Source organism: Paenibacillus pasadenensis, from assembly GCF_023715725.1.
Lineage (GTDB): Bacteria > Bacillota > Bacilli > Paenibacillales > Paenibacillaceae > Paenibacillus_O > Paenibacillus_O pasadenensis_A.
Window position 1 is genome coordinate 57,672 of record NZ_JAMBOT010000001.1, and the last position, 115,343, is coordinate 173,014.

114 protein-coding genes and 1 riboswitch (2 of these 115 cut by a window edge) are annotated in these 115,343 nt (G+C 51.4%); of the genes, 33 read left to right on the plus strand and 81 right to left on the minus strand.

Translation table 11 applies throughout. From position 1 onward, the window contains the following. From M3223_RS00260 to M3223_RS00280, 5 genes are all read right to left on the minus strand, one after another. On the minus strand, positions 1-10 hold the 5' end (the start) of the coding sequence (locus tag M3223_RS00260) for a phosphotransferase family protein (protein WP_353057654.1). Its footprint begins 809 nt before the window's first position; only the first 10 of its 819 coding nucleotides appear in the window; its start codon is at positions 8-10; its stop codon lies beyond the left edge, outside the window. Between the two features lie 22 nt (positions 11-32). Beyond that, positions 33-581, minus strand: coding sequence for a histidine phosphatase family protein (locus M3223_RS00265; RefSeq protein ID WP_251557801.1), 549 nt, complete (start codon positions 579-581; stop codon positions 33-35). Positions 582-595: 14 nt separating this feature from the next. Further along, positions 596-784 carry a hypothetical protein gene (locus M3223_RS00270; protein WP_251557803.1) on the minus strand — a complete coding sequence of 63 codons (189 nt, stop codon included), beginning with the start codon at positions 782-784 and terminating at the stop codon, positions 596-598. Further along, positions 759-1,346: a nucleotidyltransferase domain-containing protein gene (locus M3223_RS00275; protein WP_251557805.1), complete on the minus strand. Its 588-nt coding sequence runs from the start codon at positions 1,344-1,346 to the stop codon at positions 759-761. The genes M3223_RS00270 and M3223_RS00275 overlap by 26 nt, the downstream gene beginning before the upstream one ends. A 74-nt stretch (positions 1,347-1,420) precedes the next feature. After that, on the minus strand, positions 1,421-2,809 hold the full coding sequence (locus tag M3223_RS00280; RefSeq protein WP_251557807.1) for a UDP-N-acetylmuramoyl-tripeptide--D-alanyl-D-alanine ligase: 1,389 nt from the start codon (positions 2,807-2,809) through the stop codon (positions 1,421-1,423). 181 nt (positions 2,810-2,990) lie between these two features. Here M3223_RS00280 and M3223_RS00285 point away from each other — a divergent pair, with 181 nt between their 5' ends. The 3 genes from M3223_RS00285 to M3223_RS24405 all read left to right on the plus strand — a co-directional run bounded on the left by M3223_RS00285 (position 2,991) and on the right by M3223_RS24405 (position 5,660). Continuing rightward, entirely contained in the window at positions 2,991-3,503 is a 513-nt protein-coding gene (locus M3223_RS00285) for a hypothetical protein (RefSeq protein ID WP_251557809.1), read from the plus strand. Positions 3,504-3,723: 220 nt separating this feature from the next. Next, complete coding sequence (locus tag M3223_RS00290) at positions 3,724-4,473, plus strand: class I SAM-dependent methyltransferase (protein WP_251559750.1); 750 nt, start codon at positions 3,724-3,726, stop codon at positions 4,471-4,473. A gap of 959 nt (positions 4,474-5,432) precedes the next feature. Beyond that, positions 5,433-5,660: a transposase gene (locus tag M3223_RS24405; protein WP_353057655.1), complete on the plus strand. Its 228-nt coding sequence runs from the start codon at positions 5,433-5,435 to the stop codon at positions 5,658-5,660. An 82-nt stretch (positions 5,661-5,742) separates the two neighbouring features. On the opposite strand, the gene M3223_RS00295 is transcribed toward M3223_RS24405, so the two are convergent. After that, a complete protein-coding gene (locus M3223_RS00295) occupies positions 5,743-6,663 on the minus strand; it encodes an RluA family pseudouridine synthase (protein ID WP_251557811.1) in 921 nt (306 codons plus the stop codon). Between the two features lie 183 nt (positions 6,664-6,846). Here M3223_RS00295 and M3223_RS00300 point away from each other — a divergent pair, with 183 nt between their 5' ends. From M3223_RS00300 to M3223_RS00310, 3 genes are all read left to right on the plus strand, one after another. Further along, complete coding sequence (locus tag M3223_RS00300) at positions 6,847-8,067, plus strand: endospore germination permease (protein ID WP_251557813.1); 1,221 nt, start codon at positions 6,847-6,849, stop codon at positions 8,065-8,067. A gap of 187 nt (positions 8,068-8,254) precedes the next feature. Continuing rightward, positions 8,255-9,685 carry a spore germination protein gene (locus M3223_RS00305; protein WP_251559752.1) on the plus strand — a complete coding sequence of 477 codons (1,431 nt, stop codon included), beginning with the start codon at positions 8,255-8,257 and terminating at the stop codon, positions 9,683-9,685. Next, positions 9,682-10,851, plus strand: a complete 1,170-nt coding sequence (locus tag M3223_RS00310; protein ID WP_251557815.1) for a Ger(x)C family spore germination protein — start codon at positions 9,682-9,684, stop codon at positions 10,849-10,851. The genes M3223_RS00305 and M3223_RS00310 overlap by 4 nt, the downstream gene beginning before the upstream one ends. 154 nt (positions 10,852-11,005) lie before the next feature. Here the strand turns inward: M3223_RS00310 and M3223_RS00315 are convergent, their stop codons facing one another. Beyond that, positions 11,006-12,322 carry an MFS transporter gene (locus M3223_RS00315; RefSeq protein ID WP_251557818.1) on the minus strand — a complete coding sequence of 439 codons (1,317 nt, stop codon included), beginning with the start codon at positions 12,320-12,322 and terminating at the stop codon, positions 11,006-11,008. A gap of 227 nt (positions 12,323-12,549) precedes the next feature. Between M3223_RS00315 and M3223_RS00320 the strand changes: the two genes are divergently transcribed. After that, the gene (locus M3223_RS00320; RefSeq protein WP_251557819.1) at positions 12,550-12,909 is read left to right on the plus strand and encodes a DUF423 domain-containing protein; all 360 of its coding nucleotides are present in this window, start codon (positions 12,550-12,552) and stop codon (positions 12,907-12,909) included. A 35-nt stretch (positions 12,910-12,944) separates the two neighbouring features. On the opposite strand, the gene M3223_RS00325 is transcribed toward M3223_RS00320, so the two are convergent. Together M3223_RS00325 and M3223_RS00330 are read right to left on the minus strand one after the other, a co-directional pair. After that, complete coding sequence (locus M3223_RS00325; protein WP_251557821.1) at positions 12,945-13,241, minus strand: hypothetical protein; 297 nt, start codon at positions 13,239-13,241, stop codon at positions 12,945-12,947. Between the two features lie 15 nt (positions 13,242-13,256). Further along, positions 13,257-14,717 (minus strand): NAD(P)H-binding protein, encoded by a 1,461-nt coding sequence (locus tag M3223_RS00330; protein ID WP_251557823.1) that lies wholly within the window; start codon positions 14,715-14,717, stop codon positions 13,257-13,259. A 163-nt stretch (positions 14,718-14,880) separates the two neighbouring features. Between M3223_RS00330 and M3223_RS00335 the strand changes: the two genes are divergently transcribed. Together M3223_RS00335 and M3223_RS00340 are read left to right on the plus strand one after the other, a co-directional pair. Beyond that, a complete protein-coding gene (locus M3223_RS00335) occupies positions 14,881-15,189 on the plus strand; it encodes a hypothetical protein (RefSeq protein WP_251557825.1) in 309 nt (102 codons plus the stop codon). 132 nt (positions 15,190-15,321) lie between these two features. Further along, positions 15,322-16,614 carry an N-acetylmuramoyl-L-alanine amidase gene (locus tag M3223_RS00340; RefSeq protein WP_251557827.1) on the plus strand — a complete coding sequence of 431 codons (1,293 nt, stop codon included), beginning with the start codon at positions 15,322-15,324 and terminating at the stop codon, positions 16,612-16,614. A 59-nt stretch (positions 16,615-16,673) separates the two neighbouring features. Here the strand turns inward: M3223_RS00340 and M3223_RS00345 are convergent, their stop codons facing one another. Further along, complete coding sequence (locus M3223_RS00345; protein WP_251557829.1) at positions 16,674-17,552, minus strand: LysR family transcriptional regulator; 879 nt, start codon at positions 17,550-17,552, stop codon at positions 16,674-16,676. A 157-nt stretch (positions 17,553-17,709) separates the two neighbouring features. Here M3223_RS00345 and M3223_RS00350 point away from each other — a divergent pair, with 157 nt between their 5' ends. Next, positions 17,710-18,603, plus strand: coding sequence for a DMT family transporter (locus M3223_RS00350; RefSeq protein ID WP_251557831.1), 894 nt, complete (start codon positions 17,710-17,712; stop codon positions 18,601-18,603). Here the strand turns inward: M3223_RS00350 and M3223_RS00355 are convergent. After that, positions 18,600-18,845, minus strand: a complete 246-nt coding sequence (locus tag M3223_RS00355) for a hypothetical protein (RefSeq protein ID WP_251557833.1) — start codon at positions 18,843-18,845, stop codon at positions 18,600-18,602. The genes M3223_RS00350 and M3223_RS00355 overlap by 4 nt on opposite strands. A 352-nt stretch (positions 18,846-19,197) precedes the next feature. Further along, a complete protein-coding gene (locus M3223_RS00360) occupies positions 19,198-19,578 on the minus strand; it encodes a hypothetical protein (protein WP_251557834.1) in 381 nt (126 codons plus the stop codon). Between the two features lie 139 nt (positions 19,579-19,717). Beyond that, positions 19,718-19,868: riboswitch (FMN riboswitch) on the plus strand. 126 nt (positions 19,869-19,994) lie between these two features. On the opposite strand from M3223_RS00360, the gene M3223_RS00365 reads away from it, so the two are divergent. Next, positions 19,995-20,975 (plus strand): DMT family transporter, encoded by a 981-nt coding sequence (locus M3223_RS00365; RefSeq protein ID WP_251557836.1) that lies wholly within the window; start codon positions 19,995-19,997, stop codon positions 20,973-20,975. Positions 20,976-21,047: 72 nt separating this feature from the next. Here M3223_RS00365 and M3223_RS00370 read toward each other — a convergent pair whose 3' ends face one another. The 9 genes from M3223_RS00370 to M3223_RS00410 all read right to left on the minus strand — a co-directional run bounded on the left by M3223_RS00370 (position 21,048) and on the right by M3223_RS00410 (position 34,527). Beyond that, entirely contained in the window at positions 21,048-21,410 is a 363-nt protein-coding gene (locus M3223_RS00370; protein ID WP_251557839.1) for an MGMT family protein, read from the minus strand. Between the two features lie 58 nt (positions 21,411-21,468). After that, on the minus strand, positions 21,469-21,765 hold the full coding sequence (locus tag M3223_RS00375; RefSeq protein ID WP_251557841.1) for a DUF6509 family protein: 297 nt from the start codon (positions 21,763-21,765) through the stop codon (positions 21,469-21,471). A gap of 1 nt (position 21,766) precedes the next feature. Then, a complete protein-coding gene (locus M3223_RS00380; protein ID WP_251557843.1) occupies positions 21,767-23,704 on the minus strand; it encodes an ATP-dependent DNA helicase in 1,938 nt (645 codons plus the stop codon). 550 nt (positions 23,705-24,254) lie between these two features. Then, positions 24,255-24,692: a PaaI family thioesterase gene (locus M3223_RS00385; RefSeq protein WP_251557846.1), complete on the minus strand. Its 438-nt coding sequence runs from the start codon at positions 24,690-24,692 to the stop codon at positions 24,255-24,257. 40 nt (positions 24,693-24,732) lie between these two features. Next, a complete protein-coding gene (locus M3223_RS00390; protein WP_251557848.1) occupies positions 24,733-26,442 on the minus strand; it encodes a long-chain-fatty-acid--CoA ligase in 1,710 nt (569 codons plus the stop codon). Positions 26,443-26,645: 203 nt separating this feature from the next. Next, positions 26,646-28,427, minus strand: a complete 1,782-nt coding sequence (locus M3223_RS00395; protein ID WP_251557850.1) for an acyl-CoA dehydrogenase family protein — start codon at positions 28,425-28,427, stop codon at positions 26,646-26,648. Positions 28,428-28,479: 52 nt separating this feature from the next. Then, on the minus strand, positions 28,480-29,664 hold the full coding sequence (locus M3223_RS00400; RefSeq protein ID WP_251557852.1) for an acetyl-CoA C-acetyltransferase: 1,185 nt from the start codon (positions 29,662-29,664) through the stop codon (positions 28,480-28,482). Positions 29,665-29,715: 51 nt separating this feature from the next. Continuing rightward, positions 29,716-32,115: a 3-hydroxyacyl-CoA dehydrogenase/enoyl-CoA hydratase family protein gene (locus M3223_RS00405; RefSeq protein WP_251557855.1), complete on the minus strand. Its 2,400-nt coding sequence runs from the start codon at positions 32,113-32,115 to the stop codon at positions 29,716-29,718. 144 nt (positions 32,116-32,259) lie between these two features. After that, on the minus strand, positions 32,260-34,527 hold the full coding sequence (locus M3223_RS00410; RefSeq protein ID WP_251557857.1) for a (Fe-S)-binding protein: 2,268 nt from the start codon (positions 34,525-34,527) through the stop codon (positions 32,260-32,262). 276 nt (positions 34,528-34,803) lie between these two features. Here M3223_RS00410 and M3223_RS00415 point away from each other — a divergent pair, with 276 nt between their 5' ends. Genes M3223_RS00415 through M3223_RS00430 form a run of 4 tightly spaced genes read left to right on the plus strand, consistent with a single transcriptional unit; the run spans position 34,804 to position 38,075 of the window. Then, positions 34,804-35,385 (plus strand): TetR/AcrR family transcriptional regulator, encoded by a 582-nt coding sequence (locus tag M3223_RS00415; protein ID WP_251557859.1) that lies wholly within the window; start codon positions 34,804-34,806, stop codon positions 35,383-35,385. Positions 35,386-35,418: 33 nt separating this feature from the next. After that, positions 35,419-36,180: an electron transfer flavoprotein subunit beta/FixA family protein gene (locus M3223_RS00420; protein WP_251557861.1), complete on the plus strand. Its 762-nt coding sequence runs from the start codon at positions 35,419-35,421 to the stop codon at positions 36,178-36,180. 43 nt (positions 36,181-36,223) lie between these two features. Beyond that, positions 36,224-37,189 (plus strand): electron transfer flavoprotein subunit alpha/FixB family protein, encoded by a 966-nt coding sequence (locus tag M3223_RS00425; protein ID WP_251557862.1) that lies wholly within the window; start codon positions 36,224-36,226, stop codon positions 37,187-37,189. 16 nt (positions 37,190-37,205) lie between these two features. After that, entirely contained in the window at positions 37,206-38,075 is an 870-nt protein-coding gene (locus M3223_RS00430; RefSeq protein ID WP_251557864.1) for an SDR family oxidoreductase, read from the plus strand. Positions 38,076-38,128: 53 nt separating this feature from the next. On the opposite strand, the gene M3223_RS00435 is transcribed toward M3223_RS00430, so the two are convergent. Next, the gene (locus M3223_RS00435) at positions 38,129-39,478 is read right to left on the minus strand and encodes a PDZ domain-containing protein (protein ID WP_251557866.1); all 1,350 of its coding nucleotides are present in this window, start codon (positions 39,476-39,478) and stop codon (positions 38,129-38,131) included. Positions 39,479-39,611: 133 nt separating this feature from the next. Here M3223_RS00435 and glsA point away from each other — a divergent pair, with 133 nt between their 5' ends. Both glsA and M3223_RS00445 read left to right on the plus strand, forming a co-directional pair. Further along, entirely contained in the window at positions 39,612-40,550 is a 939-nt protein-coding gene (gene glsA, locus M3223_RS00440; RefSeq protein WP_435367988.1) for a glutaminase A, read from the plus strand. A 30-nt stretch (positions 40,551-40,580) separates the two neighbouring features. Beyond that, entirely contained in the window at positions 40,581-41,315 is a 735-nt protein-coding gene (locus M3223_RS00445) for an HAD family hydrolase (protein ID WP_251557870.1), read from the plus strand. Positions 41,316-41,335: 20 nt separating this feature from the next. Here the strand turns inward: M3223_RS00445 and M3223_RS00450 are convergent, their stop codons facing one another. After that, complete coding sequence (locus M3223_RS00450) at positions 41,336-41,572, minus strand: hypothetical protein (RefSeq protein WP_251557872.1); 237 nt, start codon at positions 41,570-41,572, stop codon at positions 41,336-41,338. 148 nt (positions 41,573-41,720) lie between these two features. Between M3223_RS00450 and M3223_RS00455 the strand changes: the two genes are divergently transcribed. Then, entirely contained in the window at positions 41,721-42,656 is a 936-nt protein-coding gene (locus M3223_RS00455; RefSeq protein ID WP_251557874.1) for a DMT family transporter, read from the plus strand. A gap of 111 nt (positions 42,657-42,767) precedes the next feature. On the opposite strand, the gene M3223_RS00460 is transcribed toward M3223_RS00455, so the two are convergent. Beyond that, positions 42,768-43,025 carry an HPr family phosphocarrier protein gene (locus M3223_RS00460; RefSeq protein WP_251557876.1) on the minus strand — a complete coding sequence of 86 codons (258 nt, stop codon included), beginning with the start codon at positions 43,023-43,025 and terminating at the stop codon, positions 42,768-42,770. A gap of 206 nt (positions 43,026-43,231) precedes the next feature. Here M3223_RS00460 and M3223_RS00465 point away from each other — a divergent pair, with 206 nt between their 5' ends. Beyond that, positions 43,232-43,369, plus strand: a complete 138-nt coding sequence (locus tag M3223_RS00465) for a hypothetical protein (RefSeq protein WP_251557878.1) — start codon at positions 43,232-43,234, stop codon at positions 43,367-43,369. An 83-nt stretch (positions 43,370-43,452) separates the two neighbouring features. Here M3223_RS00465 and M3223_RS00470 read toward each other — a convergent pair whose 3' ends face one another. The 11 genes from M3223_RS00470 to M3223_RS00515 form a co-directional block, all read right to left on the minus strand. After that, on the minus strand, positions 43,453-44,058 hold the full coding sequence (locus tag M3223_RS00470) for a thymidine kinase (protein ID WP_251557880.1): 606 nt from the start codon (positions 44,056-44,058) through the stop codon (positions 43,453-43,455). Between the two features lie 54 nt (positions 44,059-44,112). Continuing rightward, entirely contained in the window at positions 44,113-45,162 is a 1,050-nt protein-coding gene (locus M3223_RS00475; protein WP_251557882.1) for a M42 family metallopeptidase, read from the minus strand. A gap of 1 nt (position 45,163) precedes the next feature. After that, positions 45,164-46,477 (minus strand): pyrimidine-nucleoside phosphorylase, encoded by a 1,314-nt coding sequence (locus M3223_RS00480; protein WP_251557885.1) that lies wholly within the window; start codon positions 46,475-46,477, stop codon positions 45,164-45,166. Positions 46,478-46,776: 299 nt separating this feature from the next. Further along, entirely contained in the window at positions 46,777-47,961 is a 1,185-nt protein-coding gene (gene deoB, locus M3223_RS00485) for a phosphopentomutase (RefSeq protein ID WP_435367989.1), read from the minus strand. A gap of 234 nt (positions 47,962-48,195) precedes the next feature. After that, a complete protein-coding gene (deoC, locus tag M3223_RS00490; RefSeq protein WP_251557889.1) occupies positions 48,196-48,870 on the minus strand; it encodes a deoxyribose-phosphate aldolase in 675 nt (224 codons plus the stop codon). Positions 48,871-49,047: 177 nt separating this feature from the next. Continuing rightward, entirely contained in the window at positions 49,048-49,185 is a 138-nt protein-coding gene (locus tag M3223_RS24410) for a DUF5412 family protein (RefSeq protein WP_353057656.1), read from the minus strand. Positions 49,186-49,223: 38 nt separating this feature from the next. Continuing rightward, positions 49,224-49,469, minus strand: a complete 246-nt coding sequence (locus M3223_RS00495) for a hypothetical protein (RefSeq protein ID WP_251557891.1) — start codon at positions 49,467-49,469, stop codon at positions 49,224-49,226. Continuing rightward, positions 49,466-50,911: a dihydropyrimidinase gene (gene hydA, locus M3223_RS00500; RefSeq protein ID WP_251557894.1), complete on the minus strand. Its 1,446-nt coding sequence runs from the start codon at positions 50,909-50,911 to the stop codon at positions 49,466-49,468. Before hydA ends, M3223_RS00495 begins: the two co-directional genes overlap by 4 nt. Further along, positions 50,908-52,203, minus strand: coding sequence for an NAD-dependent dihydropyrimidine dehydrogenase subunit PreA (preA, locus tag M3223_RS00505; protein ID WP_251557896.1), 1,296 nt, complete (start codon positions 52,201-52,203; stop codon positions 50,908-50,910). Before preA ends, hydA begins: the two co-directional genes overlap by 4 nt. A 40-nt stretch (positions 52,204-52,243) precedes the next feature. Continuing rightward, entirely contained in the window at positions 52,244-53,656 is a 1,413-nt protein-coding gene (locus M3223_RS00510) for an NAD(P)-dependent oxidoreductase (RefSeq protein WP_251557898.1), read from the minus strand. Then, positions 53,656-54,933, minus strand: coding sequence for a M20 family metallo-hydrolase (locus tag M3223_RS00515; RefSeq protein ID WP_251557900.1), 1,278 nt, complete (start codon positions 54,931-54,933; stop codon positions 53,656-53,658). Before M3223_RS00515 ends, M3223_RS00510 begins: the two co-directional genes overlap by 1 nt. A 209-nt stretch (positions 54,934-55,142) precedes the next feature. Between M3223_RS00515 and M3223_RS00520 the strand changes: the two genes are divergently transcribed. Continuing rightward, positions 55,143-56,516: a PucR family transcriptional regulator gene (locus M3223_RS00520; RefSeq protein ID WP_251557902.1), complete on the plus strand. Its 1,374-nt coding sequence runs from the start codon at positions 55,143-55,145 to the stop codon at positions 56,514-56,516. Positions 56,517-56,528: 12 nt separating this feature from the next. Here the strand turns inward: M3223_RS00520 and M3223_RS00525 are convergent, their stop codons facing one another. Then, positions 56,529-57,854, minus strand: a complete 1,326-nt coding sequence (locus M3223_RS00525) for an aminotransferase (protein WP_251559754.1) — start codon at positions 57,852-57,854, stop codon at positions 56,529-56,531. A gap of 196 nt (positions 57,855-58,050) precedes the next feature. After that, positions 58,051-59,535, minus strand: coding sequence for a CoA-acylating methylmalonate-semialdehyde dehydrogenase (gene mmsA, locus M3223_RS00530; protein ID WP_285891081.1), 1,485 nt, complete (start codon positions 59,533-59,535; stop codon positions 58,051-58,053). Between the two features lie 472 nt (positions 59,536-60,007). Here mmsA and M3223_RS00535 point away from each other — a divergent pair, with 472 nt between their 5' ends. Continuing rightward, a complete protein-coding gene (locus M3223_RS00535; RefSeq protein WP_251557904.1) occupies positions 60,008-61,252 on the plus strand; it encodes a DNA glycosylase AlkZ-like family protein in 1,245 nt (414 codons plus the stop codon). A 73-nt stretch (positions 61,253-61,325) separates the two neighbouring features. Further along, positions 61,326-61,808: a GNAT family N-acetyltransferase gene (locus tag M3223_RS00540; protein ID WP_251557905.1), complete on the plus strand. Its 483-nt coding sequence runs from the start codon at positions 61,326-61,328 to the stop codon at positions 61,806-61,808. Positions 61,809-61,909: 101 nt separating this feature from the next. Here the strand turns inward: M3223_RS00540 and M3223_RS00545 are convergent, their stop codons facing one another. From M3223_RS00545 to M3223_RS00635, 19 genes are all read right to left on the minus strand, one after another. Further along, positions 61,910-62,698, minus strand: coding sequence for an SDR family oxidoreductase (locus M3223_RS00545; protein WP_251557906.1), 789 nt, complete (start codon positions 62,696-62,698; stop codon positions 61,910-61,912). A 120-nt stretch (positions 62,699-62,818) separates the two neighbouring features. Next, positions 62,819-63,892, minus strand: a complete 1,074-nt coding sequence (locus M3223_RS00550; protein WP_251557907.1) for a lactonase family protein — start codon at positions 63,890-63,892, stop codon at positions 62,819-62,821. A gap of 26 nt (positions 63,893-63,918) precedes the next feature. Beyond that, the gene (locus tag M3223_RS00555) at positions 63,919-65,802 is read right to left on the minus strand and encodes an LTA synthase family protein (protein WP_251557909.1); all 1,884 of its coding nucleotides are present in this window, start codon (positions 65,800-65,802) and stop codon (positions 63,919-63,921) included. Between the two features lie 122 nt (positions 65,803-65,924). Then, entirely contained in the window at positions 65,925-66,314 is a 390-nt protein-coding gene (locus M3223_RS00560; protein WP_251559758.1) for a DUF350 domain-containing protein, read from the minus strand. Next, complete coding sequence (locus M3223_RS00565; protein WP_251557911.1) at positions 66,311-66,973, minus strand: hypothetical protein; 663 nt, start codon at positions 66,971-66,973, stop codon at positions 66,311-66,313. Before M3223_RS00565 ends, M3223_RS00560 begins: the two co-directional genes overlap by 4 nt. Continuing rightward, positions 66,970-68,172 carry a glutathionylspermidine synthase family protein gene (locus tag M3223_RS00570; protein WP_251557913.1) on the minus strand — a complete coding sequence of 401 codons (1,203 nt, stop codon included), beginning with the start codon at positions 68,170-68,172 and terminating at the stop codon, positions 66,970-66,972. Before M3223_RS00570 ends, M3223_RS00565 begins: the two co-directional genes overlap by 4 nt. Next, positions 68,169-68,768 (minus strand): hypothetical protein, encoded by a 600-nt coding sequence (locus M3223_RS00575; RefSeq protein ID WP_251557915.1) that lies wholly within the window; start codon positions 68,766-68,768, stop codon positions 68,169-68,171. Before M3223_RS00575 ends, M3223_RS00570 begins: the two co-directional genes overlap by 4 nt. 27 nt (positions 68,769-68,795) lie before the next feature. After that, a complete protein-coding gene (locus M3223_RS00580; protein ID WP_251557917.1) occupies positions 68,796-69,014 on the minus strand; it encodes a hypothetical protein in 219 nt (72 codons plus the stop codon). A gap of 196 nt (positions 69,015-69,210) precedes the next feature. Beyond that, positions 69,211-71,253 carry a peptidoglycan D,D-transpeptidase FtsI family protein gene (locus M3223_RS00585; RefSeq protein WP_251557919.1) on the minus strand — a complete coding sequence of 681 codons (2,043 nt, stop codon included), beginning with the start codon at positions 71,251-71,253 and terminating at the stop codon, positions 69,211-69,213. Continuing rightward, the gene (locus M3223_RS00590; RefSeq protein WP_251557921.1) at positions 71,250-71,717 is read right to left on the minus strand and encodes an SACOL1771 family peroxiredoxin; all 468 of its coding nucleotides are present in this window, start codon (positions 71,715-71,717) and stop codon (positions 71,250-71,252) included. Before M3223_RS00590 ends, M3223_RS00585 begins: the two co-directional genes overlap by 4 nt. A gap of 76 nt (positions 71,718-71,793) precedes the next feature. Continuing rightward, complete coding sequence (locus M3223_RS00595; RefSeq protein ID WP_251557923.1) at positions 71,794-72,150, minus strand: metal-sensitive transcriptional regulator; 357 nt, start codon at positions 72,148-72,150, stop codon at positions 71,794-71,796. Between the two features lie 105 nt (positions 72,151-72,255). Next, the gene (locus M3223_RS00600; RefSeq protein ID WP_251557925.1) at positions 72,256-72,474 is read right to left on the minus strand and encodes a cold-inducible protein YdjO-related protein; all 219 of its coding nucleotides are present in this window, start codon (positions 72,472-72,474) and stop codon (positions 72,256-72,258) included. Positions 72,475-72,573: 99 nt separating this feature from the next. Further along, entirely contained in the window at positions 72,574-73,329 is a 756-nt protein-coding gene (locus M3223_RS00605) for a GNAT family N-acetyltransferase (RefSeq protein ID WP_251557927.1), read from the minus strand. A gap of 352 nt (positions 73,330-73,681) precedes the next feature. Then, positions 73,682-74,116, minus strand: coding sequence for an organic hydroperoxide resistance protein (locus tag M3223_RS00610; protein WP_251557929.1), 435 nt, complete (start codon positions 74,114-74,116; stop codon positions 73,682-73,684). Positions 74,117-74,207: 91 nt separating this feature from the next. Then, the gene (locus M3223_RS00615; protein ID WP_251557931.1) at positions 74,208-74,600 is read right to left on the minus strand and encodes a hypothetical protein; all 393 of its coding nucleotides are present in this window, start codon (positions 74,598-74,600) and stop codon (positions 74,208-74,210) included. A 117-nt stretch (positions 74,601-74,717) separates the two neighbouring features. Beyond that, positions 74,718-75,047 carry a hypothetical protein gene (locus tag M3223_RS00620; RefSeq protein WP_251557933.1) on the minus strand — a complete coding sequence of 110 codons (330 nt, stop codon included), beginning with the start codon at positions 75,045-75,047 and terminating at the stop codon, positions 74,718-74,720. Positions 75,048-75,128: 81 nt separating this feature from the next. Further along, positions 75,129-76,103, minus strand: a complete 975-nt coding sequence (locus M3223_RS00625) for a serine hydrolase domain-containing protein (RefSeq protein ID WP_251557934.1) — start codon at positions 76,101-76,103, stop codon at positions 75,129-75,131. A 122-nt stretch (positions 76,104-76,225) separates the two neighbouring features. Continuing rightward, positions 76,226-77,140 carry a hypothetical protein gene (locus tag M3223_RS00630; protein WP_251557935.1) on the minus strand — a complete coding sequence of 305 codons (915 nt, stop codon included), beginning with the start codon at positions 77,138-77,140 and terminating at the stop codon, positions 76,226-76,228. A 141-nt stretch (positions 77,141-77,281) separates the two neighbouring features. Further along, positions 77,282-77,860 carry a conjugal transfer protein TraR gene (locus M3223_RS00635; RefSeq protein ID WP_251557937.1) on the minus strand — a complete coding sequence of 193 codons (579 nt, stop codon included), beginning with the start codon at positions 77,858-77,860 and terminating at the stop codon, positions 77,282-77,284. A gap of 174 nt (positions 77,861-78,034) precedes the next feature. On the opposite strand from M3223_RS00635, the gene M3223_RS00640 reads away from it, so the two are divergent. Beyond that, entirely contained in the window at positions 78,035-78,478 is a 444-nt protein-coding gene (locus M3223_RS00640; protein WP_353057657.1) for a GNAT family N-acetyltransferase, read from the plus strand. Between the two features lie 163 nt (positions 78,479-78,641). Here the strand turns inward: M3223_RS00640 and M3223_RS00645 are convergent, their stop codons facing one another. From M3223_RS00645 to M3223_RS00655, 3 genes are all read right to left on the minus strand, one after another. Beyond that, positions 78,642-78,911 (minus strand): hypothetical protein, encoded by a 270-nt coding sequence (locus tag M3223_RS00645; protein ID WP_251557938.1) that lies wholly within the window; start codon positions 78,909-78,911, stop codon positions 78,642-78,644. A gap of 87 nt (positions 78,912-78,998) precedes the next feature. Then, positions 78,999-79,559: a macro domain-containing protein gene (locus M3223_RS00650; RefSeq protein WP_251557940.1), complete on the minus strand. Its 561-nt coding sequence runs from the start codon at positions 79,557-79,559 to the stop codon at positions 78,999-79,001. 72 nt (positions 79,560-79,631) lie between these two features. Beyond that, positions 79,632-80,075: a hypothetical protein gene (locus M3223_RS00655; protein ID WP_251557942.1), complete on the minus strand. Its 444-nt coding sequence runs from the start codon at positions 80,073-80,075 to the stop codon at positions 79,632-79,634. A gap of 329 nt (positions 80,076-80,404) precedes the next feature. Here M3223_RS00655 and helD point away from each other — a divergent pair, with 329 nt between their 5' ends. Together helD and M3223_RS00665 are read left to right on the plus strand one after the other, a co-directional pair. After that, complete coding sequence (gene helD / locus M3223_RS00660; protein WP_435367985.1) at positions 80,405-82,813, plus strand: RNA polymerase recycling motor HelD; 2,409 nt, start codon at positions 80,405-80,407, stop codon at positions 82,811-82,813. Positions 82,814-82,909: 96 nt separating this feature from the next. Beyond that, the gene (locus M3223_RS00665; protein ID WP_251557944.1) at positions 82,910-84,352 is read left to right on the plus strand and encodes a hypothetical protein; all 1,443 of its coding nucleotides are present in this window, start codon (positions 82,910-82,912) and stop codon (positions 84,350-84,352) included. A gap of 72 nt (positions 84,353-84,424) precedes the next feature. On the opposite strand, the gene M3223_RS00670 is transcribed toward M3223_RS00665, so the two are convergent. The 10 genes from M3223_RS00670 to M3223_RS00715 all read right to left on the minus strand — a co-directional run bounded on the left by M3223_RS00670 (position 84,425) and on the right by M3223_RS00715 (position 99,238). After that, positions 84,425-85,000, minus strand: a complete 576-nt coding sequence (locus M3223_RS00670; protein ID WP_251557947.1) for a YdcF family protein — start codon at positions 84,998-85,000, stop codon at positions 84,425-84,427. A 44-nt stretch (positions 85,001-85,044) separates the two neighbouring features. Continuing rightward, positions 85,045-86,172 carry a DNA polymerase III subunit beta gene (gene dnaN / locus M3223_RS00675; protein WP_251557949.1) on the minus strand — a complete coding sequence of 376 codons (1,128 nt, stop codon included), beginning with the start codon at positions 86,170-86,172 and terminating at the stop codon, positions 85,045-85,047. Between the two features lie 18 nt (positions 86,173-86,190). Next, a complete protein-coding gene (locus tag M3223_RS00680; RefSeq protein WP_251557951.1) occupies positions 86,191-86,418 on the minus strand; it encodes a ribbon-helix-helix protein, CopG family in 228 nt (75 codons plus the stop codon). 171 nt (positions 86,419-86,589) lie between these two features. Next, positions 86,590-87,108 carry a GrpB family protein gene (locus M3223_RS00685; RefSeq protein WP_251557953.1) on the minus strand — a complete coding sequence of 173 codons (519 nt, stop codon included), beginning with the start codon at positions 87,106-87,108 and terminating at the stop codon, positions 86,590-86,592. Positions 87,109-87,125: 17 nt separating this feature from the next. Continuing rightward, positions 87,126-87,638, minus strand: a complete 513-nt coding sequence (locus M3223_RS00690) for an AAA family ATPase (protein WP_251557955.1) — start codon at positions 87,636-87,638, stop codon at positions 87,126-87,128. 206 nt (positions 87,639-87,844) lie between these two features. Beyond that, positions 87,845-91,918 carry an S-layer homology domain-containing protein gene (locus M3223_RS00695; RefSeq protein WP_251557957.1) on the minus strand — a complete coding sequence of 1,358 codons (4,074 nt, stop codon included), beginning with the start codon at positions 91,916-91,918 and terminating at the stop codon, positions 87,845-87,847. A gap of 381 nt (positions 91,919-92,299) precedes the next feature. Next, on the minus strand, positions 92,300-95,347 hold the full coding sequence (locus M3223_RS00700) for an ATP-binding protein (RefSeq protein WP_251557959.1): 3,048 nt from the start codon (positions 95,345-95,347) through the stop codon (positions 92,300-92,302). After that, entirely contained in the window at positions 95,344-96,501 is a 1,158-nt protein-coding gene (locus M3223_RS00705) for a response regulator (protein ID WP_251557961.1), read from the minus strand. Before M3223_RS00705 ends, M3223_RS00700 begins: the two co-directional genes overlap by 4 nt. A 166-nt stretch (positions 96,502-96,667) precedes the next feature. Then, positions 96,668-97,639, minus strand: a complete 972-nt coding sequence (locus M3223_RS00710; RefSeq protein ID WP_251557963.1) for a prenyltransferase/squalene oxidase repeat-containing protein — start codon at positions 97,637-97,639, stop codon at positions 96,668-96,670. 54 nt (positions 97,640-97,693) lie between these two features. Further along, positions 97,694-99,238, minus strand: a complete 1,545-nt coding sequence (locus tag M3223_RS00715) for a M3 family oligoendopeptidase (RefSeq protein WP_251557965.1) — start codon at positions 99,236-99,238, stop codon at positions 97,694-97,696. Between the two features lie 407 nt (positions 99,239-99,645). Here M3223_RS00715 and M3223_RS00720 point away from each other — a divergent pair, with 407 nt between their 5' ends. The 6 genes from M3223_RS00720 (at position 99,646) to catA (ending at position 104,692) form a co-directional block, all read left to right on the plus strand. Beyond that, positions 99,646-100,563 carry an ATP-binding cassette domain-containing protein gene (locus M3223_RS00720; protein WP_251557967.1) on the plus strand — a complete coding sequence of 306 codons (918 nt, stop codon included), beginning with the start codon at positions 99,646-99,648 and terminating at the stop codon, positions 100,561-100,563. After that, positions 100,556-101,320 carry an ABC transporter permease gene (locus M3223_RS00725; RefSeq protein ID WP_251557969.1) on the plus strand — a complete coding sequence of 255 codons (765 nt, stop codon included), beginning with the start codon at positions 100,556-100,558 and terminating at the stop codon, positions 101,318-101,320. Before M3223_RS00720 ends, M3223_RS00725 begins: the two co-directional genes overlap by 8 nt. Before the next feature lie 4 nt (positions 101,321-101,324). Next, positions 101,325-101,996, plus strand: coding sequence for a response regulator transcription factor (locus tag M3223_RS00730; RefSeq protein ID WP_251557970.1), 672 nt, complete (start codon positions 101,325-101,327; stop codon positions 101,994-101,996). 18 nt (positions 101,997-102,014) lie between these two features. Beyond that, on the plus strand, positions 102,015-102,926 hold the full coding sequence (locus tag M3223_RS00735; protein WP_251557972.1) for a sensor histidine kinase: 912 nt from the start codon (positions 102,015-102,017) through the stop codon (positions 102,924-102,926). Positions 102,927-103,259: 333 nt separating this feature from the next. Continuing rightward, positions 103,260-103,922, plus strand: coding sequence for an AlkZ-related protein (locus M3223_RS00740; protein WP_251557974.1), 663 nt, complete (start codon positions 103,260-103,262; stop codon positions 103,920-103,922). Between the two features lie 86 nt (positions 103,923-104,008). After that, positions 104,009-104,692, plus strand: a complete 684-nt coding sequence (gene catA / locus M3223_RS00745) for a type A chloramphenicol O-acetyltransferase (protein ID WP_251557976.1) — start codon at positions 104,009-104,011, stop codon at positions 104,690-104,692. 135 nt (positions 104,693-104,827) lie between these two features. On the opposite strand, the gene M3223_RS00750 is transcribed toward catA, so the two are convergent. The 6 genes from M3223_RS00750 to M3223_RS00775 all read right to left on the minus strand — a co-directional run bounded on the left by M3223_RS00750 (position 104,828) and on the right by M3223_RS00775 (position 109,656). Then, entirely contained in the window at positions 104,828-105,265 is a 438-nt protein-coding gene (locus M3223_RS00750) for a hypothetical protein (protein ID WP_251557978.1), read from the minus strand. A 226-nt stretch (positions 105,266-105,491) separates the two neighbouring features. Continuing rightward, positions 105,492-105,848 (minus strand): VOC family protein, encoded by a 357-nt coding sequence (locus M3223_RS00755; protein WP_251557980.1) that lies wholly within the window; start codon positions 105,846-105,848, stop codon positions 105,492-105,494. A 41-nt stretch (positions 105,849-105,889) separates the two neighbouring features. Further along, positions 105,890-106,465, minus strand: coding sequence for a dihydrofolate reductase family protein (locus tag M3223_RS00760; protein ID WP_251557982.1), 576 nt, complete (start codon positions 106,463-106,465; stop codon positions 105,890-105,892). A gap of 190 nt (positions 106,466-106,655) precedes the next feature. Then, the gene (locus M3223_RS00765; RefSeq protein ID WP_251557984.1) at positions 106,656-107,660 is read right to left on the minus strand and encodes a phosphotransferase enzyme family protein; all 1,005 of its coding nucleotides are present in this window, start codon (positions 107,658-107,660) and stop codon (positions 106,656-106,658) included. Positions 107,661-107,842: 182 nt separating this feature from the next. Next, a complete protein-coding gene (locus M3223_RS00770) occupies positions 107,843-108,250 on the minus strand; it encodes a class I SAM-dependent methyltransferase (RefSeq protein WP_251557986.1) in 408 nt (135 codons plus the stop codon). 152 nt (positions 108,251-108,402) lie between these two features. Further along, positions 108,403-109,656, minus strand: a complete 1,254-nt coding sequence (locus M3223_RS00775) for a sigma-70 family RNA polymerase sigma factor (RefSeq protein ID WP_251557988.1) — start codon at positions 109,654-109,656, stop codon at positions 108,403-108,405. Positions 109,657-109,768: 112 nt separating this feature from the next. Between M3223_RS00775 and M3223_RS00780 the strand changes: the two genes are divergently transcribed. Beyond that, complete coding sequence (locus M3223_RS00780; RefSeq protein WP_251557991.1) at positions 109,769-110,251, plus strand: hypothetical protein; 483 nt, start codon at positions 109,769-109,771, stop codon at positions 110,249-110,251. On the opposite strand, the gene M3223_RS00785 is transcribed toward M3223_RS00780, so the two are convergent. After that, the gene (locus M3223_RS00785; protein WP_251557992.1) at positions 110,248-110,697 is read right to left on the minus strand and encodes a hypothetical protein; all 450 of its coding nucleotides are present in this window, start codon (positions 110,695-110,697) and stop codon (positions 110,248-110,250) included. The two genes, M3223_RS00780 and M3223_RS00785, sit on opposite strands and share 4 nt — an antisense overlap. Before the next feature lie 216 nt (positions 110,698-110,913). Here M3223_RS00785 and M3223_RS00790 point away from each other — a divergent pair, with 216 nt between their 5' ends. Further along, positions 110,914-111,102, plus strand: a complete 189-nt coding sequence (locus M3223_RS00790) for a hypothetical protein (protein WP_251557994.1) — start codon at positions 110,914-110,916, stop codon at positions 111,100-111,102. Between the two features lie 54 nt (positions 111,103-111,156). On the opposite strand, the gene M3223_RS00795 is transcribed toward M3223_RS00790, so the two are convergent. From M3223_RS00795 to M3223_RS00815, 5 genes are all read right to left on the minus strand, one after another. Continuing rightward, entirely contained in the window at positions 111,157-111,948 is a 792-nt protein-coding gene (locus tag M3223_RS00795; RefSeq protein WP_251557996.1) for an undecaprenyl-diphosphate phosphatase, read from the minus strand. A 30-nt stretch (positions 111,949-111,978) separates the two neighbouring features. Beyond that, on the minus strand, positions 111,979-112,338 hold the full coding sequence (locus M3223_RS00800) for a Lin0512 family protein (RefSeq protein ID WP_251557998.1): 360 nt from the start codon (positions 112,336-112,338) through the stop codon (positions 111,979-111,981). A 122-nt stretch (positions 112,339-112,460) separates the two neighbouring features. Further along, positions 112,461-113,678, minus strand: a complete 1,218-nt coding sequence (locus tag M3223_RS00805; protein WP_251558000.1) for a DUF3900 domain-containing protein — start codon at positions 113,676-113,678, stop codon at positions 112,461-112,463. Positions 113,679-113,740: 62 nt separating this feature from the next. Next, positions 113,741-114,226, minus strand: a complete 486-nt coding sequence (locus M3223_RS00810) for a glycosyl-4,4'-diaponeurosporenoate acyltransferase (protein WP_251558002.1) — start codon at positions 114,224-114,226, stop codon at positions 113,741-113,743. Next, a protein-coding gene (locus M3223_RS00815) for a glycosyltransferase family 2 protein (RefSeq protein ID WP_251558004.1) crosses the window boundary here: on the minus strand, positions 114,216-115,343 show its 3' portion. 156 nt of this gene lie beyond the right edge of the window; only the last 1,128 of its 1,284 coding nucleotides appear in the window; its start codon lies off the right edge, out of view; the stop codon is at positions 114,216-114,218. Before M3223_RS00815 ends, M3223_RS00810 begins: the two co-directional genes overlap by 11 nt.

The following is a 115,343-nucleotide window of genomic DNA, read 5'->3' on the forward strand; positions in this document are numbered from 1 at the left end:
TTCTGCTCACCTCTTAACCTCGATATGGTTAATCACTCAGTCCATATACGATTAACGATAGGTTTATCTTTATTTCCTGAGAATTTTAAGAGAAACACATCAGGATTAGAAAAAGCTTTCCACTCTTGAAACCCAATGCGGTCATCAAAATATTTCAATAACAACGAAATCAAATTCCCATGCGAAACGAGTACAATGTTGCTGCTGTCGCTGTCCAGAGCCCCCACAACGACACGAACAGCACGGTTCATTGCCGCTCTGCTGGACTCTCCGCCCTCGTAACACAACTCTAAATCATCATAGGTTAGACGAAGCATTTCCAGCCAATCGGAGTTCGGCGTTCCAGATAAAATCCTTTCCGCTAATCTCTGATCCAATTCAATTCTAACGGCAAGCTTGTCTGCAAGCGGCGTGATCGTGTGAACGGCCCTTTCGAACGGGCTTGAAATGATTCGGTCAACATTTTTATCCGAAAGAAACTCAGCAAGTCTCTCCGCCTGTTCAACGCCTGTTGCGGTTAGCGGAGCCTCCGGTTCTTGCCCCTCCGCCTTGCAATGACGGACTACATAGACCTTTTTCACTTCGTTCTTCCTCCTCACAAAATGACGCAAGTCTCTTCAATCAGTTCTTCTAATTCTTTCAAGCCTTTTTTTAAATGCTCCGGGTCCTCCGTGATGAAACCAATAATTTCATTAACTCTCTTAAAAAAATCCCTTGGAGCTTTTGCAAATGAATCTGCTATCACAGCAGCCCCTTTTTCATTCATTAAATAACGTTCGTTCACTGCGAACAAAACCTGATTTAAACATGCAATCGCTCGAAAACAGCATCCGGCAATAAGCCGCTTTTAAAACTGCCGGATAAGGAGTCGTTCTTGATTTTAAATCTGCAAGAATACCGGAACAATCCCATAATACTTTGCATAATGCGACTTCAGAAAAATAAATGGAGTTCACAAATCCGTGCGGATGCCCCGGCTGATAGTCCATGGTCACTTCACCGGAGAGACATTGCTGAATTACTTTAGATACTTGAGTTAAGTCCCGGAATAAAATATCAACTGGGTACTGTTCCACAACAAGCCAACCGCCGCCGTTGATCCACGGTCCCCAGCCGCCTATATCCGTAATCAGGTTGCTCCGGTGTTCATCGTCCAATTCGGCAGCGGCTTTTTGAAGCTCAGCAATATCTAATCGGCTCGCAGAATCATAGTAAATTCCGATATCAATATCGGAATGGCTCGTATGAGTTCCTCCTGCTCTTGAACCGCCAAGGACGATTGCTTTTATGCCTTCGATTTTCTTTAATCTTTCAACAACTTTTTCCATTACATGTTCAGGTCCCATAAGCCCTCCGTAGTTGACAAGTATACGTTTTATACTATATCCGCACAGCAAGGCCCAGAAAGGGAAAGTACCGCTTAAACGAATTTATCCAAGGATTTTAGCTGCTCAACTACTTCCTCCAGCCTCATGCCTCTAGACCCTTTTACCAATACAACTGCGTTTGGTTTTACAACGGATTCTACAGCTTTAACGACTTCAGCTTTTTGTTGAAATGCACGTACATGTCCTTGCGGGAAAATTGGCTGGGCCTCCAGCGCTATATGTTCAGCAAGCTTTCCAATAGTAAAAATATAATCCACATTTTCCGGATCGATGGAACGCCCGATTTCTAGGTGGAAGTGAACCTCGTTTTCTCCCAATTCAAACATATCGCCCAATACTAAGATTTTTTGATTATATTCGGATAAATTTTGAAAGGTTTCAATTGCACTTTTCATAGAAGTAGGGCTGGCATTCCAAGCGTCGTTAATAATGGCAAAACCAGAATTTGAAATCGACTTCTCCATTCTCATGCCCGTTAGTTCGAGCTCCAGTAATCCTATTTGTATATTCTCGTTAGTGACTCCCAGATGCTCGGCTACGGCAATTGCCGCGAGGGCGTTATTCACATTATGAGTGCCTATTAGAGGAAAGCGATAAAAAAGTCCGTTTAAATAAAACCCGGTATGGTCAGACGTAGCAGAAATTGACGAGGCCATATAATCATTTGACTCGGAAAGCCCAAAACGAATCCGCTTAACAGACTCTAGAAGGTTAAATTTTTGGATTCCTTCTTCCAGCAGTCTCTCATCACCGTTGAATATAATTGCCCCATCACCAGTCAGATGATTGGCTATTTGCAGCTTTTCTTGAGCAATACTTTTTCTGGAACCAAAATTAGAGATATGAGATTCGCCAATCATAGTCACAACGACCACGTCAGGACGGGCAATGTTTGCGATTCTCTCCATCTCTCCCGGCAAGCTGATTCCCATTTCTAAAACGAAGATTTCGGTGTCAACAGTTGCGTCAAGCAGCGTTAACGGTAGCCCGTATTGTCCATTGAGATTACCTTGAGTTTTATGTACTCGATAAGCGTTGCCTAGCACCGAACTAATCATATCTTTAGCTGTTGTTTTTCCGTTGCTCCCCGTTATTCCAATAACGATCGCATTTAATTCGGTTCGGTAAGCTTTAGCTAGTGTCTGTAAAGCGACAAAAGTATCCTCGACCATGATTAAAGGAACGTTGGGCGGCGGATTGGGATGATTCTTTTGCCACAGCGAAGCAATCGCGCCATTGTTAACTGCATTTGATACATAATTATGGCCATTATCAATTCTAACAATCGGAATAAAAAGCTGACCCGCTTTAATTGTTCTAGAGTCAATGGACACTCCCTTGACGAATAAGGTCTGAGAATCGGGGCTCGATACTTCACCTGAAACGATATGGGCAATATCGTTTAAATTTTTCTGGATCACAATAAAGTCCCCCTTGTTTGTTCTGAGCAAATTGTTTTTCCATCTAATCCATGTGACGATTCCTTTGCCCATATTCGACGAAGGCTAGACCAATCCTTTGCTTAAATTATTTACCATTCCATGAATTTTCAGGTTACAATCTCTTTTGATGTTACTCAGCGGCTTAGCGAGGTGTACTGACTTGAAAAAAATCTTCATTGTCGGGATCGTAGCTAGCGGTAAAACAACTCTTGCCCAGCGGCTCTCTGAGGTTCTGGCCATTCCTTGGTATGAGTTAGACAGCATCGTTCATCATCTAACTGAGACTGAACGCTATAAACGTAACGCAGAGGAGCAGCTTGAAGTCATAATGGACATAAATAGAAACGGGATGTGGATTTTTGAAGGAACAGACCGATCTTCATACCGCTGTTTATTTGACATGGCGGATACGATTATCTTTCTGGATACGCCTTTGCGGAAGCGTAAAATTAGAATTGTAACCCGGTTTGTCAAACAGAATTTGGGCATTGAAAAGTGTGCTTATAAACCAGACCTAACCATGTTAAAAATGATGTTTAAGTGGACTCGCGATTTTGAAAAAAATCGCAGCGACCTCGAAGCCCGCTTACAGACACATAAAGAAAAATTGATTCGACTTTATGATAATAACGACTTGGCCTTTGTGCAAAGCTACCAGCATACAACGGGATAATTTATATTGATGAGCGATCTCTCTGCAATCTATAATTGGATTAATCTTTCAATTGAGGTGAACCGGATGTCTTTCCGTATCGTTCGAGGTATTTAGTTTTCGGGCTGGGGAACACGCGTACCAGCCATCAAGGGGGCAGTCTGCCCTTTTGATCTCATACAAACTAAAAACATTCAATGATATCGGCCAGCTTCTACTTCCTTTGAAAGGTGAGATAAATATGCATTCATTAGATTATAAAAGCTTTTATGATAAAGTAGGACACATTAACGGTTGGGATTTCAGCACGATAAACTGCGTTTATGATGGTGTTCAGCCAGATCTGTACGATGAAGTGAAGAAGATATGCAAGAAATCGGATCTATGGCTGGATATTGGTACCGGTGGCGGAGAAGCGGTTTTATCCATAGCCGAATCTTCTCTTCTTCTGGTTGGAATTGACCAATCCACCGGAATGATTAAAACCGCAAATAATAATTTAGTTAAATCAGAACTGCCTAACGTACGCTTTCTAAAGATGGAAGCTGATCATTTGGATTTCCCTGCTCATTTTTTTAATGTGGTTTCATGCAGACATTCCGAATTTTTTGCTCAGGAAATTGCGAGAGTTTTAATTAAGGGCGGTACATTCCTCACTCAACAAGTCAGTGAAAACGATAAGCTAAACATTAAAGAAGCATTTGGTAGAGGACAGGCCTGGGGAGAACAGCCCGGTAAATTAAAGCGTCAATACTTATCTGAATTAAGCAAAGCGGGCTTTAGTGACATTCAGTCATTTGAATTTCATGTTGATGAGTATTATCAGTCACCGGAAGATTTAATTTTTGTGTTAAAACACACTCCCATTATTCCCGATTTTGGGCAAACAGAGGCCGATTTTCAAATCCTCCAACAATTTATTAATGAGAACCAGACCGAAAAGGGTATTAGAACTAATTCCGAACGTTTTATGATAATCGCTAAGCTATAAAGACCGTTAGTTAAAAAAGAGGGGTCGGCTGCCCCTCTTTCTCCATTATTTCCTTCTGCCGATATACAACAAATGAGACGATTGTGAACTTCAATTAAAGTCGTCTCACGCCCCCTCCCACACAAAATCTTCCCAAACCCCTTGTCCCGCCTGGCTTTAACGCTCTTCCCCCTAAATCCCTGTTTCACGCTGAGCAATTAAAGTCGTCTTACGAATCGGAGAAAATCGGAAGAAGACGAGCAATTATAGTCATGTTAAAAAACAGGGAAAAAGCAGGGTAAAAGAAAGGGAATAGGGAAAGGCATCGGAGTGAAAGTCGGAGTAAACAATCATATGAACGCCTATTATAACAAGGAGTTTGATGGGGTTAAGATCTCCCCTCCTCCCTAAACCCACTCCCCTGCCCTTCAAAAGAAAGCCGAGGAAAACAGGAGTGGATACCTGTGTTTCGCTCGGCTGGTGACACGACTATTTAGGCCTTGTGATGACTATTTAGGCTCTGAGATGACTTTGAGTGCTATCTACAGCACTCCACATTTAAGTAACACTGTACACTCCACGTGACTAGTATGCGGAAACATATCCACCGGCTGGACTCACTCTAGACGATACCATCCTGCGAGCAGATACAGCCCTGTAACTATGCCGCCCCCGGACATTCCTGCCTGTATCCCGCATGGAAACCCTGTGTCTTTTCGCTTCCTTCGAAATCGCAAAAGGGAAGGTCATTTCGCCGACGATCGGTGATACCCCAACGGAAGCCGATTTTGCTGGGCATCTGGAGGCTTTGCCTCGCCACGAGCAGAAGGGGAGTGAATTTTCATTACCAATCAACTCAATACCCATCAATTGGAAGCCGTAGTTCGCCTGGTGGACCAGTACAGCCAACTCAATGGTGAGCCTGGGATCAAAGGAACAACGGGTATATATGCCTAAAATTATTTTGCGCAGCTTTCCTATTGGATCGAACGCATCGGATTCGTTTTGTCTACACGCAGAAACATTCCTCGTGGCTCAATCAAATTGAGATCTGTTTCAGCATCTTGGTACTGCGCCTACTCAAACAGGAGAATTTCATCTCCAAGGAAGATCTAAAAATCAAAATCTTGTGCTTTATCGATTACTTTAATCCAACCATGGCTAAAACTTTTCACTGGACTTATCGCGGTAAACCACTCCGCGTTTGATGGATTAAAGATTTATGTTTTGTTGTAACTAAAAAAAGAGAGGCATCTGCCTCTCTCCAATACTTAATAATCAAAATTACGTTCAAACAGGCTGCTTAAACTGACTCAAAAACGACTTAGGAATGTCTGATTCAAAACGCAAAAGTTCACCTGTTGTGGGGTGATTAAAAGCTAACACTCTAGCGTGAAGACCCATTCGCCTAATTACATTTGACTTCGATCCGTATTTTTTATCCCCGACAATGGGGTGTCCTAAGTCTTGCATGTGAACGCGTATCTGATTTTTGCGCCCTGTTTCGAGCTCAACGCTTAATAAGGAAAAGTTCGCATTGGATTGAATCATTTTGTAATGTGTTACCGCGTGTTGACCGTCGTTAGGATGCGGACTGGAATACATTTTCAGCGTGCTGCTTTCTTTCAACCAAGAAGAAATGGTGCCTTCCGGCTTCTTGAGCCTGCCTTCCACCAGCGCCACGTATGTACGCTCTTTAATGGCGTCCTGCCAAGAGTTTTGAAGCAATTGCTGTACCCGCTCGCTTTTCGCAAACATCATGACGCCGGAAGTATCCCGATCCAGACGATGAACGACAAAAATTCTGCTTTTAGGATCTTTGATTCGGACATGAGCCGTCAGCTGCCGATAGGCTGTCATTTCGTTTTCTTTCGGCGAAGCGATCGACAGCAAACCGGCCTCCTTCTGAATCACGATAATATCCTCGTCTTCATGTAAAATAGTCAGTCCGGCGATCGGAGCTTCCTCAACAACCTTGTCCTTTCGAATGCTTACGGTTTGGCCAGGCTCAAGGGGACAGTTATATTCCTTTATGACCCGATCATTAACACTTACTTGTCCACGGGACAAATAAGCTTTGGCGGAGTTCCGCCCGAGCTTGGACTTTTGCAATAAAAAAAGCAACAGCTCTGTCGGTTCCTTGACGGTATACTGACTGATGTTGGGACGGTTATTTGCAGGTTTAGCGTAGTTAGGTTTCTTCTTATGCATAATCGGGGTCCTCCTGCTTCACTGGTTCAGCTTCGCTTTACTCACACTATCCTTAATTATTGCTACCACTATAACACAATCCGCTATCTCAGTCAGACAAGACTTAAAGGCTGCATTTACCCCGAATACAAAAAAATGGATGAGCTCATACTAGCCTATAGCGTTCAAAAGGAGGAGATTCCCTTGGAAGGCAGAGTCATGAATGTATTCCAGGCTTTTCTCATCCTGTCTTTATCCAATGGGCTCACTAGCCATGTGTTGACCAATCCGATGCTGCTGGATGCATCAGGAAGAGACGCCTGGATTGCGGCTTTGACGGCTGGCGGCCTGTTTGTAGGATGGAGCGTGATGATTGTTGCGATCATGAGGCGCAGCGGACAGCTGCCCTGGAGGGAATGGCTCGCCAAGCGCACTCATCCTGTATTGTCATGGATTCTTGTCGCCCCTGTGTTGCTGCTGCTCTTTATCACCTCTCTGGAGACGGTGACGCAAACGGTAAGCTGGCATGTGACCAATTATTTGCCGGCTAGCAGCACGATTCAGCTCGCTATTTTGCTGCTCGTCATCTGTCTGGTGCTTGTCTGGTGGGGCTTGCGGGTTCTTGCTGTCGCTGCCGGAGTTCTTCTGCCCATCGTTGCTGGTCTCGGCATCTTTGTCGGAACGACTAACGCGCCCATTAAAGATATGTCGCTGCTGCTGCCGATTCTGGAGCATGGCTGGGGACCGGTTGTGCAAGGGATGATTTACGCCGGGGCCGCTTATTCCGAGCTGATCATTATCATCCTGCTTCAGCACCGAATTAAAGGCACGATTAAAGCGTGGCATGCGATGATATTTGCAGCTTTTATTGTGGCAATTACATGCGGCCCGCTTATTGGAGGCATAACCGAATTCGGACCGGAAGAGGCTACGAACCAAATGACCTCTCCTTATGAGCAGTGGCGGCTGCTTATGATCGGACAGTATATCGAGCATCTCGATTTTTTCTCCATTTTCCAATGGCTTGCGGGTGCAGCAGTACGCGCGTCGCTCCCCATTTTGATTTTAGCCGACGTTTTACCGTTCCGTACGCTGAAGCAGCGTCAGCTATTCATGCTATTCATGCTTGTCTGTTGCGGCTTCGCTTCGCTCCTCCCGCTTAATGAATATGAGATTTACTCGTTTTTGTATCAATATTACGTGCCGATCGCATTGGCTGCGGTACTTCCGCTGTCTTTGATTTGGTTCGTCATAACGATGGCCGTCAAGCCGGAAAGGAGGAGTCCAGCCGATGAGCAATCCCAAACAGCCGGACAACAGCAAAAAGGACAACAAATTGCCGAAGCCGGAAACGGAGAGCAGCAGCCAGCCCGGCTCGGAAGCTCCTCAACCCCGGCCGCCGGAGGCACGGGAGGAGCAGGATAAGCAGCAGCACTCCCCGCAAGATCAGGCTTCAGCGGAGCAGGAGGAGCAGCAAATATCGCAAGCTCCGACGACAGTAGAGCAGGATAAGCAGCAAACTCCTCCAGGTCAGTCGTCGAAAGAGCAGCCCCCAAATCACGAAACTTCTAAGGATACCAAACAAACCTGGACGCGGCCTGAGCTGATTAAGGTGTTTGAACACTCGGCGGACGTTATGATTAGAAGCGCTTTTTTCGGTCCCCAAAGCGAAAGGGAAGTTGTAATCATATATGCCGTAGGGCTGTGCAGCACGGTTATGATTAACCGGCATGTGCTGCCTGAACTGGCTAAACATTACGCGGAAAACGAAAGCTTCAGCCGCCCTTTGCTTCAATTATCCGATTCCTTGACACTGGAGGGATTCACGCGCAGCCCGGTTCAAACCGAGCTGGAAGAGGCGGTGTACTCGGGTTCGCTGCTACTGTTTTTTGTGCGGGAAGGCTTATTGGCAACTCTGGATCTCGCGAGCGCTCCTAGACGGACGCCGTCGGAGTCCAGTACCGAAATATCGATTAAAGGCCCGCGCGACTGCTTTATTGAGGATCTGGATATAAATGTCGCGTTAATTCGCAAACGGATGCGCACAAGCTCCATGTATATTGAAAATTTCACGGTCGGCACAAGGACAAGAACCCGCGTCGCCATGCTCTACATTCAGGACATTGCTGATCCTAAGCCGCTGGAACAAGTACGCAAACGCTTAAACGAAATCAATATCGACGGGCTTTATTCCATCAATCAGCTTGAGGATCTTTTAATGGGCAACAGGTTCAAAATACTGCCGCTTGTCGACTTCACAGGAAGACCTGATTATGTCGTGTCCAGCCTGCTGGCCGGGCGTTTCGTTCTTATTGTAGACGGCAATCCGATGGTGCTGATTGCTCCGGCCACGCTTTCCTTGATTTTAAAATCGCCGGAGGACGTGCACTTTAACTTCTCTTATGTATCTTTCGCCAGGCTAATCCGCATCTTGAGCCTTTTTCTTTCGATCTTTTTGCCAGCCATATGGATCGCATTGATGGCCTTCCATCAGGATCAGATCCCGTTCCGATTAATGGCAACGATATCGGTATCACGCTTAGGGCTTCCTTTTTCCGCTCAAATGGAAATGCTGCTGCTTCTCCTCCTGCTGGAAATATTCAAGGAAGCCGGTGTCCGTCTGCCCAATCCGATTGGACAGACGCTGACCTCCATCGGCGGCCTCATTATTGGTGATGCTGCTATCCGCTCCGGTCTTGTATCCCCTTCCGTTGTTGTTATCGGAGCTATCACAGCCGTGTCGGGCGTTACGCTCGTTAACCAGGTTCTAAGTACGGGAATCAGTATTTTTCGGCTGTTCTTCTTTTTAGCCGGCGCCTACTTCGGTATGTTCGGGGTCATTCTCGGCATTGTTCTGCTCGTTGCCTATATGTCACGGCTGCAATCGTTTGGGGTAGGCTATCTCTCTCCGCTATCCCCTCTGATTCCGAAGGACGTGCTGATTTCTTATCTCCGAATGCCCTGGGCGTACATTACCCGGCGTCCCTCAAACGTAGTCCAGTCGCATAAAGACGGCGATCATCAGGGAGGCGAAATGTCATGATGAGACGGCTCCTGCTCTTGCTTTTGACTGTCGCTCTCGCGGTTTCTCTTTTACCGGGCTGCAGCAATTCAAGGGATATTCAATCGCTTGCTTACGTTTCGGCCATCGGGCTTGACTACCAGGACGGTAAATATCAGGCTTACGTTCAGGTGCTGAACTTCTCCAACATCGCCAGCAGCGAAACGGTTATGCTAGGAAAGCCTGTCCCCGTATGGATCGGCCGCGGAGTCGGCGAGACGATATCCGGCGCTTTGGCGGAAACGAATGCAACTTCCCAGTCCCGATTGTTTTGGGGCCATGTTAAAGCGGTAATCGTAACGGAACGAATGATGGAAAGAGGCGTTTACGGCTTGATTTCATCGCTAGTCCGCGACAGGCAAGGCCGTTATACGGCGCTCTTTTATGGAACGAGGGAAAATTTAGAGGAAATAATGGTCCAAAAGTCGATTTTTAATCTGTCGCCTCTGGATACGATGATGTTCACTGCCGTCCAGTTAAATACGCAAAAAGCCTACATCCTGCCGATGAAAGCCAATGAAGCCTTTGCCTATTTGAACGAGCCTGGAGGCTCCGGCATGCTGCCCGAAATCGGACTCAACCGCAAAACCTGGCATGAAGATAGAGAATCAAAGCCGATGTTTATTATTAAAGGCGCATTTTTCTTTGATGATCACGAGCTGCAAAGCCGCATGAGCATGGAGCAGCTTAAAGGAATGCGCTGGCGCGACCGAAAACTGGATGTGACCCCCTTGAAGGTGAACAGCAACGGCAGAGCTGCGGCGGTTCTTATGCTGGGACGGCCGGACTTTAAAATAAAGGTCCGTTTTAAAGACGGTCAGCCCAAGTACGATATCTCCATCAAAACTTACGGATACCTCTCCGATCTGATTCAATACGAGTCTGTTCCGAAGCTGCAGCAGCTGGCGCAAGAAGCAATCAAACAAGAAGTTCTGCGAACCTATAAGCTTGCGCTTGCCAACAAGTCAGACTGTTACCGCCTGCAGTTGTCTCTTTACCGGAGATATCCTCGAACGTTTAACCAGTTGACGAAGAATTCGTCCTTTACTCTTGATGAGCAATCCATCTCCTCCGTTAAGGTGAAGGTTTTCCTGCGGACGACTGGCAAGTTTAAGGGGAATGTTTATTCCGAGAAATATAAGCCTTGAGTACTTCAAATGCATTGAATTGGGCGGGTTGCCCCGCCCTTTATACTGTTTTTTGAATTGAATATTGGTCTCAATGGTTTACATAATTATCTTTACTTAAGTTAAACCTCGAAAAAAACGCCAAAACTCTCTACTCAGAGCTATTGGCGTCAAATTATCGGCACTTTACTTCCTCTGTCTCTTCCTCCATCGGCTTAAATCTGTTTTTCGCAAAAAAGAATCCAAACAACAAGGCGATGATCGTATAAATAATTGCGGTTATGCTGAATGCGCTCGCATACCCACGATAAGCGCCGTATGCCGCTACAAGCCCTGTACTGATCGGCGCTGCAATGAACCAGCCTAAATTAAACATCGCCTCTCCCGAGCTCGCGGCCAACCCCCGCAGCGAACGGTGCACATACTTCATTTTAATCGTGCTGTAAAATGGATTGGCTGCGTTCATCAGCGCTTGCCTGAACAAATACCCAACGCTAGCCAGCCAAAACTGATGCGTAAACGCGGTCAGCACCAAAAACGGAATGGAGCTCAGCTGAAGCCAGACGACCGCCCTAACCTCCCCCATTCTCCTGGCAATTGCCGGACCGAGGAGAAAAGCGATCGCAGTTGCACCTTGCCCTAACGCCACTACAATGCCGATGCTGGAGTTGGAAGCGTGAAAACGGTCTTCGAAATACACATTTAAATACGGCACAACCATTCCTCCCGCCATCGAAGAGAGCAGGCTAAGCAGTGTAAACACTCCAATGGCTGCGTAGGATGAGCGATGCTTGTTGAATTTTCCCCTCCAGCCGGCCTGTTTGAGCTCTGCCCGGTTGAGGTTTTCTTCGAAAGTCGGCTCGCCCATTGATGCCAGCGGTTCGTTTCGGAATTTTAATACAGGATACAAGCCCGCCGCCGCTATGGCCACACCGACGAGAAGCGTCGCCCGCAGGCTGGAGACCGCCGACAATCCGAATTGGCTCTGCAGCAAGTCACTAATAAATCCGCCGCCTAAATTGCCCGCCACATTCGCTCCCATCACTAGAGCCATGTTAAAGCTGAATAAATGAATTCTTTCCCGAGGCGTTGAGTTATTGGCCATAAAAGGCAAGATCGTTGAAGCGACGATCGCTTGAGCTATTCCAGATACAAAAGCGAGCGTTGTCAGGCTGCCGCTTCCATCCGCCCATGCCCGGGCTGCCAGCACAACAATGACAGCAGCGGTTCCGATGCTGATCATCCGTTTTGGTCCATAACGGTCTCCTGCCACCCCGGCCGGGATAAACACAAGTGCCGAAGCAAGTGCAGTAGCCCCTACGATATCTCCAACCATGGTTGGAGCATGTCCAAGCGCTTTGACATAGAGATTGTAAATTAGACTGTACATGCCAAGCCCGATGTTCCACAAAAGATTAAACACAAAAAAAAGCTTGATGTTACGGCTGTAGCCACCAAACTGACTGCGCCATTCCATAATAAAAGTTGACATGAAAAATATCCTACCTCAACTAGAGAGGAAGCACAACGGAAAGGAATGGTAAAATTTGCGAAATCAGCGAATCTCTGCCCCGAGGCAATGACGGAAATGCCCAAGCGCCCATTTTTCGTTCATTCATCGTAACGGACTAATTCGGACGCCTTAAATATGTCATAAAGCCGTTGTTGACGAACGTCTCCGGATTGACTAGCATACGGAATGAAAGGAGCGTGTCCATCATGCAAACGGCTTTTGTACTTGGGGCCATCTTTATGTTTTTGGGCGTAGCTGTAGGCGCCTTCGGAGCCCATGCGCTCAAGGAAAAACTGGCTGGCGACGCCGGCAAAAACTATCAAACAGGGGTTCTGTATCATCTGATTCACGGAGTGGGAATTGTTGCAGTTGGAGCTGCGTCGGGTATTCAATCCTCGCCGCTGCTGAACACTGCCGTGTGGCTGTTTGCAGCCGGCATCGTATTGTTCTCAGGCAGCTTATACGCGCTCAGCTTGAGCGGAATCCGCAAGCTCGGCGCCGTCACGCCGCTTGGCGGACTTGCCTTTCTTGCAGGTTGGGTGCTCGTAGCGGCCGCGTTCATTTAACAACTGCGGGCGGGCTAAGAGCCAATTTTAATGATTCAAAGCTGCTCCAGCTGCCTTGTTTTGACTTTTGGCTTGCAGCTGCTGCATACCCCAATGACGGTTCCGTTTTCGTCCGTATAAAAGCCAAGCTGCTTCGACGGCTTGCGACAGAGGGAGCAGGGCTGGGATTTACCATTCGATTCAGCAGCCGTCCGTTTGTTTTTGCGGCTGCGGGCGGCTTTTAACTCAATGACTTTGCTTCTGGCGGCGGCTTCTGGCCGTCTTCTTTTTTTAACAAGCCCAATCAACAACACCGCTGCGATAATTCCTGCCGCTATCCACATATAGGTCATGGTCAAAATCTCCCTTCACCCATGCTTTTCTTCATGTTGCTTTATTTTGTTCTCAAAAACAAGCTTTTTGAGCCTCCTGCCATATGCGTTCATTACAACCAGGTGAATTTTAGCTTGCCCGTATTTATAAAGTAACCAAGGTAAAGAAGGCATATAATCATGAATTCCCGCCAGACATTGCTGAGATTCCGGCAGCTGAAGAAACTCGAGCCTTCCGTGATGCGCATTTTCCGTTAAAGCGAATCGTCCCCCCGTTATTCGGAATACGGAACGATAAAGCGTGCTTAACTCCCGGTCATATTGCAGCTCGAGAACCGGTTGGGGTAGTGGTCTGACATGTACAAGTACCTTATCCTCTCCCACACGCTGCGTATAAACGAATGGTTTAAACGCACTCCCGAGCCAGTCCAGATAGTGCCGGCCAGCCCAATCGGCATCTTTGCCAGGAGGAAGTACAAACCGTTGAACCGATCGAACATCCTGCCTCCTGCTTGAATGAGCGGCTTTGGTACGTTTGCGGGTGCTCTTGCTGCTCGCTTGCTCCAATGCAAAACGGGCTGCTGCCTGGTACGAAATGGCTCCCCTGTCAATCCCATTCACTTCGGCGGTATTCTGTGCTGTCATTGGATGTGCGAGGCTTTCCACAAGCGGATAAACCATCTCTTTCGGAGCTCCGGTAATAAGCGAAATCCATAACCGCGACAGCTTTACGGTTGGAAAAGGGAACGGGATCATAATCCGCCTCACCCCCAGCAAGTCGGCCGTTTGCCGCAGCAGCTCTTTGTAACTCATCGGTTGCGGGCCGCCAATGTCGATTGTACGCCCCATAACCTCTTCACGGCCAATGACATTGCAAATCGTGTCCAGCACATCGGCAAGAGCGACAGGATCTGTTTTATTGTTCGTCCAGCTGGGAAGCACCATAATGGGAAGTCTGCGCACAAGTCTGGATAAAATGGGATAGGACGATCCCTCTGGACCGACGATGAGACCGGCGCGCAGCGTCGTTACCGGCACACCGTAAGAACCGAGAATCCGCTCAACCTCGAGACGGCTTCGAAGATGGCGGGATAAGTTTTTTTCGGGTATGCCCTCGGGTACTATACCGCTGAGATAAATGATCTGCCTGACGCCATTAAATGCCGCAGCCCGGGCAAAATGCGCAGCCAATATGGCATCCATATCCTCAAATCCCCCTTGGGTCAGCTTAGCCGAAGGGAGCATGGAATGAATCAGATATATGGCCGTATCCGCTCCCTTCAATGCTTCCACCGCCTGCTCCTGCGAAAAAAAGTCGCAGCTTCTCCATTGCACATTCTCCGTATTTTGGCTTGCATCAGCATGCCGGGATAAGGCAATAATACTGGCATCCTTTTTAAGCTGCTTCATCAGATTGCCGCCGATATAACCGGTTGCTCCGGTTAGAGCGACGACTTTGCGTTTATGAGCAAGATGATTCAAATCGTTGGGGCGCATGGCAATGTCTCCTCTGACACAATAGGCCGAATAATGGTGCCTTATGAAATTCCATACCCGGTACCTGAGCCGGGAAAGCAGCAAATTTCCACTTGCATCCTGCATGTCTCCTGTGCCATTATGTTTAAGTAGTAAAATATTCGCCATTCAAGGAGTGATGGAAATGCGTACTTATCTGGAGCGGTTCAAGCAGGATTTAGGTCAACAAGGAAAATTGCAAGGTCGGGAGTCCGTTCTTATTGCATTCGATCATTTACTTGACCTGCTGGATGAGCATATTGAGTCTCATCGGCTTGAAATTGGCGCACGCAGCACAAACGGCGAGAAATCAAAGGGCGAAGTCGAAGCCGCCATTCGGGAAGAAACGGAATTTTTCCGATCTGCCGTTCATACGGTCATTGAACGAACTGTCGCCGACTTGATCCATCGTGGAGACAAGGAATGGACGAAGTTTTACGACCGGGTTGAATAACCGCGAAAGCCCCTCCGCCGAGGGGCTTTTGTATGTTTACAGAGTTAACTTGGATAGATGACCAGGCCCGAACTTCTTGTCCCTGACCTGAATATGCTAATCTATCTTTAGCCGCAAAGGAGTGAGAGATAGATGGCAATCGCAAAAACGCCTATTATGGGTCAACCGCTAATTCAACCGGATACAATGACGAAATTTGTTCAAACGGTCAGCCCTGCTTTCAATCCCGAAATTGCGCGGCAGTTTTACCAAGTCGGCAGCCGTTACGGTGTTCGCGGAGATATTGCGCTATGTCAGTCTATTCATGAGACGAACTGGTTCCGTTTTGGCGGGCTGGTCAAACCCGAGCAGAACAACTATGCCGGAATCGGCGCCACCGGACCCGGAAATCCTGGAACAACCTTCGCTACCATTGCAGAAGGAGTAACCGCGCAAATCCAGCATTTATACGCTTATGCTTCCAAAGCGCCGCTGCCTAACGGAGAAAAACTTGTCGATCCGCGCTTTACGCTTGTGACCAGAGGCATTGCCCCCAACTGGGAGGATCTTGGCGGACGCTGGGCCGTTCCCGGTTATGACCGCAGCAAATTCGTAAGCTTGCAGGCTGCTATGGATGCCGGCGAGACGTATGGGCAAAAAATCGTCAAGCTGTACCAGTCGCTGGCCGCCTCAGCACCGAAGCCAAACAATCCGCCTGTTAATTTGCCAATCGTCGTATTGGACGCTGGCCACGGCGGTACAGATCCCGGCGCTCAGGGCTACAGCATTGTGGAAAAGGAAAGCACGCTGGACCTGGTCATGAGAACCGCGTCCCTGCTTCGTTCGCGTTATAAGGTCGACGTCCGTCTGACGCGCAGCACGGATGTGTTCGTTCCGCTTCCGCAAAGAGCCTCCATGGCCAACGGCTGGGGAGCCGCGTATTTTGTATCCTTTCATCACAACGCTTCGGGAGGCGAAGGATTCGAATCCTTTGTTTATTCCGGCACACGCAGCGCCGCCTCCGGGCAGAAACAGAATATGGTTCACGATTCTATTATGAAGCTGTTAGGCCCGCTCGGCGTTGCCAACAGGGGGAAAAAAGAAGCTAATTTCGCCGTTTTGCGAGAAACAACGATGCCTTCCGTGTTACTTGAGAATTTATTTGTCGATAATGCTTTCGATTCGGTTTTGCTCAAAAATCCAACCGTCCGCCAAGACTTGGCGGAAGCAATCGCAGAAGGAGTTGCTGCAGCGATGGCGCTGACACCAAACAATCCCGCTGGATATCCGGACGGAACGCCGGACTATAAAGTTCAAGCAATCGAATGGCTGTACGATCAAGGCTTTCTGACCGATCCGGTCTGGAAACAGCAGCCCAATGCCCCTCTGCCGTTATGGGCGGAAGCACTTATCCTTCAGCGGCTGTACGCCATGCTTAAAAGCTAATACGAGCTGTGGCTGTTTCCGTGCGCCGGCCCGTCGGCCGGTTTACATAATAGCAGAAATCAACCGTTCATCGTACGGATAAAATCCTGAATATACCCCATAAACTTGCGCGCAGCCGGCGACAGCTGCTTGAATGATGCCGCAGCAATCGCCAGCGTCCGGTAGCGCCCGTCCTCCAGATCCACGATCGCGGCACGGTGATTTCTCCCCTGCAGGACAAGCTCCGGCAAAATGCTAATGCCAAGACCATGCTCAACCATGGCAATAATCGCATAATCGTCATGCGTTTCGTATTTGATGCGCGGCCTGCGGATCGACTCCTCCAAAATTCTTCGCACGTCATAATCCGAGCCTGCCTTCGGAATAATGAACACCTCATCCTCCAGCTGTTTTAACGAAAGCCGATCCTCCCCAGCCAGCGGGTGCTCGGCAGGCAAAACGCAAAGCATGCGGTCCTGTTTAAGCGGAAAAGTGTCCAAGCCTTCTCTCGCCGGAAGCGACAAAAAGCCTAAATCCATCGAACCGTCCGATATGCCCTCCTCGATATCGCTGTAATCTCCCTCGATCAGCTTAATTTCGATACCGGGAAAATCCCGGTCGAACGCTTTAATCATCGCCGGGAGCCAATGAACCGACACGCTCGTAAACGTCCCGAGCCGTACCGTTCCTGCTTGAAGCCCATTAATCAAAGCAATCTCCTGACTAAGCTGCTCCTGGGCGGCCAACAGCTCCCTGATCGGCCGAAGCAGACGCTCTCCGTTTTCAGTCAAACGGATTCCGGAACGGCTTCGCGTCAGAAGCGCCAGGCCGAATTCTTTTTCGAGGCTGCTGACCGCATGGCTGACACCGGACTGAGTCAGGCCCAATACTTCGCCTGCACGGGTCAGGCTCCCAAGGTCGACCACCGTGCTGAACACCTCATATTTGAATAAGCTCATAAGCGTTAAACTCCTTTATAACGGTTCGTGTAGGCGGAAATTTACATGTAAAGTTCTCATGTTAAAGATGAGAAACATTCAATTCCCTTATGCTATTTCGGTTAGTATACTTTACCAGTGGTAAGGCTTCAACAATAAGATTGGGGATACGATAAGCATGAAAAAATCGGAATGGGTTTTGCTGACAGTAACGTTATGCTGGGGAGCTTCTTATCTGCTTTTGAAGACAGCTTTAGGGGCTGTTAATGAGTTTATGCTGATCGGGCTGCGCTTCGGAATTGCGTTTCTGGTCGGAGCAGCGGTCATGTTCCCCAGGCTGAAAAAGGCGACGCGTCAAACGTTCCGGTTTGCGGCAGCTCAAGGGGCATTGCTGTTTGCAATCGGCCTGGCGGTCAGTTATGGGCTGAAAACGACCTCAACCGCCAATGCCAGCTTCCTGATCAGCTTAACCGTTATTTTTGTGCCGATATTGTCCGTATTCTTTCTTGGGCAGCGAATGAAGCCGGAGCTTACAGTCGGAATCGGCTTTGCCATCGCGGGCATCGGCCTCATGACGCTCAAAATTCCGCTCAGCGTTCAGCCCGGCGATCTGTTATGCATGCTGGCCGCTCTGCTCAATGCAACTTATGTCCTTGTAACGTCTCGGGCTGCCAAATCCGTTGACACGATCAGCCTCGGCGTGCTGCAGCTTGGTTTTGCCGGTGCTTACGGGATTGCGTTTGCGTTAATGACCGGCAAAGCGGCTCTGCCAGGAAGCGGGGAAGGCTGGGCGGCGCTGATCGCGCTCGCAATCGTCGGAACGGCGTTTTGTTATGTCGCGCAGCCGGCGGCTCAAAGGTTTACAACCCCGGCAAGAGTCGGACTTATTTTTTCGATGGAACCGGTATTTGCAGCAGTGTTTGCATTTGTGCTTGCGGGAGAGCTGCTGCGGCCGCAGGGTTATGCAGGAGCAGCGCTAGTTTTTACGGGGGTGCTTATTTCGGAATATGGCAGCAGATGGGTTGCGGCGCTTCGCAAAAAAAGAGGCCTGCGTACAGAACCGCTGCCCTAAGCAATCACTGCGGCTTCCGCTGCTTGCGGACGGCGCACCAGCTTCAGCGCATGGCGGATGGCGATTTTTTTCACCAATTCGCGGTTTGCGACGGTGTCTTCACAGTACAGCTCGAACAGCGCCTCCTGGGCGGCCTTTACTGCTAGCTGCTCATCCTTGAGCAGATGCATACATATGGAGTAGCACTGCTGCTCGGCCGCCCGCAGCGAGTGAATCCTGTCAGGTTTTTGAATGGCGTTCATTCTATTCTTCCTTTCATGCAACAACTAACCTATAGACGGATTATAGCGGCGAATTGTATCCAAGTGACGTCCAAATTCAAGTATAATAATGTTTTACCTGGAATAAAGAAACAAAAGCTTTCGGAATGTTTAAGAATTCCTTAAATTCCCAAAAAGCCCCTGCTTTTGATAGCAGGGGCTTTTTAGTTAACGTGAAATTATTGCTCTGAATTGCGCAGCGCATCTGCAGGGGAATCCTTTAAAGCAGAACGGGGAGTTTACGGGTAGGCAAATTAGCAGATGTAAAAAGCAGCACGACAAAAAACCGCCTGAACACAGCATGCGGCTGCATTAAGGCGGCTTTTGTGAGTTGTTATTTTACTTGAAACTCGTTGCGCTTGATAATGTGAATGTCTTCACCGGAATAAATATGAATGTAAATCCAGTACTTGCCCGGTTTCGTAAACGTATGAGTTACTTCAAATTGCTTCTCCGACTTTTCCTCGGCCGTAATCAGAATCGGAAGCTCTTTTTCCGTTTCCTCGCGGATGTCGAAGTCGATGCGTGCATCTTCCATCTGTTCGATGCCTTCAACTGTGGCCGTAAGCTTCAGAGGAGTTCCGGCAACGGCATCCGTCGGCTCGCTGACAATCTTAGTCTCAATGGCGGACTCGTCCACACCTCCGCTAACGGAGCTGCACCCCGCGATTACAAACATAAGCACTGCCAGCATAAGTAGTCCTGTCTTTTTCACTGCCATTCTTCCTCCTTGATCGAATAACAATATCCACTCCCATTATACCCCTCTTGGAGATAAAATGAGGTAGTCAACCATGAACTTTTCATGTCTTGTCGATCAATGTCGGATGTGCTACAATGCAATCTAACTGAATCTGAACCTTCGGGGCAGGGTGAAATTCCCTACCGGCGGTGACGGCGCCAGCGGCGCCGAAGCCCGCGACTCCCCATAACGCTTGCGTTGCGGGGACTGACTTGGTGAAATTCCAAGGCCGACGGTTATAGTCCGGATGAGAGAAGGTTATACCTGCTTGGCGCTAATTTTTTATTAGCGGCAGGCAGGTTCTTCATGCCCCCGTCAAAGCTTCATTTGACGGGGGCATGCTGCTTCTATCGAGGTTCAATTCAAATTCCGTTTTGGAGGTTTTTGAATTGGGTAACACCGCCACTGTTTCCGGTCCGCTGTCTGCGGGTCGCAGCGGGCTGCTTTCCCGCGGGCGCGGCATCTGGTACGTCGCGCTTGGAGCAACACTTTGGGGAGTCGATCCGCTGTTCCGTATCTTGCTGCTCCAGCAGTTCACGTCAGCGCAGATTGTATTTGTCGAGCATTTGCTGCTAGCTTTCTATTCGGTTCCCGTTCTTATCCATTACAGGCATCAGCTTTCCGGTAAAATGACGCTTGGCGTAATTGGCGCGCTCCTGTTCATCTCCTGGGGCGGCTCGGCTCTCGCCACCGTCATGTTCACCGCAGCGTTCAGCTACGGCAACTTTAATGCCATTCTGCTCCTGCAAAAGCTCCAGCCGCTGTTTGCGATCGTGCTCGCGCGGCTTATTCTTAAAGAGGCTCTGCCTCAGCGCTTCCCACTTTTTCTGCTGCTGGCGCTCGCCGGAACGTATTTGCTTACGTTCGGCTTCTCGTCTCCAGCGCTCGGCCTGCATGAGCTCGCTACGGTTGGATGCCTGCTTTCCATCGGCGCAGCGGCATTATGGGGCGGCTCCACCGTCATGGGCAAATATTTGCTCTCCAAGCAAATGGGCTTTCACTTCGTAACCGCGCTGCGCTTCATGCTCGCGATTCCGCTGCTCGGAATTATTTTGCTCGCCTCCGGCGACAGTTGGAAACCGCTGGAGGGCGGCGGCGCGACGGCGATTCTGCTCGTCAATCTGCTGTTCCAGGCGTTCATTCCCGGCTTGCTCAGCATGCTGCTTTATTACAAAGGCCTTTCGTCGACCAAAGCTTCGCTCGCTACGCTTGCGGAGCTGGCTTTCCCGGCTGTGGGTGTGTTAATCAACTGGCTCGTATTTGATCAGGTGTTAACCTCAGGACAGATTGCCGGATTCATTCTGATCTGGACCGTGCTTGTGCTGCTAAGCCGGAGCTCAGCGAAACCGGCTGCCGGTGCGGCAAGCTGATGCGTGTACAATTTTACACTCAAAACGCCGCATGCCCCGTGATGGGCATGCGGCGTTTTTTTGCAGCCAACGTTAGCGTTGTTCCTCTTCCTGTACGGGAAAAACTTGTTCTAACGGTTGCTCTATGCTTCCCTCGGAAACCTCCACGAACAAGGCTGAGTCAAACCTGCCTCCGACGCCAGGCTCAACGCCTTCCGCAGCAAGCAGTCCCAGCTGAAGCTCGCCATGATCGCCGGGCAGGCTGATCCGCCTTTCGCTGTTCATGACGCGATGCCAAGGAAGGCCGTGCGATTCGCCCAGGCTGTGCAATGCCCGTACGACTTGGCGAGCCGCCCTGCGATTGCCCGCCATAGCGGCGACAGAGCCGTACGTCATTAAACGGCCTTCTGGAATCGAGCGTATAACTTCCACGATACGGGCCGTAAAAGGCAGCATCCGCATCCTCTCCCTCTTCAGCAATTCAGCATATTCAGAGCTTTATTCGCACAGATATTCAGTTCCGTTCAGATTCAGATGCATGCTCCAAACAAAATGCTGTAAATTCAGCCAGTTCTTCATCTTCAAGCTCAAAGTCAAGCATCTTGTCACTGCCGCGCTCGCGGATTTCATGGCTAATAATCCGTCCGGCTTCGTTTTCAACCGCAAAAACGATACGAACATAAAGCCCGCTTGGCGTAAACAGCTCGTCCTCTTCGTCCACTTCGACGTTGAGGCTGTATTCAAAACGCTGGCCGCTAATAATGCCGAACGGGTCCTTGATTTTCTCCACTGTATATTCCGTAATTTCCATGTCAGTTCTCCTCCTTCAGCGTTCCGTCCGGTATGACGGCTGTTACAGCTATTCTGACGGCTGGCTCGTTAAGCCTTTCCGATAAAATAACGATGTCGCCGCTGTCTTCACGCGTTCGGATAAGCCTGCCGATTCCCTGCCGCAGCCGCAGCTGCATAAACGGCTTGTCCACAGCGTTGTAGGCGTCTGCCGCTTCCGCCCTGCGGGCGTTGTAGACTGGATCGGACGGAGGCCAAGGCAGCTCCCATACAATGACGAGCGATAGCGAAGGACCGGGAATATCCAGCCCCTCCCATAACGTTGCGGCGCATAATACGCTTTCCTCGTCATTCTGGAATGCGCTGATCAGATGGCTGATCTCGGCATCTCCTTCATATAACATCCGATATCCGTTCAGGCTCCCGCTTTCCATCGCCCAGCTGCGGAACTGTTCCAAGCCGGACTTGTCCGGGAACAGCAGCAGCGCCCTTCCTCCGCTGCGGCGCAGCGCGTCCAGCGCCTCTTGCCGCTTGTTTTCGATACTGTCTGCCGTTAGTAAACGCACATTCATCTGCTCGGCATAATCGTACGGGCTTGGCGTGCTGAAGCTCAAAAATCCGCTTATGCCTAGTGTGTCCGCCATATAGTCAAAAGTGCCGTCGGCGGATAGAGTCGCGGACGAAAACAGAATCGGCATCGGCCGTGAAAACACTCTCTCCTTCAGCACTTCCTTGACCATTCTCGGCATGATGACCAGCGCCAGGCTGTCGTTTTCCGGCGCGAGCCAAGTAATCAGCCCTTCCGGCCGGTCAAACAGCGCCAGCGCCATTCCGATCATATCCAGATGTTCCTCGACGATAGTGAGATGGTACGCATCCAACGTGAAAAGTCCGCTTTCGAATACAAGCTGCTCCTCAATCTCCTCCAGCTGGGATCGGAAAGCGCGGAGTTCGCGCAGCAGCTCCGGCGTCAGGCTGAACTCCAGCCGGTCGGACCCAGCCGTTGAGCGTCCGGCGAGCCGCAGGCGGCGAAAAAGATCTTCGCTGCGGCTAATCGCATCCTCAATTGAATAGGCAAGCGTTTCGCGAATGTCATTTTGCAGCAGTCGGCTGATGATCGATTCAAACATGGCATGCTCCAGCTTGTACGTTAGCGCATTTTGCGCAGCCGCTTCCAGCAGATGGCCCTCGTCGAAAACAACGGAGCTGTGCTCGGGCAGCAGCGGCAGCTGGCCCTCCCGTTTGCGGGCTTCCGCAGTCCAAACATGCTCCATATAAAAATCATGCGAGCAAATAAGCAGATCCGGCGCTTTGCGGTAATAGTCGCGGGATAACGTCATGCCGCAGCGATGCCGCTGCGGACAGATGAGGCAATCCTGGAATACGTCCCATCCGATCCGTGACCACATGGCGTCGCTTAGCTCGGGATAATCCTTGCGGCTGCCGTAAGGGTGAAACGATTGCATCGTCCCTGGCTGGTGCACAAAATTCGGAAGACCTTCGTAAATAAAATCGTAGTCGGAGCCGCCCGAATCGCTTCTTACAGCATCAAGCTTGTTCAGACACAGATATTGGCTTTGCGATTTGGCGACGCGGGCGTCAACGACGAGGCCTAGATGCCTCGCTATTTTGGCCAGATCGCCTTCCGGCTTGGTCAGCTGCTCGATGAGCGACTCGTCGGCGCAGGCGATAACTGCAGGTTGCTGCTTATAACGGGCGTATGCGGCTGCATAAAGCAGATACACCAGCGTTTTCCCGGTGCCGACCCCCGCTTCGGCGAACAGCGTTTTTTTATCCTGAAACGCCCGCTCCAGCTGAAAAGCCATATAAATTTGCTCATCCCGAACCTCAAATCCGGCTTCGGGCAAAATCTCGTAAAATACATCGGCGATCCAATCGCTAGCTTGGCTAATAAACGGCAGAGACGGATCGTACGTAAATGGGAATCGGGTTTGAGTCAAGCGATGCGCAGCCTCCGATAATTGCAGAGTGGAATTGAAATGCCAAAACTACATCATAATCCGCATGCAGCCGCTTGTAAAGCGCAGGGCTGGCGGGCCGTGCTTGAGCTAAGAGGTTAATCATTCTAGCGGACGGCATTCCGATCGGTCGTTCCGGTAAGCACAGCCGCTTTTCACAACTTAACCGCTTTCTTTACTCGCAAGCGCTACGTCTTGTTTCATTATTTCATGCCTTAAGCAAAGAAGCCAGCATACGCGGACTGCAGCTCAAAAAAAAGCCGGACCCGCAATCCGGGCCCGGCGGTATTGCATAACATTGACGACCTTACCGAGCACGATTTTCTCGCTTCCGCATCCCGTAAGGTCGTTGGACGACCTTACCGAGCGCGGTTTTTACACTTACGCATCCCGTAAGGTCGTTGGACGACCTTACCGAGCACGATTTTCTCGCTTCCGCATCCCGTAAGGTCGTTGGACGACCTTACCGAGCGCGGTTTTTACACTTACGCGTCCCGTAAGGTCATTGGACGACCTTAACCGGCGCAGACTATCAAGCCCCCAAAATCCGGAACGTACCAGTGCCAAACGCGTACAGCTTGCCGTCCTCGCTCCGGGCAAAGGCTTGCGTGCTGATCATGTTGCGGGATTCGTGCACAATGTCCGCAGTGACGATCAAACGCCCTTCCTTAATCGGCGACACATAATTCAAATTGAGATTTGTCGTCACGACGGCGTTGTCAGGCCGGGCAGCCATAGCCACAAGCCCCATGGCGGAATCGATCAGCGTTGCATAAACGCCTCCGTGCAAAATTCCGATCAAGTTCATATGATGCGGCTTGATATCCAGAAATACCTCGGTATGACCATCGCCTAACGTCTGGACCTCGCCTCCGATGTAACCCCAGAACGATTGCTCCGCCGCGGCCGCCCACTTTGCAATCAGCTTTTTGGCTTTATCTGATGAATCCGCTTCCATAGAAGAGCTCATTGTCGGACCTCCTTCCTGCTTCGCCGTTCGTTCTCCGCTGTCATTTTCCGCTTGTCGGTTCTCCGTTTGTCGTCTGCTCTCTCTCCTGTTCTTCTTCCAGCAGCTTGCGGCGAAGCACTTTGCCCACCAGCGTTTTGGGAAGGCTGCTGCGGAATTCATAAATTCTCGGCACCTTATAGACGGCAAGCCGCTCCTTGCACCATTGCTTAAGCGCCTCCGGATCTTCTGAAGCGCCGCTTTTCAGCACAATGTAGGCTTTAACCGTTTCGCCGCGGTAAGGGTCGTTGACACCAGCAACAATCGCTTCTTCAATATCGGGATGCTCGAACAGCACCTCCTCCACCTCACGCGGATAAATGTTGAACCCGCCAGCAATGATCAGATCCTTGCGCCGGTCTAAAATATAGAAAAAACCGTCGCTGTCCATACGTGCAAGGTCGCCTGTATAAAGCCAGCCGTCCTTCAACGTTTTCGCGGTTTCCTCCGGCCGCCTCCAGTAGCCCGCCATCACCTGCGGGCCGCGTACAATCACCTCGCCGATGTCGCCAGGCTCCACGTCTTCTCCCGATTCCGGGTGCACGATGCGCGCCTCCGTATCCGGGATTGGGATGCCCACAGAGCCAGCTTTGCGCAGCTCCCAAATATTATTGGCGTGCGTAACAGGCGCGGCCTCCGTCAAGCCGTAGCCTTCGATCAGCTTGCCGCCGGTCAGCTTCTCAAACCGTTCCTGAACTTCAAGCGGCAGCGCGGCCGCCCCGCTAATGCAGACATCAATGGAGGACAGATCGTATTTGCTCACATCCGGGTGATTAATTAGAGCGACATACATGGTCGGGGCTCCGGGAAACAGTGTCAGCCGATGTTTTTGGATCGCCTTCAGCACGGCATTGATTTCAAATCGCGGCATCAAGTAGAGCGTCGCTCCGACCCGCACGCCTTGATTAAGCAGCACCGTCATGCCAAACACATGAAAAAAGGGCAAAGCAGCCAAATACTTGTCTTTGCTGCCCTTGTTCCGGTAATTCCAATGATGGGCCTGAATCGTATTTGCAATCATATTGCGATGAGTTAACATAACGCCTTTGGCAAAGCCGGTTGTGCCTCCCGTATATTGAATCAACGCGAGATCTGTACGCGACTGCACCGGCACCCGGCAAGGATCGCTCAGCGCCTCGCGCAGCAGCTTTGTAAACCGGAGCAGCTGCGTGTCGCCGAAATCCAGCTTGGGAAGCGGAGTTCCGTCCTTTTTCGCTTTGATCGGATAGAGCAGATTTTTCGGAAACGGCAGGTAATCCGAGACTGAAGTTACAATAATACGCTCCATCGGGGTGCCTTCCGTCGCCTGGCGAACACGGCCGACGAGCAAATCCAGCGTCACGATGAACCTCGCTCCGGCATCGTTAAGCTGATGCTCCAGCTCGCGCGGCATGTAGAGCGGGTTCGTCATCACAACAACGCCGCCGGCCAGCATCGAGCCATAATAGGCGATGACGGCCTGCGGGCAGTTGGGCAGCATGACCGCAACCCGGTCTCCTTTGCGAAGACCGAGGCTGATCATCGCGTTTGCATAACGGTATACAGCATCTAGCAGCGTTCCATATGACATGCTGGCGCCCATGAATTCAAGCGCCGTATGATTCGGGTTACGTTCAGCCGTCCGCACCAGGAATTCCGCCAGGTTATGGTCCGGATAATCGCAGGTCGGCGGAACTTCGGCCGGGTAATGTCTGAGCCATGGTCTGTTCGACATACCGTCACCCCATTCTGTTCTTATGGAGGTTGTTCAAAAAGCCCACCATTGATCACGATGTAAACCAGGAAGCGCACTCGACATCGAATCTTGTGTTCACCCTCGAAGTCCGGTGCTCATGTAGGTTTGCCTACATTCCGCTCCTCTTCTTCCGGTTCTCGCAACCTTCTCGATGCTGAATGGCGACCTTTTTGAACTTGTTCTTATGGCACGTAACGCTCAGCCTCAATGACGCGGGATGCGATGCGGCGTTTCAGCTTGACTGTGTCGTTGGTGGCGGTTTTGGTCAGCTTTTTCAGCACAGACAGCTGCGTTTTGAGCGTGTCGCCTGTTTCCATAGCCGCCAGCGTTTCCTTCGCCAGCTCCGCAATGCGGGCGAATTCCTCCTGCACGAATACAACGGTCATGTCTACGCCGAGCTGCGCTTTGGCACCGCCTTGCAGCTTGATCCGTTTTTTCGTGCGTAAGATCGCGCTTTCCATTGCAAACACGCCAATCATAATATCCGCCATATTGCTGAGAATTTCCTGCTCCTGATCCAGCTTCGTCTGATACTTCTGCACGGCGGACGCGCCAGCCATCAGGAAGATTTTTTTGGCGTTCTCCAGCAGGTACGTTTCCTGGTCCAGCGGATTTTCAAACAACTGATTCGAGGAGCGAAGCTCCATCAGCTCGGATTGCAGCTTCATCGCCTTCGGCAGCAGCGCCAGCTCGCCTTTCATCGCCCGCTTAATGAGCGTTCCCGGAATTAACAGGCGATTGATCTCGTTTGTGCCTTCAAAAATACGGTTAATGCGGGAGTCCCGGTAAATGCGCTCAATGCGGTATTCCTGCGTAAAGCCGTATCCGCCATGAATCTGCACCCCTTCGTCCGCGACAAAATCAAGCGCTTCGGAAGCGAACACTTTGTTGATGGAGCATTCCAGCTGGTACTCCGCAATTGCTTTGGCGGATTGATATCCAACGTCAGGTGCGGAATAGTCGACATCGGCAAGACCAACATCAAACAGCCCTGCGGTGCGGTATACCATGCTTTCCATCACATACGTGCGGATGTTCATTTCCGCGAGTTTCTTGCCAACTAGCGGGAAACTGCTGATTGCGCGGCCGAATTGCGTGCGCTCGTTGGCGTATTTGGACGAATATTCGATTGCGTCCTTGGCGGAGCCGAGACAGCCGACAGCCAGCTTGTAACGCCCGATGTTGAGAATGTTGAAGGCAATCAGATGGCCTTTTCCCACCTCCCACAGCAGATTTTCCGCCGGAACCTTTACGTCCTCCAAAATGAGCGGGCATGTCGAGGAGCCTTTAATGCCCATCTTTTTCTCTTCCGGGCCGATGCTGACGCCGTCCATCGTCCGCTCCACGATAAAGGTGCTGAAATCATTGCCGTTTACCTTGGCGTAAACGATGAATATATCCGCGAACCCGGCGTTCGTAATGAACTGCTTCGTGCCGTTCAGCACGTAATGGCTGCCGTCTTCGCTGAGCACCGCCGTCGCCTTGGCTCCCAGCGCATCGGATCCGGAAGAAGGCTCTGTCAAGCAATAGGCGGCGATTAACTCGGCGGTTGCCAGCTTCGGCAAATACTTCATCTTTTGCTGCTCGTTGCCAAAATAAACGATCGGCAGCGTGCCGATGCCGACATGCGCCCCGGCGGTTAGAGCGAACGCGCTCGCCTTGGTCATCTTTTCGCTGATCAGCGAGGAGCTTACCTTATCGAGGCCGAGGCCGCCGTACGCCTCCGGCACGTCCGCGCCGAGCAGGCCCAGCTCGCCCGCCTTGCGAAGCTTTTCAACTGTCAGCTCATAGTTCAGCTTCTCGATTTTTTCGTCGACCGGTTCAATTTCCCCTGTTACAAAATCCTCCGTCGTCTCAGCGATCATACGCTGCTCTTCCGTAAGCTCCTCGGGAATGACAATGTTGTCTGCATCGATATCTTCAATGATAAAGCTGCCGCCTAACACTTTATTTGTTGTTGTCATTTTCAGCCGCTCCTTTGGAATGGATGGGTTAAAATAGGAAGAAATCCCGGCTTCACGCCGGATGGACTTCGAATACGCCTGCGGCTCCCATGCCGCCTCCGATGCACATGCTCACTACGCCGTAACCGCCGCCGCGTCTGCGCAGCTCGTTGATCAGGCTGACACTGATTTTGGTGCCGGTGCAGCCGAGCGGATGGCCAAGCGCAATCGCGCCGCCGTTTACATTCACCTTATCCTCGTCTATGCCCAGCTCGCGGATAATATGCAGACACTGCGACGCAAACGCTTCATTAATCTCGAACAGCCCGACCTGCTCCTGCGTAATGCCAGCCCGCTGCAGCGCCTTCGGAATCGCCTTGACCGGGCCGACGCCCATAATTTCCGGCTCCACGCCGGCCAGCGCAAATGAACGGAACGTGGCTAGCGGCTTCAAACCAAGCTCATCCGCCTTTTCCCGGCTCATGATCACCACCGCCGCCGCTCCGTCGCTGACCTGCGAGGAATTACCTGCCGTTACGGTGCCGTTCAGCTTGAACGCCGGCCGCAGCTTGCCAAGCGTATCCACGGTGGTGTCGGGACGCACGCCTTCATCCATCCGAAACGTGAACGCCTCGGTTTTGACCCGGCCGTCCTCCTCCAGCGATTTTAGCTCCGCGTCTACGGGTACGATTTCGTCATCGAATTTGCCGGCGGCAATCGCTGCCGCCGCTTTTTCGTGCGAGCGGGAAGCAAACCGGTCCTGATCCTCCCGCGATACGCCGAACTGCTCGGCAACCCGCTCGGCGGTATGCCCCATGCCGATATACACCTCCGGCATCTCTTCGACGATGCGCGGGTTGGGAGATATTTTGAAGCCGGTCATCGGCACATGGCTCATGCTCTCCACGCCGCCCGCAATAAGCACATCCGCGCCGCCAGTCATAATGCGTTCCGCCGCAAACGCAATCGATTGCAAGCCCGAGGAGCAGAAACGGTTGATCGTCAGCGCCGGCACCGTGACCGGAAATCCGGCGTAGAGCGACATGATGCGGGCAAAGTTCAAGCCCTGCTCTCCCTCCGGCATGGCGCAGCCGATGATGATGTCCTCCACATCCTCCTTATTCAGCCCCGGCGCGCGCCGCACCACTTCGTCCAGCACGATGCGCCCGAGATCGTCGGCGCGGGTTTGCCGCAGGCTGCCTTTTTTGCCGCGCCCGATCGCCGTCCTCGCCATAGATACGATTACCGCTTCTCTCATATCGCCGTTCACGCTCCTTTTTGGCTTTGCTTTCTATTAATAGCAGCCACGTCAGTTCCGCAGAGCCTTGCCTTTGGTGAGCATATGCTGCATGCGCGCCTGTGTTTTTGGCTCGCCGGTAAGGCTTAGGAACGCCTCGCGCTCCAGATCGAGCATATACTGCTCTGTCACAAGCGTGCCTGCAGGCAAATCGCCGCCGCTCAGCACATGGGCCAGCTTTTTGGCGATGAGCAGGTCATGGTCGCTAATGTAGCCGCCCTCGCGCATGCCGATTGCCGCCAGCTGCAGCGCTGCTTTGCCTTCCGCGCCAGCGATGCGGATTTTCTCCGCCGCCGGCAGCGTATATCCTTCCGCCGCCATTTGCAGAACGGCCTGTTTTGCTTCATGGATTAGATGAGCCTCGTTTGGCACAATGCGGTCAATGCCGCGGAAATACCCGAGCCGTTTGGCGTCATGCCCGCTGGACGATACCTTCGCCTGACCGACCGTTTCGAACACTTTGCCGAGATACGGCAGCAGATCGGTGTCGGGGTGAGGCGCCTGCTGGCTCACGCGAAGCGCAAACTCCTTGCAGCCGCCGCCTGCCGGAATGAGGCCTACGCCTACTTCGACTAACCCGTAATAGGTCTCCGCAGAAGCGACGATCTGATCCGCTGGCATACAGGCCTCAACACCGCCGCCAAGCGTCATCCGATGCGGCGCCGCGACGACCGGCCTATCCAGCCGCTTCAGCTTCAGCATACTCTGCTGGAACAGGCGGATGATGTCGTCGATCTCATCCCATTCCTCGTCCTGCGCCTCCATAAGCAGCAGCATGATGTTGGCTCCGACGCAGAAGTTGCGGCCTTGATTCGCTACGACAAGCCCCGTCCAATTGCGGCGCACCTCTTCCACGCTCTGCTGAATCAGCGTCAAAATGTCCCCGCCGATGGCGTTGTTCGGAGAATGGAACTCCAGGCATGCCACTCCGTCTCCGATATCGATCAGACTGGCGCCGGTGTTGGACTTGATGACCCGGTTCTGCTCCTTAAGCGACCGCAGGTCGATTTCCTCCGGAGCCTGCTCCGCCTGCCTGAACTCGCCGCCGCTGACATAGAATCGCTTGCCCTCTTCTTTGCGGTAAAAGCTCGTGTTGCCTTTAGCGATCCATTCCTTCACCCAATCAGGAACGGATGTCCCTTCGCTTTCCATGCGCTGCACGGAGCGGACAAGACCGATCGCATCCCAGGTTTCAAACGGGCCAAGCTCCCAGCTAAAGCCCCATTTCATTGCCTCGTCGATTTCCTGAATCGAATCCGCAATCTCGCCTACTTTGTCTGCGGAATACACAAGCACCTGTTTCATAATGTTCCACGCCAGCTGAGAATAACGGTCGCCCGCCGCAAGCAGCGCCTTCGTTTTTTCCTTGGCTCCTTTAGCCAGCTTTGCCGCTTCCAGAGAAGCCGAGTTGACCCTTTGCTGCGGGAAGTATTCCATCGTGCTCAGGTTGAGTGACAGAATTTCGCTTTTGCCGCCTGACCCTTTGCGCTTCATATAAAAGCCCTGGCCGCTCTTCTCTCCCAGCCAGCCGCGCGCAACTAGCTCTGTCAGCGCCGCTGGAGGCGCAAAAGCGCGCCGTTCGGCATCGCGATCAACATGATTCCGGACGTTGTCCGCCACATGGACAAATGTATCCAGTCCGACCAGATCGAGGGTGCGGAAGGTGGCGCTTTTCGGCCGTCCGAGCGCCGGGCCGGTAGCCGCGTCAACCTCCTCTACGCTGTAACCGCCCTTCTCCATTTCCTGCAGCGTTACGAGCAGACCGTACGTCCCAATCCGATTGGCAATAAAATTCGGCGTATCTTTAGCGATGACAACACCTTTGCCAAGCACCGACTCGCTAAATTGTTTCATGTCGCGCACAAGCTGCGGGTCGGTTTGCTGCGCAGGAATAATTTCAAGCAGCTTCATATAACGGGGCGGATTGAAAAAGTGCGTGCCCATAAAGCTGGCGCAGAAAGCCTCGCCGCGGCCTTCGAGCATCGCGTTGATTGAGATGCCGGAGGTGTTGGAGGTGACGATTGCACCCGGCTTCCACACCTTTTCGATGCGCTCCAGCAGGCTGCGTTTCGCGTCCAGGTTTTCAACGATAACTTCAATAATCCAATCGGCCCCGGAAAGCGACTCCAGATGATCCTCCAGATTGCCCGGTGTGATACGCGCGGCAAAGGCGTCATCGTACAGCGGCGCAGGCTTTGTTTTTTTCAGCTTGGCAATCGCGGCTGCCGCGAACCGGCTGCGCACGGCGGGATGCTCCAGCGTTAATCCCTTTTTCTCTTCGTCTGCGGTCATCTGCTTCGGAACGATGTCCAGCAGCAGCGTTGGAATGCCAACGTTGGCAAGATGGGCGGCAATGCCGGAGCCCATAATGCCGGAGCCGATGACGGCTGCCTTTCGGATCGTTAAACTCATCGTAATGTGCCTCCTCGAAAAAGGTTAGTTGCTGCGGGAAAGGCTGATGAAGCATTGTCGTTGCGCCGCCTGCTTTTCAGGGTTATCCACCCTCAACACTATGGAGCCCGGGCCATCCTGAATGTGCTTTTTACGGCGATCATGTTAAACGGCCACCTCTTTCTTCTCCTGCGGCGGGGCACCGGCTGCGCCAAACACCGACTGCTCCAAAATTTCTGCAATATCGCGCGCTTTTACGAGATCGTCGACCTCTTTCAGCTTTGTGCCGTCTTCCAGCATCGTCAGGCAATACGGGCAAGCGCTGCTGATCATCGTCGGATTAACCTCCAAAGCCTGCTCGGTACGAGCCAGATTGACACGTTTGCCCGAGGTTTCCTCCATCCACATCAAACCGCCGCCAGCGCCGCAGCACATCCCGTTTTCCCGATTGCGCGTCATTTCTACCAATTCGACGCCAGGAATAGCCTTAAGCACGTTGCGCGGCTCGTCATAAACGTTGTTATAGCGGCCTAAATAACAGGAATCGTGATAGGTGATGCGTTCTTCCACCCGATGAGCCGGCTTCAGCCGTCCCTCGGCGATCAGCCTGTCGAACAGCTGCGTATGATGCTGCACCTCCACGCCTTCCATGCCAAAGTCGGGATATTCGTTTTTGAGCGTGTTGAACGTATGCGGACAGGCGGTAACGATTCGTTTGACGCCGTAACGCTGGAACGTCTCGATATTTTCCATGCACAACTGCTGGAACAGCATCTCGTTGCCAAGACGGCGCGGGGTGTCGCCGGAATTTTTCTCCTCGTTGCCGAGAATTGCGAAGCTGACCCCGGATTCGTTCAAAAGACGCGCCACGGCGCGCGAGATTTTGCGGCTGCGCAGATCGTAGGAGCCCATGGAGCCGACAAAAAACAGGATGTCGAAGTCCGGATTTTCCTTAACTGTCGGAACTTTAATCCCGTCCACATCGCCCGTCCATTTGGCCCGGTCGCTGCGGCTGATGCCCCATGGATTGCCCTGCCGCTCGATGTTCTGCATGGCGCGCTGGCCTTCATGCGGCATGCTGCCCTGCATCAGCACGAGATGGCGGCGCATGTCGATAATTTTATCGACATGCTCGTTGCCGACGGGACATTGATCCTCGCAGTTGCGGCAGGTTGTGCAGGCCCAGATTTCATCCTCGGTCATTACGTCGCCAATCAGCTCAACTTCCTCCGGCTTGCGCTCCTGAACGGTCCAAGATGCTTTTTGCCAGTCAAGCGTAGGGCGGATGTTCGTAATCGCTGCTCCGGGATCGAGCCATCGCACTCCAGCCGCACCTTCTGCCGCCACAGCCACCTCTTCTTTGCCCGCAACGCCCGCTGCCAGATCCAGCAGGGACGGGCCATGATCCAGACTGCGAGGCTGAAACAGATGGGCTTTAGACGGATCGATTCCACCAAATGCGAATTCCGGCACCCATGGGGAACGGCCGGTTACAGCCGCGCCTTTGTCAATTAAATGGTCGCGCAGCTTGATGATCAGATGCATCGGCGACAGAGCCTTACCTGTATTGGAAGCCGGGCAAACATTGGTGCAGCGCCCGCATTCTACGCACGCGTAAAAATCCAGCATTTGCTTTTGCGTGAATTCCTCGATCCGGCCAACGCCGAACGACTCCGCCTCCTCGTCCTCCAGATCCAGCTTGGCAAGGCGGCCAACAGGCGTTTTGCGGCGCAGAAAGATATTGATGGGTGCAGTAATAATGTGAAAATGCTTCGATTGCGGCACATAAACGAGAAAAGCGAGCAGAATGGCGAGATGCGCCCACCAGGAAATGAGGAACAAAACATGTGCTGCCGTTAGGGACAGGCCGGAGAACGCTTCCGCCATCAGAGACGAAATTGGAGCATACCAGGAGAATTCCATACCAAGCCAAATCCGCTCAAATGCAAGCGAGAACAGCACGGAAAACATCAGCGAGAAAATGAAATAAAGGACGATGCTTGGTTTCAGCCCCCGCTTAAGCCGGGCAAGCTTTTCGCCGTAACGCCGGTAAGCGGCATATCCCATCGCAAGCAGAATGAGAACAACCGTAATTTCCTGCACGAGGCTAAACAGATCATAACCGGGTATTGGCAAATGCCCCCCGCCGGTCAGCCCTTTGACGATCAGATCGAGCGCTCCCAGCTGCAAAATGACAAAGCCGTAAAAAATGACAATGTGCATGATGCCGCTTTTTGGGTCCTTCAGCAGCTTCGTCTGTCCGAACACCTGCGCCAAAAACTCCGGCCAGCGATCCTTTCCGCTTAGGGGCCAATCCGCCGGCCGGCCAAGCTTCAAATAAAGGTAGCGGTGATAGACCGCCCGATAGAACAAGTAAATACCGAAGCCGGTGACGGCGAGAAACAGCGCAAGTTGTATCAGCTGTCCAATCATGTGGGCTCTCATCCTTCCGCATTTATGTGGGCATGTTCAACAGAAGCTGGGGGCTTTGTTATATGAAGCGCTTTCATGGAGGGAACAAAAAAATCTTAGCGGAATCGCCGTTAGTACAGCGTACATCCTGACTGCTGCCTGTTCCCGAGAAAGCTCCTGCTAAAGCCGGCATTCTTTCGCATAAAACGTTGACAATCGGTGTTGTATCCCCTAAGATGAAGAAAAATGAATGAGCATTCATTCACCATACGTAAATACTACCATCGAGGTGCAACCATGACAAGTAGGAAGCAGGAAAAATATTTTTTAATCCTCGAGGCCGCTTTGAAAGTTATTGCCGAAAATGGCTTTCACGGCTCTCAAGTGTCGAAGATTGCCAAGGAAGCCGGCGTTGCGGACGGTACGATCTATTTATATTTCAAGAAGAAGGAAGATATCCTTATCTCCCTGTTCCAGGAAAAGCTGGGGGATCTTGTCGAGCGCTTCCATACCCGCATTCGTGAAACCGCTACCGCCGAGGAGGCGCTCAGGGCTGTCTGCGAAATTCATTATTCGACGCTTGAAAGCAACGTGAACCTGGCCTATGTTGCGCAGATTGAGCTGCGGCAAAGCTCGCTGGAACTTCGCAGGTCAATTGGCCTCGTCGTAAAGCCGTATATTGAGCTGATTGAGCATATTCTGGAAAAAGGGGTGAGAGAAGGCGCGTTCCGGCAGGATCTCGATATTAAGCTGACGCGCCTGCTGATCTTTGGAGGAATGGATGAAGCGGTCACGTCGTGGCTGATTTCCGGGATGAAATATTCGCTGACCGCCCAGGTGGACAAAAGCGTGGATTTCTTTTTATGCGGCCTCAAATAAGACAACGTTTATTCCAAAGGAGGAGCTGAGCCTATGCACATTTATGTCCTGCTCAAGCAAACGTTCGATACCGAGGAAAAAATCGTCATTGAAAACGGAGCCGTCTCAGACGACGGAGTAAAATTTGTCATCAATCCTTACGACGAATACGCCGTTGAGGAAGCTCTACAGCAGCGCGACAGCCACGGCGGCAAAGTGACCGTCCTCTCTGTAGGGCCGGGCCGTTCGGCGGAAGCGCTCCGCCAGGCGCTGGCAATGGGTGCGGATGAGGCGGTTTTAATCTCCGATGAGCGAATCGCCGCCGATGAAGGAGCCGCCGCAGCTGCGCTGGAGGCATTCCTGTCCAGCCAACCGTTTGATCTGCTGCTCGGCGGCAACTTTTCCGTAGACAGCGGCGGCGGCCAGGTCGCCGTCCGTCTGGCGAGCCGCCTTGGCATCCCGCATGCCGCCTCCATTACGTCCCTTGAAATCAGCGGCTCTGGGGCTGTCGTTAAACGCGATGCCGAAGGAGATACCGAAACGCTGGAGCTGTCCCTCCCCGCCCTGTTTACTGCCCAGCAAGGGTTGAACGAGCCGCGCTACCCTTCCCTGCCTAACATAATGAAAGCAAAGAAAAAGCCGTTCCAGACACTGACGCTAGACGATCTCGGACTTGCCGAAGCGCCGCCGCTGACCGAACGCGTATCGATTGCCCTCCCGCCGGAACGCGGCGCCGGCCAGATTCTGAAAGGCGCTCCCGCCGAGCAGGCCGCCAAGCTGGTGGAACTGCTGCGCACAGAAGCGAAAGCCATCTAATACAAGTCCAGCTCGTTCCCGACCGACTAAGGAGGAATAAACGATGAGCAATCCGATTCTCGTTATCGCAGAGGTTCGCGGCGGCAAGCTTCGCCAGGTTTCACTGGAAGCGCTTCAAGCAGCGCGCATCGCCGCAGGGGAAAACGCGGAGATTTCCTCCGTTATTATCGGCAGCGGCATTACTGCGCTGGCCGGAGAGCTTGCGGGTTACACAGGCGGCAAAGTGTACGCGGTTGACCATCCCGATCTGGCGAGCTACAACGCTCCTGCCTACCTGCAAGCGGTTAAGGGCATCGTTCTGGAGCTCCAGCCCAACCGCGTTTTTCTTGGGCATACCGCAGAAGGACGCGATCTTGCGCCGCAAATCGCAGCGCTGATTGGAGCCGGGCAAATTTCCGATGTCATCGCCATTGAACCGGGCGAGCAGTACAAAAGGCCAATCTATGCCGGCAAGGCATTTGAGGAAAAACGGTTTTTGTCCTCATCCGGCGTTGTTACCGTCCGTCCTAACAATATTCCTCCAGCTTCAGCTGCCGACTCTCCAGGCGAAGTTGTTGACCGCGAATATGCTCCTCCCGGCGATCTTCGCTCCATCGTGCGCGACGTCGTGCGCAAAGCAGGCGGCAAGGTCGATCTTGCCGAAGCCAAAATTGTCATTTCCGGCGGTCGCGGCGTCAAGAGCGCCGATGGCTTTAGGCCGCTGGAGGAACTTGCCGACGTGCTCGGAGCCGCCGTCGGAGCTTCGCGCGGAGCCTGCGACGCCGGATACTGCGACTACGCGCTGCAGATTGGCCAGACCGGCAAGGTGGTTACGCCGGAGGTCTACATCGCCTGCGGCATCAGCGGCGCCATTCAGCATTTGGCGGGCATGAGCCAATCCCGCGTCATCATTGCCGTTAATAAAGATCCGGAGGCCCCTATTTTTAAAGTAGCGGATTATGGCATCGTTGGCGATCTGTTCGAGGTTGTGCCTTTATTGACGGCAGAGTTCCGCAAAGTGTTGGCCTAAAAGGAGGCGGCTAGGGATGAATCAAGGTACCGGACCGTTCAGGCCCGATCTGCTGCAGGGCAAAACCGTGCTCGTTACCGGCGGGGCAACCGGCCTTGGAAGAGCGATGGCGGAAGGCTTCGCGGAGCTTGGCGCGCGGATAGCGCTTGCCGGACGGCGCGAGGAGAAGCTGCGCGAGGCGGAAGCTTTGCTAAGCGCAGCCGGGTGCGACGTTTACGTCCACAGCTGCGATGTGCGGGATCCGGCTGCGATTGCAGCGCTGGCCGATGCGCTGGACAGCCGCTTCGGCGGCATCGATGTGCTCGTTAACAACGCCGCAGGCAATTTTATCAGTCCGACCGAGCGGCTGTCCCATCGCGCCGTCGACGCTGTGCTGAACATCGTGCTGCACGGCACGTTTTACACGACGCTTGAATTCGGCAAACGCTGGATTGACGCGGGCCGCTCCGGCACGATGCTTAACATCGTCACAACGTATGCCGAGACGGGCTCCGCCTTTGTCGTTCCGTCCGCTGCCGCCAAGGCAGGCGTGCTGGCGCTGACCCGCTCGCTTGCTGTGGAATGGGCGCGTTACGGCATCCGGCAGGTCGCTATCGCGCCTGGCCCCTTTCCGACCGAAGGCGCTTGGTCACGCCTGCTCCCTACGCCTGAGCTGGCGCAAAACATGATCGACCGCATTCCGCTGGGCCGGGTTGGCAGCAAGGAAGAGCTTGTTCATCTTGCCGCCTTCCTCGTTTCGGACTACGCAGCCTACCTGAACGGTGAATGCGTCACGATTGACGGCGGGGAATGGCTGCAAGGGGCAGGACAATTTAACGGTCTGCTCGACGTTACGGACGATCAGTGGGATCAGCTAGCAGCGATGATTAAGTCGACAAAATCATAACCAGCACAACAAAGGACATCCCTGCGCGGATCGCAGAGGATGTCCTTTTGCCGTTACCGCTGCTTCGGATTTTCCTTCAGCCAAGCGAGCATCTCATCCAGTGTGCGCACCGGCACGATGTTGAGCTTTTTCGCTCCCTTGCGCGCATCCTGTTCCTGGCCCGCTGGCACAAAAAACACATCGGCTCCCGCCCGCTCCACTGTAAAAGCCTTTTGCTCTATGCCGCCAATCGGTCCTACGTTGCCCTTGTTGTCAATGGTGCCTGTTCCGGCAACCTGATTGCCGTATGTTACACCATCTGGCGTTAGCTGATCCAAAACCGTTAGAGCGAGCATCGCGCCATGCGACGGCCCTCCTTGGTAGACCAGATACGGCCTGTAGCTCATGGCTCGGGTCAGGTCGGCCTTGGTTCGATCCTGCACCTGCACCCCAAGAACGGCCCGTTTAGCATCGTCGGCGCTTTGGCCTGCGGTAACAACAGCGGTGTTTTTTAGGCTGCCGCGTTCATAACCCACCTTCACCTCAGAGCCGGGCTGAACGCCGCTCATCACCTCTGCAAGCTCATCGGTATCCCGCACCGTTTGCCCGTTAATTGAAAGCAAAACATCCCCCGGCTCCAGCATGCCTTTAGACGGGCTGTTCTTCAATACAGCAAGCACCTGAATGCCAAGCGGCATAACTCCCTTTCCCAATCCGAGCTTCTGCAGCGCCACCGCTGTCCCTACTTCGTTGGCGCCTGCCCGTTGAATGGATACCTGACGCTGAATTTCCGAGATGGGTATGCTCGTATCTCTTTTGCTGAGCGTCATATGCGGCAGCAGAGAGGCGTACAGCCAATCGACCGGAAACGCGGGACGCTCGATAACAAGCACGCCTTCCAGGGAGCCATGCGTGCCGCCGCCCTCCACCTGCGCGTAACGGTTCATATTGAGCGTAAAACCTGGCATTGTGACCGCATAAGACGTCGGATAAAAAAGCAGCGCTCCAAGCGCAAGCAGCACGACCGCAAACGCTGCCGTACGAAGCGGAAACCGCCGCCTGCGCCGTTCCTCGGCAGCCGTATCCAGCAGCACCAGCAGCGCGGTTACTCCACCGGCAGCCGCCAGCGCGGAATAACGATCGGGCTGCAGAACAAGCAGCGCCGCCGTGAGCATGCCGCCTGCGGCAATAAGCAGCTTAAGCACTGGCAGCCGCCGGCTTTTGCTGCCGGACCAGGAGCGATAAGCGCCGATTGTCCAGCATAACGGAATGAGCGCGCAGCCGCGTGCCAGCCACTCGATCATATCCATCCAATAAAATGAACCGGCGCGCAGCGGGTCCGCAAGCCAAATCAGTTGTCCGGCGACCGATGCCAAAATAGCAGCAGCAAAAGATGCGATATACCAGCGAATTCCTTTGGACATAGACTATTGCCTCCCGGCAGGCGCAAATTTCCTGAACCTTCCTTTTTAGAATACAGGAGTAGGGGCAGGCATTTCAACGCAGCAGCGCTCTCATGCTACAATGGAAAATATTCCGTCTACAGAGAGGTTGAACATAATGAACGAATGGTCTTCCCTAACCGCAGGACTGCCGGTCTGGCTGGAGCAAGCGCGCCATGCCGCTCCGTTCGGCAAAGTCGCTTCCTATATTCCTGAGCTGTCCAAGGCTGACTCCTCCATGCTCGGCATTCAAATCCGAGGCGCGGACGGGCGCTCGGTATCCGCTGGAGATTGCGGCAGCCCCTTCACGCTGCAGAGCATATCCAAGGTGTTTACGTTAATCATGGCGCTTATGGACAACGGCGAGGAGATCGTCTTTAGCAAAGTGGGCATGGAGCCTACCGGGGACAGCTTCAACAGCATGCTGAAGCTGGAGCTCGTCCAGCCCGGCATTCCGTTTAATCCCTTGATTAATGCCGGTGCAATCGTGGTCAGCTCCCTCATCGCGGGAAGCTCCAATGAGGAAAAAATAACCCGCATTCAAAGCTTTCTAGGCAAACTCGCCGGCCGCGGCCCGCTGCAGCTTGATGAGGATACGTACCGCTCCGAATCGGAATCCGGCAATCTGAACCGTTCGATGGCTTACTTTTTAACGGATAACGGTGTGCTGCAAAGCAAAGTGGAAGATGTGCTGGAGGTTTATTTCAAACACTGCTCGCTTACCGTTGACTGCGGCGAGCTGGCCCGCATGGCGCTAGTATTGGCGCTCGACGGCGTGGATCCGGACAGCGGCGAACGCCTAATCCCCCGCCGTTATGTGCAAATCGCCAAAACGTTCATGGTTACCTGCGGCATGTACAACGGCTCCGGCGAATTTGCCATCGATGTCGGACTGCCGGCTAAATCGGGCGTATCCGGCGGCATTATGGCCCTGCTTCCCGGCCGTGCCGGAATCGGAATCATTGGCCCTTCCCTGAACCGCCACGGCAACAGCGTCGCCGGCGTTCATTTGCTGGAGCAGCTATCAAAAGAATTTGATTGGAGCCTGTTCTAACTTGCGCATAAACTGCCTGGCGTTGTCCACTTGTTGCCGGTTCAGGGAAATGATACGATACGAATTATGATGAACTCGCCGCTGAAATGGATCTTTTTTGATGTAGGCGAAACGCTGGTGGACGAATCGGAGCCGATTGAGGACATTACCCGCCAGCTGATCGCCGCCGCCGGAAGACGAGGAATTGCCGTCTCAAGGGGCCATGTCCGCGAATTGTGGATGGAGGCCCATAAGAGGTTTTCGCCTTTTCCGATGGCAGATATTTTGCAAACGTTATTTCCCGATGCCGCACTTCGGCAGGCAATCTGGTCCGAGATGAAATACCGCAAAGAGCTGGACCGGCCTTTCCCCGAATCTCGCGGCATTCTGGAGCGGCTGAGCAGCCGTTACCGAATCGGCGTTATTGCCAACCAAAGCGCCGGAACAGCCGACCGGCTGCGGAGCTACGGCTTGCTGGAGCATATCGACGAAGTATTTGCCTCCGCCGAGCTCGGTCTCGTTAAGCCCGATCCCAAGCTGTATGAATACGCGCTTAACTCAGCCGGCTGCACCGCTGCCGAAACATTAATGGTCGGAGACCGGATCGACAACGATATCATCCCCGCCAAACATTTGGGCATGCGCGCCTTATGGGTGCGCCAAGGGCTTGCGCTTCGCCAGTACAGCCCGTCCAAAATTAGCGAGCCGGACGGTATTATCGATTCAATTTGCGAGCTGGAACACTGGCTGCACGAATGGCAGAACGGCAGCGCCGACAGTCCGTGAACATGCAAAGACCGCCCCTTCTAGGAGCGGTCTTTATGTGTAGGCGAGACTTTTTTATTATCGTCAGCCGCTTTTGGCTCTGCCGGGAGGTCCTCGCCGGTTTTGGAAACACTGATGGAGCGATGCTCGGGTTCATCCATATCGGCTTTCACTAACTTTCGGAATCCAATCCAAGAAGCTAGCAAAATGATTATCATAATAACGCCAAACATAATCAGGTAATACCAGTCCGTGATTGAAGATGCTTTGCTAACCATCCGTAAGACACTCCTTCCTTCTTTATCTAGTTTACCCTAACCGGCTAGGACATAGTTGGCCCATTCGAGCTATAAATGTGACAATCTTATTCCGATTAAATCGGACGGCTGATTGAAATAAAGTCTATTCGGACTTACAATGAATCTCATGAATCCGACATCCAAGTCTTCGACATCGCTGCTCGCCGCTCTGTTGGTCGGCATGGCGGCTATTTCCGTTTCTCCGATTCTCGTCCGCTACTCCGGCGCCCCGGTTTCGGTTCAAGGGTTATACCGCATGCTGTTTACTTTTTTGCTTATGCTCCCGTTTGGCTGGCGCCAGCTGCCGGCAATCCAAAAGTTAACGCTCCGGGACTGGGCTCTGCTCATTAGCGCGGGATTTTTCCTGGCGCTGCATTTTCTGCTATGGATGGCGTCGCTATCCTACACCTCCGTCGCCAGCTCTACGATTATGCTGACGCTGGAGCCGGTATTTGTCGCTGCGCTCGCCTTTTTCCTGCTGCGCGACCGGCTTGGAAAAGCAGCCTGGATCGGAATGGCCGTATCCATTGGCGGCGCGGTTTTGGTCAGCTCGGGCGATTTCGGGCTCTCCAGAGAAGCCTTGTTCGGCGACGCCCTGTCGCTGCTCGGAACAGCGGCAGTCGCTGTTAATATTATTTTAACCAAACAGCTTTTGCGCCGCATGCCGCCCTATGTATACAGCCTAATCGTGTTTGGCTTTACGGCTATGTTTTTTGCTTTATACAACGTTTCGCTAGGAATTCCGATGACGGGTTATGCGTCCCGGGAGTGGATGATTTTCCTGCTGCTCGCCATTATCCCGACCGTATTCGGCCATATGATCTTCAACTGGCTGCTTCAGTATTTACGCCCTACAACCGTATCGATGAGCGTGCTGGCAGAGCCAGTAGGAGCCAGCCTGCTGGCCATGGCGCTGTTCGGCGAAGCGCTGAACGCCTTTCAGCTGGCAGGCGGCGGCGCCATGATTGCAGGTTTTATTGTGTATTTGCGCTCGGAAAATAAAGTTAAACCCAAGGAAAACCCGCAGCAGCAGCCAAGCGTTTCCCCCGCCGAAAGCGCGTAGCTAACAAAATAGATGCGCCGGTTTTGAACCTGCGGCATATGAAAGGGCCACTCTTAGGAGCGGCCCTTTCATATGCGCACAATCAGGCGTAAATTGCCCTGTGCTGCTGCGTTATTTTTCGAAAGCGTCAATCATATAAGACATTGCTTCCGTCTCGTCCTTGCCTTGAATACGCAGCATTACCGGCGTGCCCGAACGAATCGGAAGCAGCAGCATGCCGAGCAGACTTTTGACATCGACGATGTTGTAATTGTCCCCGTTGGAGAACTCCAGCTTAATGTCGGATTGAAAACGTGCCGCGTCTGCGGACAGGCGTGTCAGATCCTCCCGGTTAAAATCCGATGTAATCACAAATTCATGCACTCTCATTATTCACAAACCTTCCTGGCCGTAATGGTATCTATCATCTATATCCCTATTCATATTCTGCAAATTCGGCAAAGGTTCCGGTGCTTGTATGCTGCACTGCAAAACTTTCATTTATTTTGCAGGCGGACGGAGCCGTTGTCAATCCCAAAAGCTTAAAATTAGCGGTCATGGGTAAAAATGAATATGAAAACAGGAGGCGATTCCCGATGATGATTACACCTTTTGAGGACAGGCTCTACACCATCTTTTTTTATATCCTCGCCGCTGTAGGCGTTGCCGGAGTCGGCATATGGGTATTTTGGTTGAGCCGCAAAGCTAAAAAGAACAAAGGCCGGAACCGGTAATCGACCGCTTTGAGCAGCTAACAGCTGACCGCCGCAATAAGAAAAGCCCTGTCATAAGGACAGGGCTTTTTGAGCATGCGCCGCTACGTGTTTTTGTTGGCCGCATCGTTAAATGCCGCTTTGTAGCATTTGCGGCAAACCGGCTTGTAATCGTCGTTTCCGCCGATTTGAATTTGCGCTCCCTCGTTGACAGGAACTCCTTCCACAAAGCGGATGACCATCGTCGCTTTACGGTCGCAGTACCAGCAGATCGTTTTAATTTCCTCGATCTTGTCCGCCTGAGCCAGCAAATAATAACTGCCCTCAAACAGCTCGTTGCGAAAGTCGTTTTTAAGGCCAAACGCCATCACTGGAATGTCCAGCTCATCCACAACTTTGGTAAGCTGATCGATATGCCGGCGATTTAAAAATTGAGCCTCGTCAATTAAAACGCAATAAATCTGTTTTGGCGCGTCCGCCGGCTGATGAAGCAGCACCTCTTCAAAAATATCCGTGCCGTCCGCTACGGGAATTGCTTGGCGGGTAAATCCGACTCTGGAGCCGATCTCCTCCTTGCCGCTGCGCGTATCAACAGCCGGAGAAAAGATCAGCACCGCTTTGCCTTGTTCCTCGTAGTTATGGGCTACCTTGATAATTTCAAACGATTTGCCGCTGTTCATTGTACCGTATTTGTAGTAGAGCTGAGCCAACCTTGCACCCTCCTGAACCGTCACAGGGCCGCTCTCTTGAAAAAGCTGCGCCTGTTATTCCATGATGTATGCCAGCAGCAAAGCAGCCGTTCCCAAAACGGCATCGGCATGCGTGCGCTCCATGCCATGCGAGGCATGTACGCCTGGACCGATCAGAGCGGCGCGAATGTTCGCTCCGCCCCGGAGAGCTGCACTGGCATCGGAGCCATAGAAGGGATAAATATCAACCGCATGCGGAATACCCTGACCTTCGGCAAGCTGGATCAGTCTCGATGTCATGCCGTAATCATACGGACCGGAGGAATCCTTGGCGCAAATGGAAACATCCTTCTCCGTCGCGCTCAGATCGTCTCCCAGCGCTCCCATATCAACGGCGATCATCTCGACGATATCTGCCGGAATCCAGGCACTGCCGTGGCCAACCTCCTCATACGTAGAGATGAGCAGCTTGACTGGGCGGCGCAGCTGAATCCTTTCCCGGCTGACAGCCTCCAAAATTGCAAAGAGAGCAGCTACGCTTGCTTTATCGTCAAGATGGCGGGACTTAATCCAGCCCTCCGGGAGCAGCTTTACACGCGGGTCCCAGGAGATGAAGTCTCCCGGGGCAATGCCAAGCGCAAGCGTCTCGGAGCGGCTTGCCGTATCGGCGTCAAGCCGGATCTCCATCGTGCTCTCATCCCTCTTCTGCGTGCGGGAGTCGGGATAAACATGGACGGAAGGCATCGTCGAAAGCACGGTGCCGGAATAGGTATTGCCGCTGCGCGTATGCACAAGACAATACTCTCCCTCAACCGTCGACATGTCATACCCGCCTATGGGAGTCATTCGCAGCTTGCCGTCGTTTTTAACGGCCCGCACCATGGCTCCGAGCGTATCAACATGAGCGGTAAGCAGCAGCGGCTCTCCTTCGGCCCCGCCGTCTAGCTCGATTAAGCCGTTGCCTTTAGGCGTGCGCTGCAGCTCAAAGCCAAGCCGTTTCGACTCCGCTTCAAGCAGGGTCATAATCTCCCCGCAAAAACCGCTTGGGCTCGGCGTTTCGAGCAGCCGCTCCAAAATATTCAGCATATATGAACGGTCAAGTTTGCCCTTCCAGACCGTATTCATTTTACTGCTCTCCGTTTCCCGTTACAATACCGCGAACGAGCAATGGCGCTTCCGCTTGCGGAGCAATTTCAATTGCAGCGTACAGTTTCTCCATGACGTCCGCTACATCTTCCGTGTTCGCGTGAATCGTTACGAGCGACTCGCCCTTTTTAACTGCGTCTCCGACCTTTTTGTTCAGCATCAGGCCGACCGACAGATCGATGACCGAATCTTTTGTTGCCCGTCCTGCGCCAAGCACCATAGCCGCCGTACCGATTGCGTCCGCCGTCATGCGGGACACGAATCCGTCCTCGCGGGCCGGAAGCTCAATCCGGTAAGGAGCTTGCGGCAGCAGGCTTGTATCGTCGGCAACAGCAGGATCGCCGCCCTGATTGCGGATGAATTCCTTAAATTTCTCCAGAGCTTTGCCGTTATCCAGCAGCTCCTTCAGCAGCTCCTCGGCTTCCTCGAGGGAATCCGCTTTGCCGCCCAGGTAAACCATTTGACGTCCAAGCGCGAGGCACAGTTCGCGCAGATCGTCCGGGCCACCGCCGCGCAGCGCTTCAATCGCTTCCTGAACCTCAAGCGAGTTGCCAATTGCCAAGCCAAGCGGCTGGCTCATGTCGGAAATGACCGCCATCGTGTTGCGGCCGACTTTATTGCCGATCGCTACCATAGCAGCTGCCAGCTTGCGCGCATCCTCTTCGTCCTTCATAAATGCCCCTGCGCCCGTTTTGACGTCGAGCACGATTGCATCGGCGCCGGAGGCGATTTTTTTGCTCATAATGGAGCTTGCGATCAGCGGAATCGAATCAACGGTCGCCGTCACATCGCGAAGCGCGTACAGCTTTTTGTCGGCTGGAGTCAGGTTGCCGGACTGGCCGATAACGGCAATAAGCGATTCGTTGACTCTGCTCGCGAACTCTTCGCGGGTCAGCTCAATATGGAAGCCCGGAATAGCCTCAAGCTTATCGAGCGTGCCGCCCGTATGGCCGAGTCCGCGACCCGACATTTTCGCTACCGGCACGCCTGCTGCGGCGACCAATGGAGCCAGCACAAGCGTAGTTGTATCGCCAACACCGCCGGTAGAATGTTTATCCACCTTGATCCCGTTAATATCCGACAGATCGATTGTTTCGCCAGACTCTACCATCGCCATCGTCAGATCGGCGCGTTCACGGTCGTTCATGTCCTGGAAAAAAATCGCCATCGCAAGCGCGCTCACTTGGTAGTCAGGAATTTTGTCATTTGTATATCCTTCAACGATAAAACGGATTTCCTCCGTCGTCAGCTCGTGCCCGTCTCTCTTTTTCTCAATCAGGTCTACCATTCTCATATGTTGTTCCTCCTCATAATATTTAATCACATTAAATTATCATGGCATTAATTAGACAAAATTCGCGCCACAGCAGGATTCCAGGCATTTAACGTCATTAATCGACAACCAATTCGATCCTTGGCGAATGCTGGCGACTCCCCATGATTAACGACGTTAATTTATTACAATACCGGGATGCCAATAGCCGTCTCCGGAGCAACAATCAGAGCAGTCGACTCTTGCCCAATTTCGAGCACCTCGTGATCCATCCGCCATGCACTGACGGACGTCCGGTCTTTCTTGTAATTGTATCGTTTTTACTCGGCTGACAGCTCTTTCAAAAAGCTCTTGCCATGCTCAGGCAGCTTTACGCCAAAGTTATCGGCTACGGTCGCGCCGACATCCGCAAACGTTAAGCGCAGCGGAAGCTCGCGGCCTTCCTTAAAGCGCGGCGAGTAAACGATAAGCGGCACGAATTCACGCGTATGATCCGTCCCGGAATAAGTCGGATCATTGCCGTGGTCGGCCGTTACAATAAGCAAATCGTCCTCTGTAAGCTTGTCCAAAACGGCTGGCAGCTGAGCGTCGTATTCCTCCAATGCCTGTCCGTATCCTTTCGGATCGCGGCGATGGCCGTAAAGGGCGTCAAAATCAACAAGGTTCAGGAAGCTGATGCCGGTGAATGATTCGCCGCAAACCTCCGTCAGCCTTTCCATGCCCTCGCTATTGGATGCGGTACGGATGCTGCGCGTGACTCCCTCGCCGTCGAAAATATCCGATATTTTGCCGATTGCGACAACATCGAGACCTGAATCCTTAAGCGTGTTCATTACCGTCGGCTGGAACGGCTTCAGCGCATAATCATGGCGTCCTGCCGTACGTTTAAATGAACCGGGCTGTCCGATGAACGGACGCGCGATGATGCGGCCCAGCATGTACGGGTCTTCCAGCGTAATCTCACGGCAGAATTCACAGATGGAATACAGCTCAGGCAGCGGCACCACTTCTTCATGCGCGGCAATCTGCAGAACCGAGTCAGCTGATGTGTAGACGATCAGCGCACCTGTCCGCACATGCTCTTCGCCTAGCTCATCGATAATTTCCGTTCCGCTGGCCGCTTTATTGCCGATTACTTTCCGCCCGGTATGCTGTTCGATCCGATCGATCAGCTCTTGCGGAAAGCCATTTTCAAATACGCGAAACGGCGTATCAATTCGAAGTCCCATCAATTCCCAGTGGCCGGTCATCGTATCTTTACCGCTGGATGCTTCCTGCATCCGGCCATAAAATCCGCGCGGCTGCGCAGCCGGCTGAATTCCTTCAAACGGCCGGATATTGGCAAGTCCGAGGCTGCCCATCACAGGCATATGTAAGCCTCCCGTCGACTCGGCGATATGACCGAGTGTATCGACGTCGTAATCGCCAAAAGAAGCCGCATCAGGAGCGGATCCGATGCCGACAGAATCCATAACGATCAGATGAATGCGCTTAAACATATCGATCAATTCCCTTCCTGTTTATCCATGCCTGTTATAATAGCGCAAACGCTCCCAATGGAGCAAACGAACGGGGCTCCGATAAGGCCGCTTCAAGCAATAATTCCCATATCCGGACAGCGCACCCGGAAGAGCTCCGGTCCGTTCAATGGCAATCAGCCGGCAAACCATGAGGTTTTACCGGCTGATATCGAGCTTACATTCAGCCCTTTAAAATGGAGAAAACGCGCCCTGTCAATCTTAGTACGTGGATTCAGCGCGGCCGCCTTCCATAATTTTAACTCCGGAGCTTGCTCCGATTCTTGTAGCGCCAGCGGCTACCATACTCTGCATATCTTCCAAACTGCGTACGCCTCCGGAAGCTTTAACGCCGATGTCTGGTCCAACTGTTTTGCGCATCAGCGAAATGTCCTCAGCTGTAGCTCCGCCAGTCGAAAATCCGGTCGACGTTTTCACAAAATCGGCTCCTGCTCTGACTGCACATTGGCAAGCGCGAACCTTTTCTTCCTCAGTCAGCAGACTGGTTTCGATAATTACTTTAACGATGGCTTTGCCGGAAGCCGCCTCCACAACTGCGCGAATGTCCGCTTCAACCTCGTCGTCGCGCCCGTCCTTCAGCGCTCCGATGTTAACGACCATATCTATTTCCGCAGCTCCGCCGGTAATGGCGTCGCTTGTCTCAAATGCTTTTGTGCGGCTAGTGGATGCTCCCAGGGGAAAACCGATAACCGTGCATACTTTAACTTCCGTACCGGCAAGTCCTTCTGCCGCAAAAGCTACCCAGGTCGGGTTTACACAAACAGATGCAAATCCGTATTTCTTCGCTTCTTCTACGAGCCGGGCGATCTCTGCCTGGGTCGCATCTGCGCGGAGCAAGGTATGATCGATCATTGCCGCCAATTGTGCCTGTTCCATTCCATAACCACCCCAATTTTATGAACTGACATTATCATAACATCGCTTTGAACAAATGTAAAACATAGATTAATCATTTGTTCACCCTGGTATTTCAACCTGCAATTTCCTTAGAATGCCAAAAAGAGTCTGCTCTTTATGCACAGACTCGCTGGTATTCAACTCTAATATTGAACATTACTTATCATGCCTAAAGTCAAATTTGCCGTTTGGTAATTTAATTTCCTGGCCGTTTATAACGATCGTGTTATTGTCGATCCAATAGAATCGAACCGATTCCTGCGGGGAGTCCCAATAAAAAACGCCCGGCTTCATGTCGAAGACAGGCGTGTGAACTCTTTTTCAAAAGCTTGTTAAACTTCCGAACCATCCTGCTGCTGCCGAATCAGCAGCACGGCTACATGCTTCCGGGCATCCGCGGTGCCGAGCCTAATCACCACCGGCTCATTCGCTTCGTTTTGCATGTTGTCAGCGAGCGGCTTGGAGAACACAACTTCAGCGCCGTCGAGATCTTCTTTGATCGCTACGATACGCCGCCCTTCCTCCAGCAAAAAATCCAGCTGCTCTTTTTCCGCCGCATACTCCTCGTAAGTGCTCATCCCCTTGGCCCTCCTGCAGAGGATGTGGAGGTTTTCGGAGCTAGTCCCCGTACCCCTTGCCCAAAGCGCTCCCGCTTCAAATATTGTCCGCTTCCCGGCTTGCCGACAAACTCGCGGTCCCGGATCACAAAGTCGCCTCTTACAAGTACGGACACGGGCTCTCCATGAACAGGCATGCCTTCAAAAGCGCTGTAGTCCACTCTCAAATGATGATCACGGACCGAGATTTTGCGGTTCACCAACGGATCGAATAGCACAAGATCGGCATCGCTGCCGATAGCAATCGTTCCTTTACGCGGATATAAGCCAAACAGCTTGGCGCTTGCAGTAGAAACAAGCTCAACAAACTGATGCAGATCGATTCTGCCTTTTGCCACACCTTCCGAGTAAATAATGCTGAAGCGGTCTTCAATTGTCGGCCCGCCATTCGGAATTTTGGAAAAATCGCCGAGGCCGAGCTCTTTCTGCCCTTCGAAGTTGAATGAGCATTGATCCGAGCCGATCGCTTGCAGCGTCCCCGATGAGAGCGCATCCCACAGCACCTTCTGATGCCAGGCCTCGCGCAGCGGCGGCGACCACACATATTTCGCGCCTTCAAATCCCGGCTTTTCCAACGCGCTTACATCGAGCGTCAAATACTGGGGACAAGTCTCGCCATATACGCGCAGCCCGCGTGCCCTTGCAGCGGCAATGCGCTCCACCGCCTCCGCGCAGGTCACATGCACAACGTAAAGCGGAGCATCCGCAAGACCGGCCAGCTCGGCTGCCCGTCCCGTTGCTTCGCCCTCCAGCTGCGGAGGTCTCGTCAACGCATGATAAATGGGCTCGGTCTGTCCGTTGTCCAGCGCTTCCCGGATTAAAAAGTCGATGACGTCGCCGTTTTCCGCATGCACCATAACGAGAGCGCCTTCCTCGCGCGCCAGCTGAAGCGTCCGAAAGAGCGTTCCATCGTCTGCCTGGAACACATTTTTGTATGCCATGAACACTTTAAGCGATGTAATGCCTTCCTGCTCGATCATTTGCGGCAGTTCTGCCAGCACTTCCTCGCCAGCCTCAGCGACCATCAGATGGAATCCGTAGTCAATGACCGCTTTGCCCTTTGCTTTTTCATGCCAAGTCTTAACGGCATTTGCGAGCGGTTTGCCGCGCTCCGTCAGGCAAAAATCAATCAGTGTAGTTGTTCCGCCAAACGCAGCCGCAATTGTACCGCTCTCAAAATCATCCGCCGTCACCGTGCCGCCAAACGGCATATCCAAATGGGTATGCGGATCAATGCCGCCAGGAAACACATATAGTCCGGCCGCATCTATCGTCTCCGCCCCGGCTGTGTCCAAATTGCTGCCGATAGCAGTTATAACACCGTTTTCGATACGGATATCGGCTGCGGATATCGAACCGGAAGTAACAACTGTGCCCCCTTGAATGACCTTGCTGTTGCTCATCCTTCCACCGCCTCCGTTTCCATGGAGTCCGTCCCCAGCTTTGCCAACGCCCTTTGCCGCTCATTCCATGTAAGTACAGGAGCGGCTGCCGGAAGCTCCACCATCTCAATCGCGCCGTCGACCGGACAAACGATCGAGCAGAGATTGCAGCCGACGCAATCATCCTCTCTAACGTGCAAATACGGCCGGCCGCTGCTGCCCGTAAGCATATCGATGCACTGATGCGACGTATCCTCACAGGCGATATGGCATTTATTGCAATTGATGCACACATCCTGATGAATCCGGGCCACGACCCGGTAATTCAGATCGAGATTGCCCCAGTCGGAATAACGCGGCACGCTTTGGCCAATCAGCTCCGACACGGAAGCCAAGCCCTTACGGTCCAGGTAGCGGTTAAGTCCGTCCACCATCTCCTCCACAATGCGGAAGCCATGGTGCATCGCCGCCGTGCACACCTGAACGCCTGCCGCTCCCATGAGCATAAACTCAACCGCATCCTGCCAGCTGGAGATGCCGCCGATACCCGAGATCGGTACCCCGACTTTGGGGTCTCGGGCGCATTCCGCGACCATGTTTAGCGCAATCGGCTTTACAGCCGGACCGCAATAACCGCCGTGCGCTCCCTTGCCGCCGACATGCGGAATCGTATTCCATGATTCCAGATCCACGCCAGCCAAGCTGTTGATTGTATTAATGAGACTGATCGCATCGGCGCCGCCCATGACGGCGTGGCGAGCCGTGACTGTAATATCTGTAATATTTGGCGTCAGCTTGACGATGACAGGCGTAGAGGCCGCTTCTTTTGCCCACATCGTCTGTTTCTCCACCAAATCAGGCTGCTGGCCGGAAGCGGCTCCCATGCCGCGTTCAGCCATCCCGTGCGGACAGCCGAAGTTGAGCTCAAGCCCGTCGACCCCGGCATCCTCGACCCGTTTGACGATTTCATGCCATTTTTCCCGTTTCGGTTCGACCATTAAGGAGGCGACAAGCGCATGTTTGGGAAATCGTTTTTTCGTTTCGCGGATTTCCTTGAGGTTTACCTCAAGAGGACGGTCGGAAATAAGCTCAATGTTATTAAATCCGGCAACACGTTTGCCTCCGAAGTGAACGGCCGCGAAGCGAGAAGACGTGTTAATAATAGGTTCGCCTAACGTTTTCCAGACCGCCCCGCCCCAGCCTGCCTCAAAGGCGCGCTGCACCTGGTAACCGGTGTTGGTCGGAGGCGCGGAAGCGAGCCAGAACGGATTAGGCGATGTAATTCCCGCTAGAGAAATGGACAAATCTGCCATTGAATCATGCCTCCAATCTATCGAATATTCGATATCAGGCTTATACATTCTCCGCTGCCCGCGTCGGAACCAGCTCTCTTTTATACGATTCAAACTCTTCTCCCAACAGCTTGCGGGCTATTGCAGCAGCCGCTCGTTTACCCTGCTCAGCCGCAGACACGACGGTAGCTTCCCCAGCTCCGGTGCCGTGCAGCACATCTCCTGCCGCATAAATACGCGGATTGGAAGTGAGGCCAGTCATCGGATCGACCTCTGGAATCCCGTTTTGATGACTGATGCCGAGCTGATCCGCCAACGGCGCAAGCCGCTGCTGTCCTGTTGCAAATACAACTGCATCCGCTTCATTAACAAACGTGGAGTCCGGCACGGGAGAGAACAGCCTCCGGCCATCCGGTCCTGTACGTCCATCCGCCTCCAATCGGATACATTCCAGCCCCGTCACCTTGCCTTGCTCGTCTCCGATGATCCGGACCGGCTGAGTCAGCCATTCGAATTCCACTCCGTCCTGCTTCGCAAATTCAAATTCAAACGGATAGGCTGTCATTTCTGCCCCAGTTCGCCGGTAAACGATTTTAACCTTGTCCGCTCCCAGCCTTACGCTGCACGTCGCCGCATCGATGGCCGTATTTCCCGCGCCGATTACAGCTACTTTGGCCCCTGTAAAAGATGACGGCATCCGTCCCGACTTCGTCGCTTCAACTAGCCGGATGGCATCATGCACTCCTTCCAGCTCTTCACCCTCCAAACCTAGCGGCGGCACATATCCCATGCCAGCGGCAAGCACAACTGCATCATGGCGCTCCAGCAGCTGTTTTGCGCTAAGCGAACTTCCGATTCGCACGCCTGTATGGAACCGCACGCCAAGCGCTTCAACCTGCTGCACCTCCCATGCCGGCACATGGGTCGGCAGGCGGAAGCTGACGATACCGGTGCTGTCCAGGCCGCCCGCGACGGACTTCGCTTCGTACACATCTACCTGGAATCCGAAACGGGCAAGCTCCCTCGCTGCGGATAAACCGGCCGGGCCGCTGCCGATAACTCCCGCGCTGATGCCGGCTGGGGCGCCTGGAGCAAACAGCTGCAGCCCTTCCGTTGCCGCAAAATCGGTTGCATACCGCTGCAGCCGCCCAATCGCGATCGGCTCCGCCGTACCGTTCAGCACGCAAGCTCCCTCGCAAAGCAGCTCGGTCGGGCATACCCGGGCGCAGCTTGCTCCGACGGGATTGGCGTCCATAATGGCATAGGCCGCCCCCTCTGTATTGCCGGTGGCAATTCGTTTGATGAAAGACGGGATATTGATGCTGGTCGGGCACGCTTTTATACAAGGAGCATCGTAACAATAAAGGCAGCGATTCGACTCCTCGCCTGCGGCCGAGCGCGAAAGCGGCGGAACCATTTCCCTGAACGCCGACGGTACGGACGGATCTTCGCTTATGCGATGGTGGATTGCCATTAGCCCCCGCTCCTTTCTCCCTTGTTCGCCAGGGCCAGCGATTTCATCGTGCGGTACAGCAGCTCCACGCCATCGCCAATATCATCCTCTAAAGAAAACTCCATCGGGTTGTGGCTGATTCCGTCTTTTGAGCGGACAAAGATCATGGCATAGGGACACACATACGAAAGCGCCAGCGCGTCATGGAACGGACCGCTCATCAGCTCCGGCAGCTTCAAGCCCATGCTCAGCGCCTCGCCGCGAATCGCATTCATTAAGCTCTCATCACAGAACCTTGGCGGGCTATTCGTATCCTCGCGGATAAAGTAGCTCAGCTTATTGTCTGCGGCGGCATCGTCAACTAGCTTGCGAAGCCCCTCCTCCAACCGGTCGCGGCGTTCCATATCCAGGTCGCGCAGATCGACCGTAAACTGCACCCGCTCCGGGATAATGTTGCGTGAGCCGGGAAACAGCTGCAGCGTGCCGACAGTACCAACAACAGGGGTGCCTGCTTCGGCCCGGACCATCGCTTGAAAACCGGTTATGACCTGGGCCGCCCCTGCCAGCGCATCCCGCCGCATCGCCATTGGGACTGAACCGGCATGCCCGGCAAAGCCGTACAAGTCTACCGTTAACCAGAGCGGTCCGCTGATGCCTGTCACCAACCCGCATGAAGCCCCTAGCGACTCTAACACGGGGCCCTGCTCGATATGCAGCTCCAAATAACAATCTATTGCGCCCTTTGCATATTCGGCTTCCTGCAGGCGATTCGGGTCGCCGCCAAAGCCGGCCAATGCCTCCCGCCTCGTGATGCCGTCCGCATCCGTGCGATCCAGCTCGCCCTGTTCGAGCCGCCCTGTCATCGCCCGTGAGCCAAACAGCCCTTTGTTGAAGCGGCAGCCTTCCTCATCGGTAAATGCGACTACCTCAATCGGCTGCAGCGGCCGAAACCCCCGGTCTGTAAAAGCCTGCACCGCTTCGATGGCCCCCAGCACGCCAATAATACCGTCAAATCGCCCAGCGTACGGCTGGGTATCCAAATGCGAGCCAAGCATTAACACTGGAGCATCCGGCGCAGCCGCGCTATTAAGCCGGCCAATCAAATTGCCAGCCTCGTCCAAACGAACGCTCATGCCCGCTTCCTTCATCCATTCTCCTGCTAGCTCAACCGCTTGCCGGTCAAGCGGCGTCATCGCCTGCCGGTTAACGCCCGTATCGCTAATTTTGCCGATTTCGGCCAGCCGCTCAATCCTTTTCATCACTCGATCCATGTTAATGGCCCTGTCAGACGCAGACATGAAATTCCCTCCTAAGCATGAAGATTTCATTGAGCGTCAGCTTATGTGTTCATTGGTGTGCAGTCAGCTCAAAATTGCTGGAATTTTATGAATTTTTGTTTGAACGACCTCTATTTTGATGTAAGATTAAGTCACTTCAATGGCTAGATAAGCCTTCAACTAGAGCCCGTTCAGAAAACGTGATTTAACGCCGAATGGAGGCTTCACCTATGAACGATAACTGGAATCCGGTCGATCAAGCCTTGCCGCGAAGCCTTACCGTACGCGAAACGCTGATGAGCGATCTTTTTGCCGGAGCAAGAGTGGAAGCCGGCCATGCCGGGCTGGACCGGGAAATTCGCTGGGTGCATGTGTTAGAAGTAACAGGTGTAACAGAGCTGCTGCACGGTGGAGAGATGGTGCTTACAACAGGTGTCGGGATTGGCGCCTGCCTGGAAAAACAAGAGCTCTTCATAACTAGCCTGCTTCAAGGAGAAGCCGCTTGCCTATGCCTGGAGCTAGGCCCGGGATTGTCCGTTTTGCCGCCTAAATGGAAGAAACAGGCGGATCGGCACGCTATGCCGCTGATTGTATTCCCGCATACCGTGCGTTATGTGGACATAACGCATGAATTGCATTCTATTATATTGAATCGCCGCCGGGCCTATCAGGAAGCGCTAGCGCTGGAGTCGGCTCAACGAAACGCCGATTCGCGCATGCTGCGCCTGCTGCTCGACAATAGCTGGGGTGCTCCCGGGGCCGATTCCGCGCAAGACGCTCTGCTAAAGGATGCGGCGGATTCTATGATTGGCGCTCTGGATGGGATGAACTGCAAAATCGTCGCCGCCGAATGGCTTGCCGGCTCGGGTAACCGCAGCGCTCAAGCCGCTGCGGAGCTGGCTGCGGATGAGCTGCGGCGAAAGATGCGGTCCGCTGGCTGTTTATGCATAGCCGATGCCGAAGGCGGACGGATGACTGCGCTTATTGCACAGCCGGAGCGGGCTGCGGCTGTGCGGCTGCGGCTGGAAGAGCTGGCGGTTGACGTGTTAGCCGCTTCCGTCCCTGGATTTTGCTGCGGCGCCAGCTCCCGCTTCAGCAGCCGCAGCCGAGCCGGCGAAGCGAAACGCCAGGCGCTGGAAGCGCTCAAGCTGAACCGATCCATGCTGACTGCGAGGGTAAGAAGCATGGGAACAGCCGAATCCCGCCAAATTCTTAGCTATGATGAGCTAGGCGTGCTGCAGCTGCTGCCATCGTTATTGGAAAGCGGAAGACTTGAACCCTATGTGCAGGATCATCTGGGACCTTTAATCCAGGCCGACCGGTTAAGAGGCGGCGATCTGCTGATGACGCTGAAGGTGTTTTTAGATTGCGACGGCTCCAAACAGGAAGCGGCGCGCAGGCTGTTCATCGTCCGGCAGTCGCTCTATTACCGGCTTGAGCGAATCCAAGAGCTGATTGGCCCCGTATGGGCCGATTGCGAAAAAAGACTGGCCGTTCAAATCGCGCTGCGCGCCTACATGCTCCTTGAACCTGGTGCGCTTCCGGCAGTGCCGATTCCCCGTTCAGGCAGCTCCAATGCGAAAGCTGGCGCTGCCCAGAGATGAACTTTGCTGCTTCTAATCCGCCAGTTCACGCAGCGAACGAACCAGCGTTGATGTCAAAAACGCCATATCCTCATCCGTCGACGAGAGCGGCGGCGCCAACGTCAGGACATTGCCCAGTCCGGCAACGGTGTCGCCGTTTTTCCCTATAATCAGGCCTGCTGCGCGGCAGCGGTCGATGACCGATTGAACAACCGCCGCTCCTGCCGGTTCGCGGCTCGCCCGGTCTTTAACCAGCTCTATGCCAATCAGCAGTCCAAAACCTCTGATATCTCCGACATCGGGATGATCCGCTAACTCATGCTGCAGCTCCTCAAGCAATTTTTTCCCCAGCTGCTCTGCCCGCTGCGGGAGCTGCTCCCGTTCCAGCAGCTCCAGGTTGGCCAGCGCCAGCGCGCAGGCTGCCGGATTGCCTCCGAACGTGTTGACATGACGCAGATGGTCGTACTGGCCGTTTTTTTGAAAGGCTTCATATAGTTCACGTTTAACGGCGGTTGCGGCGAGCGGCAAATAACCGCTCGTCATTCCTTTGGCCATCGTGACAATATCCGGCTGCACGCCGTAATTATGATGGCCGAACTTGCGGCCTGACCGGCCAAATCCGCAAATAACCTCGTCGATAATAAGCAGCACGCCACGTTCAGAGCAAATTCGCCGCACTTCATGAACATAGACGGGATCAGGCACGATTATGCCGCCTCCGGTAATTGCCGGCTCCATAATAACGCCAGCTACCGTATCCTCTCCCTCCCAAACGATGACTTCTTCGATCTCGCGCGCGCAAAAAAGCTGATACGCCTCTGCCGTCATTCCATCCGGCCTGCGGTAGCTGTCCGGCGGCCGGACATGCAGAAAGCCTGCTGCCAATGGCTCATAACCGTGCTTTCTTACCGCTTGGCCCGTCGCTGCCAGCGCCCCCATTGAATTGCCGTGATAGCCTCGATAACGCGCAATAAACTTCGTCCGCAAAGGGCGGCCGATCTGCTGCTGATATTGCCTGGCGATTTTGAACGCGGTCTCATTAGCCTCGGAGCCGCTGTTGGAGAAAAAGATAACATAGTCGCCCTCCAGCCAATGCCCCAGCTTTTCCGCCAGCTCAATGGCCGGCATATGGGACTGGGTGAGCGGATAATACGGCATCCGTTCCAGTTGGCGCGCAGCTGCAGCGGCAAGTTCTTTGCGGCCATAGCCGGCGTTAACGCACCATAAACCTGACATACCGTCCATATATCGATTGCCTTCATGATCGATTACCCAAGAGCCCTCGGCCTCTAAGATGACAAGCGGTCGGTCATTTTCCTTGTACGGACGCATGTTATGCCACAAATGCCGCCTGTCCATTTCGAGCGGATCTCCAGATAGGGCTGCAGATGCTGCCGCTGCCGCCGTCCCCGCCTGCGTTTCCCCTGACTCATCCTCCGGAAGCGTTGGCTTTGCAGCCGCCTCTGCATTTTGCCCGGTATGCTGCTGACCCATCTGACCCATCAAGCCATCGCTCCTTTCGCCGCCGCCATTCAATCTGCGGCGCAGACTAGCTTTAATAACGGGCAGTTACCATCTTTTTGCGCGTGTAAAATTCAACCCCATCCTTTCCATTCGCATGCAAGTCTCCATAAAATGAATTCTTGTACCCGCTGAACGGAAAAAACGCCATCGGCGCCGGTACTCCGATGTTGACGCCCAACATGCCAGCGTCCATCTCCTCCCGAAAGACACGCACCGCTTTGGCGCTGTCCGTGTACAGGCAGGCTCCGTTTGCAAACGGAGAGCGGTTCGCCATCGCAATGCCTTCATCCAGGTTCTCGATCGACGCTACGCAGAGGACTGGAGCGAACAGCTCCTGCTGCCAAACACTCATCTCCTCCGTGACACCGGTCAAAATCGTTGGCCCAAGAAAGGATTCGCATCCGGCAGGCGCCTGGTCAAGGCGGCCGTCGCGAAGCAGCTCCGCTCCGTCGGACAAAGCATTTTCGACGAGAGTTAACGCGCGGTCGCGGCTTTCACAGCGGATCATCGGCGTCGCCATACCCGCCGAACCTGCCCCGCCGTCAGGCCGCATCGAGTCGGCAAGTTTGAGCAGCAGGCGCAGAAACGGCTCCAGCACCTCAAGCTGCACGCTGACGACGGAGCAGGCCATGCAGCGCTGTCCTGCCGAGCCAAAAGCAGCAGCGGCAACCTGGCGGGCCGCCGCCGGAAGATCGGCATCGGCCAGCACGATGCTGTGATTTTTGGCTCCCGCGAGCGCCTGCACCCGTTTGCCTGCCGCCGTTCCCCGCCGATACACAGCCTCTGCCGCAGGCTGCGAGCCGACAAAACTAACCGCTGCCAGATCAGGATGTTCCAGCAGCGCATTCACCGCATCGCGCGAGCCATGCACAAGGTTAAGCACTCCGTCCGGGAAACCTGCCTCCTGAAACAGCTCCGCCAATCGGCAAGCCAGCAAAGGTGTGCGTTCGGAAGGCTTGAGGATAAAGGTATTGCCGCATGCCACCGCGAGCGGGAACATCCAGCATGGCACCATCATCGGGAAGTTGAACGGGGCTATACCGCATACTACGCCAAGCGGATAGCGGTACATGCCGGATTCCAGTCCCGATGCGATATCCGGAAGCTGGCTGCCCATCATGTGCGATGGCGCTCCGGCCGCAAACTCCACACATTCTACTCCCCGCTGCACCTCGCCAAGCGCTTCTTCCATGCTCTTGCCGTTTTCGGCGGCGAGCAGCTCCGCCAGTTCTGCGCGCCGCTCCAGCAGCAGCGTCTGATAACGGAACAGCAGCCTTGCTCTTGCCGGAACAGGAACTTTACGCCATGTTTTAAAAGCCTCCCGCGCTGACGCAACGGCCAAATCAACCTCCGTTTTGCCGGAGTAGGGCACCTCTGCAAGCGTCTCGCCAGTAGCCGGATTGAGCACCGGCTCATAACTCGTGCCTGCTTCAGCCTTCTTCCAGACGCCTCCTATCCAATTGTCCAGCTTGCGCGGCGCCGCTATTTTCTCTGTTTTGCGAGCTGCTTCCGCCATAGCCCCATCCCCTTTCGGCCAGCATAACTGCTTATCTAAACCGTGTTTCTTGAATCCTGTACATGCCTTTGATTACATCGTATGCGTAAAAAATCCCGGGTTTGTCTGACTGTAGCCAGCTTGTATGATTTTATTTTCATAAATACTGCAAATGAGACGCGAGCAAACCTTTCATCTTCCTCCCATCTGCATTCAGCGCTCTGGCTGTTTTATCCATCGTAATTGGGCAAACGACTCTTTTCATTAGACAGTTCGGCTGAAAAGAACTAGACACATTGTCTAAAAGGTTTTCAGCAAAACGCATAATGTTCGTGTTTTTGCATTCTCTTCTTCGCTCAAGATAGAAAAGCTGACAGAAAACGCATTCAAAACGCGACTAGATGAAATGATCCGCAGTTTCCTGTATAATGGAAAGGAACATTTGTTCTCCATCCATCACTTCAATTCTCATCCATATAAAAGGAGTTTTTCAATGGCGATTCGCACGGTCAATTTGACAAATGAAGAAGCCCGCCGTTTTCTGCTGGATCATCATGGTTTAGGGCCTGTCCCGGCATATCGGGGAAAACAAGGCATTATGGATTACATAACCAGGGCTGGCTGTATTCAATTTGATCCTTTGGACGCTGCCGGACGCAATGCCGAGCTTGTGCTGCAGGCGCGGCTGCCCGACTTCCGCCCGTCCATGCTGGACGAGCTTCTATATAAGGACCGGCTGCTGCTGGACGGATTGGATAAAGTCATGAGCATCTATCCCGCCGCCGATTGGCCGCATTTCCGCCGAACCCGTGCCGAAGCGAAGCAACAATTCGGCAGCAAGCCGGAAATCGCCGCTTTTGTGCCCACGGTTAGGCAAGCGCTGCTGGAGCGCGGACCGCTGCTCTCCCGCGAGCTGGAAAGCGGAGTTAAGCTCGACTGGGCCTGGGCGCCGGCAAGGCTGTCCAAGGCAACGATGGAAAGCATGTATTTGTGGGGAGAGCTTGTTATTGCCCGCAAACAGCGCAATCAGCGGGTGTACGATTTGGCCGAGCATCTTCTTCTACAAGAGCTGCTTGATACTCCCGACCCGCATCCCGATGACCGCGATTATGCCCGTTGGCGGGTTATGCGGCGGGTAGGAGGCGTAGGTCTGCTGCATCCCCGCGCTTCGGACGCTTGGGTCGGAACCCGCTTTATGAAAACTGCTGACCGCACGAGCGTTTTTAGAGACCTTTCAGATGAAGGTCATCTTACCCAGGTTGATGCTCCAGGGCTTAGCGCGCCTCATTACGCTCGAACGGAAGATCTGGACCGCTGGCTGGGCAAGTATTCCAAGGAGCAATGGGAAGCCGCTCCTCCGCGCTCGATGTTTTTGGCTCCGCTGGACAATTTTCTCTGGGATCGCCGGCTGATTCGCGAGCTGTTTGAATTCACCTACATTTGGGAAGTTTACAAGCCGGCAGATGCCAGACAGTACGGCTACTATGTTCTGCCCGTTCTTTGGGGAGACAGGCTGATCGCGCGGATGGAGCCGGGCCGGGAGAAGGGTTCCGCCGGAGCTCGCACGGTTGAGGGCTGGTGGCCGGAACCCGATCTCAAGTGGACGCCGTCCATGGAGGAAAGCGTACGCCTGGCTTTCCAACAATTCCGCGCCTATCTGGGCTGCGAGCGGATCAAGCCCACGGCCGCGGCGCTTAACGCAGAACCGCGGCTCGAACATTGGCTTTCCGGGGAATGAAACGGCTTGGCTCCAGCTTTACTCTTGCCTATCTGCCCGATTCAGATTTTTAATGAAAAGAGGGTTGTCATTCATGTACCAGCTTGAACGATTATCGATTACCGATCCCATTGTGTCGCAGGAGCTTCGGGATTTACAAACAGTTGCCTATAAGGTGGAAGCCTACCTGATCGGGTTCCACGGCATCCCCCATATCGGACAATCCCATGAAGCGCTGCTTGCATCCCCAGCCGATTTTTACGGCTGCCGTCTGCAGGGCAGGCTTGCCGGTGCGATTGCTCTGGAGCAAGAGTCGCCAGGCGAAATTACGATTGACCGGCTTGTCGTGCATCCCGATTTTTTCCGCAAAGGAATCGGACGGTTTATGCTGCTTAAAGCGCTGGAAATGAATCCTAATGCCGACCATCTCGTCTCTACGGGAACATTGAATGCACCCGCAATTCAGCTGTACACTGCGGCTGGATTTACCGAAACGAGCCGATTGGAGGTTGCTCCAGGCGTGGAGCTGACCTTTTTCAAACGTCCGGCTGACCTGCCTCCCCCAAACGGGCAGTAGACGAATACGACGCGTTAATCCATCATTATTGAATGCGCGCTCATGATCCGCCCAATGCCAAAAGGGGCTGCCGCATCGCTGCGGTAGCCCCTTTCTGTTATTCAAAGCAGAGATTCTGCCCCATCAATATAAATATCTGTGCCTGTTACATGAGACGCCAAGTCCGAAGCCAAATAGGTCACCAGATCGGCCACCTGCGAAGCCTTGCCGGATTTGCCGCGCAGCGGATGCGCTCCCTCGGGGTATTCCACCGGAATTGCCGCTTCCTCCGCTTCCTTCGTGCGAATCGTATTGGCATCGATATTGGTCTCGATAGCTCCCGGACAGACGGCGTTCACACGGATTTTATACTGGGCAAGCTCCAGCGCCGCCATCTTCATAAACGCCACTTGTCCTGCCTTGGAGGCGCTGTAGGCGCTGGCTCCCGAATTGCTGAACTTGCGGTTGCCGTTGATGGAGCTCGTTATAATAATGCTTCCGCCGCTGCGCTTTAAGTATGGAATCGCATATTTGACGGTCAGGAAGGTGCCGCGCAAATTGATGCCCAGCGTCTGGTCCCAGTCGTCAACATCAAGATCCTCAATCGTCGTCCATACGCCGTTAATGCCGGCATTGGCAAATACGATATCAACCCGCCCGAATCGCTCCGCGATCGTCCGAATGCCCGCTTCCACCGCTTTGGCGTCGCTGACATCCGTTTCCGTGACGACAGCTTCTCCGCCTGCGCTCTCGATTTCGGCCTTGACCTTCTCAGCGTCATCTAGTGTACGGTCTAAAAAACCGATCTTCGCTCCATGCCGCGCCATATCAAGTGCAGCCGCTTTTCCGATCCCGGAGCCGCCGCCGCTTATAATCGCTACTTTTCCTTCCAACAGCCTCGTTCCATTCATATCCGATCATCCCTTCATCAAGTAATCCCGGACAGGAGCAGCCTAGCCCGCTTAAAGGATACTTAATCGCAGACAATCATTCTGAATCGGAAGATTTAGTCGCAAATCGTTATTTACGATTTAGCCTATCAAAAACGGCTGCACGCACACAGGCTGAGACACCGACGTATGACGTCCGGTAAAAGTCAGCTTGCCGTTTTCCCCATCCACCCGGAATACGGCGATGTTGTTCGTGTCTTTGCTGGCAGCGAGCAAATATTGACCTCCCGGCAGCAGCGCAAAATGACGGGGATGTTTCCCCTCCACCGGAATATGCTGAATGACGTTCAGCTTTCGTCCATCCTCTTCGACAGCAAACACAACTAAGCTGTCATGCCCGCGGTTGGAGCCATATACAAAACGCCCGTCCTCGGATACGGCAATCTCAGCGCAAGTATTCTCGCCTTCAAAACCTGCCGGAAGCGTTGGCCAATGTTGGAGCTCTGTCAATGCGCCCGCTGCCGGATCATACTCCAACACACTCACCGAGGAATCAACTTCATTGATGACGTAAGCATACTTTCCGTTGGGATGAAACGCCAGATGGCGCGGGCCGGCGCCGGGATGAACGGCATTGTCGGCTACGGGAACCATGCGGTCGTTCTCCAGCTTGTAGGTGCGGATGAGATCAAGGCCTAAATCCTGCACAAATACGTACTTTCCGTCCGGGCTGAACTTAGCCGAATGAGGATGCGGGCGGTCCTGACGCTCCGGATTGACGCTATGGCCCTCATGCTGAGGCTGATCCAGGCGACGGCCGATGCTTCCGTCCGCATGCAGCTCCATCAGACCGGCCATGCCTCCATGGTAGCTGACCACGATTAGGCGGGTCCCGTCCGGACTGCGCTCAATATGGCAGGTCGGGCCGTCGGTCGTCGGAGCTTCGCCTATCCGCTCCAGCGTGCCCGTCTCAGGCTGAAACCGGTACGAAACAGCAACGCCGTTTTTTCCGCCGGACTCGTTTTTCCCTTCGGAAATGGCATATACTTTGCCGCCAGCGGCGTCTACATTCAGAAACGTCGGATTTTTAAGACCATCCGCCTGTGCAAGCAGCTCAAGCTCAAGCGCCTCTTCCTTCCAACGGTACAAATACAGCCCCGGTCCGTCCGGCTCAGCGTAAGATCCTGCAAATACATAAGTTGTCGGCGTTGTCATTGTTGTTAACCTCCTAAGTATAGGCGTCAGCGCTTAGGCAGCAGCTTGACGTACTGATCCGAAAGCTCCATCAGCTTCAGCATGTAATCGTAATCGTCCCGGTAACGGGAGAAGTCATCCACGCGCTCATAGGTATCCAGCGAATAAGCCTCCCCATCCTCAAAACCTTTGCCGGGAACAAAGATAATATCGTCATTGATAAAAGAGCCTGTCGGCATGTAATAACGCATTCCAATGACATTACGCTCCGTATTCAGCAAGTCTCTGCCGAAAACGGTGAATTGTTGCGCTTCAAGCGGGATGCCAAATAAATTAGCCAGAGTTGGCAGCAGATCGATTTGGCCGCCCGTACCGTCCAGCTTAACCGGCGTTTGACCCGGATATCGGATAATAAGCGGCACGTTAAAACGGCTAATGCGGCTATCATACCGGATGCCGAGCTCCTCGTTAAGCCGCTCGGGGTCCGCTTCCTCTTTTGGCAGGCCAAAATGGTCCCCGTACAGCACAAGCGCCGTGTTATCCCATAACCTCTCCCGCTTCAGCCGCTCAATCAGCTGTCCGACCGCATAATCGGTATATCGAACCGACTGCAAGTAGTCTCCGAGCAGCGAGCCCTCCAGAGAATCCGGCAGCTTAAGCTGTTTTTTATCCTCCGGAATGCGAAACGGCGAATGATTGGACGTCGTAATCAGATGCCCGTAAAACGGGGTTCCAGCCTTGGCTACGATAGACAGCTTGTCCACCGCGGTCCGGTAAAGCTCCTCGTCGGAGGCGCCAAAGCTGTTAAAGTGGTCATTCTTAAAAAATGGCTTGTCATAGTAACGGTTGAAGTTCAAGGCTGGATAAAGCTTATTCCGATCCCAAAAGCCGACGTTGTTAATATGAAACGTATAGGCTTCATAACCTTCCCGCTGAAGCAAACGGGGCAGGCTGGGCAGCTCCCGGTTGCCAAAACCTGTGCTCATTGCGATCGTGCCGGTTGGATAAATCGACGTATTAGCAATAAACTCCGCATCCGATGTATTGCCCTGTCCAATCTGTTGAAAAAAATGCGGCGCGTACAAGCCTTGATCGGCAAGCTTGTTTAGGACGGGCGTCAGCTCCTGTCCGTCAACCCGCAGATGAATCGGAAAGTTCTGAAACGACTCCAGCTGAATCAGGAGCAGATTCATGCCTTTCATCTCTCCAAAACCTTTTGGCGCTGCCGGTTGGTCCAATGGACGATACGGGTATGTATTTTGCAGCTTTTCGGCATTCGTAATCGTTTCCTTGATATTGCCGGAAGCGATCGCTTTGTTTTCCTCATAGGTACGAATCGCGCTGACAAGCTGATAGTTGAACAAACCAACACTTTCAGCCTGGGCAAGCTCGCTCTGCGAAGCATTGGACTTCGCAAGGACGAACCATAGCGATCCGGTGCAGCCAACAATGAATAAGGCTGCTGCTGCCGGCTTCCACAGCTTGCGCCTTTCTTTTTGCATCCCATAAAAAAGTCCAGCCAGCCATACTAACGCCAATACGAGCACATCCGCAAAATAGATAAAATCTTTCGGCTGAAGGAGAGAATTCACGCTTTCACGAACGCCGAACACCTGGTTCAAATCTTTTAAGGCCGTATAGGTCGGCACTGTTCCGAAATGTTTAAAATACAGCGTAACTGCAAACAGCAGCAGCGACAGCGACAGGTTGAAGAGCCAATAAGCAGGACCTTTGCCTTTGCGCGGAGCCGCAAGCTCCAGCAATGCCGTTAGCGCAAGCAGCGACAGCGCGTCAGCAGCTAGCGATAAGGGCTGGATTCCTCCAAAAAGGCTGAAGCGCAGCCATTGCAGCTTCATGAGGATGAGCAGGTAAAATACCGCAAATAAATTGCGCCCCTCCTGCACCTTGCCAAACGACAAGGGACGGGTCATTCCGGTTCCTTCTTTCTCTCTTAACTGTAGGAAACTCCACCCAGTATACCATAAGTGAAAAGAAGCCCGCATGCGCAGCGGCATGGGGCTCTCTTTTTCTATTCGGTCCTGTCCTTGCCTAGTTAAATAATCAGACTGCTAATCGCAAATCCTGTGCCAATATAAACAGCCGCAAGCAGAATGCCGACCGCAACATTGCCATTCTGCAGCTCTTTGGAGAGCGTTAGACCCGGAGTCGCAAGCTCGAACACCCAATACGCGATGAGCAGGCAGGCATACCCTACTGCAAACCATAACATCAAGTACCAGATGGAGTGATTCGTATACGATGCAACGCCAAGCAAAATCGCTGTGCCAAGGAATTTGCCGCCCATAGCGAGGCCGACGGCGACATTTCCTTTTTTGAGCTCCTCCAAGTCTTTAAACGGAGTAATCCAGCTGAAAATGAACATCCCGACAAGCTGAAGAATGACAATAACGGCAATGCTAACGATTAAATTTACGACAACTATGACGCCCACCCCCGGAATTTGCTGTATGCCAAGTCAAAATTGCTGTAGTCGTGAATCTCTTCCATAATGATTTCCGCCTGTTTGGCAGGTTTGAGACTCGCATAACGCTTGGCATCAATCGGCTGTTTGATCTGCTGCCCCGACGGGAGCTCTAACACAGCGAACTGACGCGTTTTGCCGTTCATCTTTGTCTGGTATACACCGACCAGATCAACCTTAGTTTTGAGGCTAACCTTGAGGCGGTTTAAATCGGTCTCGGCCGTTTCTTTGTTCCGGTACGACTTGATCGGCATCCAGGTCGAAAGCGTGATGCGGGCTTTTTTCTGGCTGTTCTCGTTCATATTGGCGCTCATATGCTGAAGCGTCCATATTTTATCTCCGGTTGCGTACTGGTCATCGTTGGCCATCAGCTGATTGTCCGGTAAAATGGTCATATCACCGCCGATTAAATCGCCGACCGTTCCTTCCACTACGCGGTAGTCCCAAGGCACTACGGAACTGTTTGCTGAACTGCTGTCTCCCGTTGGGTTCGTATTAAACAAGCCGCCGTTATTGGAAGAACTCATCGAGCATTGCGAAATGACCACCATCAACAGGATGATGCCCAGCACAACGGCGATTATCGGGCCGACCCGGCTTTTTTGATTTTGATTGATCAAGCTTCCATCACCCCTATTGGCACAAAATGACTCGTATTTCCTGTAATAAGACCCCCGGCTCTTCCGAGAAGACCGCATGGGACGCCATTTAGCATAAACAAGCCCGTTAAGATGCGGTACGGCTTCCCGCTCAGCGTCAGCTCAGGAAGATCCGCGCGTTTCTGGTAAACAGTCGGGAAAAATACGCTCGTATCAAAGCCGTCTTGATCCTCCAACTCCAGCCCGCCGTTGTCGCCAAACAGCTTGACGGAGCCGCCTTCGCGGCCGAACATCGATTTGGATACGTAGCTTCCGTCAAACAATGGTTTGGTATAGGTCGGCAGCATGTACGCCTCGATAGCCGCATGCTCTTCCGCCGTAAACAGCAGCTTCAGCTCGTGCAGCCCCCAGATAAGCGCCTGCAGTCCTTTTGACTGAAGCAAAATCGCATGGGGAGAATTGAACAGCTGCAGCCGCCCCGTCTCAATGGAATAAGCAAGCGCTTCGCCGCCTTCGTCGAGCGCAATCCATTCCTTCGGATACAGAGCGAAAATCCGGTTCACCGGAACGCCTTCTCCGTCCTTGACCGTCCCGTTGTCGATCGATACGTCAAGCAGATTGATCATCCGCATCGGAAGACCGCTATGTTTGGCCAGCAGCTCAATCGTGCCGCTATCCTCCGCATGCTCGCCATAATGCGCACAGGCGGCAGCTTCCGGCTGCTCCACGCTCCAGGCCGATTTTACCAGCTCCGGCATTCTCTCATTCGGAGAATGCAGCCCGGCTTGCCGGCAAAGCCAAGGCGTCGCAGCGGCAGCCTCCGCATATCCCGTCGGCGTATCGGCGTTAAGCTCCAGCAAACGAATGTCTCCGCCCAGCCCAACGGCAAAATCGAAGCGCGCATAACGGCTGATGCTGCCTTCCGGCGGCAGCTCAAGCCCATCCAGCATATTCCACAAAATCGGCGGAATTCCGGTGAGCGAATACAGCTCGCGCCGCCCGTGCATGTATCGGACTGCCCGGTCAAAAACACGCCACAGCACTGCAGCCGCATCCTGAAGCTTCGCATATGCGGCTGCATCCATCGCAATCAGTTCATCGAGCCAATAAGGCTCGCCGTCAAGGTCCGCCCAGCCGAAGCCGAGCCGGGCCATTTCGCTGACCGCATCCTCGCGGTTGCGGACTGGACTGCGAACTGCGTGCAGTGCGGGCTCACTCATCCTCCAAACCCGGATGACTTGCCGGAGGATCCGGAGTATCCGCTGGAGTTGCCTCCAACGCTTCCTTTCGAGGCTGAGTTGGAACGCCGGGTGATGCTGCCGCTGCCAGAGGAGGTTTTAGGCCTCACGCTGGAACCAACGGTCGGACGGTTCTGAAAGCGCGAGCTGTCGTAAGTAGACCGTTTGTATGGCGCTCCCGTAGAGGCGTGATAAGCCGGATGCGACGCCCCCCATCCGCTGGAGGAATAACCGGATCCCCGGTTAAAAATCAAGTGGTAAAGCAGCATATCGTCCCAGCCGAAGCCGCCTCCGGTATGAATAACCGTCGTGCCGCCGCTGGAGCTGGTGCCGCCTCCGCCGCCTGAAGAACCTTCTTCCTCTTCCTTCTCGCTTAACTCCGGCAAGTTCCAATCCTGCTCTGGATCGTAAAAGGCTTTGACCTCTTCGCTCGACCATTCCACCAGCGTTGGTCCATCAGCTTCCGGAGAAGGGGATGGAGCGGCGGCAAATGCGCCGGAGCTTCCCGCGCTGCCCGCCAGCAAAACCAGTCCCAGCGTGGTCGACATTACTTTAGGCGGTCTGTTCTTCTCGTTCATGTACGGTATTCACCTCTCCTTATGGAATTAGGACTCGCTCCGGATGGATAAGAGCAGCAGCTCCATAACACCCTCATCTACATTGAGCCTGCCTTCCACTGTCTCGAACTCTTCTCCGCCAATCGTCAAATAATTAATATGATGCAGCGCCGCAATCATTTCCTGCGACCAGAAGCGCTCGTCAATTTTGCGCAGGCTGCCTCCAGGCAGCTTTTGAAATAAAATAACCTTCATCTGATTTTCCAACGATCCCTCACCTTTTCCAAAAAGTATAAGCCCATCGATGAACTTCCACTTCATACGTTGTTTATCCCGATAAGTTTTACTTTTAAACAATTTTTTTCGGTAAGCCTTATCGTAGCAGATTCCTGCCCATAGAAAAACAAAAAAAGCAGCTCCACCCATCATTAGGGTGAAGCTGCCCGACATTTTGAAGCGGAAATTACTCCGCATCGTTTGTCGTTTTTTTCTTAGGCGTGCCATATAAACCAACAGCCTCGTCGTAGGCGTCAAAAATTTGCCGAGCGACCGGCGCCGCACCGTAACCGCCGAATCCGCCTTCTGGAATGACAATCGCAACAGCAAGCTTTGGCTTGTCAGCCGGGGCAAAAGCGATGAACACGGAGTTTTCGACTTTTTTGCCGTTGGCAACCTGCTGCTGGGATGTGCCGGTTTTGCGCAGGTACGAATAATCGACGCCTTCAAAACCTTGCACGTTTACACGGCTCATGCCGTTATAAACCGTATTCCAGTATCTCTCCGGAAATGAAACGGTGTTCAGCACTTCCGGCTTAATCGTTTCAACGACTTTGCCTTTAGGATCAAGAATTTCATTCACAAACAGCGGCTTCATGCGTTTGCCCTTATTGGCCAGCATCGCTGTGTATTGCGCCAATTGGAGCGTTGTATATTTGCCAAGCTGTCCAAAGGAGGCGCGGGCCATAGCGGAAATGTTACTCGCTGTTTTTGCCTCGTGGAAGTAGTCCTCTACCCCTTTTTGCTCGGAAGGAAGACCGCTCTCCGTTGAGACGCCGAGACCAAATTGTTTCATGTACTTGTCCCATACTTCAATGGACTCTTCGCCTTTATACTTGTTCAGCAGTCTTTCTCCTACCATTTCCATCATAAAGGCGTTGGAGGATTTGGCGAGGGCATCATCAGCATCGATATAACCGTTTGCTTTTCTTCCTGCATTTGTAATCTCGACTTCATTCCCCTTAGAGCCAATCGTAACATAGCCTTTATCGTAGTAGTTCTCATAAGGAGTAAATAATTTTTCGTTCAACCCGATTAGAATCGTGAGCGGTTTCTGGACCGAACCCAGATATACGAGTGAAGGCGTATGTTTGTTCATTTCTGTTTGAGTTTCGTAGTCCGGATAAACGGTACGGATCGTGCCGTTTGTAATAAAATTTTGAACCGGTTTGAGCTTTTCGCTCGACGCCGAGCCGCCCTTCCAAATATTCGGATCATAATCCGGCAAACTGGCCATCGAGACGACCTTTCCGGTCTCGACCTCCATCGCCACCGCAAAGCCCATTGTAGCATCATTACCGTAATTCAACGGCTTGGACGTAGCGTTTTGCAGTCTCTCCAGCTGAGTCTCAATCGCCTGCTGAGTCTTCAGCTGTACGGACCGGTTAATGCTGAGCACGATGTCGTTGCCCCGCTGCGGCGGCGTAATGACCGGAGGCCCTGTCACTTTATTCGTCCGGTCGACCGGAAACGACTTGAGTCCGTTAATTCCGCGCAGCTGCTCTTGAAACATATATTCCAGACCGTCGAATCCGACCGTTTCTTCCTGGAGGTATTTATTTTTGGGATCCTTCTCTTCCTTAATAGCCTTGTATTTGCCAAGATCGCCAGCCGACTTGTATTTCTTCAAATACCCGACGAGCTGGACGGCAACGCCGTCCTCACTGTAGTTGCGGACGCTCTCCTCAACAATTTCCACGCCGGGAAACTGATCTTTGTTCTCCGTAATGAAAGCAATTTCCTCATTCGACAAATCGGAGCGGATCCTCCGCGGCACAGAAATGGTGTTCGTCCGGAAGTTAAGGTCCATCTGCTTCTGGATTTCCTCCGGCGTCATTTGCGCTTCCGGATCGCTGTTGAGCCTTTTGAACAGCTTGGACAGCTTAACGCTCATATCGATTGCAATCTGTTTGTTTTTCTCCGCCTGAAGCGTATAAGTCAGCGTCTGAGTGGAGGTGGAGTACGCAATCGGCTTTTTCTCGGAATCAAGAATATTGCCGCGAAACGGCGGGATGGATACGTCCCTTGTCCCCTGGTCCTCCCGCATCATCTTCAGCTCAGGCCCTTCGACAAACTGCAGCACCGCCAAATAGACGATGAGAATGCCGAACATAACAAACGCCGCGAAAAAAAAGACGTTGAGCCGGAACATGAATTGGCGGCGAACGACATAATCCTTTTCCTCGTCGCGCCCAATTATTTGCGGCGGTTTGCCGTTACCCTTTTTCATGCGGTCACCTCGCTCTCATCATCCGCGATCCGTACTATCGGCAACGCCTCGACCTGAACATTGCCGGCAAGCGCGCGCGTAATCATGCACGAGCGCTCGGCTTTAAGCGCGATTCGCTCCGCCCGCTCCAGAGTCGGCGGTTCCGAGCCTGCAGGCAGAATGAGCAGCGGCCGATGCGTGATGGAACGGTATGTAAATACGCCGTTCTCCGTGTCGACAACAGCTGTTGAGCGGAGAGAAAGACGATCCGTTTGAAGCCCGGAACGCTCCAGCATCGCTGCCAGCGAGATCATATAACAGGTCGCCGCTGCGCCAAGCAGCATCTCATCGGGATTGGTGCCCGTGCCAGGGCCGTCCATGACAAGAGGGATGGACACTTCGGATTCCAGAGCGCCGCTGCGGATGCAGCCCTGGCCGTTCCGTCCACCCTCCCAAACGGCTTCGAGTTCAAACTTATGTTCCATTACCGCTCTCCTTCTAGTTGAATCAAGTTCCCGCTTCCTTAGACGACAGAAATTTAGAAAAAGTTTGCCGTGCCGTTCAACGAATAAGCTTTTTCATCGTCACCATCAGCTCATCGATAATTGCGTTATCGCCCTCTTGGAGCCGCTCCGCGACGCAGGAGCGGAGATGATACTCCAGCAGCAGCTTGCCAACGCCGTTTAAGGCGGATTGAATGGAGCTTATTTGGTTAAGCACGTCGTCGCAATAAGTATCTTTTTCGATCAGCCCTTTTATGCCGCGCACCTGGCCTTCAATGCGGTTAAGACGGTTGATGAGATTATTTTTGGTTTTATCGGAATGGTGGCTGCTCCGTTCATGACCGCAGCATTCCGCAGCATGCTGCTCCGACTCATCTGAATTGCGGCTGGCCTCGGCTCCTGATTGGATGTCCATGCTCTACGGCTCCCCTTTAAATGCGAAATGATTAGACTACCCACTATTGTAGCATATGGAGCAAAAAGCCGCTGCAGCGCGAGGCTGGAGCGGCTAGACGGACTTTTAGAGTCCGTATTCGTTTTTCGGCTTAGGCTTGCGTTTGATTTTGTTCTGGACAGCCGGCAGATGGCGCATGCTGCGCAGCATCGGCCCTTTGCACATCGGGCAGAGCTGGGATTCCACAGCGAATTCATCGCGCACCCAAGCCTTGCAATCGGCATTGCGGCATTTCCAGATTTTCGTCGGGATAAGCTGAGGCTTTGTTTCTTCAGTTGTACTCAAGGGGTAGCATTCCTTTCTGATGTCGGTTCGGTTATCCCTGAAAAGAGACAGCCTGAATACTATATCACCCTTGATTCCGGCAAGTAAAGACTTGACACTTCAGCTTTTTTGCACCCTGTACCAATAGGGGTAAGCTTCTTTAAATCCAAGCCGCGCATAAAGCGACTCCGCCGGTTTGTTGCCGCTCACCACCTGCAAATAAGCATGGTCAGCCCCGTTTTCTTTTCCCCAGCTCAAAAGGTGGCGGATAAGCTTGCCCGCGTAACCTCTTCCACGGCAATCCGGGGCCGTCAGCAGATCATAAAATCCTATCTGCAAGCCGTCCAGCACCGCCAAGCCTAACGTCACCGGCCGCCCTTCGGCATGGAGCACTGCGAACTGTCGCGGCTGCTGAGAAGCTTCAAACATGAGCGACGTGATGCGTAAAGCTTCCTCGCCGCAGCCGCCCCACTCGTCAAGCAGCTGCAGCCAGGCTGCGGTCGGCTCCCCGGAAGACAGCACATCGCCGCTTGCATCCTGCGGGCTTAATCTCCCGATAGATGCGACCATAACATGGGAAGGATCGGCTATTTCATATCCCCTTTTTGCCAGTACAGCATCCAGCTCAGCCGGCTCCGTGAACGGCGTTATTTTAAATATCGCGGGCTGCCCGCTGCGGTTGTATATTTCTTCACATCGCTCGATTTTTTGCTGCAGCCGTTCCTTGTCAGCTTCAATATGAGCAAGCGGCTGCACCGAGTTAGAGCGTTTGGTATACCCGCGATTTGTTTTAACAAGCCATCCGCTGCAGCTGCTCGTTTGGAGCGCCGGCCAGCTGTTGAGCGCCGCTTCCTCTACTTCATAATAAGCTCTCATTATGACCTACCTCCCTGACAAAAAAGTGCCCGCTGCGTCAAAGACCGGCCCTACGATCGCTGTTAACCTCGGGTTTCTTTGAATTCAACCTTCCAAAGAGGTAGAAATCCGACGTTAAAGGCGAACGCTGGCGCTTCTGCGGGCTCGCTCTGTGACTTCGCTCTTTTTATATCACTGTACTCCCAATACGCATAAATATACTATTTTAATTATTTTTATGCAATAAACATTTATATCGCCGCTCGTTCCATGCCTTCTCCCTGATACTCAACACTCCAAAAAGCCCCTTGCCGCAAAGGGCAAGGGGCTTTTTGTTCATTTTAAGCTGAAGCCGTACCGATCAACCCGTCGATTAAGCAGGCTGCTCCGAGCTTTTCAGCACATTAATTTCCACGTCGATATTCCCTCTGGTCGCCTTGGAGTAAGGGCACAGCTGATGCGCCTGCTCCGCCAGCCTGCGAGTTTCCTCAAGCTCAGCGCCGGGAATTGAAACGTCGAGCCGCACGCCTAGCTTGAAGCTGGGAGCATCTTTATAAATAGAGACATGTCCCGTGACAATCGCTCCGTCAGCTTTAACGCCTGCTTTAGAAGCGGCAAGCTGCAGCGCGGATTCGAAACAAGCCGAGTAACCAGCGGCAAAAAGCTGCTCAGGGTTCGTCGACGTTCCGCCCTCGCCGCCAAGCTCCTTGGGCATGGACAGGGGCAGATCCAACGCTCCGTCCGATGAGGTTACCTTGCCTTTACGGCCGCCTTGAGCCGTTACTTTTGCGGTATACAACGCATCCATCGTAATCTCCTCGCTTTCGGTTCATCTTCTTGACCCTCAGCGTATTATTACCCAATGCCCGTCCGAATCAAGCGCCTCTTTCACCAATTATCTAAAGGCTGCTCATTCCGCTGTGTTTTCCGATGAGCTCAAGCATTCGCGGCGGGATCGGCAGCACAAACTGCATCGATCCAAGCGTAAAACGGCCGCTGCGGTTGTGCATAACAGCCGCGCTGACATGAATGCGGTACGCGGCAGTGTCGGTTGCCCGGATGGAAACCTCCGCGTTGCCGTTATTCCGAATGTTTGCATAAGGTTTAATAAGACCTTGTTTTATTTCATATGGAACGAGACTGACCATATCGTCCAATTTTAAATAATAATTTACATGCGGCTTATGATAGACCAGCTCGCGGGTTGATACGGTCAAGCCAAAATCGGTTTTTTTGATCGATAAGAGCAAATGGCCTTCCAGCTCGCGCACCGGTAAAAAATCCGGATTCATGCACCAGTCCTCCCCTCGCTTCTTACCAGAATACCATAGTTTCTTTTGGCTTCACAAAACAAGCTCCAGCCGCTGTGCTTGAGCACAAAGCTGGAGCTTGCCGGAATTGCTGTATGGTTAGTGAACCGCAGGCGGAGAAACGCTCGCGCGCACTTCGGCCTCCACCGCTGCTGCGCGGTCTTTAAGCTTGCGGATTTGGCGCAGCTGGGCGTCGGCCTGCACCTGAATTTGATTTTCCGTCATGCTCAGCTCTTGCACAAGCTCCTGCATCGTGTTGATTAACGAGCGAACCTTCTCCGCGCTGTTATCCGCTCCCGCGCGCTGCAGCGCGATGCGGCCCTGCTGCTGCTCCTGCTCGCGGCGGTCTCTCACCTGCTGCTGGAATTGCTCGTAGCTGAGATTCAAGCTGTTGATTTCTTCTTGCGGCTGTTGTCCGTTTTGCTCCATGTTGAAACCCTCCTGCCTGTTGGTTGATCCATGCCTTCCCGAGGCTGGTTCTACAGGTAGCTTTGCCCATTTACAGCCGAGTTATGAATCTGCAAAAGCCGGAAGGATAAAATCCTCCAGCACGCGGCGCGACAAAATCGCTTTGTTGCGCCCCTCCAAAGCTTTGCGCACCACGACCGTCAGGTCGAGAGCAGGGATCGCAAACAAATACTGTCCCCCGTAACCGAACGCAAAAAAATAATCCGGTCCGGGCTGTTTATCTGCCGGCGACACCCACCAGTGGTATCCGTAACTGCCATATACCTGCGGCTCGTAATTCAGCAAGCCTTTATGATGGGGCTGAACGGACCGGCTTACCCAATCCGCCGGAATAAGCTGCCTGCCCTCCCATTCCCCATGCTGCAAATACAGTCTTGCCAGCTTGGCTAAATCGCGCATGCTCAAGGAAAGGCCGGTACCGCCTTCCTGGCCGCCGGGCAGTCTGTTCCAGCGGACCGGGCCGATGCCAAGCGGGCGGAACAATTCCCGTCTTGCAAACCGGGACAGGCTTTCTCCCGCGGCGCGTTCCAGAGCGGCGGCCAGCAGCTGAGAGCCGCCTGAATTATAGGTAAAGGCGCTCCCCGGTTCGTGAACGAGCGGCCGCGCCAGCACAAAAGCGGCGGAGTTGTCCGCCAGCTTCAGCTCCTTGTAGGGCTTGTCAAAATCGGGCCAATCAAGCCCGCTCGTCATCGTCAGCAGATGCTCCAGCGTAATCGTCTTTTTGCGGGCATCGTCCCGGATCGCATCCGTCAGTTCAACATCGTCTACGTCCAAATAGGTCAAAATCGGATCATGCACCCCGCCAATTTTGCCTTGTCCGATAGCGATGCCAAGCAGCGCGGACAACACGCTTTTTGTAGACGAAAGTATAGCCATAGGCCGGTCCGCCCCGTCCGCGTTCCAATGGAACAGCTCCCGTCCGCCTTGCTCGGCATGAACCCCTTTAATTTTCCACTGCTGGAGCTGCGACGCCACCGCCGGGTCATCCTGCAGCTTCTCCAGCCTATTGGTCGCCATCTCTATCGCCGCCTTTGCATTCTCGCTTTCCTGGAATAGCATGCCGTCTCCGATTGGGCTCTATGCTTGTCCTATTATAACGAAAAAAATCCCCCGAACCGAAGGTTCAGGGGATGATTCATTTAAGAGCCGGTCGGACGCAATCCGCCCTGCTGGCCAAACCGCTGCAGCAGCAGCGTGCTCAGCTCCTCAGGCGTGCTCCAGCGCAGCGGAGCCGGTCCCGCCCAGTGCGGGGCGGCTTCGGCGCCCTCTTGGGCTGTCCATAACAATGGAATATTCGCCGCGAGCGCATAACCCGCTGCCAAATACACTTCCGCTGACGAACCTGACAGCTCAGCCAGCACAAGATCGGCGCGGTTAAGCAGCTCAAGCGGCTGCTCCGTGGCGGACTCCCCTTCACGGCTAAGCAGACGCGGAACGTACCCGCACTGCTGAAGCAGCGGCAGCACGTATCCGATCCACTCCGCTTGCTCTTCCCCGGGTTTATCTCCGGCAATAACGCATATTTTTTGATGGCCGCCGGATACAGCCAGCTCAGCCTGCTCCCAGCCTTTAGCCGTCAGCGTAAAAACGGAGCCGGTACGCTCCAGCAAATCCTCGTCCCGCAGCCTTTCAATGACGTACACCATCTCCTGCAGGTTCTGGGAGTAGGTCAAATTATAGCTCCGCGATAAGCGGTGCAGGATGACCGGTTCGCCTGGAGCGCTGCTCTGACGGCGCAAGTAGGCGAGCAGCTTGGCGCATTTCGCTTCAATCGTCAAAGGCACATCCGGCGACGATGGGAGCGACTCCACTTCATCAGCCGTCAGGCTAAGCTCTCGGCCCAGTACTGTCGCTTCCCGAATATAGGCGGATGCAAGCGGAAACAGCTCTCTCTGCCGGGGATATGGAAGACTCGCGAGCCTTTCGTAATGCTCGCTGCCGATGGAGTATTCCGCAGCAGGCGCGCAATCGCAGCCTACAAAACGTTCTTTATTCCCCGCGCCGGACTTTACGGGCACAATCGTATCGCAAAAAAGACATCTTTTGGTTATCAAGGCGTATTCCTCCTGTCCGTTCACCGTACCAGTGTACCGGATTGCCTTGCTGCGGGGCAGTTAAGGTTCTCTCATATTCTTTTCACGATTCTCATAGAAAAGTTGCGGTCACGGAGAATTTTGTAAATATCTCTCCTGATTTTAGCGCAGCTTCTCGAGCTCATTGGCGGCGCCAGCCTCTGATTGAGGATTCACCGTATCGGAAGCATTTCCGTAATTCTCCAGCGTTTCCCAAGCGCCTGCGTCATCGAATCGGCCTGCGGACGCTTGCCTGCCTTCACCGGCTCCTTTTGGCGGCAGAGTCATCACCTGCTCCTCCACAGGACGCTCGGCTTCGGACTCATTTTGCGGAACATTGTCTACCGTATACCGCACAGACGGGATGGCCTCCAGACGCTCAAAAGGAATCGGTTTCCCGCTGCTGGCGTCAAGCCCGTATGTCCCGTCGGCCATCTGGCTGAGCGCCCGGTTGACCTGCGCCAGCTTTTTGCCCAGCTTTTCGTCCAGCGCCATGTCGCGCTCCCGCTCAAACGTTTCCGTAGCGCTGTCCCCGGGATGGTTGTCGTAGCTGGACAGCTCGCCGCCGGAATCCGCCATAGATGCCGGTGCGCCGTCGTCAGTGCGCTCTCCGTTTATTTGGAAATGCGCTTCAAGCTCCTCCTTCTCGCGGAGCAGCGCTTGTTTCAGCTGATCAATCTGGGATGGTTTCAAATGTCTCATTGTGGTTCCCTCCTAAAATTGAATCTGTGTTTAGCTTCCTTTTACCCGGGGAACGTGGAGGATGAAGCAGCAACTGCATTGCGGTTCCGGAATCCAGTTTGCTACAATACGAATCGTAAAAGAGAAGGCGTTATAAACCCGCCGTTAGGCAAGAGATAGAAAGGACTGAACACATTGCTGCAAAGCGTAGTAGTAACAACACAGGAACAGCTGGAACAATGCCTGGCAATCCGCCGCGAGGTGTTTGTCGGAGAACAGGGAGTATCTCCCGAAGAAGAATGGGATCATTACGATGAATCGCCGCAATCCTGCATCCATCTGCTGCTGTTGGATGAAGGGATTCCAGTTGGAACCGGGCGCCTAAAACCATTCGAGGACGGCAGCGCGAAGCTGCAGCGAATCGCGGTGCTCGCATCTTGCAGGGGTAAAGGAACCGGTTCGATCCTCGTCCGGGCAATGGAAGAAGCGGCCCGTGAAGCAGGATTTCAAGGAGCCGTTTTGGACGCGCAATGCCAGGCGGAGCCGTTTTACACCAAGCTTGGCTACACTGCGATGTCACCTGAAATCTTTCTGGATGCAGGCATTCCCCATATCCGTATGAGCCGCAGCTGGGCCTAACAAAAAAACGAGGCTGTCCCAAAAGCCCCTAAAATTTAAGCCTCTTAAAGCTTTCTCAACAACAACAACAACAAAGGGGCTGTCCCGAGTCATCTTACGATGACTTTTGGGACAGCCCCGTTCCTATTGCAGCTAAGCTAAGAATAAAGAGCGAGCAGCTTAATCAAGCCTGCACAAGCGCCGAGCGGGCAGCTTCAACGAGCGCGTCGTACATCTCGTCGTTTTCCTCCAGCTCTTCTTCAACAAGCTCGATCTCTTCCTCCGGACCGGCCTTATCCTTGAAAAACAGGCCGTATGCCCAATCCTTGCCTTTTTTGCTTTGCAAAGCCATTTCGTAGGGCTGCTTATGGCCCTTTACCTGAAATTGCACCTTGCCGACATAGCCATCTTCTTTGTTGTAGCTCATTTCTGCGAAAATCATTTCCCATTCCACGACTGTAATCCTCCCTAACCCGTATACGCTTATCATACTTGATCTGGATAGGCTGTTGCCAGAGGCTTGTCCGCTGCCGGTAAAATGTTATTCAACAGCAGTGTACGCCTGCTTGATCTGTTTGCTCAGCTCGCAGCAGTTCTCCTCGTCCATGCAAACGAAGCTGACCCGTTTGATTGTTGTATCTTCGTTCTCTTTTAAATAATCCGCTACTGAGCGGAAGGCAATTTCGGCCGCTTCCGGCTTAGGATAGCCGTATATGCCCGTACTGAGGGCTGGAAATGCAATGCTCGCGGCATTCTTCTCGTCTGCCAGCTGCAGCGAGCGGCTGTAACAGGCGGCAAGCAGCTTCGCTTCCCCCGATTCTCCTCCTTGCCATACCGGGCCAACCGCATGAATCACATATGCGGCCGGCAGCTTGCCTGCGGTCGTGACGACGGCTTCGCCAGGTTCACAGCTGCCCATTTCCTGACGAATAAGCGACAGCTCGTCATGAATGGCAATGCCGCCCGCACTGTGTATCGCCCCGTCCACCCCCGCGCCTCCGCTCAAACTTGAATTGGCGGCGTTTACGATCACATCCGCTTCAAGCCGGGTAATGTCGCCCTGTATCGTTTCCAACAGCGTTGAATTAATTTGAATGGTCATGGTCCTTGCCTCCCGGAAGTTGTATACCAACTATTTGGACGTGAAGGCGTGCTCTGAATCGGCATCCCGGCTTCAGGGAAGCGGCTCAATTTTGGTAGATAGCCATTGAAACAGATCTGCTCCGGTATTTGACGCGGCCAGCACATACTCCACGCTTGTAAAACGGCATGACAGGCGCGCCCATAACCCCCATGTCGGCAGCGGCGTCCCCGGAATAGGCTTAACCGGGCTCAAATACAGGTCGGAATAGTTAAAATGGAATTTTAAGCATTGGTTCAAACCTTCAAACTGAAATACGGCCACGCTGGAGAAGGTCGGATTTTGAGGCTCGAACGCCAGCTGCCGATTGCCCATCGTCACTGCTCCAAACGATTCAAACGGAATCGGCACTTTGCGGATAAGAAGCCTCATACGGGGAAAAATCGGATCGCGCGAACGCTCCGGCAGCGAGCATTCCCTTCTGTACCGCTCGATAAAACCCGGTCCGGCCACCCACACAGCATTAAATCGAATCATTGGTTCCCCCTCCATCCTGCTTAGCGGAATGCTGTCGATACATCGTATCGCAGGCCAAGCATGAATATTCGGAGGCAATTGCATGCGGCAGCAGGATTGGAGGACCTGAAAAGGGAATGAGAGTTTGTGGGCATAAAAAAAGCCCGCTCTCGGCGGGCGGGATTAGACTTGATTGAAGTAGGCGATAATGGTAAACTAGTTCAGCTTATGGCTAGTAGAATTAGGAATTAGATGAACAAACACTTTTATATCAATTGTATTCTACTATAGATTCCCCTCCCCGTCAAGCCAGCCTTCCCGCTGATGGCGGTGCGGGAACCAAAAAGGATGTGTACGCCTTGATCGATGGCACGCAATGGCAAAAGGAACAGCAGCGCGTCGACCGCGTGCGCGGCGAGCTTAAACAACGGATTGAACGGGACGAGCCGCTCGTCTCGGAGCTTCGGACGCAGGTTGTCGACATCCGTACCGATTTCTGGGATGATGTGACGGTCAATTTGACGGCGGGAGACGACCGGCTCGAAACGGCAATTAGCATGAAACAGCAGGCGGAATTGCTGTCCGAGCGCGAGCGGAGCCACCGGCATATAAGCGCAGGCTTGCAAAAAATGCGCCGTTTATACCCATCCCCCTATTTTGGCCGAATCGACTTTGCCGAGGACGGATCGCCTGGACCAGCGGATACAATTTATATTGGGGTTGCATCCTTCCTGGCTGAAGATGGCGAAACCTTCCTTGTTTATGATTGGCGGACTCCGGTTGCCAGTCTTTACTACGATTATGGACCAGGCCCTGCGCAATATGAAACGCCGGTAGGCGAGATCGCCGGAGAGATGACGCTGAAGCGCCAGTTCTCCATTCGCGAGGGTGCCATCCGCTCCATGTTCGACACCGGCATGACGATCGGCGACGAGCTGCTGCAAGAGGTGCTCAGCCGCAGCTCCAGCTCGCATATGCAATCCATCGTCGGCACGATTCAGCAGGAGCAGAACGCCATTATCCGCAACGACCGGGCGCGGATGCTGATCGTCCAAGGCGCGGCTGGAAGCGGCAAAACGTCATCCGCGCTGCAGCGTGTCGCCTACTTGCTGTATAAACACCGGAAGCGCATCAGCGCCGAGCAGATGGTGCTGTTTTCACCCAACCCGATGTTCAGCAGCTACATCTCTTCCGTTCTGCCGGAGCTCGGCGAGGATAATATTCGCCAAACGACATTCCAAAGCTATCTGGAGCTGCGGCTTGGCAAACGGTACATGATTGAGGATGCCAACGACCAGCTTGAAGCCGTGCTTGCCGCCCCAGAGGCTGACAAAGCTGTAAGGCTGCGCTTGAATTCGATCCGTTTTAAAAACTCCGCCGCATTTCTGAACCTGATTCACACCTTTGCAGACGGACTGTTAACAGAAGGCATGCGCTTTAAAGGCTTCCGATTCAAAGGCCGGCTGCTGCTGAGCCGCAAGGAGCTGGAAGATCGATTTTACGCTATGGAAAGCCATATCCGGCTGCCAAACCGGATCGAGCTGCTGCGCGAATGGCTGCTGGAAGAGCTAACCCGGCTGGAGCGTCTGGAATGCGGCGCCGATTGGGTCCGCGAACAAATCGAGTTTCTCGATACCGAGCACTACGTCCGCGCTCACAAGCAAATGCAGCGCAAGCTTCGCGAAGGCGCCGAAGAAGATGAAAGCACGGTGGAGGAAAATGTGCTGCGCGCCGCTGTTGTACGCGAGGCGTTTAAGCCGCTGCGCCGGCTGGCCAACCGTCTGGCCTGGATTGACGTGCCCGGCATGTACCGGGATCTGTTCCGGGGGGAAACGCCGGACGGCTTCGAGAATGAGGAGTGGCAAGCCGTATGCGCGATGACGCATGAAGCGTTTGAGGAGAAACGTCTCGCCTACGAAGACGCCGCTCCGCTGCTTTATCTGACTGAGCTCGTGCAGGGCTTCCGCATGAATACAGCGATTCGGTATGTGCTTGTAGACGAGGCGCAGGATTTTTCGCCGTTTCAGTTTCATTTTCTGCGGAGACTGTTTCCGATGGCCAAAATTACGGCGCTAGGCGATTTTAATCAGGCCATATTCGCCCATTCCACAGAGCTGGCCGCCAGCAGCTGGCTGCAGGAGCTATACGGGCAGGAGCAAACGGAGACGATCGTGCTGAGGCGCAGCTACCGCTCCACCCGCCCGATCGTAGAATTTACCCGCTCCATGCTGCCCGATGGCAGCGGCATCGAGCCATTCGACCGACCGGGTGAATTGCCGGTATTGTACCTGTCGTTAAACGATGAAGCCCGGGACGTTCGGCTCGCGGAAGAGCTGCACAAACTGCTTAACGCCGGAGCCGCCTCGGCAGCCGTTATTTGCCGCACGGCCGAGGAAGCCAAGGCAGCCTGGGAAATGCTGCGTCTCCAACCAGGCTTGGAAGGAATTAAACTCGTCACAAAGGACACGACCAGCTTTGAGAGCGGAGCCGTAGTCATTCCGGCCTACTTGGCTAAAGGAGTCGAGTTTGACGCCGTGCTCATTCATGACGCCTCGGCTGCCGCATATGGCGAAGAGCGGCTCCGCAAGCTTTTTTATACCGCTTGCACCAGAGCGATGCATCATCTGCAGCTCTATTGCGCCGGAGAGCCGTCTCCGTTTATTGCCGACGCTGCTCCAGACAGCTGGAGGCTGTCTGAGGAAATGACCTCTATCGGCATTGGTGAGCCTCACTCCGCCCAAGACAGGCCAAAAAATTAAACCTAATCCGCATGTCCCTCCTAAGCGAACGCCTAGTCCGCCCGCTGCATAGGATGCAGCAAGACAGACATTCTGCTTGCGAGAGGACAGATTCATATGGACCTCATCTTAGGCTCCATTCATTGGCTCTATCTATTTTTCATCGCCGTCATTATTCTCATGCTCACGCTGCGGCGCGACACAACGATTGCCTGCCTCATCGGCATTGGCGCAATCGGCTTTGCTGCCTCCGGATCGGTCAGCGGAGCGGTTGGCGGGCTGTTTAACAGCTTGATCTTTGCCATAAAAGAGCTGTCGAGCACCATTCTGATCATCTCGATCATCGTTGCCATGAGCCGGTTGCTCGTCGAGACAGGCATCAACGAGATTATGATTCGCCCGTTTGCCTCTCTGCTGCGCACTCCGGCAATGGCTTTCTGGGGCATCGGGCTGATCATGATGACGGTCAGCTTCTTTTTCTGGCCTTCGCCAGCGGTCGCGCTGATCGGAGCCGTGCTGCTGCCCGTTGCGATACGGGTCGGGCTGCCCGCGCTTGGCGCCGCCATGGCGATGAACCTGTTCGGCCACGGCATTGCTCTTTCCGGCGACTATATTATTCAAGGCGCTCCAAAGCTGACCGCAGACGCGGCCGGACTAGGCGTCGCTCAGGTCATGGCGGCGAGCGTACCGCTGTTGATCGTTATGGGAGCGGTTACGACAATCGCGGCCTACTGGTTCATGCGCAGGGACATTGCCGCGGGCACCTGGCGCGACGGCCTCTTGCAGCCGGGCGGAAATTCCTTGTTTGGAGGCGGAGTGTACGGCACAGACAGCGCTTCGGCCAAGGAGGATGTTAAGGTTTCCAGCGGGCTAAGTATTGGCGTAAAACGGACCGTTGCGGTAATGATCCCGCTGTTGTTTGCAGCCGATGTGGCAGTTATGTTCAGCCTGAAGCTGCAGGGCGGAGACGCAACCGCGCTAATCGGCGGAACAGCGGCCCTGATTGTTGCCGCGCTCTCGATATTGGCGCACCGCAGCCGCGGTTTGGAGCGCTCTACCTCCTATTTGGTCGAAGGGTTTACGTTTGGCTTTAAAGTGTTCGGGCCGGTTATCCCCATCGCCGCCTTTTTCTATCTGGGCGATTCCGCGCTGCCCGCTCTGTTCGGCGAAGCCGCGCTGCCGGCTGGCTCGCATGGCATTGTGAACGATCTCGGCACGGCGCTCGCCCATTCCGTGCCCGTGAATGGAGCGGTAGCGGCCGCTACTCTGACCACGGTCGGAGCCATTACCGGACTCGACGGCTCGGGCTTCTCCGGCATTTCGTTGGCCGGATCGGTGGCCAATCTGTTTGGAACTGCGCTCGGCAGCGGCACCGATGTGCTGACGGCTCTCGGGCAAATCGCGGCTATCTGGGTCGGCGGCGGCACCTTGATTCCGTGGGCGCTCATCCCGGCCGCAGCGATCTGCGGCGTCAGTCCGTTTGAGCTGGCGCGGCGGAATTTAAAGCCGGTTGTAATCGGCCTCGTTGTGACGACGGTCGTTGCGGTATTTTTACTCTAATACTGCCCTGCCGACTCATTAAAAACAGCGTCAGTCATGGACGAGGATGTATAGTCCTAGATTGACGCTGTTTTAATATTTAAACAGATATTTATAATAGGCTGGGAATTCTCGGATAATGGAGTAAATATCTCTAAATTCAAAGATTTTGGCATGTGCTGCATACACTTTTTGAATATCTGATTTTCTAAACGCTAATTTGGTTCTAGATACATGAAAATATTGAGTAATAATCATCGCTGAGTTTAAACCTAATTCATGCATCATTTTGCTTGCGTTTTGGGCGGTCCTATATGAGTTGTACCCGTTGTTATCCTCTTTGATATTTTGTTCCGGTATCCCTTTAGCTAATAAGTAAGATTTCATAACCTTTGCCTCATCAAAACCTTCCTTGCCAATCCCTCCGCTTACAATGATAAGGGCAAAATAGCCCTTCACATACAGCTCTACGGTTCTGTCTAATCTTGCTTTTAACCGCTCCGAGGGCTGCCCGTCATCTTCGACTTTATTTCCTAATACTACTGCTGCATCGACAGGCTTCAGTTCATCATTCAACCCGTCTATTAGGATGAAAGTAGTGTGAACGATAAACCAACTGAAAAGAATGCCTACAATGATTAAAGATCGTTTAACCCAAACATAATTCATGTTCTCACCTGCACTCTCTCCGATTTATCCTAAGTTAGCTACCACTAATCCGCCGTAATCACAGGAGTAATTAAAAACAAAGCAGTCGACAAATCATCAACGGGCTGAATAATAATCGGACTTTTCTTGGAAGCATATTTTACTTTAATATAACTGCTGTCAATATTTCTAAGGATATCCATTAGGAATTTTGCATTAAGAGATAGGGTAAATTCTTCGCCATCCAGCTTTTCAATTGGAACTTCATCTTGAACATCGCCAATTTCGGATGTTTTGGATAGTAAGTCTAATTTTGTGGAGGTAGCCGTTAGTCTCATTATACTTTTGTCTGCTAAAACAACGGCACGTTCCACAGCATTCAATAAAAAAGATGTACTCATGGTTACTTCGGAAACACAAGATTTAGGAATAACATTTTTTACGGATGGAAAAGTCCCCTCGATTAAAGAAGAGTGAATTAGACTATGACTCGTTTTAAATCTAATTTGATTGCGGGAAATTTGAATTTCTGAAATTCCATCTTCACAATCCATTATTTTCGATGCTTCATATAAATTTTTACTTGGAATAATTATGGTTGCGCATGCGTCAATTTCATTCTGTGCAATTGATACAGTCCGTGTTGCTAGTCGTATTCCGTCTGTAGCCGTTAAAATCATTGTCTCGTGATTACAGTTAAAACAAACCCCTGTTAAAATCGGCCGTGCCTCGGAAGTAGATGCTACTGCAGCAACTTGTTTTATGGATGATTTCAAAAGTGCGCTGTTTATCTCAAACTTTATTGTAGGCGGATGCTGCCCGTTAGAGACCTTTGGGAATTCATTTGAGTCCATGCCTCGTAATCGTATTAGTGAATGATCGGCTATTATCGTGAGAACCAAATGCTCTTTTAGTTCAAGTGAGATTATTTCCCCTTGAGATTTGCGAATAACCTCATGAAAATACCGTGCTGGAACAACGATACTGCCGATTTTACGAACGTTTAATTCACTGCCAAGGGGTATTTCGTGTTGAATGGTCATGCTGGAGTTGCTTGCCGTAAAGAGCAGTCCCTTCGAATTTGCCACTATTTGTATGCCTGTTAATATGGGGATTGGATTATGGACGGATACTGCCTTTAACACATGCTGCAAAGCTTCCATCAAGCTCTGTTTGGCTACATAGGCAAGCACTTGGTCACCCAACTTTCTTTATGAATAATAGGATTCAATAATAGTTCGGAGCAATTCCGAACGGGATAGATTCTGCTCCAAACGTTGTTGTTCGACCTTTTCCCATAACTCCTCTGTTAAAGTCAATGACACTTTTTTGGTTATTCCGATATTTTTTCTTCCGGCTCCCTCCCGCGGCCCTCCTCTTGAAGACATAAAAGCAAGCTGTCCATCTTTATTTGAGACTCCAATTTTTATATCGCTCATTTTTATTACACCCTCATTTGAATTTAGTAACCTTATTCATTTTGCATTAATTTTATTCTATCATAGGACTGAATCGCTTACAATATTTTGAATTACGGAAGCAAACTAATTGATTGACAAAAAAACTGACCGTGTGGAAACCCACAACAGTCAGTTTCTATTTACATTTTTTCACTCAAAACGTTCATTTTGAGCTCGTCTAATTATTTCTTGAATAAACGGGTCCTTCTTCGCAGTGTATACGGAGCGATCTTCTGCATATAAAATGGCAAGTTTCTTTTTTAGATCAGCATATTGGATTACTAAATCAGGAAAATTCCGCAAATAATTACGAAACAATAGCTTGTTCTCCCACTCTTCACTTCCTTCTTCATAAATATGCAGGTGGTGCGTTCCTTTTCTCCATTCCCCTTTTCTAAAAAATCTGCGAGCAGGGAAATCTTCTTTGGGAACATATTCGTAATCAAAAGATTGCAAAGGTACTATAAAAGCATCTGCTTCTGTTAAGTTCTTAACTGCGAGAGCAATATCGATGATTGGTTTAGCGGCTAATCCTTGTACAGAGGTACTGCCGATATGCTCAATTGCTACAGCCTTATTGCCTAAAATTTCTTGTAATATTGCCCTTTCTAACTCGAACTGAACAGCCCACTGGGGATCGTAGTCTACAAGTTTCACTTCAGGTGGCAAGCGCTCTCCCTCATTTCTTAAAACTTAACTTGGCCTGCATACCGTTGAACCCAGCCTTTAATTTGAAGGGCAACTTCCGCAACGTCAGTATGTGTCGTATCTACAATCGGCATAGGTGGTGTATAAGCTGTATCTGCATTTTCAACGAGCCAAGTTGCAAAATCTTTATGATCTTGGATCATTTCCTCGGACCAATCTCTTGCGCGTAGCCGAAGCTCTCTAGCTTCTTTGTCACAATGAAGATTTAGATAATACACATGCTCAAAACAATCATAATCCGCACATTTCTCTACATCCCAGGGCATGAACGTCCCGCATATAATTGTCATTCTTCCGCTCCCAGCTATACCTCGAGCAACGCGCAGCCATATATTTCTCATCAGCTCCCAATCATGGCCAATAAAATCAACTACTTGATCAGGATCAAAAATATCAAATTCAGGCAGTATCTTTCTTAATTCGCCTATTACAAATGATTTTCCTGATCCGCTGGCGCCTGTAACGATAAATAACGGCATTTTCTTCTCCACTTATGTTTCCCCCTGTACCGGAATGACTCTCCAAGCTTATTTCCTATATTTTCAAACAAATTCACATTACGGTAAAGGGAGCAAACAGCTTAAGTTGAAAATGAAGCCAATTGTCGAGCCAGAAGGCGATAAATACAAAGAGGATTTAACAAGAAAAGCCCTGCCACTACCCAGCATAAGGCTGAGTAGTGGCAGGGCTTGAGAGTTTAAATGAGATCCGATTTTTGCAATAATCTCTGTATTATAGCTGCAACTTCCGCACGGGTGATGTAACCCTTGGGTGCAAGCAAAGCCCCGTTTCTTCCTAAAACAATACCAGCCCGAACATTAATCGCAACGCTGTTTTGAGCCCATGAAGCCACTCTCACCGCATCTGTAAACGGATTAAGCGCTGCTTCTGTCGATTGTTCAGGCAGCTTGTCCTTAAGCCCGGTTAAAGACATCGCTTTGGATAAAATAACCATGGCTTGCTCTCTCGTAATCTTCTCATTCGGACGGAATGTGCCGTCTTCAAAGCCGTTTATTAGCCCATAGGTATAGGCCGTGTTGGCCGCGCCGTTATACCAAGCGTACGATTTTACATCCGAGAATGGCGCTGCGCTATTGTCCAGCTTCAGTCCTAATCCGCGAGTAATAATGGCTGCAAATTCGGCTCGGGTAATTTCCATGTTTGGACTGAACATGCCGTTCCCCGTTCCTTCAACGACCATCCGAGACCCCATGTTGTTTACCGCGTTTTTCGCCCAATGATTAGCCATATCGCTAAACTCAAGCGGATGCCATACGACCCCATAAGTGCTGTTGGTCAAGCTGTTGATTTGGGCCACATATTTTCCATCAATCGTTGAAATTTTTGTTGGCACATGACGAACTGAACCATCCTTTTCAACTACAACTCCTGTCGGAATCTTGCTTGGATCGACTCCATCCGGAATTGCAATTGTTCTTTCCACATAGGCGTCGAAATTCGATACTTCAACGATTTTATCTCCGTAAACAGATTTCACTTTAAAGTCTAAAGGCTGGGCGACGAGTGTAAGTTCGCCTTTTGCTGCAGCATGCTCTACAAGCTTTAATGTGTCCGCTGTTGGAACGGAAATTTCAATCTGAATTTTAATGTCTCGTAATGCTATAGCTGTCCCGATTTGCTTGGAAATAGCGCCGATATTAATTTGCCGCGCTGGAAGCGTGTACGTCGCATAGTCGGTTTTGAACTCAAGAACAGCTTCCTTATCTTCCATGTTTTTCACCATTTGACCGTTCAGCTCGCCAATGACGATATCGAATTTTTGGCTAATTGGAATCGTCACTACCGCGTGTTGGCCTTCCGCTGCGAGCCGCTCATCCAGCTTTTTCTGATCCACAACAACCGTTAATTCGGATTGTTCGTTTCGTTTTGAAATAATAGCGGTGCCCGCATTCTCGACTTTTCCGTTAACCAGAATATCCACACCTTTGTTCTCAGTTTTTGGCGTTGTTGGAGTAGAAGGCTGGGACGGATTATCGGGAGTATCTGGAGCTTCTGGAGTAATAGCGTTTGATTCTGCAGACGATACGCTTTTGCCTGTACCGTTAATCGCTTTTACCGTAAAGGTATATCTCGCTCCATTCGTCAAACCGGTAATGGTAATCGGACTGGCCCCTCCAGTTACAACCACAAACCCTGGTGAAACAGTCACTTCATACCCTGTAATCGCGCTTCCGCCGTTATCGATTGGAGCCGTGAACGTAACGAGTGCTTGGCCGTTACCTGCAATTGCCGTTACATTGATCGGAGCTCCTGGGATGGTTGCCGGGATTACGAATGCTTGATTGGATGCTTCGCTCAACCCGCCTGCATTTTCAGACTTTACAATAAAGTAATAAGGAGTTCCGTTGACCAATCTTTGTACGCTGTAGGTAGAGGATGTGACGGTTGCAACCTCAACGGCGTCGTTGAAATTTGTATTTGTGGCCATGTAAATACGATAACGATCAGCGTCGGGTACCGCGTTCCAGCTGAGTGTAGCTTGACGATCTCCGCCGACAACCGCAAGATTCTGCGGATTTGCAGGAGCATTTTCCAGGTTCACGGCTTGTGACACTGTAAACGATACAGGGGCCAGGTTATCTGCAGTTAAGATAACCGTTCCCGTATAGGTGCCTGCCGGCAAATCGTCCTTTACCTTAATGTCAAAACTTGTTGATGCGCTGCTAGTTAAAGTAGACTCCGGCTGTGTTATCACAAAATCGTTAACGTTTGCGCCGCTAAGCGCTGCCGACAGATTTTCCAGTTTTCCAGTGCCGCTGTTTATAACCGGAATCGTCCTGGTTTCTTGGCTGCCAGAATCGTATCCCCGCGTCAATGCCGTCAGAGTCTGATCCTCGATTGCAGCAATCGCATAAGTGGGCGCTTCCGTCACCGTGATTGTCGACGTTCCTTTTTTGCTGTTATCTACCGTCGACGTGGCTGTGATGATGTAATCTCCCGGCGCCGCGTCCGCCGCAACCGTTACCTTACCCGTGCTGTTCACCGTCACCTTATTATCAATGTCGCTGCTCGTCCAAGTGACCGTCTGCGCAGCTCCCCCTACTGCATCTACTGAAACAGCGAGCTGTTTGCTAGTTCCTTGCTCCACACTCGCGCTGCTTGGAGTCACAGTTACGCTGTTCACGGCTGGTGCATGCGTTACCGTGATTGTCGACGTTCCTTTTTTGCTGTTATCCACCGTCGACGTGGCTGTGATGGTGTAATCTCTGGGCTCCGCGTCCGCCGCGACCGTTACTTTTCCTGTGCTGTTCACCTTTACCTTGTTGCCAACGTCGCTGCTCGTCCAGGAGACCGTTGTTGCCGCTCCCCCTAACACGTCTACCGAAACAGCGAGTTGTTTACTGGAGCCTTGCTCCACACTCCCGCTGCTTGGAGTCACAGTTACGCTGTTCACGGCTGGTGCATGCGTTACCGTAATTGTCGACGTTCCTTTTTTGCTGGTATCCGCAGTGGACGTTGCCGTGATCGTATACTCTCCAAGCTCCGCGTCCGCCGCGACCGTTACTTTCCCTGCGCTGTTTACCGTTACTTTGTTTGCGATGTCGCTGCTCGTCCATGTAACCGTCGTTGCTGCTCCTCCCACCGCGACTACTGAAGCGGAGAGCTGCCTGGTCCCTCCCTGCGCCACGCTGGCGCGAGCCGGGACGACACTTACGCTGTTCACAGCCGGCGGGGGAGGCGGCGTGTAGTTAGCCACCCTAACTTGCTCCGCTGTATTGTTCTTCTCCTGCCAAGCTACATATAAAACGTCGTTTACCACGGATACAGCAGGATAAATAGAGGTTTTCGTCGCATTCACATTCAAACCGTTCCAATTGGCTTCTGCACTCGTCCAAGTCGTACCATCGTACTTTTTCACACGAATTTTAAAAAGTACTCCTGTATAATGTTCTTGCCACACTGCATACAAATTGTTGTCGACTACAGCTAATTTAACGTAGTTTGCTCGGAAAGCAGAACTCACGTTAATTCCGTACTGCCCTCCGCCGTCAATACTGGTCCATGTCGTGCCGTCATACTTCTTAACTCGAATCTGGTCGTCCGTACGGCCGATTGGCTCATGCCACGCCACGTATAAGACATTGTCCAAAACGGCAACAGAAGGGTAAAGCGCGCTGCTTGAACTGACCATATTCAACCCAGTCGCACTGTTGTCCACGAACGTCCAGCTATTCCCTCCGTCATACCTCTTCACTCGCAGTTGGTAATTGGATCCGGTAACTTCAGACCATACGATATATAAATGATTACCCAGTACGGCCATAACAGGAAAGCCTCCGCCTCCTGCATTTATTCCGTTTGCACCGCCGCCGTCAACGCTTGTCCACTCTGTACCATCATACTTTTTCACTCGAATTTGGCCTGCTTCCGACCATGTCGCGAACAATTCATTGTTATATACAGCCAGATTAGGGAAGGTAGCATCCTTTGTCGCATCTACATTTAATCCGCCCGAGCTTCCGCCTTCGGCGCTTGTCCAACTTATGCCATCGTACTTCTTGATTCGGATTTGATCATTATATGATAGATCGACTTCGGACCATGCGACATACAAAACATCGCCGAACGCGACCAGCGCAGGTCTTGTTCCCGCTTTGAGAGGATTCACATTTAATCCGTTTGGACCGTTTCCGTCGACGCTGATCCAGCTTGAGCCGTTATACTTCTTGACTCGAATTTGACTGGGATGTGAGTTTGGCACGACCCTTTCCTGCCATACTGCATAAACCTCGCCTTTCCACGTGGCCATTACAGGCGATTCTGCGTAATTGGCGGGATTTACGTTGAGCCCGTTGGGTCCGCCGCCGTCTATTAATGTCCACCCGGAGGCCGCTGAAGCCGTACCGCCGCTTGTTAAAATAGGCAATACTAAAAGAAACGCTAGTAAATAATGCACCATTTTTCGCATTCTATCTCTTTTTTTATTCCTGTTCATGGCTGGGATCAACTTGCATCTTCCTTTCCTGATTGCAGACCTTCTTCAAGCATCCGTTTATTAAGCCATCTTATAAAATAGCACCTTAAAAAAACCTTAAAAATCGACAAATTCCTCCATATTAAAATAGGCCCTCATCGGTTATCGATAAGGGCCTAGAAATCTATTATTCAACGTAAGTCTAGCTGTTAGCTGTTACACCCGCGAATCAGGTATAACCACCGTTACTTTTGTGCCGAATCCCGGCTCGCTTTCCAGTTCCAATAAGACTCCGTATTCGAATTTCAACCGTTTGTTAATATTCAGCAGCCCGACTCCTTGCAGCGTATTGTTTTCATCTCGCGCAAACAGCTTCTCCAATTGCTCTCGTGGAATCCCGACGCCATCGTCGGCGACAACAAATCGCCAATTCCCATCCGACTTCTCCGCCGTCAACGTCACCGTTCCGCCCTCGATACGATTGCCGATGCCGTGACGAATCGCATTTTCCACTAGCGGCTGTAAAAGCAGCGGCGGCATGCGCAAGCTATAAGCAGCCTCATCGATCGTAAATTCAAAGCGAATGCGGTCTCTAAACCGCGCCCGTTCAATTTCCACATACGTTCGAATGAGGCTGAATTCTTCCGCAAACTCGATCCGTTCATCCGCATTGCTGAATCGAAAGCTGCCGCGCAAATAATCGGCAAGATCAATGATCATTTTCCGCGCGCGCTCCACATCCGTATAACTTGACGCCACAATGCTATTCAGCACGTTATAAATAAAATGCGGCTTGATTTGCGATTGTAAAAACGCCACCTCCAGATGAACCGCCCGGCCGAGTGATTCCTTCATCGCAAGCAGGCTGCCGATTCTTGCCTTCAGCTCCTCCAAATCAAACGGCTTCGGCAAGTAGTCGTTTGCCCCCGCCTGGAATGCCGCCACCTTATCCTGCGGCTGATAGGCCGCCGTCACCATCAGGACGGGCAGCTCCAGCAGCGAGTACCGTTTGCGTATCTCCTGGCACACTTCGTAGCCGGACAAACCCGGCATCATTAAATCAAGAATAACAAGATCGATTCTGGCGTTCCGATCGATCTGCTCCAGCGCCTCGTACCCGTTTTTGACCGCAATCACGCGATAATCCAGCACTTGAAGCGAATCCAGCAAAACCTTCAAATTCACATACTGATCGTCGACGATCAGTATCGTATGTTTGCCGCTCGGATTAACTAAATACGGTGTTGTAAACGAATATCCGTTTTGAATCGAAATAATCTGCGGGGTTGAATAAGTCTGGAGCTGCGAAGCCGGTCTCTGCTCGTCGGCCAGTGGAAGAGTGAACGTAAACGCGCTCCCGACTCCAGGAGAGGATTCGACCGAAAGCACACCATTTTGCAGCTCGACCAGCTGTTTTGCTATCGGCAGTCCTAACCCGAAGCCGCGATGCTGCGTTTCATCCAGCGATTTGAACGGTTCAAAAATAAAGGGAATATCTTGGGGCTCGATGCCTGATCCCGTATCCTGCACCTTAATCTCAAGCATGCCTCCCTGCTCCCTGCCGGTAATGACAATCCTTCCGTTTTCCGTATGCTTAATTGCATTGTCCAGCAAATTTCCGATTACCTGGCTCAAACGAATTTCATCTGCGTATGCGGCAGGCAGCTGCGCAGGAACATCGTTTATCAGCTGGACATCCGTGCACAAATAGGAATAGAAGCGCACTTGCATCTCCGCGACGGAACGAACATCAATCGGCGTCGGAACAATTCTCAGTTCGCCTTGTTTTAACTTAGATAAATCCAAAATGTCGTAAACGAGCTGCGATAGCTTTCTCGTAATGTCGATCATTAACTGAAGCTTTTCCCGTTGCTCGGCAGTTGGCGGTTGCGCAGCATCGTCAAGCATCGAGCGGGAAATATTCATTACGCCGTGCAGCGGCGTTTTGAATTCATGCGAGGTTCGAGCCAAAAAATCATCCTTTTGTTTGTCCGCTTGCAGCAATTGCCCGGACAGCTCCTCGATTTTTCGAAAAGCGTTCGAGAACCGGAGCGACATGAGCAGAGCCAGCATCAATAGAACAAGAAAAGGCTCAACTGGGGGAACCGTGTAGATCGGCACGCCGAAATAAACGTTCATGTTCTGTTTCAGGATCAGCGCATTCAAAGCCATTGCCGTCACGGCCAAATACCGGCTGCCTGCCACTTTATGAAGGGCTGTATACACGAACACATACGTTGCGTATAGCAGCGCGACAGTAACGTACAACGATGTCAACTGACGAAACAGCCCTGTGGACAGCTGAGAAGCAAAGCCTATATTCAGTACAGCTAGTATGATTCCTGAAGCCAGCCCGCCTTGAGTAAACCATCTATAACCGTACGGCCGGAAAGCGGTATACACGTAAAGAAAAAATCCAAGGCCCACCCCGACTGTCGAAATCATCTGAATGCGGAAGTAAAGCCAGAACGGCAGTGGTCCGACCGCATCGAATAACACTCTTTCTCCGCTAATGCTCGTAAACACAGCGATACATATGCAAACAAAGCCAAATACCGCGAGCGAGAAATCATTTCTGCGTTGGGAAAATAATCCGATAAAATATAATCCCATAATAAAAAAAGCAGTGAACGCGATCCAATCATGAGCCGTCGCCTGATCTCGCAGCCCGCCGATCTGTTCGGCTGTGCCTAATAGAAGAGATTCGGTAATTCCGCTGCCTACACGAAATTCATAGTTGGCTACCTGCACCAAGATTTCATTCCAACCCGGCTGCAGAGTGAAGTAGCTGGCATATGGTTTGTTTAACGCTTTGTAATGCTGCTTCTCGGCTGGTTCCCCGCTTGAGCCAACGATTTTGCCATTAACGATGACTTTATTGGAAATAAGAATGGACGCTGTTTTTAAGCCATATACCGCATCCGCATCATCGATCCGGATCCGCAATCGATAAGTCGCCATGCCAAGCGTTTCCATCTGATTTTTCCATAATCCCGGGACTTGGATAAGCCGAGGCTTTAGTTCCTCCGGATCGGCAGAAGAAAAATCCGTCTCGCCGGTGAACATTCGATTCGGATAAAACTCCCACTGCCCATCAAGGCGAACAGCCCCTTTCTCCTCGATCCTCCACGACGTTAAATCCAAGACTCCATTCACTGCTGCAGGCATAGGCTTTTTGAATGTAGAGGAGTAAGTCAATAACAACATGTAGGTTCCAATTAACAGCGCTGCAGTAATGAGCGCCGCCGCAACTTTTTTCCTCATTGGGTCTGCCGCTCCGACTTATTCTTTGTATGCTGGATTAACCTTAAAGTCTCTTCCTCCAGCTCGGTTCCTAATTGCATTCGTACCGCTTGCTCCAATTGCAGGCAGACGTCATACGCTTCCTTTCGATTGCCTGCATTCAGATGCAGCTTGATTAACTCGCGTCCGTCGTTCTCGGAATCAGGGGAAAGCAGTAATACTTTTTGCAGGCTATCCGCCGCAAGCGTCAGCTTGCCCTGACTCTGGAAAAACGCATACCAATTGCGAAGCAGACGCATATACAATGCCTTGATCTCCAGCTGTTTGGCGATGGCCCAACCGAAATCGCAAGCTTCCATATATTCGCCTTTATACAGCCGGTTCATTTTGTTGTAAGACCCTTCATTCATCTCTTCTTCTGACCCTGGCTCGTTAAGCAACCGCTCAAATTGAATGATATCAACTATGTCGCCGTCCAGCTCCGCACCGAACCCTTGATCGGCTTTCGTAATCCGGATGGGGATATGGTGCTCCGCTAAGCTTTTTCTTAAATAAGACAGGCATGTATATAGATAAGTTTTGGCTTTATTCAGATCATAACCTGGCCATATCGCCTCAAGAATCGCTGCGGTGCTCACGGTCTTCCCTGCATGATGGATTAAAAACGCGCATAATTCCTTTTCTTTTTTTGTTTTCCATGCGAGTCCTCTGCTCGTATCACCCGGTAATGCTAGAAGAAAACCTCCCATACATTGGACGGTAAGGGCAATGGTTGTTCTCTGGCCTGCCTGCGGTTGAATGACGGACTGTGCGGGCAAGGATTGTTGAATGCGCGTTACCGCGCTATGCAATCTGTCTATCGTAAACGGCTTCAATAAATAATCGGTTGATTGAATTTCAAACGCTTCAACCGCGTATTCGGCATAAGCGGTTGTAAACACAATGGGTAGTTGCGGGAGCATGTTTCGAATCTTGCGGGCAGCTTCCGTGCCTTTCATGCCCGGCATCTGATTATCTAAAAACACAGCGTCTACAGGGGAATGGTTTAATGCTTCAATCGCCTGAACCGGATTCATATATCTTCCTACTACCTGAACATTTCCCATTTTCCCGAGCAAAATTTCCAATAAATCCAGTGCATCTTCTTCATCGTCAATGAGCATGACACGAATCATGAGTTCTTATCTCCTTTTAAGCTTTGGCAAGTATTAACTATAGGTCTGATTGGTAGAAAAGGAAAGGATTTGTCGGTTTAATTGTGATTTGCCGCGCTCCATCTGTTAAAATACAAAAGACACACCATAATGGCGTGTCTTTGCATTAAGACAACTATTCTAATCGTTATTTAAATGCAGTCTTCTTTCCCGAATACCAATCCAATACCCGCATAGCCCGTAACGTGTTCCACCGGCTCGGCTGGCTCTCTGCTTCGCCCAGCTCTACCGGCATCACCCCAGGGTGCTGATGCTCAAGCGGATACCGGCCATCGCTGTCGCATTTAGACTGAAGCAACTCAATGGCTTCCGACATTCGCTCGTCCGGCATGGCTCTGGCTCTCCGCATATAATCAAGTGCTCGCAAAACGTCATAGTGCCACCAAGTCGGAAATGAAAGGCGTTTCCACTCCGGATTTACGATCTCTCCCGTTGTCCGCCGCCGTAGCAGACGGCGCTCCAGCAAATATTCCTCTCCGCGCAGGCGAGCCTCCCTCACCTGATGATGAAGGGCTCCCCCGGCAAACTCGTATTCTAATAGAGCTTCCAGCACACAGATGGTCGTATTAAACGAGGAACGCATCGAGCCATTGGCAGCTTCGCAGTTCCAGCCTCCGTCAGGCTGCTGCTCCCCTAGCAAGAGTCCCACAATTCGCTCCACATCTTGACCGAAATAGGCGCCGCTCGACGCCACCTGCCCGTTAATGCAAGGCTCAACCTCCCCTGCAAAAAAAGGAGTGCCGATAAAATCCCAGCCCTTCCATGTACCGTCCCAATCCCAGCCCCGCCAGTTTACACCTTCACGGACAAGCTTTAACGCATGCTTCGCCTCTTCACTCGCAGGATCCAGCCCCAATTCCCGCAGCAGAGTAAGAACATGCATCGTGGAATTCCATTCTTCATTCCAAGCCGATCCGGCCCAGGACCCATCGGGCCCCTGCAAGGAAAGCAGCTGCTCGCCAAAGCCTTCGGTTGCAACCCGTGCGCGCTCGGCTGCCACCTCTTCCGCAGATGCGCCCGTTAAATGCTTCATCACCTGCCAGCGAATTGAAGGGTCGGAGTCAAGCAGCCAATCTAGGACGAATTGTCTGTTCACCATCTGTTCGTTCCTCCTTCAACATTAGTTTGATATTTGTTCAATCTGAACGAACGATCATCTTCCATCTTCAGTAATTCCCAAAAATTGGTCAATATCCGCTGTAACCAGCTTAACGGCATTCTCCCAAAATTCCACCTTTTGCAGATCGACTCCCAAGTGTTTGGCCGCTAGCTGCTCTACCGTCATACTGGCTGATTCGCGTAATAAGTTTGCATAAGTATGTTCAAATTCCCGGCCTGCCTCCATCGATTGTGCATAAATTCCAGTACTGAAAAGAAATCCGAACGTGTAAGGGAAATTAAAAAACGAATGCCTTGTGATATATAAATGAAACTTTGAAGCCCAAAAATAAGGATTGTATACTTCATACACATCGCCATAGGCCGCTTTTTGCGCCTCGACCATTAATTCACTTAAACGCTGCGGGCTTAAAGGCCCGGCGACTCGTTCCGCATATAAGCTCTTTTCAAATAAATAACAGGTATACACATTAAAAAAATACTCTGCGCTCATCTTGATTTTAGCGTCCAGTAAAGCGATCTGCTCGTCTCTACTCATTTCCTGCTGGATTAAACCGTTCATCACAAGCGATTCGGACAGTATGGACGCAGTCTCAGCCAAATTCAACCCGTATTTCTGGGCCAGCGGCGGCATTTCATTGATTAAACTTTGGTGATAGGCATGGCCCAATTCATGGGCTAAAGTCGCGACGTTATGAGCTGTTCCATAATAGGCTTTAAAAATTCGGGATTGTTTAATTAGCGGATATCCGGCATGGAATCCCACTGGCGACTTGTTGGGGCGGTCTTCGGTTTCGACCCACTTTTCGTCAAACGCCTTAACCGCAAACTCGGCCATTAACGGTGAAAACCCGCGAAATCGCTCCAAAATAAAGTTTACTCCATCGGTGAAAGGAAGAACGGACGAAGAGCTGCCGACAGATGTATGAACATCAAACCAGCTCATTTTATCTAAGCCCAGCAGCTCCGCTTTGCGCTTAAAGTAACGAGAGAAATTCTCTCTGCTCCTTGTTACGGCTGCCCACATGGCCTCTAAAGTCGGTTGAGACATCCGGTTCAGTCCAAGCGATTCCTGCAATACGGAGTTCCATCCCCGATGTTTGTACATTTTCAAGCGAAATCCGGTCATATTGTTTAAAATATTCGCAAAAACCTCTTCCTCACCGCGGAAAGCTTCCGTATAACGGATAAAGGCCTGCTCTCGTTCCTGGCGATCCGGGCTGGAAAATACTCTGTCCAATCTCTCCACTGAATAAAGCTCCACTTTCCCGTCCTGCTCAAAAGGAATTTGCATCCGCCGAATTAAGGTTGTGTATAAAGACATCCAGGAATGGTACCCTTCCACAGCCAAATCATCGATCAGCTCTTCCTGTGCCGATGACAGCTTGTCTAAAACTTGCTGCCTCATTTCATTTAATGAAAATAAAATGGGTTGAATCTCATCTTTGGAAGTAAGCTCCTGCCATTGCTGCTGAGGAATCTCAGCTAGTTTTTCCGCGAACTTGAAGAGTAATATTTGAAGGTCCGCTTCATTTTGCTTCGATCGTCCGTGCAGAGCTTTCGCCTTTTGATCGGTCACATCCTGAGCGGTCAAGCAGTAGGTATACGAAGCGGCCTGTTTAGTTCGAAGCATCAGGTTCTGCAGGTCACTCAAAAGATCCATGTAAACGGAATGTTGTGCCGACGGGCTGACGAACTCCCGAAGCCTTTTTTTCGCTTCAGCCATATCCTCTTCCAACTCCTGAATAAATCTCGAGAATGCTTCCGATTCACTCCCGCCTGGAAATATAGAATCCAAATTCCACGTTTCGGATAACCTCAACAAAACGCCTCCTCGTTGTTCTTGAATTACCCTTTCAACTTAATCCAATCTATTCCTGTTCCCATCTCAAAATCTTTACCCTTTTTTTATCCTTTTCAGGGTTAAATCTTTATGTCTAACGCCTATCCTATAATCATCATCGAACTGGAAGGGATCGTTATGAGATGCCGGAAACAATTCTTAAAGCAACAAATATTTCAAAAAAATATGGCAAGCACAACGCGCTCCACAAGGTGTCCATCGAAATTAAACGCGGGATGATTTACGGCCTCATCGGGGAAAACGGCGCGGGAAAGTCCACCTTTATGCGCACGGTCATGGGTTTAATAACCATCGACGAGGGCGAAATAGAGCTGTTTGGCGAAACGGGAATAACCGGATTGCAGCGTGCTAGAAGAAAAATGGGGCAATCGATTGAAACACCGGCGCTTTATCCGGATCTAACGGCGCGGGAAAATTTGCGGGTACAGGCGGCAAACGGCGGTGTCAGCGAGCGCGAAATCGATAGTTTGCTTCGTCTGATGAATCTGAGCCACACAGGCAAAAAACGCACAAAAAACTTCTCCCTTGGCATGCGGCAACGATTAGCGATCGCTTGCGCTCTAGTGACAAACCCGGAATTCTTAATTTTGGACGAGCCGACGAACGGCCTTGATCCGTCCGGCATTGTGGAAATGCGCGAAATTATCCAGCGGTTAGTGACGGAGCGCGGCATGACCGTTTTACTTTCCAGCCACCTGCTCGACGAGCTTTCCCAGGTCGCTACCCATTACGGGATTTTACACGATGGGAAACTCATTAAGGAGCTTTCGCAGGATGAGTTAACAAATGAAACCCGGCAGTACATTGAACTGGAAACATCCGAGGTTCAAACTGCTGTTGTTGTGTTGAACGAACTCGGAATTCGAGATTACGAAGTAATCAATGGAATGGAGATCAATATTTTTGAGCGTTTAGACGATGTTGCGCTCATCAATCGTTCCTTAGTTTTAGCAGGCGTGAACGTGATGCGTATTGGCGCATCCAGACAAAAACTCGAAGATTATTTTTTGCAATTAACCGAGGGGAGCCGCCATGTTTAATCTTCTAACAGCCGAAAAAATAAAATTGCTGCGAAGCAAAAAGGTATGGATTGTACTTGGCTTATTTGTCATCATCCCCATCTACCAAGCTCTGGAAAGCAAAAGCTCCAGTCTTAAACAGGTTCTTGAGACAGTTGTAAACGGCGCGACGGGCATTTTGATGATGGAAAAAAACGGATTTGCGATTTTGCTCATCGTCAGCGCTTTTATCAGCTTTTTTATTGGGGAAGAATTTCAAAATGGAACGATTCGTAATGTATTGTCTTTAGGCCGCAGCCGCACGCAATATTATTTGACAAAATTGGCGGTAGCCTCTCTGCTTGCTGTAGTTGGCATATTGATTATGACTGCTTTAGGCATAGTAACCTACACAAGTTTACATGGCTTTGGCGAGGTTGCCGGAATCCATGACTATTTCAGCTATGCGTTCAAAGCGTTTGGCACGCTGCTTTTATTGATTTTGGCCAATGTATCGATCTATGTGATGATTAGTTTTCAGTCCAAAAGCAGCGCCGTCTCGCTCATCTGGAGTTTTCTTTATACGATTGCAACCGGTTTTGGCGCTGGCATTTTCCTGCAGACGGAGCATTTTAAATTTATTACCTTCTGGTTCACGGAAGCGTTCCTGTTCTATTCGGATTTTGCTAATCCGGCGGAAATTTCCCTTTATCCCAGGATGGTATTAGTCAGTCTGCTTACAATCGTGATATCATCCACTATAGGAATCCTGCTGTTCAAACGAACGGACATAAAGTAGGTCGATGCTTTTGACAACGATATTAATCGTCGAGGATGACAGCTCCATTCATTCGCTTCTAAAGGAAGCCCTGGAGCTGCACGGTTTTGACGTACAAAGCGCATATTCGGGAACGGAAGGCAAGCTGCTCATTGAACAGCATTCCATTGATCTGGTGCTGCTGGATTTAATGCTGCCAGGAATGGATGGCGAACAATTTCTGGGGCATATCCGGCAGAGCTCTCCCGTACCTGTCATCGTGATTTCCGCTAAAAATGACCAGCCGACAAAACTGGAGCTGTTAACAAATGGAGCGGACGATTACCTCACCAAACCTTTTGATGTGAAAGAGCTGCTCGCACGAATTCAAATTCAGCTGCGCCATGCAGCAAAAACATCAACAGGCAAGCTAATCCATTATTCGGATATACGCATCAATATGGACACGCGTGAAGTGACGCTGCAGGATCAGCCGGTTCATTTGACCGGACGGGAGTTTGCGATTCTGCTGCTGTTTCTGGAAAATCCGCAAAAGGTGTTCAGCCGGTCCAACATTTATGAGAGCGTCTGGAAGGAACCCTTTATCGACAGCGATAAAACCATTAACATGCATATCAGCAATCTGCGAAATAAGCTTAACACCGGCAGCAAGACCTATATTAAAACCATTTGGGGCGTCGGATTTAAATTTGACTAACGAAGGAGCGTGAACGTGATGTGGGGATGGATTTTTGTCTCCCTTACCTTAACGCTTCTTTTTTATCTTTACTTCCTGAAGCGTGAGCTGCGCAAGCTGCAAAAGCGCGTTAAAGAAATTCCGGCCAACGCCGGTTTTGGCAGAAAGCTGTTTGTTGATTTTCGCGAGAAGTCATTATTGAATCTCGTTGACGAATTGAATCAGATGATTGAAACGTTCCAGCAAAAAAACCGTCAGGCCAAACAAATGGAGGAAAATGTGAAGCTGTCCATTGCCGGACTTTCTCATGATTTGCGGACACCGCTCACGTCGATCCATGGCTACGTACAGCTGCTGCACGCAACTTCAGATGAAACGAAAAAAGCGCAGTACCTAAACATTGTGGAGCATTCTGTCAAACGTCTGACGGAAATGACCGATCATTTTTATGATTTGGCACGGATTGAAACGAACCAAAAAGAGATTACGCTAGCTTCAATCTCTCTTTCAAATCTGGTTGAGGAACTCTTTTTGTCCTTTTATGAACAGTTTGAGGAAAAAAATATTGAGATCATTTTTCCCGAACAGGTCATCGACAGAGCCGTTATCGCCGACCAAGTTATGCTTATTCGGGTCATTCAAAATGTCATTCAAAACATTCTTCGTTATGCCAAAAGTAAAGCCGTGATTCAATATGGCGTCGAAGGAAACTATCTCATGATGAGCGTTACAAACGACATCAAGCCGGACAGCAAGATCGCGATTGAAAAAGTGTTTACGCGTTTTTACACCGAGGTCACCAGCAGAACGAATACGGAGTCAAGCGGGCTAGGTCTTTATTTATCGAAAAAAATCGTGGAAAAGATGAACGGGAAAATGGAAGCCGCGTTGAACGAACATGGATTTGTGCTGCGCATGTATCTACCCGTCCATAAGGTTAGCCTAAGCTGAATTTTTCACTAGGAGGCAATTTACCTTTAATTGTTTTATGACTGGAGGCGGTAAAGCGGAAGCGAGCTCATGATTGAAATTACGGTTGAATTGGTACGCCGATTAATTGATGGCCCGTTCCCTCAGTGGAGGGATTCCAACATAACGTATGGGTTTGGACGAACATACCGTTAATCGCGCACGCGGTTGGGCGTTGTGGAAAGCTCTCATCACCTACGCATGGAATGAACCCGGCTCGGAGGCCTCGAATTGGGGCCAACATGTGCTGGATGTAATTGTCCGGGACTTTAATTAAACATAAAATTCCGCTGGAACGAAGGTGTATTGTTGAACATGGAGCTTTTTACTTACGAGGAGTTTGTACAATGGGTAGAAAAATACAAGATTCTCCCCTTTTCCGAATTTGTTCCGGAACATCCGTCATTGACGAGTGCCGCTGCGCAAAATCAATGGCATACTAATGATGAAAACGATCCTTGGTTGTGGCGAATCCAAATAGCCCATGATGGAGCTGCCGCATACGGAAAGTTTTTCGGTCCCAAAGCGGCTTTTATTCATACCGACTTCTTCGCCCTTGTCAGGACGGCTCTATCCTCTAACAAAACGGTGGATGAACGGTATAAGGACGGATTAATCTCTAATGCGGCCAATCGTCTCTATAAGGTTCTAAGCGAAAATGGAAATATCGATTCCCGGAATCTGCGGAAAGAAGCTGGCCTGAATGCCAAAGAAGATAAAAAAGACTATGAAAAAGCTCTTGTTGAGCTGCAAAATTATGGAGATGTGGTTATCACAGGCGCTGCCAAACAAAGCGATCATGAAGCGGGCTGGAGCAGCATGTGTTACCAGCCTTCGGAGTTATGGCTGCAATCGATTCAGCGGAATAGTGACGCTACGTCTGTTGAACAAGCGAAAGAACTGTTGAAGGAACAGTTGAGTTTAACCTGTTCCGCGAAAGCGTTGACTTATTTTGTGAAAAAATTGCATTTAAAATAAAACGATTGGAATGTGAAGAGGATATGGTTAAAGCAGTGGATCAAACCTCCTAAAATCAAAAAACATTTTAGGAGGTTATATACGATATGAAATTTAGTCCAATCCATATGGATACTTGGAGCCGAAAGCCTTATTTCGAGCATTATTTGAACAATGCCAGATGCACCTTCAGTATGACGGCAAATCTCGATATATCCAGGCTGTTGAAAGAACTTAAGATTAGGCAGATTAAACTGTATCCAGCACTCATTCATATGATAACTACAGTAGTAAACAGCCATATTGAATTTCGCACATGTTTTAATTCGGATAAGACAATTGGCTATTGGGATAGTCTGTCTCCGAACTTCACCATATTCCATGATGATGATAAAACTTTTTCAAGTATATGGACTGTATACAGTGAAGAGTTCAACGATTTTTATACCCGGTATCTTGATGATATGAAAACGTACGGAAGTGTTAAACAGTTTACTCCGAAAGCTAACGAACCGGCTAACACTTTTCCTATTTCAAGCATCCCCTGGGTTAGCTTTACAGGGTTCAACCTAAACATCTATAACGACGGAACCTATCTACTCCCCATTTTTACGATGGGGAAATATTTTCAGCAAGCAGAAAAATTTCTGCTGCCGTTATCAGCACAATTCCACCATGCCGTCTGCGACGGGTACCATAGCGGCCTGCTGTTTAATGAGCTGCAGTTACGTGCAGATGCTTGTGAAGAGTGGTTACCCAGCTATTCCGCATTAGTGAATGAGGATCGGTAGTTGTAAATTAACAAAAACTGCAGCCGGTCAGAGGACCAGCTGCCGTTTTTGTCTTGAGGAGACGAATGGCTTACTCCATAAGCCCGGCAAGGATGTTAACTTATTCTGGATAGCTGATGCAAATAGAATAAGGATTTAAAATGATATAGTTTCAACAACTTCTTTAATTTGATCTTTAAATTTATCTGTCTTTCCATTGGAAGCAAAATACACAAGTAGTATTTTATTTGAAATGAAATTTTCATAGGATGCGAGTGTCGTCATCGTATAATGTTGGCGCTTAAGTCCTTCTTTCAACTCCTTATTGGAGTGAAATATGTAAATTTCAATTCTATCGTTATATCCAACTCTTTGATTTAAATCCACCTTATACACATAAGGGACCGCTCCATCAAGTATCGTTGGATCATCTTGTTTACTAACAAATGATATTGGAACATTTTGTTCTTTTAATGACTGTTCCATTTTTTTTAGTATTTGTTGATCGTCTTTCTTAGACTCATTTTTTGTACATCCAGCTAATACAATAGGTATTATTGCAGCGACAAGAAATATATAGAGCATTTTTTTCATAGATAAGATCCCCTTTGTTTTTACAAGCCTGATGTTTATTTCGATTTGTTTTTCTGTATCTTCGCTATTCATAACGAAACTGTACACTCAGATGTTGCTTCTAAGCTATCGGTAAATGGTGAAGCACGTTCTCCGAATTAAAAAATGCCGCAACGCTTCAAAGAGCGCTACGGCATTTTATATGTATCCAGTTATCCTCTGTCAGATAAAAACAACGTGTTAGAAATTAATGCTCATGAGCAAGAATGTTAATAAGCTTACCAAACGGGTCGCGAACATAAAATCGTCGAACACCCCAAGGCTCATCAGCAGGCCCATATTCAATCGGAAATCCCGCTCTCTTCATGCCTTCTAATGCAGCATCGACATCATCGACTTCAATTGATAGATCAGGCGTAGGCGTTTCTGAACCACCCTGTGAGGCGAAACTAATTTGAATGCCGCCCATTTCCTCATTTGAGCCATACGTTCTAATCCAACCATGATCCATCAATAGATCAAGGCCAAGCACATCCTCGTAGAAGCGTTTAGCTGCCGTGATATCCGTTGTATTAATATTGGCGACGATTCGTTTGACCTTCATTTCGAACCTCCAAGTCACAAACAGTTAGCTGAGAACCAAAATTATTTAACCGTTTGGTAATAGAGACCAATAGCTCCGGAATCAAAGGTTTTGTTTTCAATAAGTTTAAGATTCGTCTTCTCTTTGAGTCCTTCGAATAAGCGCAATCCCTTGCCAATCAGGACAGGAGAAACCGTGATTTTATATTCATCGATTATATCAAGCTGCATAAGGTAGTGTGCGAACCTGGGACTACCCAGAATGACCATATCTCTGCCTGGTTGCTGTTTGAGGTTGTTGATCTCTTCCTCGACATCTTCTTTCACCAGTACGGAATTGTTCCATTCGACTTTCTCCAGCGTCTTGGAAAAGACGATTTTGGCTGTCTTTTCGATCCACTCGGCATGATCCCGTTCATGCTGCGAAGCTGACGGGTCCGAAGGCACAGACGGCCAATAACTGTGCATCATCTGATAAGTCCCACGTCCCCAAATGACAGTGTCGGCAGTACTCAGAATTTCTTTGGCGTGTTTCTCCAAATCAGCATCGTAGGAAACCCATCCAATGTCCATCTCACCGTTCGGTCCTTCTACGAAACCGTCAAGTGTTGAATGCAAAAATAAGACAAGCTTTCTCATTTTCTGATTCTCCTTGTTCATGTCATGAAATGCAATAACTATATTATACAGCATGGTAAACCGGGCTGTTTCTTATGAATTGCTATTCTATCTGTTCTATTAAAAGTACGCTCCGTCGCCTTGGGACGTCCCCCTCAATAAAGTCAATCATGCAAATTATCTCCATATCAACTCCATCCTTATTTTCTTTTTATGCTCTTATGTTTTTCTGGAACTTCTGCTCCAATTTATCCAAATTTAAATTCAACCAACAATCACGTTCAATAAGTTGATTAATGATGTATGTGAATGCCAAACGAATATCTTTACCAGCTAGATATTGCCCAATATAAATATGCAGTACCGCAACATGATAGAGGCGAGTCAACGTTATTAACTGCCGAAGTTCATCTTTACTAAAGGAACAGTACTCTGTATATCCGTCAATGAAAGCTGCCGCCATAAGTAAAGAGCCTTTCGACTCCTGCAGAACATGATTAAAACTAATAACAAACTCTAAAAACGCAATATCATAACCCATAAAATCAAAGTCAAGAACACCTGTGATATTCTCGCCAGTCGCTAGCAAATTATACAGAAGTAAATCATGATGCACATATTGTTTTGGCAATAACTTTAGTGACTCAAGCTGATTCTTAACCGATGCAACTGCAAGATGATAACCATTTTTTTGTTCATCCGTAATTTGAAAAGGAGGGTTATTCCAAAAGGATTCGACTGATTCTTGATTAACGAGCGGATGGATCGTATACATATCAGTGAAAGGAATCCCGCTGAAGTTTAAATTGTCTGGTTGTTTATACATATTTAGCTTATTTGACAATTCTCCGACCACGCGTCCAATCGTTTTGGCATCTTTGGGAGTTAAAAGTTCAGGTACGGAACCTTGAATATAAGTCACGCAAGCTCCTAGAGTACCATCCTGCAGCTTCACAAATTTTTCCCCGTTTAGAGTAGGCAAAAACCTTGGTATTTCAAAGGGCAGCTGAAGCCCCTCTAAGAAGGACGTAATATTCATTTCCAAGTGCAGGCTTTGAATTGACTTTGTGTAGCGGTCATACTTTCGAATGACAAATTTTTGGTCATTCACGGTTATAAAAACAGTCGTATTCGTTAGACCAAACGGAACCGATTCCGTTTTTACATCCTCGTAATGAAAATAATGCACAATTATTTCTTCTATTGAATCTATCATAAGTCGCCTCCCTTTATGATCAAGTCGTACAAAACGTTACCGTTTCCTAAAACGAAATATTACCGCAGGAGGGATGTCATACCAGTCGAAATGTTTGTTGCTATCTTCATCCTTTTGAAAGCTAGGTTCCTCCCATCCATCAAGTACAAAGTTAGAGCTTAAAAACAAATTCATGTAATACGTTAACGGCCTATGAAAAACAAGATGGGAAACAGGCTGCCCTCTAACTCCAATCGACTCCATTGGTTCATATCATAACGTTCGCTTCCAAGCTTAATTAACGAATCAAAGCTTGTTGCATCAATTACTTGATAATCAATTGTACTGGAATAATTTTTCGACCTCAGCTTTGCCCGTTCAATCATGTTTGAGCTGTAGTCAAAAGTAACCACCTTTGCGCCAAGATCAGCTAATCGACGGGAGAAGTTCCCGTTCCCGCAAGCAATATCAAGTATTGTTTGACCCTCTACAACAGCTAATAGCTCTTCTGTTTTTGGTCTTACGATCTCCCCTTTGGAATTGGTTACTTTCATCACCCATATAATCATCCCAAAACCCAGCGATGCCGTCCCATCTGTTACGAGATTCATTGGTCAACTCTTTCAACTCACTCATTGTATTCACGCCCCTTCAACGGATAAACAATGTCTAATCTCAACATTATCATATATAGGTAAAGGCAAGCTTTTTACAAAAGGCCAGAACCATCCTAAATCGGATGGCCCTAGCCGCTGGATTTCTCCTACGCATATTTTAAAGTCAGGTAATCCTTCCATTTATGCTCGAATTCAGTTTCTGAACATGCAAATATGTCCGTGTATGCGTCTGAATTTTGAATAAGCGCACGTAACGCCTTATATCCATATACCGCGACAATATATTCCACAATCGTAAAAGAATACATATGTCCCTTACGATCTGTAAAGTCACCCCAGTCACCATTTAGTTCAGCCAGTTTGGGAATTATCCCCTGTTCCAAGTCTGACCTCACTTCCGTCCTAAGGTCGCCCCAAGGATGGTTGGCTTCATAATGACCGATGCCTGATCTAAGCCATTGCGGGATATTTTTGTTCAGCTGAAGAGCAACGGCTGTAGCAAAAAGGCTTAATACTGCTTTTGTTACGGACTGGTAGGAGTGCTGTGGTCCTGGATTTAGAGGCGACACCATTTTTATCGTTTTTCCATCATTTGAGAGCATCGCAATATACCAATCCGGTCCATTCGGCTTACCCGTTTGTGTGTGGAAAGTTTCTAGGTCCGGATAGATTTCAATATTAATTTTTGTGGATAATGGCCTAAAATGATCCGTAATTCGGTCCAGATTGGCTTTCAGCTCACCAAAAATCTCTTCGGTTACAGTCCGGTTCCTAGCTACATTTGATTCATCTTCCAGTAAATTCACCAAACTAATCCATTCACCAGTTGACATCGGTTTAGCCCCTCCCCAATCGAGCAGTTCCGTACGAAGTTTGCCCAAGGCCCGGTACAATCTGTTTTTCACAGCGCTCTTTCTCATTCCAACAATCGAAGCGATCTCTTCAAACGAACAATCGATGAAAAATCTAAGTGTAATAATTTCCCGATCCAATTCGTTAAAACGCTTCAACGCACTTGATAAATCAATTTTCATTTCCACATGATTCGTAAAATCCATCGTTAATAGTGAGGATTCGAGGCTGAACTGCTCCATTTGTTTTCGAATGTGCCCCTTACGGAGCTCGTCAATAATTATGTTCATCGTAATTCGATACAGCCAAGTGAACGAACTGGACTCATTACGAAACAAACTCTCATGCTCTAAAGCTTTAACAAAAACTTTCTGCGCCAAATCCTCCGCTTCCACAGGACCTTTTTTAATGCAAATGATTCGATGGATTCGATTAAAATATTGAGAATACAAAAACTCCGTGGATTCTTCATTTATTGAATGTATTTCGATGTGCCTCCTTTTAATTTGATGTCTATTTAGACGTTTGTGAAGGGATAAAAGCCACATCTAAGCGTAAAATTTGCTTTAATTCATTCGATTGGATGAAAAAAATACCAAGAGTTTTTAAGTGAAATCAAAGCTAATATGGATACAACACATTTTCATCTGGAGGAAAAAAATGAAGAAAGTCTATTTGGTCTGTACACTCTTATTGGTTATCATTTCCACAATTTTAGTCAACCATAAAATTCATGTTCAAAAAACTAAGATAGCCGAGTTGGAAGATTTAAACACGAACTATAGATCAGTAAATGAATCTCAATTGGTATCAAATTCCCATCACCTGCAAGTTCTAATTAATTCAATGGATGATCAGTATGACCATAACCAACTAAGTCTTCTCGTAAGCTACTTAAACAATTTAAGTAATGAATCAGCCGCAATGAGTTTGAACGGTAATCAATCCGAGATGTGGAAAGATATGAACTTATATTTTGAACATATTCTTAAAACGATAGGAGAAGAAAAAAACCTTTTTGAAATTAGAGATTTTATTACTACGTTTGATGAAGAAATTACATATATGGATAGAACAGAAGGTACCTTACCCTTAGATAGCGTGAAAAGAATTAAAGACAAAGCAATTAAACTTTATCACTAACCCGCACGAAAATACCGATTCGCAGCCGGCCGGAACATCATCGTTAATCCTGCAAAAACAGCCGCGATGTGAATAACACGGCTCAGCCCGAACAAGCTGGAGTAAACCGTCATGCCGTCAAACATATCCTTTAATGCATTTCCATTCAAAAGCCATTGAATCGGATCGATAATCAGCGAAAGAGTTCCAATAACTCCGAGAAGCACGGTTAAAACAATACGCGCCCAGTTTTTCCCGCGATACATCTTCATGATGACATAGACCAATGCCGCAAAAATGACGGTTCTTATTCCGGCTGCGATAATAATTCCGCCTCCCGAATCGGATTCCTGTGAAAATTGTTGGATGAGCGCAATAACCATTTCAAAAATTCCTGCAGCAATGGCAATGAACCAAAACTGAACTGACTTTTTAACTTCCCGCGGTGCTGATACGGATTGAATCATTTTAATCCCTTCCCTCTTGGTTGATATGCTTCATTGTAATATGAGGAAATTAATTCCATAACCCGCCAAAGACCAATTATTAGACCCTCCTCTAGACGGACTTTGAAACCTTCTACAGTCTCAGAGTATTTCTTCTCCTGACTTTTGAGCGCTAAAGTTTCTTCAGGCCAATAGCGGGTAAACAATACTCAACAAGCCCATCAAGGAGGAGTTGCAATGAATAAAAAATTAATCGGTACGGCTATCGGAGCAGGCGTTACTTATCTGATGCGGAACAAAAGCGCGCGGGACAAGCTGATTGATACGGTCAAACAGTTCGCTTCTGGCAGAGGGAAAACGGCGGATTCCCATCCCTCTTCGTCCACATCTGCAGGCAGCTACCCGCCAGGCAAGTATAAAAAATAAGCAAAAAACCGGTTCCCGCCATGCGGGGACCGGTTTTTAAGTCTGCCTATAAACTTACATCATGAACAAGAAGAACAGCGCAGCCAGACCAAAGCGGTAGTATGCAAACCAGCTCAGCTTGAGCTTTTTGATTAGGTTGATAAATGTCACAACAGCGATGAGGCCAACTACGAACGATACGAGCAAACCGACTAGGAACAGACCATAGTCCTCCGGCACGAGCAGATCGCGGCTTTTGTACAGATCAACACCTGTTGCTCCGAACATCATCGGCACGGACAGGATAAACGTAAAATCTGCCGCGGCCTTTTGGCTTGTGCCCATGAAAATCCCGCCGGAAATCGTCGAGCCTGAACGGGAAAATCCCGACCAGAGCGCCAAGATTTGAAACATTCCGATGCCAAACGCTTGTTTATACGTAATGTCGTCCACCGTCTCGGCGGATGGAACACGGCGCTTCTGGTACTGCTCCGCGGCAATCATGAGGACACCGCCGGCAATGAGCGCCAGCAGAACGGTCGCTGTGCTGAACAAGTAGTCTTTGATGAAACCATGCAGCAGGACGCCCATGATCCCTGCCGGAATCATGCCGAGAATAACGTGCAGCGCATTCAGGCCGGAGCCTTTGGAAAAATCGAATTTGAGAAAGCCGATGAACCGTTTGAAATAGAGCACGAATACGGCAAGCACCGCTCCGAGCTGAACGACGACCTCAAAGGTTTTGGCGCGGTCGCCGGTAAAGTCCAGCAAGTCTGCAACGAGAATCATATGCCCGGTGGAAGACACCGGCAAAAACTCCGTTAATCCTTCTACAATGCCCAGTATGACGGCTTTGATATAATCCACTCGCTACACTCCCGTTCTCTCATATACTCTCTAATATCCTGCCTCAACCGACGCGAGCACGACATAAATCAGATCGTTACTATCGTCCTTGTCCGCCAAAATAATGCCGCTCGACGTAATCATTCCGCCCGGCATAATTTCAACCTCAACCTGGCCGTAAGGCAGCTCCGCCTTGACCGCTTCCACATCGACCTTGTCCGCGTCGCATGGCACGGCCAGCTTCACCCGCACCTTCATGTTGTCCAGGCTTCCGCCAGGAAGCACTGTGCGCAGCCCGGGCATGGAATTACGGTGAATGGCGTCCTGCACGGCCCGTACCGCTGCTTTTGTAATGTTTTGGCCATGCAGATCCGTACCCATGCCAAGCTCAATGAACATGACCTGTTTCATTGATGTCTCCTCCTCTCGGAATTGTTGTTCAACGAAAATTTCCAGCTGTTAGGGCAGATGATAGAGCTCTCGCCTACCTTTATTGTTGCTTTCTGATAATTTTAGTAAGCCTCAACTAGACCTTACCACGGCACATCGTCATCATCCGCAGCGCCGCTCGGAAGCGGACTCCCGTTCTCCAGTGCCGGGGAGCTCGACCCGTCGCCATGCCCGCCGGCATCCGGGCTCCCAAACACCTGCTCTGCAAATCCGGCTGCCGGAGGGGTTTCCCCGTCCGCCGTATTCTGGCCGATCACTTCCATTACCTGTGTCAGCTCAGGCGGATGAATGAGCTCCACGGGCGAAATGCCGCGCTCGAACTGAAAAAAGTCCCCTTCAATGACCGCAACGTATTTGCCGTTATGCCGCGCAAAATGCAGCGAGCTGCCAAAGTCGGACAACAGCCCTTTCACCTGAACTCCGCCAAGCTTGAAGCTAAGGCCAAGATCCTCCTTCTGCTCCACCAAAACAGCAGAGGCTGCAAATACCTGCTCCGGCGTCCAGCGCTCCAGCAGCTCTCTTTTTTCGGAGGCCGCCCAAATCTCTACCGCTTCCTCTTCTTCCTTACGCAGCGGACTTGTGTCGTCCTGCCACTTATCCGTCATGTGCTGCTGGACCATCTCCAGCACTTGCTCTCCCATTACCTCAGGAAGCGGGCGCTCATAACCGACAAATTTGAGAAAGTCCTCAAAATAGCGGGCATGCGAGGACTGATGAAGCTTGACCTCCCACGGCTCCAGCATGCCTTCCTCCGGCATATGCGGATATTGGATCGACTTGATGCTGCGGGCGCTGATCGCCATTTCCACGTTGGAAATCAGGCTTCGCTCGTCGGCGATACGGGCGATTTTGGACTCAAAATCGCATTTGAGCACAAACAGAAACGGCGTGTCGAACAGCTTGCTTAGCTTTGCCTGCACCGCAATGAGCGCACCGCCGCGCACCGCTGACGTATCCATATAGATCCGCACCAGCTCGTCGGCAATGCTGTGGAACCGTTCCGCCGTATCGGCGCTGCGCAGCCTTTGCAGCAGGTTATAATCCGGGTTGCTGTCCAGCTCGTAGCCGGGCTCCACGCGGAAACGCCCGATTTTGGTCGGCACCGACTCCGAGCTGGGATTGCGCTCCGCCTTGCGCTTGACGATCCGGGCAAACTCGCCGCTCAAAAACTCCTTCAGCGGGCTGTCCTCGTAATCCTCGCCGTCCATCGTCGCAAAGTGGCGGAACCTCTTGCCGGAATCCGTCCCCTCTCCGTCCGTCTGGATGACGAAGAAGCTTATGTATTGCACATCAAATTCCATTTTTGCGAGACAGCTCCTCCAACTCTATTCTACTGGCCTGCGAAATATCACCATCTAGAATATCACAATCGGCGCTTTCGCGACATGGCTTTCAATAGACGCGACCGATTGTAGCGCTGAACGAGAATGCAAGGAATGTTCGCAATAAGCGAATATATCAGGATTACTATCATTCCAAACGCGCTATTCCATAGAAAAAACAGCGGAATGGGAAGCAGCATCATCCAGTGCGCGAGCTCTCCTCGACGCGTCTCCGCCGTAAATCGACTTAAATATTCCGTATGACCGGATTGCAGGCTGCGCTTGGAAAATCCGCAGTTAATCCAGCTGCCGCCATCCGGCAGCTTGTCCTTCCAGCGACGAATGGCAAGCGACCGCTCATAGAGGCGTCCATCCGCTTCGAACTGCCGCAGACGGGTCAGCGGCCCGTCCCGCACCAAGCTGCGCAAAGGCAGCTTGAGCGCAATCACGACGGACAAGGCATGCAGCAGCAGCAGAACCGCCGCATTCAGTCCCATAACTGCGCCTGGAGCCAGCTCAAGCCACATCCAGATCCCTCCCTTTCCAGCTCACGCTGCGCCGGATATAAACACGGTAGAGAGAATAGGCAAACACGATAAAAAAATAGAGCAGATGCAGCGGGTACAGCAGCGCCGAAGCCCGGCCGAAGGAGCCTGCAAAACGCCAAGCCGCTCCTGCGGTTGCTGCGGCCAGCCCGTACAGCAGCACGGAAACAACCAGTCCCGATATGTCCGCTCCAGCACCGCCCGCCAACGCCGAAACCGCCTCCACGAGCTCTCCGGCCAAGCCGGACGCCGCTCCAACCAGCCCGCATACCCACAAAATCATGAGCAGCAGCGCAAGTCGAGGCGAGCCTCCTGCGCCTAAGGCAATGCTTTTGGCCCAGCCGGCTGTCATATCAGGCAAACCCCCGCTGTACATGCGGAATTTAAGCAGCCGCCCGCCTAAAAGAGCCATGCTCCTTACTCCGCTCTGCTCCATGCGGGCCGCCAAACGGTCGTGGTCCAGCACCTCGCCTTTCACGCTCGTATGCCCTCCGGCCGCTTCATAATCCGCTCGGGTACAGGCAAGACAAGGGCCGAATGCTCCTCCAGACCGGCCTAGCTTACCGGCACGCTGGACGCTCCTTCTAATAGACGTATGAACCGCTGCTTCTCCCTGCACCTGATCGTCTCTCAAAACACTGCCGCGTTTCCCGGAAAGAGCCGCCAGAAACCGGCCCGAGCCTGCTAACACGGCCACATTTAAAAAAGCCGATAGCCGCTCGGCAAAGCTGCCCGCTTCATGCCAGGGCTGAACCGTCACGCATGTGCCAGGGACACATGTTCGTCCGATAGCGGCGATGAATTGCGGCGCAGGTCTCGTATCCGCATCCAAAAAAAGCAGCCGGTTCCCGCGGGCCAGCTCTGCCCCGCGACTGCAAGCCCAATTTTTGCCCCGCCAGCCAAGCGGCAGCGGACCCGCCTCGATTACGGTCACGCCGGGCTGCGAAGCGGCAAAGCTGGCGGTTCCGTCCCGGGAGCCGTCGTCAACCACGATAATGTCCAGAGGAGCCTCACTCTGGCTAACAAGCATCGGCAGCAGTACGGCCAGATTGGCCTCCTCGTCCCGCGCCGGAATAATAACGCTCCACCGTGTCGTCGG

Excerpts from the sequence above, each read along its gene's own strand:
- M3223_RS00785 (WP_251557992.1), bottom strand. The coding sequence starts at position 110,697 with ATGATTCAATCCGTATCAGCACCGCGGGAAGTTAAAAAGTCAGTTCAG.
- M3223_RS00570 (WP_251557913.1), bottom strand. The coding sequence starts at position 68,172 with ATGAGTGAGCCCGCACTGCACGCAGTTCGCAGTCCAGTCCGCAACCGC.
- M3223_RS00755 (WP_251557980.1), bottom strand. The coding sequence starts at position 105,848 with ATGAAGGTCAAACGAATCGTCGCCAATATTAATACAACGGATATCACG.
- M3223_RS00320 (WP_251557819.1), top strand. The coding sequence starts at position 12,550 with ATGCAAACGGCTTTTGTACTTGGGGCCATCTTTATGTTTTTGGGCGTA.
- M3223_RS00670 (WP_251557947.1), bottom strand. The coding sequence starts at position 85,000 with ATGAATTATGTTTGGGTTAAACGATCTTTAATCATTGTAGGCATTCTT.
- M3223_RS00750 (WP_251557978.1), bottom strand. The coding sequence starts at position 105,265 with ATGAAAAAAATGCTCTATATATTTCTTGTCGCTGCAATAATACCTATT.
- M3223_RS00770 (WP_251557986.1), bottom strand. The coding sequence starts at position 108,250 with ATGAATCTCGTAACAGATGGGACGGCATCGCTGGGTTTTGGGATGATT.
- M3223_RS00520 (WP_251557902.1), top strand. The coding sequence starts at position 55,143 with ATGAACGATAACTGGAATCCGGTCGATCAAGCCTTGCCGCGAAGCCTT.
- M3223_RS00525 (WP_251559754.1), bottom strand. The coding sequence starts at position 57,854 with ATGGACAGGCGGCATTTGTGGCATAACATGCGTCCGTACAAGGAAAAT.
- M3223_RS00390 (WP_251557848.1), bottom strand. The coding sequence starts at position 26,442 with ATGTCGAACAGACCATGGCTCAGACATTACCCGGCCGAAGTTCCGCCG.
- M3223_RS00430 (WP_251557864.1), top strand. The coding sequence starts at position 37,206 with ATGAATCAAGGTACCGGACCGTTCAGGCCCGATCTGCTGCAGGGCAAA.
- M3223_RS00615 (WP_251557931.1), bottom strand. The coding sequence starts at position 74,600 with ATGAATCCGGATTTTTTACCGGTGCGCGAGCTGGAAGGCCATTTGCTC.
- M3223_RS00275 (WP_251557805.1), bottom strand. The coding sequence starts at position 1,346 with ATGGGACCTGAACATGTAATGGAAAAAGTTGTTGAAAGATTAAAGAAA.
- M3223_RS00800 (WP_251557998.1), bottom strand. The coding sequence starts at position 112,338 with ATGAAACAGGTCATGTTCATTGAGCTTGGCATGGGTACGGATCTGCAT.
- M3223_RS00290 (WP_251559750.1), top strand. The coding sequence starts at position 3,724 with ATGCATTCATTAGATTATAAAAGCTTTTATGATAAAGTAGGACACATT.
- M3223_RS00395 (WP_251557850.1), bottom strand. The coding sequence starts at position 28,427 with ATGACAACAACAAATAAAGTGTTAGGCGGCAGCTTTATCATTGAAGAT.
- M3223_RS00805 (WP_251558000.1), bottom strand. The coding sequence starts at position 113,678 with ATGGAATTTGATGTGCAATACATAAGCTTCTTCGTCATCCAGACGGAC.
- M3223_RS00540 (WP_251557905.1), top strand. The coding sequence starts at position 61,326 with ATGTACCAGCTTGAACGATTATCGATTACCGATCCCATTGTGTCGCAG.
- M3223_RS00515 (WP_251557900.1), bottom strand. The coding sequence starts at position 54,933 with ATGTCTGCGTCTGACAGGGCCATTAACATGGATCGAGTGATGAAAAGG.
- M3223_RS00725 (WP_251557969.1), top strand. The coding sequence starts at position 100,556 with ATGTTTAATCTTCTAACAGCCGAAAAAATAAAATTGCTGCGAAGCAAA.
- M3223_RS00410 (WP_251557857.1), bottom strand. The coding sequence starts at position 34,527 with ATGATTGGACAGCTGATACAACTTGCGCTGTTTCTCGCCGTCACCGGC.
- M3223_RS00605 (WP_251557927.1), bottom strand. The coding sequence starts at position 73,329 with ATGAGAGCTTATTATGAAGTAGAGGAAGCGGCGCTCAACAGCTGGCCG.
- M3223_RS00545 (WP_251557906.1), bottom strand. The coding sequence starts at position 62,698 with ATGAATGGAACGAGGCTGTTGGAAGGAAAAGTAGCGATTATAAGCGGC.
- M3223_RS00335 (WP_251557825.1), top strand. The coding sequence starts at position 14,881 with ATGCGTACTTATCTGGAGCGGTTCAAGCAGGATTTAGGTCAACAAGGA.
- M3223_RS00735 (WP_251557972.1), top strand. The coding sequence starts at position 102,015 with ATGTGGGGATGGATTTTTGTCTCCCTTACCTTAACGCTTCTTTTTTAT.
- M3223_RS00435 (WP_251557866.1), bottom strand. The coding sequence starts at position 39,478 with ATGTCCAAAGGAATTCGCTGGTATATCGCATCTTTTGCTGCTGCTATT.
- M3223_RS00455 (WP_251557874.1), top strand. The coding sequence starts at position 41,721 with ATGAATCCGACATCCAAGTCTTCGACATCGCTGCTCGCCGCTCTGTTG.
- catA (WP_251557976.1), top strand. The coding sequence starts at position 104,009 with ATGAAATTTAGTCCAATCCATATGGATACTTGGAGCCGAAAGCCTTAT.
- M3223_RS00665 (WP_251557944.1), top strand. The coding sequence starts at position 82,910 with ATGGACCTCATCTTAGGCTCCATTCATTGGCTCTATCTATTTTTCATC.
- M3223_RS00680 (WP_251557951.1), bottom strand. The coding sequence starts at position 86,418 with ATGAGCGATATAAAAATTGGAGTCTCAAATAAAGATGGACAGCTTGCT.
- M3223_RS00370 (WP_251557839.1), bottom strand. The coding sequence starts at position 21,410 with ATGCTGCCTTTTACGGCCCGTATCGTGGAAGTTATACGCTCGATTCCA.
- M3223_RS00535 (WP_251557904.1), top strand. The coding sequence starts at position 60,008 with ATGGCGATTCGCACGGTCAATTTGACAAATGAAGAAGCCCGCCGTTTT.
- M3223_RS00695 (WP_251557957.1), bottom strand. The coding sequence starts at position 91,918 with ATGGCCACGTGGAAAGGCGAGGTTTATGCAGTATGGCAGGAAAGGGTC.
- M3223_RS00595 (WP_251557923.1), bottom strand. The coding sequence starts at position 72,150 with ATGGACATCCAATCAGGAGCCGAGGCCAGCCGCAATTCAGATGAGTCG.
- M3223_RS00345 (WP_251557829.1), bottom strand. The coding sequence starts at position 17,552 with ATGAGCTTATTCAAATATGAGGTGTTCAGCACGGTGGTCGACCTTGGG.
- M3223_RS00790 (WP_251557994.1), top strand. The coding sequence starts at position 110,914 with ATGAATAAAAAATTAATCGGTACGGCTATCGGAGCAGGCGTTACTTAT.
- M3223_RS00710 (WP_251557963.1), bottom strand. The coding sequence starts at position 97,639 with ATGGTGAACAGACAATTCGTCCTAGATTGGCTGCTTGACTCCGACCCT.
- M3223_RS00780 (WP_251557991.1), top strand. The coding sequence starts at position 109,769 with ATGAAGAAAGTCTATTTGGTCTGTACACTCTTATTGGTTATCATTTCC.
- M3223_RS00635 (WP_251557937.1), bottom strand. The coding sequence starts at position 77,860 with ATGAGACATTTGAAACCATCCCAGATTGATCAGCTGAAACAAGCGCTG.
- M3223_RS00550 (WP_251557907.1), bottom strand. The coding sequence starts at position 63,892 with ATGACAACGCCGACAACTTATGTATTTGCAGGATCTTACGCTGAGCCG.
- M3223_RS00460 (WP_251557876.1), bottom strand. The coding sequence starts at position 43,025 with ATGAGAGTGCATGAATTTGTGATTACATCGGATTTTAACCGGGAGGAT.
- M3223_RS00760 (WP_251557982.1), bottom strand. The coding sequence starts at position 106,465 with ATGAGAAAGCTTGTCTTATTTTTGCATTCAACACTTGACGGTTTCGTA.
- M3223_RS00555 (WP_251557909.1), bottom strand. The coding sequence starts at position 65,802 with ATGACCCGTCCCTTGTCGTTTGGCAAGGTGCAGGAGGGGCGCAATTTA.
- M3223_RS00585 (WP_251557919.1), bottom strand. The coding sequence starts at position 71,253 with ATGAAAAAGGGTAACGGCAAACCGCCGCAAATAATTGGGCGCGACGAG.
- M3223_RS00310 (WP_251557815.1), top strand. The coding sequence starts at position 9,682 with ATGATGAGACGGCTCCTGCTCTTGCTTTTGACTGTCGCTCTCGCGGTT.
- M3223_RS00400 (WP_251557852.1), bottom strand. The coding sequence starts at position 29,664 with ATGAGAGAAGCGGTAATCGTATCTATGGCGAGGACGGCGATCGGGCGC.
- M3223_RS00700 (WP_251557959.1), bottom strand. The coding sequence starts at position 95,347 with ATGAGGAAAAAAGTTGCGGCGGCGCTCATTACTGCAGCGCTGTTAATT.
- hydA (WP_251557894.1), bottom strand. The coding sequence starts at position 50,911 with ATGAGCAACAGCAAGGTCATTCAAGGGGGCACAGTTGTTACTTCCGGT.
- M3223_RS00385 (WP_251557846.1), bottom strand. The coding sequence starts at position 24,692 with ATGAGCTCTTCTATGGAAGCGGATTCATCAGATAAAGCCAAAAAGCTG.
- M3223_RS00425 (WP_251557862.1), top strand. The coding sequence starts at position 36,224 with ATGAGCAATCCGATTCTCGTTATCGCAGAGGTTCGCGGCGGCAAGCTT.
- M3223_RS00475 (WP_251557882.1), bottom strand. The coding sequence starts at position 45,162 with ATGAATACGGTCTGGAAGGGCAAACTTGACCGTTCATATATGCTGAAT.
- M3223_RS00350 (WP_251557831.1), top strand. The coding sequence starts at position 17,710 with ATGAAAAAATCGGAATGGGTTTTGCTGACAGTAACGTTATGCTGGGGA.
- M3223_RS00450 (WP_251557872.1), bottom strand. The coding sequence starts at position 41,572 with ATGGTTAGCAAAGCATCTTCAATCACGGACTGGTATTACCTGATTATG.
- M3223_RS00415 (WP_251557859.1), top strand. The coding sequence starts at position 34,804 with ATGACAAGTAGGAAGCAGGAAAAATATTTTTTAATCCTCGAGGCCGCT.
- M3223_RS00610 (WP_251557929.1), bottom strand. The coding sequence starts at position 74,116 with ATGGATGCGTTGTATACCGCAAAAGTAACGGCTCAAGGCGGCCGTAAA.
- M3223_RS00730 (WP_251557970.1), top strand. The coding sequence starts at position 101,325 with ATGCTTTTGACAACGATATTAATCGTCGAGGATGACAGCTCCATTCAT.
- M3223_RS00705 (WP_251557961.1), bottom strand. The coding sequence starts at position 96,501 with ATGATTCGTGTCATGCTCATTGACGATGAAGAAGATGCACTGGATTTA.
- M3223_RS00650 (WP_251557940.1), bottom strand. The coding sequence starts at position 79,559 with ATGACCATTCAAATTAATTCAACGCTGTTGGAAACGATACAGGGCGAC.
- M3223_RS00810 (WP_251558002.1), bottom strand. The coding sequence starts at position 114,226 with ATGTGGCTTGAGCTGGCTCCAGGCGCAGTTATGGGACTGAATGCGGCG.
- M3223_RS00620 (WP_251557933.1), bottom strand. The coding sequence starts at position 75,047 with ATGGAGCAAAACGGACAACAGCCGCAAGAAGAAATCAACAGCTTGAAT.
- M3223_RS00355 (WP_251557833.1), bottom strand. The coding sequence starts at position 18,845 with ATGAACGCCATTCAAAAACCTGACAGGATTCACTCGCTGCGGGCGGCC.
- M3223_RS00775 (WP_251557988.1), bottom strand. The coding sequence starts at position 109,656 with ATGTGGCTTTTATCCCTTCACAAACGTCTAAATAGACATCAAATTAAA.
- M3223_RS00590 (WP_251557921.1), bottom strand. The coding sequence starts at position 71,717 with ATGGAACATAAGTTTGAACTCGAAGCCGTTTGGGAGGGTGGACGGAAC.
- M3223_RS00720 (WP_251557967.1), top strand. The coding sequence starts at position 99,646 with ATGCCGGAAACAATTCTTAAAGCAACAAATATTTCAAAAAAATATGGC.
- mmsA (WP_285891081.1), bottom strand. The coding sequence starts at position 59,535 with ATGGCGGAAGCAGCTCGCAAAACAGAGAAAATAGCGGCGCCGCGCAAG.
- deoC (WP_251557889.1), bottom strand. The coding sequence starts at position 48,870 with ATGGAACAGGCACAATTGGCGGCAATGATCGATCATACCTTGCTCCGC.
- M3223_RS00575 (WP_251557915.1), bottom strand. The coding sequence starts at position 68,768 with ATGAACGAGAAGAACAGACCGCCTAAAGTAATGTCGACCACGCTGGGA.
- M3223_RS00480 (WP_251557885.1), bottom strand. The coding sequence starts at position 46,477 with ATGAGAATGGTAGACCTGATTGAGAAAAAGAGAGACGGGCACGAGCTG.
- M3223_RS00495 (WP_251557891.1), bottom strand. The coding sequence starts at position 49,469 with ATGAGCACTTACGAGGAGTATGCGGCGGAAAAAGAGCAGCTGGATTTT.
- M3223_RS00510 (WP_251557898.1), bottom strand. The coding sequence starts at position 53,656 with ATGGCAATCCACCATCGCATAAGCGAAGATCCGTCCGTACCGTCGGCG.
- M3223_RS00315 (WP_251557818.1), bottom strand. The coding sequence starts at position 12,322 with ATGTCAACTTTTATTATGGAATGGCGCAGTCAGTTTGGTGGCTACAGC.
- preA (WP_251557896.1), bottom strand. The coding sequence starts at position 52,203 with ATGGCAGATTTGTCCATTTCTCTAGCGGGAATTACATCGCCTAATCCG.
- M3223_RS00405 (WP_251557855.1), bottom strand. The coding sequence starts at position 32,115 with ATGAGTTTAACGATCCGAAAGGCAGCCGTCATCGGCTCCGGCATTATG.
- M3223_RS00765 (WP_251557984.1), bottom strand. The coding sequence starts at position 107,660 with ATGATAGATTCAATAGAAGAAATAATTGTGCATTATTTTCATTACGAG.
- M3223_RS00465 (WP_251557878.1), top strand. The coding sequence starts at position 43,232 with ATGATGATTACACCTTTTGAGGACAGGCTCTACACCATCTTTTTTTAT.
- M3223_RS00295 (WP_251557811.1), bottom strand. The coding sequence starts at position 6,663 with ATGCATAAGAAGAAACCTAACTACGCTAAACCTGCAAATAACCGTCCC.
- M3223_RS00655 (WP_251557942.1), bottom strand. The coding sequence starts at position 80,075 with ATGATTCGATTTAATGCTGTGTGGGTGGCCGGACCGGGTTTTATCGAG.
- M3223_RS00340 (WP_251557827.1), top strand. The coding sequence starts at position 15,322 with ATGGCAATCGCAAAAACGCCTATTATGGGTCAACCGCTAATTCAACCG.
- M3223_RS24410 (WP_353057656.1), bottom strand. The coding sequence starts at position 49,185 with ATGAAGCCGGGCGTTTTTTATTGGGACTCCCCGCAGGAATCGGTTCGA.
- M3223_RS00330 (WP_251557823.1), bottom strand. The coding sequence starts at position 14,717 with ATGCGCCCCAACGATTTGAATCATCTTGCTCATAAACGCAAAGTCGTC.
- M3223_RS00325 (WP_251557821.1), bottom strand. The coding sequence starts at position 13,241 with ATGACCTATATGTGGATAGCGGCAGGAATTATCGCAGCGGTGTTGTTG.
- M3223_RS00375 (WP_251557841.1), bottom strand. The coding sequence starts at position 21,765 with ATGGAAATTACGGAATATACAGTGGAGAAAATCAAGGACCCGTTCGGC.
- M3223_RS00740 (WP_251557974.1), top strand. The coding sequence starts at position 103,260 with ATGGAGCTTTTTACTTACGAGGAGTTTGTACAATGGGTAGAAAAATAC.
- M3223_RS00420 (WP_251557861.1), top strand. The coding sequence starts at position 35,419 with ATGCACATTTATGTCCTGCTCAAGCAAACGTTCGATACCGAGGAAAAA.
- M3223_RS00625 (WP_251557934.1), bottom strand. The coding sequence starts at position 76,103 with ATGGCGACCAATAGGCTGGAGAAGCTGCAGGATGACCCGGCGGTGGCG.